This window comes from Vallitalea okinawensis (genome assembly GCF_002964605.1).
Classification (GTDB): Bacteria; Bacillota; Clostridia; order Lachnospirales; family PQDH01; genus Vallitalea_A; species Vallitalea_A okinawensis.
The window spans coordinates 173,015-288,357 of sequence record NZ_PQDH01000005.1; the positions used below are offsets into that span (position 1 = coordinate 173,015).

Annotated in this window: 103 protein-coding genes, 1 other RNA gene and 1 other annotated feature (2 of these 105 running past the window's edge); of the genes, 11 read left to right on the forward strand and 93 right to left on the reverse strand. The window is 34.2% G+C overall.

All coding sequences use genetic code 11. The features are described 5' to 3' along the window. From C1Y58_RS15235 to mreB, 27 genes are all read right to left on the reverse strand, one after another. Positions 1-349, reverse strand: partial view of a hypothetical protein gene (locus tag C1Y58_RS15235; protein ID WP_105616940.1) — the 5' portion only. Its footprint begins 137 nt before the window's first position; 349 of the gene's 486 nt are visible here — the first part of the coding sequence; it begins with the start codon at positions 347-349; its stop codon lies off the left edge, out of view. 11 nt (positions 350-360) lie between these two features. Continuing rightward, positions 361-741, reverse strand: a complete 381-nt coding sequence (gene fliS / locus C1Y58_RS15240) for a flagellar export chaperone FliS (RefSeq protein ID WP_105616941.1) — start codon at positions 739-741, stop codon at positions 361-363. Positions 742-746: 5 nt separating this feature from the next. Continuing rightward, positions 747-2,234 (reverse strand): flagellar filament capping protein FliD, encoded by a 1,488-nt coding sequence (gene fliD, locus C1Y58_RS15245; RefSeq protein WP_105616942.1) that lies wholly within the window; start codon positions 2,232-2,234, stop codon positions 747-749. A gap of 4 nt (positions 2,235-2,238) precedes the next feature. After that, positions 2,239-2,625: a flagellar protein FlaG gene (locus C1Y58_RS15250; RefSeq protein WP_105616943.1), complete on the reverse strand. Its 387-nt coding sequence runs from the start codon at positions 2,623-2,625 to the stop codon at positions 2,239-2,241. A gap of 184 nt (positions 2,626-2,809) precedes the next feature. After that, positions 2,810-4,342 carry a flagellin N-terminal helical domain-containing protein gene (locus C1Y58_RS27060; RefSeq protein ID WP_105616944.1) on the reverse strand — a complete coding sequence of 511 codons (1,533 nt, stop codon included), beginning with the start codon at positions 4,340-4,342 and terminating at the stop codon, positions 2,810-2,812. Between the two features lie 210 nt (positions 4,343-4,552). Beyond that, positions 4,553-4,726 (reverse strand): carbon storage regulator, encoded by a 174-nt coding sequence (locus C1Y58_RS15260; RefSeq protein ID WP_105616945.1) that lies wholly within the window; start codon positions 4,724-4,726, stop codon positions 4,553-4,555. Between the two features lie 281 nt (positions 4,727-5,007). Beyond that, positions 5,008-6,444 carry a flagellin N-terminal helical domain-containing protein gene (locus tag C1Y58_RS15265; protein WP_105616946.1) on the reverse strand — a complete coding sequence of 479 codons (1,437 nt, stop codon included), beginning with the start codon at positions 6,442-6,444 and terminating at the stop codon, positions 5,008-5,010. 136 nt (positions 6,445-6,580) lie between these two features. Then, positions 6,581-6,817, reverse strand: coding sequence for a carbon storage regulator CsrA (gene csrA / locus C1Y58_RS15270; RefSeq protein WP_105616947.1), 237 nt, complete (start codon positions 6,815-6,817; stop codon positions 6,581-6,583). Further along, entirely contained in the window at positions 6,811-7,275 is a 465-nt protein-coding gene (gene fliW, locus C1Y58_RS15275; protein WP_105616948.1) for a flagellar assembly protein FliW, read from the reverse strand. The genes csrA and fliW overlap by 7 nt, the downstream gene beginning before the upstream one ends. A gap of 73 nt (positions 7,276-7,348) precedes the next feature. Next, positions 7,349-8,965, reverse strand: a complete 1,617-nt coding sequence (gene flgL, locus C1Y58_RS15280; protein ID WP_105616949.1) for a flagellar hook-associated protein FlgL — start codon at positions 8,963-8,965, stop codon at positions 7,349-7,351. A gap of 41 nt (positions 8,966-9,006) precedes the next feature. Further along, positions 9,007-10,740, reverse strand: coding sequence for a flagellar hook-associated protein FlgK (gene flgK / locus C1Y58_RS15285; RefSeq protein ID WP_157950119.1), 1,734 nt, complete (start codon positions 10,738-10,740; stop codon positions 9,007-9,009). A 40-nt stretch (positions 10,741-10,780) separates the two neighbouring features. Next, complete coding sequence (gene flgK, locus C1Y58_RS15290; RefSeq protein WP_105616951.1) at positions 10,781-12,307, reverse strand: flagellar hook-associated protein FlgK; 1,527 nt, start codon at positions 12,305-12,307, stop codon at positions 10,781-10,783. Positions 12,308-12,318: 11 nt separating this feature from the next. Continuing rightward, a complete protein-coding gene (locus C1Y58_RS15295) occupies positions 12,319-12,831 on the reverse strand; it encodes a flagellar protein FlgN (RefSeq protein ID WP_157950120.1) in 513 nt (170 codons plus the stop codon). A gap of 26 nt (positions 12,832-12,857) precedes the next feature. Continuing rightward, positions 12,858-13,136 carry a flagellar biosynthesis anti-sigma factor FlgM gene (gene flgM, locus C1Y58_RS15300; protein ID WP_105616953.1) on the reverse strand — a complete coding sequence of 93 codons (279 nt, stop codon included), beginning with the start codon at positions 13,134-13,136 and terminating at the stop codon, positions 12,858-12,860. A 162-nt stretch (positions 13,137-13,298) separates the two neighbouring features. Continuing rightward, positions 13,299-13,721 (reverse strand): MerR family transcriptional regulator, encoded by a 423-nt coding sequence (locus C1Y58_RS15305; protein ID WP_105616954.1) that lies wholly within the window; start codon positions 13,719-13,721, stop codon positions 13,299-13,301. A gap of 350 nt (positions 13,722-14,071) precedes the next feature. Further along, a complete protein-coding gene (locus C1Y58_RS15310; RefSeq protein ID WP_105616955.1) occupies positions 14,072-14,785 on the reverse strand; it encodes a ComF family protein in 714 nt (237 codons plus the stop codon). A 34-nt stretch (positions 14,786-14,819) separates the two neighbouring features. After that, positions 14,820-17,069 carry an SF1B family DNA helicase RecD2 gene (gene recD2 / locus C1Y58_RS15315; protein ID WP_105616956.1) on the reverse strand — a complete coding sequence of 750 codons (2,250 nt, stop codon included), beginning with the start codon at positions 17,067-17,069 and terminating at the stop codon, positions 14,820-14,822. A gap of 100 nt (positions 17,070-17,169) precedes the next feature. Next, positions 17,170-17,418, reverse strand: a complete 249-nt coding sequence (locus C1Y58_RS15320) for a hypothetical protein (protein ID WP_105616957.1) — start codon at positions 17,416-17,418, stop codon at positions 17,170-17,172. Positions 17,419-17,576: 158 nt separating this feature from the next. Next, positions 17,577-17,717 (reverse strand): hypothetical protein, encoded by a 141-nt coding sequence (locus C1Y58_RS26480; RefSeq protein ID WP_157950121.1) that lies wholly within the window; start codon positions 17,715-17,717, stop codon positions 17,577-17,579. A gap of 186 nt (positions 17,718-17,903) precedes the next feature. Further along, complete coding sequence (gene pulA / locus C1Y58_RS15325; RefSeq protein ID WP_170311611.1) at positions 17,904-25,631, reverse strand: type I pullulanase; 7,728 nt, start codon at positions 25,629-25,631, stop codon at positions 17,904-17,906. Positions 25,632-25,947: 316 nt separating this feature from the next. Continuing rightward, positions 25,948-27,135 (reverse strand): methionine adenosyltransferase, encoded by a 1,188-nt coding sequence (gene metK / locus C1Y58_RS15330; protein WP_105616959.1) that lies wholly within the window; start codon positions 27,133-27,135, stop codon positions 25,948-25,950. Positions 27,136-27,472: 337 nt separating this feature from the next. Beyond that, a complete protein-coding gene (locus C1Y58_RS15335) occupies positions 27,473-29,278 on the reverse strand; it encodes a hypothetical protein (RefSeq protein ID WP_105616960.1) in 1,806 nt (601 codons plus the stop codon). A gap of 169 nt (positions 29,279-29,447) precedes the next feature. Beyond that, positions 29,448-30,482 (reverse strand): phosphodiester glycosidase family protein, encoded by a 1,035-nt coding sequence (locus C1Y58_RS15340; RefSeq protein WP_157950122.1) that lies wholly within the window; start codon positions 30,480-30,482, stop codon positions 29,448-29,450. A 134-nt stretch (positions 30,483-30,616) separates the two neighbouring features. Further along, complete coding sequence (locus C1Y58_RS15345) at positions 30,617-30,994, reverse strand: rod-binding protein (protein ID WP_105616962.1); 378 nt, start codon at positions 30,992-30,994, stop codon at positions 30,617-30,619. Between the two features lie 12 nt (positions 30,995-31,006). Next, entirely contained in the window at positions 31,007-31,822 is an 816-nt protein-coding gene (gene flgG / locus C1Y58_RS15350; RefSeq protein ID WP_105616963.1) for a flagellar basal-body rod protein FlgG, read from the reverse strand. A 16-nt stretch (positions 31,823-31,838) separates the two neighbouring features. Continuing rightward, positions 31,839-32,603, reverse strand: coding sequence for a flagellar basal-body rod protein FlgF (gene flgF / locus C1Y58_RS15355; protein ID WP_105616964.1), 765 nt, complete (start codon positions 32,601-32,603; stop codon positions 31,839-31,841). A 12-nt stretch (positions 32,604-32,615) separates the two neighbouring features. Further along, positions 32,616-33,602: a rod shape-determining protein MreB gene (mreB, locus tag C1Y58_RS15360; protein WP_105616965.1), complete on the reverse strand. Its 987-nt coding sequence runs from the start codon at positions 33,600-33,602 to the stop codon at positions 32,616-32,618. A gap of 346 nt (positions 33,603-33,948) precedes the next feature. Here mreB and C1Y58_RS15365 point away from each other — a divergent pair, with 346 nt between their 5' ends. Beyond that, positions 33,949-35,682, forward strand: a complete 1,734-nt coding sequence (locus C1Y58_RS15365) for a S8 family peptidase (RefSeq protein WP_105616966.1) — start codon at positions 33,949-33,951, stop codon at positions 35,680-35,682. A 97-nt stretch (positions 35,683-35,779) separates the two neighbouring features. Next, a complete protein-coding gene (locus C1Y58_RS15370; RefSeq protein ID WP_105616967.1) occupies positions 35,780-36,259 on the forward strand; it encodes a spore coat protein in 480 nt (159 codons plus the stop codon). Between the two features lie 99 nt (positions 36,260-36,358). On the opposite strand, the gene C1Y58_RS15375 is transcribed toward C1Y58_RS15370, so the two are convergent. The 5 genes from C1Y58_RS15375 to C1Y58_RS15395 all read right to left on the reverse strand — a co-directional run bounded on the left by C1Y58_RS15375 (position 36,359) and on the right by C1Y58_RS15395 (position 42,654). Then, positions 36,359-37,195, reverse strand: a complete 837-nt coding sequence (locus tag C1Y58_RS15375; protein ID WP_105616968.1) for a carbohydrate ABC transporter permease — start codon at positions 37,193-37,195, stop codon at positions 36,359-36,361. A gap of 11 nt (positions 37,196-37,206) precedes the next feature. Next, positions 37,207-38,100, reverse strand: coding sequence for a carbohydrate ABC transporter permease (locus C1Y58_RS15380; RefSeq protein WP_207655763.1), 894 nt, complete (start codon positions 38,098-38,100; stop codon positions 37,207-37,209). Between the two features lie 89 nt (positions 38,101-38,189). After that, positions 38,190-39,572 carry an ABC transporter substrate-binding protein gene (locus tag C1Y58_RS15385; protein WP_157950123.1) on the reverse strand — a complete coding sequence of 461 codons (1,383 nt, stop codon included), beginning with the start codon at positions 39,570-39,572 and terminating at the stop codon, positions 38,190-38,192. A 207-nt stretch (positions 39,573-39,779) separates the two neighbouring features. Continuing rightward, positions 39,780-40,862 (reverse strand): response regulator transcription factor, encoded by a 1,083-nt coding sequence (locus tag C1Y58_RS15390; RefSeq protein ID WP_157950124.1) that lies wholly within the window; start codon positions 40,860-40,862, stop codon positions 39,780-39,782. Positions 40,863-40,896: 34 nt separating this feature from the next. Beyond that, a complete protein-coding gene (locus tag C1Y58_RS15395) occupies positions 40,897-42,654 on the reverse strand; it encodes a sensor histidine kinase (RefSeq protein WP_105616971.1) in 1,758 nt (585 codons plus the stop codon). Between the two features lie 345 nt (positions 42,655-42,999). Between C1Y58_RS15395 and C1Y58_RS15400 the strand changes: the two genes are divergently transcribed. Then, on the forward strand, positions 43,000-43,740 hold the full coding sequence (locus C1Y58_RS15400; RefSeq protein WP_105616972.1) for a helix-turn-helix domain-containing protein: 741 nt from the start codon (positions 43,000-43,002) through the stop codon (positions 43,738-43,740). 3 nt (positions 43,741-43,743) lie between these two features. Here C1Y58_RS15400 and C1Y58_RS15405 read toward each other — a convergent pair whose 3' ends face one another. The 7 genes from C1Y58_RS15405 to C1Y58_RS15435 all read right to left on the reverse strand — a co-directional run bounded on the left by C1Y58_RS15405 (position 43,744) and on the right by C1Y58_RS15435 (position 52,645). Continuing rightward, complete coding sequence (locus tag C1Y58_RS15405; RefSeq protein ID WP_105616973.1) at positions 43,744-45,507, reverse strand: FAD-dependent oxidoreductase; 1,764 nt, start codon at positions 45,505-45,507, stop codon at positions 43,744-43,746. 193 nt (positions 45,508-45,700) lie between these two features. Beyond that, positions 45,701-46,732 carry a sensor histidine kinase gene (locus C1Y58_RS15410; protein WP_105616974.1) on the reverse strand — a complete coding sequence of 344 codons (1,032 nt, stop codon included), beginning with the start codon at positions 46,730-46,732 and terminating at the stop codon, positions 45,701-45,703. Further along, positions 46,729-47,409: a response regulator transcription factor gene (locus C1Y58_RS15415; RefSeq protein WP_105616975.1), complete on the reverse strand. Its 681-nt coding sequence runs from the start codon at positions 47,407-47,409 to the stop codon at positions 46,729-46,731. The genes C1Y58_RS15410 and C1Y58_RS15415 overlap by 4 nt, the downstream gene beginning before the upstream one ends. Positions 47,410-47,558: 149 nt before the next feature. Beyond that, on the reverse strand, positions 47,559-48,365 hold the full coding sequence (locus tag C1Y58_RS15420) for a prenyltransferase/squalene oxidase repeat-containing protein (protein WP_157950125.1): 807 nt from the start codon (positions 48,363-48,365) through the stop codon (positions 47,559-47,561). A 72-nt stretch (positions 48,366-48,437) separates the two neighbouring features. Continuing rightward, a complete protein-coding gene (locus C1Y58_RS15425; protein WP_105616977.1) occupies positions 48,438-49,304 on the reverse strand; it encodes a MerR family transcriptional regulator in 867 nt (288 codons plus the stop codon). 57 nt (positions 49,305-49,361) lie between these two features. Next, complete coding sequence (locus tag C1Y58_RS15430; protein WP_105616978.1) at positions 49,362-51,971, reverse strand: ABC transporter permease; 2,610 nt, start codon at positions 51,969-51,971, stop codon at positions 49,362-49,364. Further along, the gene (locus C1Y58_RS15435; RefSeq protein WP_105616979.1) at positions 51,968-52,645 is read right to left on the reverse strand and encodes an ABC transporter ATP-binding protein; all 678 of its coding nucleotides are present in this window, start codon (positions 52,643-52,645) and stop codon (positions 51,968-51,970) included. Before C1Y58_RS15435 ends, C1Y58_RS15430 begins: the two co-directional genes overlap by 4 nt. Positions 52,646-52,811: 166 nt before the next feature. Here C1Y58_RS15435 and C1Y58_RS15440 point away from each other — a divergent pair, with 166 nt between their 5' ends. Then, positions 52,812-53,495 (forward strand): hypothetical protein, encoded by a 684-nt coding sequence (locus tag C1Y58_RS15440; protein WP_105616980.1) that lies wholly within the window; start codon positions 52,812-52,814, stop codon positions 53,493-53,495. Positions 53,496-53,582: 87 nt separating this feature from the next. Beyond that, a complete protein-coding gene (locus tag C1Y58_RS15445; protein ID WP_105616981.1) occupies positions 53,583-54,035 on the forward strand; it encodes a GyrI-like domain-containing protein in 453 nt (150 codons plus the stop codon). 105 nt (positions 54,036-54,140) lie between these two features. Here C1Y58_RS15445 and C1Y58_RS15450 read toward each other — a convergent pair whose 3' ends face one another. The 8 genes from C1Y58_RS15450 to C1Y58_RS15485 form a co-directional block, all read right to left on the reverse strand. Continuing rightward, positions 54,141-55,613, reverse strand: a complete 1,473-nt coding sequence (locus tag C1Y58_RS15450) for an Ig-like domain-containing protein (RefSeq protein ID WP_105616982.1) — start codon at positions 55,611-55,613, stop codon at positions 54,141-54,143. A 204-nt stretch (positions 55,614-55,817) separates the two neighbouring features. Beyond that, positions 55,818-56,564, reverse strand: a complete 747-nt coding sequence (locus C1Y58_RS15455) for a hypothetical protein (protein ID WP_105616983.1) — start codon at positions 56,562-56,564, stop codon at positions 55,818-55,820. Next, entirely contained in the window at positions 56,554-58,158 is a 1,605-nt protein-coding gene (locus C1Y58_RS15460) for a M56 family metallopeptidase (protein WP_157950126.1), read from the reverse strand. Before C1Y58_RS15460 ends, C1Y58_RS15455 begins: the two co-directional genes overlap by 11 nt. A gap of 4 nt (positions 58,159-58,162) precedes the next feature. Beyond that, complete coding sequence (locus tag C1Y58_RS15465; protein WP_157950127.1) at positions 58,163-58,561, reverse strand: BlaI/MecI/CopY family transcriptional regulator; 399 nt, start codon at positions 58,559-58,561, stop codon at positions 58,163-58,165. 238 nt (positions 58,562-58,799) lie between these two features. Then, the gene (locus tag C1Y58_RS15470; protein WP_105616986.1) at positions 58,800-59,117 is read right to left on the reverse strand and encodes a DUF202 domain-containing protein; all 318 of its coding nucleotides are present in this window, start codon (positions 59,115-59,117) and stop codon (positions 58,800-58,802) included. A 169-nt stretch (positions 59,118-59,286) separates the two neighbouring features. Next, the gene (locus C1Y58_RS15475; protein ID WP_105616987.1) at positions 59,287-60,126 is read right to left on the reverse strand and encodes a DMT family transporter; all 840 of its coding nucleotides are present in this window, start codon (positions 60,124-60,126) and stop codon (positions 59,287-59,289) included. Between the two features lie 165 nt (positions 60,127-60,291). Next, positions 60,292-61,275, reverse strand: coding sequence for a diaminopimelate dehydrogenase (locus C1Y58_RS15480; RefSeq protein ID WP_105616988.1), 984 nt, complete (start codon positions 61,273-61,275; stop codon positions 60,292-60,294). Positions 61,276-61,534: 259 nt separating this feature from the next. Then, entirely contained in the window at positions 61,535-62,428 is an 894-nt protein-coding gene (locus tag C1Y58_RS15485; RefSeq protein WP_105616989.1) for an AraC family transcriptional regulator, read from the reverse strand. A 157-nt stretch (positions 62,429-62,585) separates the two neighbouring features. Here C1Y58_RS15485 and C1Y58_RS15490 point away from each other — a divergent pair, with 157 nt between their 5' ends. After that, positions 62,586-63,854 carry an MGH1-like glycoside hydrolase domain-containing protein gene (locus C1Y58_RS15490; protein WP_157950128.1) on the forward strand — a complete coding sequence of 423 codons (1,269 nt, stop codon included), beginning with the start codon at positions 62,586-62,588 and terminating at the stop codon, positions 63,852-63,854. 318 nt (positions 63,855-64,172) lie between these two features. Here C1Y58_RS15490 and C1Y58_RS15495 read toward each other — a convergent pair whose 3' ends face one another. Next, positions 64,173-65,039 (reverse strand): helix-turn-helix transcriptional regulator, encoded by an 867-nt coding sequence (locus C1Y58_RS15495; protein ID WP_105616991.1) that lies wholly within the window; start codon positions 65,037-65,039, stop codon positions 64,173-64,175. Between the two features lie 168 nt (positions 65,040-65,207). On the opposite strand from C1Y58_RS15495, the gene C1Y58_RS15500 reads away from it, so the two are divergent. Next, entirely contained in the window at positions 65,208-67,505 is a 2,298-nt protein-coding gene (locus C1Y58_RS15500) for a hypothetical protein (RefSeq protein WP_105616992.1), read from the forward strand. 195 nt (positions 67,506-67,700) lie between these two features. Here C1Y58_RS15500 and C1Y58_RS26735 read toward each other — a convergent pair whose 3' ends face one another. The 10 genes from C1Y58_RS26735 to ku all read right to left on the reverse strand — a co-directional run bounded on the left by C1Y58_RS26735 (position 67,701) and on the right by ku (position 80,677). Then, positions 67,701-68,132 (reverse strand): hypothetical protein, encoded by a 432-nt coding sequence (locus C1Y58_RS26735; RefSeq protein WP_170311612.1) that lies wholly within the window; start codon positions 68,130-68,132, stop codon positions 67,701-67,703. A 416-nt stretch (positions 68,133-68,548) separates the two neighbouring features. Then, complete coding sequence (locus C1Y58_RS15510) at positions 68,549-74,116, reverse strand: RHS repeat-associated core domain-containing protein (protein WP_105616994.1); 5,568 nt, start codon at positions 74,114-74,116, stop codon at positions 68,549-68,551. A 231-nt stretch (positions 74,117-74,347) separates the two neighbouring features. Beyond that, positions 74,348-74,632, reverse strand: coding sequence for a sporulation transcriptional regulator SpoIIID (gene spoIIID / locus C1Y58_RS15515; RefSeq protein ID WP_105616995.1), 285 nt, complete (start codon positions 74,630-74,632; stop codon positions 74,348-74,350). A gap of 107 nt (positions 74,633-74,739) precedes the next feature. After that, positions 74,740-75,588 (reverse strand): stalk domain-containing protein, encoded by an 849-nt coding sequence (locus tag C1Y58_RS15520; RefSeq protein WP_105616996.1) that lies wholly within the window; start codon positions 75,586-75,588, stop codon positions 74,740-74,742. 177 nt (positions 75,589-75,765) lie between these two features. Then, a complete protein-coding gene (locus tag C1Y58_RS15525) occupies positions 75,766-76,602 on the reverse strand; it encodes a M23 family metallopeptidase (protein ID WP_105616997.1) in 837 nt (278 codons plus the stop codon). 105 nt (positions 76,603-76,707) lie between these two features. Next, the gene (gene spoIID, locus C1Y58_RS15530; protein ID WP_157950130.1) at positions 76,708-77,661 is read right to left on the reverse strand and encodes a stage II sporulation protein D; all 954 of its coding nucleotides are present in this window, start codon (positions 77,659-77,661) and stop codon (positions 76,708-76,710) included. A 196-nt stretch (positions 77,662-77,857) separates the two neighbouring features. Continuing rightward, positions 77,858-77,980: a hypothetical protein gene (locus tag C1Y58_RS27065; protein WP_278286116.1), complete on the reverse strand. Its 123-nt coding sequence runs from the start codon at positions 77,978-77,980 to the stop codon at positions 77,858-77,860. 17 nt (positions 77,981-77,997) lie between these two features. Then, positions 77,998-78,888 (reverse strand): non-homologous end-joining DNA ligase, encoded by an 891-nt coding sequence (gene ligD / locus C1Y58_RS15535; RefSeq protein WP_105616999.1) that lies wholly within the window; start codon positions 78,886-78,888, stop codon positions 77,998-78,000. Further along, complete coding sequence (ligD, locus tag C1Y58_RS15540; protein ID WP_157950131.1) at positions 78,885-79,802, reverse strand: non-homologous end-joining DNA ligase; 918 nt, start codon at positions 79,800-79,802, stop codon at positions 78,885-78,887. Before ligD (C1Y58_RS15540) ends, ligD (C1Y58_RS15535) begins: the two co-directional genes overlap by 4 nt. 26 nt (positions 79,803-79,828) lie before the next feature. Then, on the reverse strand, positions 79,829-80,677 hold the full coding sequence (ku, locus tag C1Y58_RS15545; RefSeq protein WP_105617001.1) for a non-homologous end joining protein Ku: 849 nt from the start codon (positions 80,675-80,677) through the stop codon (positions 79,829-79,831). 253 nt (positions 80,678-80,930) lie between these two features. On the opposite strand from ku, the gene C1Y58_RS15550 reads away from it, so the two are divergent. Beyond that, positions 80,931-81,734, forward strand: coding sequence for a sulfite exporter TauE/SafE family protein (locus tag C1Y58_RS15550; RefSeq protein ID WP_105617002.1), 804 nt, complete (start codon positions 80,931-80,933; stop codon positions 81,732-81,734). A 52-nt stretch (positions 81,735-81,786) separates the two neighbouring features. Here the strand turns inward: C1Y58_RS15550 and C1Y58_RS15555 are convergent, their stop codons facing one another. The 13 genes from C1Y58_RS15555 to C1Y58_RS15610 form a co-directional block, all read right to left on the reverse strand. Continuing rightward, positions 81,787-82,629 carry an ion transporter gene (locus C1Y58_RS15555; RefSeq protein WP_105617003.1) on the reverse strand — a complete coding sequence of 281 codons (843 nt, stop codon included), beginning with the start codon at positions 82,627-82,629 and terminating at the stop codon, positions 81,787-81,789. A gap of 25 nt (positions 82,630-82,654) precedes the next feature. Then, on the reverse strand, positions 82,655-83,872 hold the full coding sequence (locus C1Y58_RS15560) for an MFS transporter (RefSeq protein WP_157950132.1): 1,218 nt from the start codon (positions 83,870-83,872) through the stop codon (positions 82,655-82,657). A gap of 347 nt (positions 83,873-84,219) precedes the next feature. Next, on the reverse strand, positions 84,220-85,908 hold the full coding sequence (locus C1Y58_RS15565) for a proline--tRNA ligase (protein WP_105617005.1): 1,689 nt from the start codon (positions 85,906-85,908) through the stop codon (positions 84,220-84,222). 71 nt (positions 85,909-85,979) lie between these two features. Then, positions 85,980-86,183, reverse strand: a binding site (T-box leader). Between the two features lie 55 nt (positions 86,184-86,238). After that, positions 86,239-87,285, reverse strand: a complete 1,047-nt coding sequence (locus tag C1Y58_RS15570) for a diguanylate cyclase domain-containing protein (RefSeq protein WP_105617006.1) — start codon at positions 87,283-87,285, stop codon at positions 86,239-86,241. A gap of 190 nt (positions 87,286-87,475) precedes the next feature. Beyond that, positions 87,476-87,625, reverse strand: coding sequence for a hypothetical protein (locus C1Y58_RS26485; RefSeq protein WP_157950133.1), 150 nt, complete (start codon positions 87,623-87,625; stop codon positions 87,476-87,478). 52 nt (positions 87,626-87,677) lie between these two features. Continuing rightward, positions 87,678-88,814 carry an alpha/beta fold hydrolase gene (locus C1Y58_RS15575; RefSeq protein WP_105617007.1) on the reverse strand — a complete coding sequence of 379 codons (1,137 nt, stop codon included), beginning with the start codon at positions 88,812-88,814 and terminating at the stop codon, positions 87,678-87,680. Positions 88,815-88,838: 24 nt separating this feature from the next. Continuing rightward, entirely contained in the window at positions 88,839-89,444 is a 606-nt protein-coding gene (locus tag C1Y58_RS15580) for a TetR/AcrR family transcriptional regulator (protein ID WP_105617008.1), read from the reverse strand. Between the two features lie 167 nt (positions 89,445-89,611). Further along, the gene (locus tag C1Y58_RS15585; protein ID WP_105617009.1) at positions 89,612-90,610 is read right to left on the reverse strand and encodes a peptidyl-prolyl cis-trans isomerase; all 999 of its coding nucleotides are present in this window, start codon (positions 90,608-90,610) and stop codon (positions 89,612-89,614) included. A gap of 362 nt (positions 90,611-90,972) precedes the next feature. After that, positions 90,973-91,995: a C45 family autoproteolytic acyltransferase/hydrolase gene (locus C1Y58_RS15590; RefSeq protein ID WP_105617010.1), complete on the reverse strand. Its 1,023-nt coding sequence runs from the start codon at positions 91,993-91,995 to the stop codon at positions 90,973-90,975. A 66-nt stretch (positions 91,996-92,061) separates the two neighbouring features. After that, positions 92,062-92,943, reverse strand: a complete 882-nt coding sequence (locus C1Y58_RS15595) for an AraC family transcriptional regulator (RefSeq protein WP_105617011.1) — start codon at positions 92,941-92,943, stop codon at positions 92,062-92,064. A gap of 160 nt (positions 92,944-93,103) precedes the next feature. Then, positions 93,104-93,565, reverse strand: a complete 462-nt coding sequence (locus C1Y58_RS15600; protein WP_105617012.1) for a GNAT family N-acetyltransferase — start codon at positions 93,563-93,565, stop codon at positions 93,104-93,106. Positions 93,566-93,693: 128 nt separating this feature from the next. Continuing rightward, positions 93,694-93,960, reverse strand: coding sequence for a CD3324 family protein (locus C1Y58_RS15605; protein WP_105617013.1), 267 nt, complete (start codon positions 93,958-93,960; stop codon positions 93,694-93,696). Between the two features lie 478 nt (positions 93,961-94,438). Then, positions 94,439-94,879, reverse strand: coding sequence for a MarR family winged helix-turn-helix transcriptional regulator (locus tag C1Y58_RS15610; RefSeq protein WP_105617014.1), 441 nt, complete (start codon positions 94,877-94,879; stop codon positions 94,439-94,441). 147 nt (positions 94,880-95,026) lie between these two features. Between C1Y58_RS15610 and C1Y58_RS15615 the strand changes: the two genes are divergently transcribed. Continuing rightward, positions 95,027-96,424: an MATE family efflux transporter gene (locus C1Y58_RS15615; RefSeq protein WP_105617015.1), complete on the forward strand. Its 1,398-nt coding sequence runs from the start codon at positions 95,027-95,029 to the stop codon at positions 96,422-96,424. A gap of 65 nt (positions 96,425-96,489) precedes the next feature. Here the strand turns inward: C1Y58_RS15615 and C1Y58_RS15620 are convergent, their stop codons facing one another. From C1Y58_RS15620 to smpB, 8 genes are all read right to left on the reverse strand, one after another. Beyond that, the gene (locus C1Y58_RS15620) at positions 96,490-98,559 is read right to left on the reverse strand and encodes a transglutaminase TgpA family protein (RefSeq protein ID WP_157950134.1); all 2,070 of its coding nucleotides are present in this window, start codon (positions 98,557-98,559) and stop codon (positions 96,490-96,492) included. A gap of 120 nt (positions 98,560-98,679) precedes the next feature. Beyond that, entirely contained in the window at positions 98,680-99,861 is a 1,182-nt protein-coding gene (locus C1Y58_RS15625) for a DUF58 domain-containing protein (RefSeq protein ID WP_105617017.1), read from the reverse strand. Further along, positions 99,848-100,801 carry an AAA family ATPase gene (locus C1Y58_RS15630; protein WP_105617018.1) on the reverse strand — a complete coding sequence of 318 codons (954 nt, stop codon included), beginning with the start codon at positions 100,799-100,801 and terminating at the stop codon, positions 99,848-99,850. Before C1Y58_RS15630 ends, C1Y58_RS15625 begins: the two co-directional genes overlap by 14 nt. 170 nt (positions 100,802-100,971) lie before the next feature. Then, positions 100,972-101,442 carry a zinc ribbon domain-containing protein gene (locus C1Y58_RS15635; RefSeq protein ID WP_105617019.1) on the reverse strand — a complete coding sequence of 157 codons (471 nt, stop codon included), beginning with the start codon at positions 101,440-101,442 and terminating at the stop codon, positions 100,972-100,974. A gap of 12 nt (positions 101,443-101,454) precedes the next feature. Further along, positions 101,455-101,811 (reverse strand): hypothetical protein, encoded by a 357-nt coding sequence (locus C1Y58_RS15640; RefSeq protein ID WP_105617020.1) that lies wholly within the window; start codon positions 101,809-101,811, stop codon positions 101,455-101,457. After that, a complete protein-coding gene (locus tag C1Y58_RS15645) occupies positions 101,811-102,371 on the reverse strand; it encodes an RNA polymerase sigma factor (RefSeq protein WP_157950135.1) in 561 nt (186 codons plus the stop codon). Before C1Y58_RS15645 ends, C1Y58_RS15640 begins: the two co-directional genes overlap by 1 nt. Before the next feature lie 117 nt (positions 102,372-102,488). Further along, positions 102,489-102,839: a transfer-messenger RNA gene (gene ssrA / locus C1Y58_RS15650) on the reverse strand. Between the two features lie 41 nt (positions 102,840-102,880). Further along, positions 102,881-103,348 carry an SsrA-binding protein SmpB gene (gene smpB / locus C1Y58_RS15655; protein ID WP_105617022.1) on the reverse strand — a complete coding sequence of 156 codons (468 nt, stop codon included), beginning with the start codon at positions 103,346-103,348 and terminating at the stop codon, positions 102,881-102,883. A 226-nt stretch (positions 103,349-103,574) separates the two neighbouring features. Between smpB and C1Y58_RS15660 the strand changes: the two genes are divergently transcribed. After that, entirely contained in the window at positions 103,575-104,537 is a 963-nt protein-coding gene (locus C1Y58_RS15660; protein ID WP_157950136.1) for a S41 family peptidase, read from the forward strand. 39 nt (positions 104,538-104,576) lie between these two features. Here the strand turns inward: C1Y58_RS15660 and C1Y58_RS15665 are convergent, their stop codons facing one another. From C1Y58_RS15665 to C1Y58_RS15715, 13 genes are all read right to left on the reverse strand, one after another. Further along, entirely contained in the window at positions 104,577-105,632 is a 1,056-nt protein-coding gene (locus C1Y58_RS15665; RefSeq protein ID WP_105617024.1) for a HAMP domain-containing sensor histidine kinase, read from the reverse strand. Beyond that, positions 105,629-106,318 carry a response regulator transcription factor gene (locus C1Y58_RS15670; RefSeq protein ID WP_105617025.1) on the reverse strand — a complete coding sequence of 230 codons (690 nt, stop codon included), beginning with the start codon at positions 106,316-106,318 and terminating at the stop codon, positions 105,629-105,631. Before C1Y58_RS15670 ends, C1Y58_RS15665 begins: the two co-directional genes overlap by 4 nt. Before the next feature lie 117 nt (positions 106,319-106,435). Beyond that, positions 106,436-106,930, reverse strand: coding sequence for a metallophosphoesterase family protein (locus C1Y58_RS15675; protein ID WP_105617026.1), 495 nt, complete (start codon positions 106,928-106,930; stop codon positions 106,436-106,438). After that, positions 106,927-109,140, reverse strand: a complete 2,214-nt coding sequence (rnr, locus tag C1Y58_RS15680; RefSeq protein ID WP_330404434.1) for a ribonuclease R — start codon at positions 109,138-109,140, stop codon at positions 106,927-106,929. Before rnr ends, C1Y58_RS15675 begins: the two co-directional genes overlap by 4 nt. A gap of 101 nt (positions 109,141-109,241) precedes the next feature. Beyond that, positions 109,242-109,478 carry a preprotein translocase subunit SecG gene (gene secG / locus C1Y58_RS15685; protein ID WP_105617027.1) on the reverse strand — a complete coding sequence of 79 codons (237 nt, stop codon included), beginning with the start codon at positions 109,476-109,478 and terminating at the stop codon, positions 109,242-109,244. 123 nt (positions 109,479-109,601) lie between these two features. After that, positions 109,602-109,985, reverse strand: a complete 384-nt coding sequence (locus tag C1Y58_RS15690; protein ID WP_105617028.1) for a CoA-binding protein — start codon at positions 109,983-109,985, stop codon at positions 109,602-109,604. Positions 109,986-110,224: 239 nt separating this feature from the next. Then, positions 110,225-110,380: a hypothetical protein gene (locus tag C1Y58_RS26490; RefSeq protein ID WP_157950138.1), complete on the reverse strand. Its 156-nt coding sequence runs from the start codon at positions 110,378-110,380 to the stop codon at positions 110,225-110,227. A 3-nt stretch (positions 110,381-110,383) separates the two neighbouring features. Next, complete coding sequence (locus tag C1Y58_RS15695) at positions 110,384-111,136, reverse strand: bactofilin family protein (protein ID WP_105617029.1); 753 nt, start codon at positions 111,134-111,136, stop codon at positions 110,384-110,386. Positions 111,137-111,151: 15 nt separating this feature from the next. After that, on the reverse strand, positions 111,152-111,868 hold the full coding sequence (locus C1Y58_RS15700) for a hypothetical protein (RefSeq protein ID WP_105617030.1): 717 nt from the start codon (positions 111,866-111,868) through the stop codon (positions 111,152-111,154). Positions 111,869-111,879: 11 nt separating this feature from the next. Continuing rightward, positions 111,880-112,626 (reverse strand): hypothetical protein, encoded by a 747-nt coding sequence (locus tag C1Y58_RS15705; protein ID WP_105617031.1) that lies wholly within the window; start codon positions 112,624-112,626, stop codon positions 111,880-111,882. Next, complete coding sequence (locus C1Y58_RS15710; RefSeq protein ID WP_105617032.1) at positions 112,619-113,239, reverse strand: DUF4004 family protein; 621 nt, start codon at positions 113,237-113,239, stop codon at positions 112,619-112,621. The genes C1Y58_RS15705 and C1Y58_RS15710 overlap by 8 nt, the downstream gene beginning before the upstream one ends. 39 nt (positions 113,240-113,278) lie before the next feature. Then, positions 113,279-113,407, reverse strand: coding sequence for a hypothetical protein (locus tag C1Y58_RS27070; protein ID WP_278286120.1), 129 nt, complete (start codon positions 113,405-113,407; stop codon positions 113,279-113,281). A 166-nt stretch (positions 113,408-113,573) separates the two neighbouring features. Further along, positions 113,574-114,467 carry a carbohydrate kinase family protein gene (locus C1Y58_RS15715; RefSeq protein ID WP_105617033.1) on the reverse strand — a complete coding sequence of 298 codons (894 nt, stop codon included), beginning with the start codon at positions 114,465-114,467 and terminating at the stop codon, positions 113,574-113,576. A 252-nt stretch (positions 114,468-114,719) separates the two neighbouring features. Here C1Y58_RS15715 and hpt point away from each other — a divergent pair, with 252 nt between their 5' ends. Then, entirely contained in the window at positions 114,720-115,259 is a 540-nt protein-coding gene (gene hpt / locus C1Y58_RS15720) for a hypoxanthine phosphoribosyltransferase (RefSeq protein ID WP_105617034.1), read from the forward strand. A gap of 55 nt (positions 115,260-115,314) precedes the next feature. Here hpt and C1Y58_RS15725 read toward each other — a convergent pair whose 3' ends face one another. Further along, positions 115,315-115,343: the 3' end of a DUF4489 domain-containing protein gene (locus C1Y58_RS15725; RefSeq protein WP_105617035.1), read on the reverse strand. The gene runs 499 nt beyond the window's last position; 29 of the gene's 528 nt are visible here — the last part of the coding sequence; the start codon falls outside the window, past its right edge; its stop codon occupies positions 115,315-115,317.

A 115,343-nucleotide genomic window follows, 5' to 3' on the forward strand; every position in this document is an offset into this window, starting at 1 on the left:
ATTGCTTGTTTTTCATCTCTAAATTTTGAATCCGAACACTTAGCTCAGTTAGGTCCTTTATTAGCCCTTGCATTTCTCTGATCTCTTCTGAATATGTTTGCATATTAAGATGAAGTTCTTCCTTAACGTTATCGTAGAAAGCATTAAAGCCTTCATCATAATCATTAATCTTGTTAATGTAGGTTTCTTTACTTTGCATATAGCCTTCAAACTTTTCAATATTAAACTTTGAGGACTTTCCATCATTTAATAGGATGTTTTGATCTAAAGTTAAGTCATAAACTTTTTCATAAAAAAGTTTCTTATTCTTTAGAGCATCCAGTAGAATATTCACTTGCTGATTTTTCATCCTATCACCTCTTAAACCTTACCTACTTTTGCGATTTTCATAGCTTCTTTCCATGTATCTCTTAACTCACGGATATGCTCATTAACTTCTTCTATGATTTCTTTATCCTTTTTAAAGTTAGCTTCCGTAAGCCTCCTTAGCAGATAATCATAAATTTGGTCAAGTTGTTCAGCAATTGGATAATCTTTATTCAATGTTACTCTTAACTCAGATATTATATCCTCAACTCGGATAATTAAATTATGGGTCCTTTGAATATCTTTTTGCTCAATTGCGACAATAGCTTGATTTGAAAATTTGATAGCTCCTTCATATAGCATTAATGTTAGCTCTTCGGGGGATGCTGTCAGCACTGAGTTATTTTTATATGCACTATAAGGATTATTGACCATACTTCTTATGAACCTCCTAACATGGATGTAAGCGATGCACTCTGTTGATTTAATTGCATAATTGCTTGCTCCATTGCTGTAAATTGACTGTAATAGCGATCTTCAATCATGATCAAGTAATCTTCCATATCTTCCATCTCATCTTCTATATCTTCAATATCACTATCCATTTGTTTATCATTATAAATAGTAAAAGCACTACTAAGGTCTGTTGAAGCCATGCGATCTGTAAGATCATTGTAAATGTCTTCGGCTATTTGACTAAATAACTTCGCCACTTCTTCAGGATCACTTTCAATTGCTTCCTTTAAATCGTTTTCTAGCGCTCCATAAAGCGGGTCATCTTCATCCCCATTAATATGAAGTAATCCTCTTTCAGTATAGTCACCAGTAACAATCCCCAACATACTCAAAGATTCAAAAGTAGAGCCTGCTGAAGCATTTTCATTCGTTAAATCTTCACGCATACTTGTTGTTAACGACATCAGAGTACTATCACGTCTTAAAAGAGAGTCTTTAATCGTATCTTCCCATATCTCAATCTGATCATCAGTCATGCTTTCTTTTTCTTCATCGGTTAAAGGTTCATAACCATCGGCATCGTCAGCATAGACCTTTTCATTTATATACGTTATTAATTCATTATAGCTTTCAATAAAACTTTTTATTTCATTATAAATAGCGTCAACATCTTGTTCAATAACCACATTTGTTGTACCAGTTCCAGTGAAAGAAATCTCCATGCCATTAATACTGACATTATTATCACTTGTTTCGAATGTCTCCCCTTGGTAAGTAAATTGTAAGTTATCCCCTGTCGTCCCTGTCGCAGTATTAACTAGACCAAAGCCAAAAGCTTGTAATAATTGATCTCCATCTGCATCACTTGTATTTATTTGAATCGTTTGGTCTGCACCTGTATCTTCAGTAGCAAAGAATAAAGTATCGAATTCATCATCAAAACTCACATTTATTCCAGAAACGGTATTCAATTTCTCCACCACTTCTGCCATCGTATCATCTTTATTAATCGTTACCTCAGTCTCAGTAGTACCACCGTCAGTACTCACCTTTAATGTAATATCATCAGAACTCGCAAATGCTCCTGCGCTTAATGTACTCATAGTAGTGCTATTGTCAGCTGTACTTGTTAGTTTACCTGTTAAATAAGACCCTTTAGCTAATTGTGTCACATTAAATCCATGAACACCTTTAATGGCTGTTGCACCTGCTGTAACCTGCATAATACCTGTATCACTAACCGTAGCATTATTTTTCATGTATGTACTTTGTTGCTTCATTTTATACAAGTCATTTGTGTAGAATTCATAAATCTTAGCATTAGCTTCTTCCCAAGCTTCTTTTTGCCATTCCAACATTTGAAGATCTTTTTCCAAATTATCCATTTTTGTTTCTTCAGCTTTCATTAACTCTGTCACCATGGATTCGGTATCAATCCCTGATGCCATACCTGAAAAACGTATAGTTGACATTCCATCACCTCATTTCATCGACAATAAGACCAGAAAGTTCAATCATTCTTGCAAAAATATCTAAAAGCTTTTCTGGCGGATATTCCTTGATCACTTCATCAGTATCCTTATCAATTATTTTAATATTAATTTTCTTTGTTTCTTCATGAATAGATAAGCGCATTTCTTTATTACTACCAACTAATTTTTTGTTAGCTTCTTCGATAGCTCTCACCACAGTTCTTTCTTCAACAGCTGGTATCAAACCATCCTGAGTTGTTCCTTCTTTGTTCTGCTTAACTAGATATTGACTTGTAGTTACATTATTTAAGGTTGATTTTCTTTCGATATTTGTGTTTGCCTGTGCAGTATTTTTTGACGAACTAATATTTACCCCATTATTAATTTCCATAGTCTATCCCGCCGGCTAATAGTCAACGGACCTCCTTCCATTGTGTATCCCTTATCTATTTTATCGGTTTACGTCTAGCGTTACTTTAGAACTATATGATATCTCTTTATTTCCTTATAAAAATTAGACGCATTAAAAAGAGGATAGCAATGCTATCCTCTCAAACACATCATATACTATATAATTATCTTAATAAAGATAATACACCTTGCGGATTTTGATTAGCTTGAGCTAACATGGACTGAGCAGCTTGTTGTAAAATATTAGTTTTAGTTAACTCAACCATTTCTTCAGCCATATCAACGTCACGAATACGTGATTCAGCAGATTGTAAGTTCTCTGCAGATGTATCTAGGTTATTAATAGTATGATCTAATCTGTTTTGAAGAGCACCTAATTTTGAACGTTCTTCTGAAACAGTATCAATAGCATCATTTATAGTCGTGATAGCAGCATCAGCAGCAGTTCTTGAAGAAACATCTATACCACTAGCAACTACAGCGTCAGTAACTGTTCCATCAGATGCAATAGAAGCAGCAGATGATGTTGCTACACCCACAGTAATTGTTGCAGCTAAGTTCTCATCAAAAGCTCCATCTGTTGTTAACGTAAAGCCAGCAAAGTCCCCAGTACCAGAAATACTAGTTTCAGTACCTGCTAAACCTGTTATAACAGAATCCGTACTTGCTCCATCTGATAGTGTTACAGTATATGATGTGTCAGTACCTGCAGTTTCAGTACCTGCACCAGTGATACTATCAGGGTCTGAAGTAATTGAAACGGAGCTACTTGCTCCAGTTGAAGAACTTGTGAATGTAAATCCAGCACCATCAGCACCAGTAACAGTTGCTCCAGTAAGCTGACCATCAACAAATGTTTCAAATGCTGTCCAGTCAGCAAAAGCGCCACCACCAGAATAATCAGCATCGAAAGTGATTGTTTGAGTTGCTCCACCATCTACAGAAATCTCAATAGTTTTATTAGTAGTTGAACAGTCACCTAAAGCAGTGTTTAAAGCGGCGATATTCGCATACGTTGTGGCACCTACTACATCACCAGCAGTTGCTGCAACTGCTACAGTACTAACAGTAACTGTATTACCATCCGTTACAGCTGCCGCACTTCCTGATACAGTAGCATCTGTTACATCTGTAGCACCTGATACAGTACCAGTAGTGCTGTCACTAGCAACTCCTAAAGATTCTGCATCCATTGCTGAAATACCAAAAGTTAATTGCTGTCCTTCATTCGCTCCTATATGAAATGTAACATCGCTTCCATTAGTAGTTGTAGAATCAAGTCCACCATTTAATAGATTTTGAGTATTGAATTCAGTTGTATTCGAAATCCTTGTGATTTCTGTTGCTAATTGATCAACTTCCGCTTGGATTTTATCTCTATCTGTTTGAACTAATGTATCACTTGATGATTGTACTGCTAATTCTCTCATTCTTTGAAGAATGGATTGTGTTTCATTTAAAGCACCTTCAGCAGTTTGTACCATAGAAATACCATCCTGCGCATTTCTAGAAGCTTGCTCTAAACCTCTGATTTGTCCTCTCATTTTCTCTGAGATAGCTAAACCAGCTGCGTCATCACCAGCTCTGTTAATTCTTAAGCCAGATGATAATTTTTCCATTGATTTTGATTGTGCACCAGTAGTTCTTCCTAATGCATTAGTTGTGTTAATTGCTAACATATTATGATTGATTACCATAATAAAACCTCCTTGTAATTTTAATATTGTTGTGAACTTCCATTTTCACAATGCATATATGTTAAGAACTCCATTCCCGGGTTTTTGGAGATCCTACATAACTCATTAGAACTTTATAATAAAAAAAGAATGAGTAAGTAAAACTGACCCCTTAACTGCATCCTGCAGCAACAGTTTTACTCACTCATCCTTGAGCTAGTGTTATGTAATTTACTTCATTGTTTTTATTTGCTTCGCTTCATAAATTTCCCCACGCGTAATAGCTACCTCTCTAGGAGCATCTATAGCAAGTCGTAAATCACCTTCCTTGCTTTTTACAACTTCTACACGAACACTGTCACCAATCATGACATACTCTCCTGGTTTTCTTCCTAAAACTAACATGGTACTCCTCCTTGAATCACCTTACTATTACATTTAAGCGATCTAAATTATTTTCCTACCTAAAAAACAAAAAAATCAAGGTATAACAAATCTTCTTATAAATCACCTGCATCCTGCAGTAATTATAAGATTTTTGTCATCCTTGATTTTTAATTATTCATTACTATTAAATTGCTTCTATAATATATTTCGTCTTTTTTATTTGAGACTTTAGTCTTTTTTAAGATTTTTATATAATTATTAAAAAAAGCCGAGTCTGATTACTCGGCTTATATTTATAGTTATCTTAATAAAGATAATACACCTTGTGGAGCTTGGTTAGCTTGTGCTAACATTGATTGAGCTGCTTGTTGTAAAATATTGTTCTTAGTTAATTGAACCATTTCTTTAGCCATATCAACGTCACGAACACGAGATTCAGCAGATTGTAAGTTCTCAGCTGAAGTATCAAGGTTATTGATAGTATGCTCTAATCTGTTTTGAACAGCACCTAAGTTGGCTCTTTGTGAAGAAACTGTTGTAATAGCATCATTAATAGTTTCAATAGCACTATTTGCTGCTGTTTGAGAGGATATATCGATACCACCTTCTCCAGTCACTTTCAGAGTATCACCAGCAGCGAATGTACCAGCAGAGTCAAACATCAACTTATCTCCAGCAACATTTGTCCACTCACCACCATTATTTGTAACGAGAGCGTTATTATTATCAGAAACAGCAACTAATTCTCCATTTGAATCAATTAAACCAAATCCTGCACCTACTAAAGCATGTGTAGTATCTACTACGGTATACTCGCCTGAGCTTAAAGATTGGCCAGCTTGGAAATCAACTGTGTTAGTTCCTGTTACTACAGTACCAGCTGCATCAGAAGTTACTGTACCTGATACAACTTTATCAGTGAATACGAATCCAGTTACAGCACCACCACCACCACTGTTATCAACATCACCAGTAATAGTTGCAGTGGCTAAGCTAGCTTCATCTGTTGCAGCACCTAATGCGTAATAATTTTGTCCATCATTACTAACAGCTTCTACTTGTCCAGTTTCTTGATTTTTAAGAACATAATTAACTGTATATGCTGAAGGGTCAGTACCATCATTTACATCAACAGACGCATCTAATTTTACAACATCAAAAGTAGCATCTCCAGTTATACCATTATCAGCGGCTCCAGTGGTTTCACCATACTTAACCCCTTCATTAGCAGCTACACCTAATGTTTCTGAATCCATTTTGTTAATTGTTAATTCCATTTGTTGACCTTTATTTGCACCGATTTGGAATGTACCTTTGAAAGTACCATCTAATAAGCTTTGAGTATTGAATTCTGAAGTATCAGCAATTCTTGTAATTTCTGTAGCTAATTGGTCAACTTCTGCTTGAATCGCATCTCTATCAGCTTGTACATTAGTATCATTAGATGATTGAACTGCTAATTCTCTCATTCTTTGAAGAATAGATTGAGTTTCTTGTAATGCACCTTCTGCAGTTTGAACAAGTGAAATACTATCTTGAGCATTTCTAGAAGCTTGCTCTAAACCTCTGATTTGTCCTCTCATTTTTTCTGAGATTGCTAAACCAGCTGCATCATCACCAGCACGATTAATTCTTAAACCAGATGATAACTTCTCCATTGATTTTGCTTGTGTACCAGAAGTACGACTTAAAGCATTAGTTGTGTTAATAGCTAACATATTATGATTAATTACCATAAAAAAACTCCTCCTTGATATTACGTCTCCGCATCCTTGCAGAGAACAAAATTAATTTTTTAGTTTCTTGGTGGTGGCCTACCACTATCTTTACATTATATATATCGTATATTATTTTGTAGACCTTTAGTATAATTTATATTTTTTTTAGTTTATTTTTTAACTCTACCAATTTCTCTTCAGTTAATGGAACTTTTGCTGCCATAGTATTTTCCTGTTGAATTTGAAGGTATATTTCTTTCCTATGAATTGAAATATGTTTAGGTGCCCTTATGCCTAGCTTTACTTGATCACCGCTTATGTCTAAAACTACTATTTCAATATTGCTATCAATAATAATTGATTCATCTTTTTTACGGCTTAGAGCTAGCATATTTCCTCCTCCTCTGTACTCAAGCATGCTAGAAGTTCATTAAAAACAGGATGCTTAATTTGATAGTTATCATTCCTTAATGCTACTTGAATTCCTTTTTTAGCCTCAATATTAATTATAATCGGTGCTTTTAAGTTTGCTGTAATCTTTTCTATATTATCAGGAATTACTACGACTACATAGATGGCTAAATTATTTTCTTTAATCTGTCCCAAGTTCTCGATCAGTGTATCATCGACTTCAAAACTGTAATCTTTAATCAAGTCGTACGGATTGATAATTGTTAAGGAAATATCACCATCACTTACGCATTGCAAAAAAGCAAATGGATAATCTTTTTTATCATTTATAAGCGCGAACTTATTTAGTTTTTCAAAACCAGGAATACCATCTTCAAATGTAAGTATTTGATCATCTTCTATTTCAATAGTACCAAAATTTCTAGTCTTTATTTCCATACTTTTTCCTCCTAAAACATGAGCCTGCATATAGCAGGCTTCTTATCTTTTAGTTTAACACATTTTATTTCATTTATCTTAAGAAATCGATGAGTGATTGTTGTACTATCTGAGATGTAGCCATCAATGATGCGTTATAGACCACTTGATTACTCTGTAATTCAATAATAGTTTCTGTCATATCAATATCCTCTGTCTTAGATAATAACTCTGTAAAGTTAATACTATCATCTTCTAGACGATTAGCTGTTAATTCTAGACGATTAGCTTTACTACCCACTACAGCCGTTTCATTGGCTAGTTGTTTCATAGCATTATCTACATTAGTCGTCATATCATCATAATAATTATTAATCTGATCAGAATAAACTCTTATTGAGGCTTCTAAATCTTCAATTTTTTCTTGTTTCGCTTCCTCAGAGAGAGTATTATCATTATTAACCACTTCAATTTGATCTTCATACTCACTTATTTTTGCTACATTGTATTCAATATTATTTATTAGTTGTTCCAGATCTCTTATACTTTCTGTTGTTAATACATCTTTTCCTAGAGTATTAACATCCATGGTTTGTCCTATACTGATTTCATATTCAATATCTTGATCAATAGTTCCATCAACTATAGATTCATAATCAATCGATACTGTATCATCAGCTATTCCTCCATCAAAAGTGATTTCTCCAGTCTCAATATTTACTAATGCACCATTGGCTGGTACAGATGATGTTGCAGGAGCAAACGCAATTGTTCCAGTAATAGGAGTACCTCCGACGCTAATACTTGTGACACTAGCTGGATCAATAGGGATATTCGTTAACTTTATAGTTGTACCAACTTTCTCAATACTTTCACTATGATGCTCGTTAAATTTGTAATAATGATCTGGTACTTGATCACCGTCTTCGAAGCTAGTCTTTTTATAGGATACCTTGACATCTGAAGTCTTTAAGGTATTTGCTGTTACTTCATTAAATACTAATTCACCAGTATCCTCTAATACATATACAGTACCATCAACTAAACTTCCGTAATCAATTGTTTCAGAGGTAAACGAATTATCTACTGTATATACAGGATCTGTAGTTACATTACTTACATCATCATAAGCTAATCGTAATTTATAGACATCAGCTTCCTCTGGATGGTCAGTCGGATTAGTAGGATCTCCACCATAAACCACGTGCTCAGGATATATGTCTGATGGAGCAAATGTTTCTTCAAGATCTACTTCCCGTGTTACATCCTCTGTATAAATAAGTGGGGTATCCGTTTTATATCCGGAAAAAATATAACGCCCCGCATAGGTTATATTTCCTTCATGGGCCAACTGTTCATTCAGTTGTTTGATTTCTTCTAGCATTTTAACATGATCTTCGTATGTATAGGTACCTGAAGAACCTTGGACTGTCAACTCTCGAACTCTTTTATACATATCAGTCATGTTAATTAGCGCTTGTTCTGTCACATCTATCCAAGACGTTGCATCATCCACATTCCTACTATATTGACTAATTTCAGAAACATCAGTTTTTAGCTTTAGTGCTCTTACCGCTACTATAGGGTCATCTGAAGGTTTACCAATCTTTTTTCCTGTCGTTAATTGCTGTTGAATATCAAGCATATTAGATTGGGTATTATTCAGATAGAGCATCGTATTATTGGTTACCATTTGATTGGTTACACGCATGATCAATCATCTCCTGAACCATTTCTAATCTTATTTTATAATTATCGGATTAAGCCATTAATAGTGGTGTCACAGATTTCATCGAATACACTAATCATCTTCGCTGCAACATTATAGGCTTGCTGGTACTTCACCATATTCATGGATTCTTCATTGAGATCTACACTTAAAAATGATAATCGTTGATTCTCTATGGTGTGATTAATAGAGTTTTGATTACTGTAGAAAGTATTAGCTTTCATCGTATCAATACCTACATCTGCTATTAACATCTCCATGTAGTTAGCTGGATCGCTGTTACTAAATGCACTTCCATCTTTAATACCACTCAAATCAAGAATCAATTGATTATCGCTTTCCCCATTAGTCACAGAATAAGACGTAGCAAATTTTGTATGATCCTCTTCAATTTCACTTGAAACTGCAAAGTTTTGTGCTGTGATTTGAGTATAGCTATAAGGGTCATTTAAGTCCATTGAAGAACCGCCGCCATTATTAATATCCTCAGTAACAAAAAATTCTTGAGCATAGCTTCCATCTTCTAATTGCCCTTGCATATGTATTTGATTAAACTCTTCAGCAAATGTTCTAACGAATTCATTTAATTTCTGCATATAGTAAGGAATACCTTTACAGGTTAAAGATTCACCAATTTCTGCATCACCACCAATAGTTATGTCAGCAGCAGGTGGTTTATCAGTAAGTATAATAGTCATTTCATTATCCGTATCATTATAACTGCTAACAGTATATTTATAAGCTACACCATCAATTTCTATTTCTCCAGAAGGTAATATATCAAATCGATTAATTCCCTCTATCACCATTTCACCAGTGGTTTCATCATACTGCTTTACTCCACCGTTAAAATTAGCACCATTATTACCATCTCTCACATCGATAATGGCTTTTAATTCACCTGACATATTACTATGGTTAATATCAAAAGGATTACCGTTACTCCAGTTAACATCAAATAACCCATCTGCATCCTCAGGGTTCTTCTTATAATCCCTTTCTACTATCTCTAAAGTATTATAATCATTATGATGTACTAATGTTTCACCGTTGATTTTTAAAACCATCTCTTCATAGCCATGAGCATCTTCAATATAGCTCACATCAACTGGCACAATTCCTGATAGCTCATCAACAAGCAAATCACGTTGATCTCTTAGATCATTAGCCTTTAGTCCACTCAACTCTAAGGTATAGATTTGGTCATTAAGCTTAGCGACTTGCGAAGCAATATCGTTAATCTCACCAACGAGCTGTTTTACTTCTTGATTAAGATCCTTTTGATATTCATTCATACTAGTGGCAACCGTATTAAAGTAAGCTGCAAAAGATGAAGCCATTCCAACAGTCTGTGCCTTATAGGAAGGGTCTGCAGGATTTTTAGATAAATCCTGTAAAGAATCAAAGAAATTATTGAAACTCGTAGTGAAACCAGAATCAGAAGGTTCATTAAACATGATTTCTATTTGCCCCATATGTAAAGCTTTAGATTCATACTCACCAAGTAATGTATTGGAATCCCAGTATTTATAGTCGAAGTACTCATCACGAATTCGTGATACTTCAATTATTTCCGAACCGGTACCCCACATCCCTATATTAGTTCCATTATCAATAGGACGAGCCGCTTGTTGCACAGCTTGTTGACGGCTATAACCATCTGTTTCAGCATTAGATATATTATGAGCTGTTACATCAAGAGCTCCTCTTGCTGTATACAACCCTTGTGTTGCAACACTCAATCCAAAAAAAGACACGCGTTTCACCTCAATTCTAATTATTACTCTAGTGCCATATTTACAAATTCATTAAAGAATCTATCATTTCATCTATAACCGTTATGACTTTAGCATTGGCATTATAGGCCTGCTGATACATAATCATATTCGTTAGTTCTTGATCAGTTGATACTCCCATAATACTTAAACGTTGGTTATTAATTTGATTAACCAACATACTTTGACTTTCATAATGAGTTATAGCATTAGTTCCTGCTCCACCTAATTCGGCAACCATTGAACTATAGAAATTATTTATACTTAAATCATAATCCGCATTAGGATTAATTTTTAAACTATCTTCATTCCACGCTTCAATAATTTCCAATACAACGGTGTTATCACCTGGTAATGAAGGATCTCTTGTTAACCCCAGCTTAGCGACATCATTTAATATATCTTCATTAATCATAATGTTCCCTGCTTTTAAATCATCATCAGCATTCCCTGTGAGATCTTTTACTGGTAAAAATAAAGGTTCCCCTGCTGTTCCATCTAACCCATAGGTATTCGTCGTTACAATACTATTGATTGTACTTGTTATATGATGTATAAGATAATCAAATTCAGCCATTGTCTTCATAAGTATAGAGTCTTCAATCTCCTCATATTTAGTACTATCTTCTAGATAGGTGTAATCAACATTACTATCCCCTCTTAGTGCTAGGATACCTTTCAATTCCCCTTTATCCTCATTGTTATCCGGATCTATATCACCATAGAAAACATCGATATTTGTATCTTTCCAAACAGGTTTAGATAATGGTGCATTTGGATCAGTAACAACTGTATCCATTTCAACGTAAGAGGTACCATCAATCATTGTATAACCTTCAGCATTAACTACTACGCTACCATTAGGTTCTTCATGGTATTTAATATCAATAATTTCACTTAAACGATCTAATAGATTATTTCTTTCATCTCTGTAGTCGTTGGCACTGACACCACCCGCTTCAGCTTCTGCTATAATAGCATTAAGTTGAACAATTTGTTCCGATATATCGTTAACTTCATCTACTAGGTTATTCACTTTATCATTAAGCATATATTGGTAATCATACATTTGATCTTGAATTTGGTTAGCTTGATCAACGAATAGCACTGCACTCTGAACAAAGGAAGCTCTTGCTTCTAAGCCTTCAGGATGTTTACTTAATTCATTAAGCGTTTCCCACATGTTTCCTATGATATCTGAAAAGCTTGTACCTCCTACAGTTTCACCAAGAATGGATTCTAACTCGCTAACACCGTACATTTGCGCTTCATAAAACTTCATGGTACTTGCTTCATCACGATAGGACATATCAAGAAACATATCTCTGATTTGAGCTACTTCTTGAATACTTACACCCGTACCAACAAGAAGCTCTTGTTGACCAGAAAATCCAAATAGAGAATAATGACTATCGCTTTGATTAACACGTTGTCGCGTATATCCCAGAGTTTCAGCATTCGTGACGTTATGGCCAGTAACCTCTAACGCTCTCTGACTTGCACTTAATCCAGATACGGCACTGGACAATGAACTACCCATAATAGCCATAAAATCACCTCTTACTGTTTTGCATCAAAGTAACGTTGTCCAGACTGTTGTTCAACCGCTTGTCCTTTACCAGCATAAGCAGAAGCACTTGGCATAACTCTACTTGTCTGCAATGCATTCATAGTAAAGTCAACATAATTTAATGCCTGATCAACGAGATTTGCGTTTTGTGTATTCTTCCCTTTTAATTCTTGTATAGTATCTAATAACTTTTCTCTAATTTCAATAAGTTGTTTACTTTCAGTTTTATCTTGACCAATTAATTCAGCCAGGCGGAGTATTGATAAATCTTTTTCTTTCTTATTAAGTACAATGGCAATATCCTTTATTAGTCGCTCTCGTTCTCTTTCAAGTCTTGAAACTCTACCAACTAATTCTCGTTCTACTGCTGAAACCTTTTGTAGGTCTTCAATGACGTTGGCTATAATCACTTCTGATTTCACTTGCTGGAGTTGCAATAAGCTTTTATAACATGCCAATTGTTCTTTAAGATTACTAGTCAAGTCATTCATTAAACTTGCCATTGTCATCCCCTCTTAATATTAAAATATTAGATCTGAACATCAAATCCTGATTCTACCATTTTCTTAGCTACTTCTTTACCTTCAATATTGTAGTTGTTCGATTGCATCATCGCTTTAATCTCTTCAACTTTTTCCATACGTACGTCTGGAACCTTTTTGCCCATCTCCCTAGCTACTTGAAAATCTTTAGCTACTGAAGATAACTCTACAGTATCTTTCGATTTCGCTTGATTAACTTTATTAGTTTTGTTTACCATATTATTCTTATAAATATTTGTTACTCTATTAACCCCATTGATTTTCATGTGTTTCCACCGCCTTATTTATATTCAATGATTATATCGACACGTCAATAAGTAAACATTATATCTAATTGTTATAAAGATTATTCCAATTTTAAGATTATTTTCTAGTTAATAAGAAAAAGCCTTGTAATCGAATTCCATTACAAGACTTTCATCAACATTTTAATTGTCTCTATTTAGATAATGCATTTTAGCACCTTTACTTGAGTATTCTGAGTCACCAGATCTTTTCTTTAATTCATTACCTCTATTTGCAGCGCCATTTAGCTCTTTTTTAATTTCATTTTGACAATCTTCACAAAACTGCCCTGATTTAATCATAACTCCACAACGCTGACAATCAATACCGATAGGTGAATCATCTGTTATTTCAAGACGTCCTTCACGAAGGAATTTATTGATTAACTGAACATTTACCTCTGTTTCATTAACTGTTTGGTGAATTGTAGATTTTGGATTTTGTCTTAAATACTTACGTACTACTTTAAAATCTACTTCTTCTTGGTCTTTACATTTTGGACAAATAATATCTCCATGTATGTAATTAAATAATGCTCTACATCTTCTACATTGACGAGCCGCCACGGCCATCACCTCCAAGTTATTTTACCCACTAAATTTTCTAATATGCCGAATCCTCTTGACTATATATGTATTATGTAAAGAATAAAATAATATTCTTCTTTTGTACTCTTATAGGAAAGTCATATAATTCAATCAATCAACTAGCAACCGTTAATTGATGTTAAAGGAACTTTCCCGACGATACAAACTTCCAAAGGAAGATGTAGCGTAGCTACTTTTGCTCTTTAATATTACTTCTTTTCTAGAGTAATAACGGTAAGTTATTGAATAGCTTATCCATATAATGATTAAATCCCAGTAAGTTTAACTAAATACTTTCTGCAACTTAATCATATAATATATCGGCATAATTATCTGTGTTGATTAGCAATTGCAGCAGTTATAAAATATACTTTTTTTGTACCAGCTTCCTTCAATACTTTTGCACATTGGTCCATGGTATTACCTGATGTATAAATATCATCGATTAGGAGCACCTGTTCATATTGTTGTTGGTTTGATATACTGAAAGCATTTTTCAGATTATTCTGCCGCCCTCTTAAATTAAGTGAACTCTGTGGTTTTGTCGCTTTGATTCGTAAAAGATAGTTAATATCAACGGGTAGGTTTAATTCTTTTGCTAATGTCTTTGCAATAACTCCAGCTTGGTTATAACCTCTTTGCATCTCTCTTGATGGATGCAAAGGTACGGGTATAATGACAGAAATATCAAGATGGTCAATCTCATCTTCTAAATACTTTGCCATCATTTTTCCAAAAGCTGTACCAATTTCTTTTCGTTTCCCGTACTTTAATCGATAAAATGTAGTATGAATGATTCCTTCGTATTGAAGTAATGCAAACCCTTGATCAAAAGAATAATCAACTTCTTTACAAACCTCACATCGCTCTTCCACTGAGTCAACTAATCTTCCACATTTGATACATCGATGACCATCATTAATGAAACGATGTATGTCACAAGCCTCACAAACATGTCGCTCCTTTACCGTTAATAACTCATCACAAAGTAAACACCTTGGTGGAAAAATTAGATCCAGTAACCCATTAAAAACCTTCATCATTTACCTCTCCCAAACCAAACTCTTACTGCAAGAATTATTTTAGAGTCATTTGATGTAGTTCATTCATGTCTTTAATACGGTCATTTAAAGATGCGTAGCGATTAATTTCTCTCCTGTTATCCACCATTCTCTTAACGGTTTCCTCTAAACCCACTATGACAACATAGCGTTTAGCTCTTGTGACAGCCGTATATAAGAGATTACGACTCATAAGCATTGGAGGTCCACTATGAATAGGTAAAATAACGATTGGATGTTCACTTCCCTGTGATTTATGAATAGTAATTGCATAAGCCAGTTCCAGTTCATCCATATTACTATAATCATACTCCACAACTTTTTTGTCATCAAATTGGACAATAACTTTTTCTAGTCGCTCATTAATCTCTTTGACTCTCCCCACATCACCATTAAATATACCTACACCTTCATCAATAGGATAGTCATATTTATTGTATATTTTCCAGGAAATATTGTAGTTATTCTTTATTTGCATCACTTTATCGCCTTCACGCAACAGAACATGACGAAATTCTTTTTCTTTCTTGTTCTTATGAGGTGGGTTTAAAGCCTCTTGCAAAGCTTCATTGAGTCGTTCAACACCTAGCGGACTCTTTCTCATAGGGGTTAGTACCTGAATATCTTCTATTGATGAACATTTTGCAAACTTAGGTAATCTTGTTTTAATGAGTTGTATGATGGTACCAATGACCTCTTCTTGCACAGAACGCTTCATAAAGAAGAAATCCTTATCCTTAATATTGAGTTCTGGATATTCTCCTGTATTGATACGATGGGCATTGATAATAATAGCACTTTCACCAGCTTGTCTAAAAATTTCATTCAGACGTACTACTGGTATCCCTTCACTTGCAATAATGTCCTTTAGAACATTTCCTGGTCCCACTGATGGTAATTGATCTACATCACCAACCAAAAGAAGTCTTGTCCCAGGTACAATCGCTTTTAGTAAACTGTTCATCAGCATTGTATCTACCATAGATACTTCATCCACAATGATAACATCTGCTTCCAGTGGATTTTCTTCATTACGGTTAAACATTTGAGAATTACCGGATTCACTAAAAGCATTAATTTCTAATAAACGATGAATGGTTAATGCTTCACGACCAGTTGCTTCTGTCATACGCTTGGCTGCTCTACCTGTTGGCGCTGCTAATAAAATATCATTATCCTGCATCTCTAACATAGAAATGATGGAATTAATAGTAGTGGTCTTCCCTGTACCTGGTCCACCAGTTATGACTAAAACCCCATTAGTCATCGCCTCGCGAACAGCTTCTCTTTGATTATTCGCTAAACTAATTCCGTTATTTTTCTCAATCTGATCAATGAACTTTTCAGCTTCTTTGACATCCATTTCATCCTGTACATCAGCTAACTCCAACAGTTTCTTGGCTATATTAATCTCTGCATAATAAAAAGACATGAGATAGACACGCTTAACATCTTGTCTTGTTTCACAGTAAATTTGTTTAGCCATTTGTAGTTCCAATAATGCATTTTCAATGAGCTCTATTTCGATTTCCAGCAAGCCTTCAACTTTCTTTTTTAGTAATTCCTCAGGTTGAAAAGTATCACCATTGGCTGCTGATTGGGATAAGATATACTTGATAGCAGCTTTTATACGGTGATGAGATCCAGGTTCAATTCCCATAGATTTAGCGATATGATCCGCCTTTTTAAATCCAATACCATGGATATCATCTGCCAATCGGTAAGGATTTACTTTAATAAGTTCAATGCTTTGCTCACGGTATTTCTTATAGATCTTCATTGCGTAAGCTGGTGTTATACCATAGTCTTGAAGAAAGATAACAACTTGACGAAGTTCTCTCTGATCATGGAAAACTTCACCTATTTGTTGCGCTTTTGTTAAACTAACACCTTTTACCTCTTCAAGTTTTTCTGGCTGTTGTTCAATGATATTCAAAGTCTCCTCTTTGAACTTCTGAACAATACGCTTTGCAAGTGCCGGACCAATACCTTTGATGACACCTGAAGCCAGATACTTTTCAATGGATTGAACTGTCTTTGGCGTTGTCTTTTCGTAGGAATCAATACTGAACTGATCACCATAAGTTGGATGAATCTTCCACTCGCCTATTGCTTTTATGTTTTCACCCGGATGAAGTCCAGGTAATATACCAACAGCTATGATTTTTTCTTCTTCTAGTTCTATTTCGCAAACTGTATAACCATTCTCCTCATTATGATAGATTAAATCAGTAACTAATCCTTCAATTATTACACCATTATCCACTGTCTTACTCTCCTTAATATCTGTAAGCGTTATTCTTATTTTATCATAAGAAAAAAGAGATAGCAAACATACTATCCCTTTTATTTGGTATTATATTGAATTATAAGACCTTGCGAATTTCATCATGTTTATATTTCTTAATGGATTTTTCTCTTGATTCTGGGTTGATCACGCGAAGCTCAACCTCACCTTCTCGAATCTTATGTACATTACCTTTTGTCTTTGTTCCAATGACGTTTACGGGAGTGCCAATAGTCAGTTCTTTTATTCTGTCGTTCTCACAAGCTACACATTTAGTCGGATTGTCGTGAATTTTCTTGCAATTTGCGCAATAATAAAGTTTAACCATGTTAATCACCCCATTAAAATATTTACGTTGTACAAAATATATATTCTACATAACTCTCCAAAATCCTTTTTTTTACTTAAATATTATAAAACTAGTTAAGTTCTCTCCCTAATAAATTCATTATATCAGACAACTCATTCATATTTCCATTAACACAGTCACTCCACACTATCACTAGCAAATATCTCAATACTACTTTGATCCTTAGTGGCTATTTCTTCACTGTCTCTTGTCACAAAAAATAAAAATATAAAAATAAATAAAATAATAATTAATTTAATCTTCTTTTCTTTTTCCATTAATTCACACCTCAAAATCGAACTTAAGCTACAAAAGAAATAATCAACCAGTTAGTAAATTAAGCATAATTCAATCAAAATTATCCAATTTTATTACACATATATTATATAGTTATTAATACAATTTTACAACCCCTTAATAAAAAAGAATATAAACCCTTGTTGAGGTTTATATTCTTAAGATTATTATTCATATAGGGCTTTATATATAACTATTGCCGCTTCAGCTCTTGTTAGACTATTTTGGGGATAATAATACCCATCTGGAGTTCCTGTAATGATATCTCTTCCTATGAGCTTCATCACTGCTTTTGTTGCCCAATCTGAAATCTCATCATCGTCTTTAAAACTTTGATTATTCTCACCTTCTAAATTCTCATCTAAAGCTTCTAGTGTTCTAAGAAGCATTACAGCCATTTCTTCACGCGATGTTTCTTTATTAGGATGGAATTCACCTTCATAGCCAACTACAATCTCTAAACCGGATGCAATACGAACCGCATCATAATACCAATCATCTTTGTTAACGTCATGATAACTTACATAGTCATTACTTGACTCTAAATCAAATGCTTTCACAAGTAATTGAGCAAATTCCGCCTTGCTTATGGCTCTGCTTGGCTCATAGTAATCTTTATCAACTCCATTGATTATCTCTTTAGATGCTAGCACTTCTATAGCATCTTTGGCCCAAGCAGTTTCATTGAGATCCTTAAAAGTTTTATTACTCTCCATTACTGTATACTTGCTAAAGTGTTGAGCTTCAAAGGAAATAGTACCGTTCTCACTTACTATACCCCCAACGTATTCCCACTCCTTCGTTTGCTCATTGAAATAATATACACCTAATTTACGCGGATCTTTGACTTTCTCTGGATCATATTTAAGCTCTATTTTTATCGGTTTCTTAAAATTCACTTTCTTATTAGCTTGATCTTTCAAATCAAACTCATAAATTGGTGTAACAAACTCATGCGTGTCATCGATATTTATATAAGCTTCTTCATTTATATCTTTAGAATCATCAACTATAGCTACAACCAATTTTGTATAGTTATCTTCAAATGTTTCTGGTGCGATTGTAACAGTGATTGAGCCATTAAGAACTTCCAGACTCTTCTCAATATCATCAGTTTTAATGATTTGTTCTTCTTGCTTAATTGCATCATCCTTTGCCTTCTCATCGGTTTCTTTATCATCATCATCGTCATCATCTGAATTAGATGAGCTAGAACTTGTATATTTCTTCAATATAATTGTTCCACCTTTATCTCTATCAGGCATCAAGATTGTAAGTCTGTTATTTTGATCTACTTTATACAAGTTATTGTTATAAAGATCTTTTACCAATGTACCAGCGGTAAATATATTGTCAAAAGTCACTTCTTGTACTATTTCCTTGGTATTTAAACCTATTAGCACTTTTTCTTCTTTGTAACTTCTCTCGAATAGAACATATCCTTGATCATTTGAAGCTTCAACTTTTGTTCGATCTCCCTTTGAGAAAACTAAACTGTTGTCCTGTCTAATGTTTAGTAGTTTCGTGTAATGTTCTAACATATCATTGTTTTCTACTTGCTCCCAAGGAAAATCGTAGCGATTATCATAGTATGGGTTATTACTAGTTCCCCCAAGACCTAGTTCCTCCCCATAATAAATAACTGGCTGACCTTTTGCAGTTATTTGAAGGGCTGCTCCTATTTTTTGTTTCCCTAAATCATTCTCAACCATTGTAAGGAAACCATCCTCATCATGGCTACTTAAGAACTGACCAAAGATAAAGGTATTATTAACCTTTTGGTTACGCAATTCAAGGTACTCTTCTACTCCTTCAACATCTCCATTAACAAATTCTCTAGCTTTATCATTGAAAGAGAAATCTAAGAGAGCATCCATTTTACCATTTCCTAAATCACCTAATGAATCTTCTGGTGAAGCACCAAAACTTTCACCAATCATTTTAAATTCAGGAAAGTCTTTAGTTAATTCATTTTTGAAGGCCATCCATGTTGTATCATCTACATGCTTAACAGTATCCACTCGGAAGTAATCAACGGTATTGCCATTAGATGTCATACCCAATTCTTTGACCCAATTAACTTGCCATTCTATAATCTGATCTCTCACAGCTTCATCTTCTGTCTTAAAGTCTGGTAGTCCAGATAGTTCGCCCAGTACAGGATCACCATCTACAGGATTTTCTCTAAGTAAACCTTCAAAACGTTTACGATCTTCATCTGTAGGATATTGTTCGATGCCATTAGCTGTATCATTACTTTTTAATCCATATCCCGAGTGATTCAGCACCACATCCACCATGATCTTCATGTTTCGCTTATGGGCTTCATCTATCAATGTGTGGAAATCTTCTATAGTACCTAAATGTGGATTAAGCACCTCGAAATTATCAGCCCAATAACCATGATAACCGTAGTAAGGTGTTATATGCGGATCATCGTTAACTCTTACATCGTAGTTAATATTATCCACAATAGGGGTAATCCATATCGTATTAATACCCAAATCATCTAAGTAATCCAACTTATCTGTAACTCCTTTGAAGTCACCACCATGATAAGATCCTGGATCATTTTTATCATATCCAATCTCATAGGGATCATCATTACTCATGTCTGCGTTATTAAAACGATCTGTCAACATAAAGTATATCCTTGCTTCATCAAAGTCAAAGACAGTATCATTATCATTCATACTTCTAGGTAATATTTCTATATTAGAAGTGACTTGATGATACCCACCAAACTCATCAATAACAGTTATAGGAATTTCCTTAATTCCAGCTGCAACATCATCTTTTACAGCTAAAGTAACTTCGTTGAGTGATGGTTCCATACTTATTGTGTCGCCACCAATTGCAGAAACATCAATAACAATTTCTGCAGCTCTTATATCTACATCGTCTTCCTTAATTGTTAATGTTAATACTGTATTCTCATTATAATTCACTGCTGCCTTTGATAATCTAGCATCAATACTAAGGTCTAATTTATCATAAGTAAATATAGATTGACCTTCAGCATTAAGGTTATAGACATCCGAAACTGTAGTTGTTGTACTACCTATAGTTACATTAAAATTATATTCAAATACACCTTCTGGAACAGTTTCAAAGGTATATTCAAATAATTCATCTTTATCTTGATATACCATTTCATAAGAATTACCCATGATATTTAACATAACACCATCAATTGTATCCATATTATCTGTTGCGAAAAGGTCTGGATCTCTGAAATAGAATGTTGCCTTTCCTTGATTAAGCTCTGGACCATTTATTTCTTTTACATATTGAAGATCTTGCTGCATACTAATAGCCGTTACTTTGGTTATAATTTCGTTTTCAAAAATATCTATAAAACGATCATTTGTTATGTCTTGTTTTGCAGTACTCCAATCTGTACCTTTTCTTACAATGAAACCAATCTGTGATGTAAAAGGTGTAACTTTTATATTAAAGATAGCTTTCCCATCCTCTATCTTTGCATAGTCAATCTGATCATCCTGTACACCAGTATTCCAAACCCAAAGGTTCCAGTCATCATAAACTTCATCTTCACGAACATATTGAAGTCTAACATAATGAGTTGCATTTTCTTTAACTGTTATGGTTTTACTTGCTATAACGCCTTCTACATGGGCAGTAATCGTTACAACTCCCTTTGCCTTTCCAGTGACTTTACCACTTTGTGAGACTGTTGCAATTGCATCATTTGATGAACTCCAAGAAATCGATTCTCCAGTCATTATTTGATCATATTGATCTTTTATATCGACGTTTAAATTAATGGTATAGGTCTCATAGACTGCGCTATCACCAATAATTTCTACGGTTGTTGGTATTCTATCCCCAACGTGAACAGTAATTGTTTTGTTAAGGTTTCCTGCAACAACTTCAATATTGACATCACCTTCTGAAATCGCCTTTATCAATCCATTATCGCTTACTGTGGCTATAGATGCATTTCCTGAATTAAAACTAATATCAATATCCATTATGCGCTCTTCTTGATCTTTGACAATTGCCGTTAAGGCTTGTTGTTCTCCTACCTCAAGTCCAATTTCTTCATGACTTAACTCAAGACTAGTAGCAACAGGGGTATATTCCAATACCTCATCATACAGAACCATCATCGTTAAACCTTCCACACTTACTTGGTCACTTGTGAAACTATTGATAATTTCTGTTCCAGCCCGTTCACCATTAACGACTGTATACCATGTTCTATTGGAAGGTAAGGTAACGATTTTATCCTCTTCATTACCATTATAGATAACAACGATATTCTTCCATATATCATTATTAGCATAATTCTCTAACGCATAAGCCACAACACTATCTTCCTGGATGAATACATTTATATTAGAATAAACATTATCTTTATCTGTCATCCTAAAGGCTGGATGGGCTTGTCGAAGATCAATGAGACCTTCATAATAATCAAATACTTCATCATATTTTGCTTTATCTTCCCATCTCAACATATTGATAGCATCTGGACTGCGATAGCTGTTATGATCACCAAACTTTGTACGAAGTATTTCATCACCAGCATGTATAAAAGGAATCCCTTGAGAAGTCATGATGATACCATTTGCTAAGAGACTTCTCTTTACTGTTTCGTTACTCAATACATTAGCCTCATCAATACTACTATGTGGTGTGGCTGCCGCTACTGCTTCTTCTACGCTATTGAAAGAATTTGCATCTTCTCCTTGTAATTCCCCATCTTTGATATCAACGAAACCTTCTTGCTCTTCTAAACCTTGAGTTTTAATGACTTTATCCCATAGATTCAGATTATCATGAGCTGTAACATAATTGATAGTTTCAGTAGGTGAGTTAGTGAAATCATCAATGGCTCCTTTTACTCCAGTAACAATACCACTTTCATTTCCCGTTGCTCCAGTAGCAAATCCCTTTGAAGCATCATCGCTACCACCTTTTATAGCACCTCTTAAGTTATCATTGAATACCGCAAAGTTATTATCTTTCTGAGTTCCTTTAACAATTTGAAGATCTCCTGATAAAGGTGTAGAACCTCCACTCCAAGGCTCTCCATAAATAATAATACTTGGATCTACCTCATTATGTAATCTATTTTCTAATTGCTTAACCGTATTGATATCTATTAGTTTCATTAGATCAAATCTAAAACCATCTATTCCATACTCTTCTGCCCAATAAATCACTGAGTCTATAATATACTTACTTACCATAGGTCTTTCAGAAGCAATTTCATTACCTACACCTGATCCATTAGTGAAAGTTCCTTTTTCATCTGTACGATGGTAATAACCAGGTACAATTTTATCAAAATTGCTATCTTCTATATTGAAAGTATGATTATAAACCACATCCATGACAACACCAATGTCTTTATCATGTAAAGACTGTACCATCTCTTTAAATTCTATAATTCGATTAGAAGGATCTTCTGGATTTGTCGAGTAGCTTCCCTCTGGTACATTGTAGTTTTGTGGATCATATCCCCAATTAAACTTAGGATCATCACTTGAAGAATCATCAATCTTTAATTCATTGACAGTGGCAAAATCATAAACAGGTAGTAAGTGAACATGAGTAACACCTAATTCTTCAAGAGAGTCAATACCTGTTGATATACCGTTATAATTTGTCCCCACTTCTGTAAATGCTTTGTATTTCCCTTTATTCGTTATTCCTGAATTATCATTAATGGAGAAATCTCTTACTTGTAGTTCGTAGATCACTGCATCTGTCGGATTAACGATAGGTGGTTGATAGTCACTAGTAAATGAGCTAGGATTGGTTTGACCCATATCAATTATAGCTGCACGTTGTCCATTCGCTGAAACTGCATTGGCATAAGGATCAACAGCATAATTAACTTTTCCATCAGTAAAAACCACTTTATACATATAGTATTTACCAGCCAGATCATTCTCTATGGTAACAGACCATATTCCATTATCTTGATGCACCATAACATTTTCTTGCCCACCAGTATGATCGGTAACTTTTCCGCTATCATCATATATACCTACATCATCATATAGACTGACATAAACTTCTTTCGCTGTAGGTGCCCATACTTTAAACATGGATTGTGTACTTTTATAAGTCACACCTAAATCATCACCACTATAATAGAATTGTGAATCATCAAGAATGCCACGCATTGTTACATAGTTTTCACCAAAGTGATCACTTTCTACAGTATATAATTCTCTTACATCTATATCTTCTGGATTACTAAGTGTTAATGTAACTTTTCTTTCTTCATTCTTAAACATTGTTGTGGAAATGACCGCTCCATCGCCATCTTTAAGTCTAAAAGATACATCATCACCTATATCACTTGTCGTATATACTGTTATTTCAGAAGTACTATCCATTAATGCACTTTCTACCTTTGATGAAATATCTATTTCCGACTTATCGTAATAAACTTTTTCATCACCCTCAATAATCCATACATCAACGGATTCACCTTCAGATATTTCGGCTATACGGGTTACTTCTTGACTGGACCAATTACCTGGGCGAGTAATTATATTAATGTTCGATTCAGGAACAGTGATAGTTACTGTTGCATAACCATCCTCATCTTCATTGGTAAAATCATATTCTGCTCCATCTTTACCATCCATCCACACCCATAAATCCCATTCCATTTGCTTCTTGTCATGACGATAATAATGTATTGTAAATTCGTATGTCTGACCAATCAATGTAAAATTATGCTCTGCTTCCATACCGTCATAAGTTGCAATAACTGTAACTATTCCTCCTACAGTCGCCGAATCGGCAACTGTCAATTGATTATTGGTCAATGATACACCATCCACTGCCTCCTTTAAACTCCATTGAGCGTCAACGGAAGAACTTTCACCCTCCTTATTGAGGTAGTTAGCTGTTAAATCAACACTTTTACCAAGTGCTATTTCATCAGCTAATTGTAGTTGAATACCATCTACTATAACAAGACTATTATCTCCTGACTTTAGTTCGTTAAGTGGATCTGCAATCCAGGAACCGTCTACAACAAATTTGTATTCATAACTACCTGGTGATAAATCTAGAGTTGTAGACCATATATTGTTTTCCCCTTTTACTAAGAGAGTATCCTCTGTACTCCAACCATTAAATCCTCCTGCTATGGCTACTTTTGATTGTGTACCATTTCCCTGATAGCTAAAGGTTACAGAACCTTGAGTAGTGACTATTGGACTCTGTAGAGGTTGGTCAACTATAGAAAGCACTGTGGTTGCTTCAACCCCATTGTAGTTCCCAGTAATCGTTACTGATGTACCTATCTCTGCTATATCCATAACAACTACTTGACCTGAAGTAACAGTCACTTTTTCATAACTTGATTGAAAGGTTGTATCTTCTGTCAAATTTATTTCTACCCCTGCCATATCCATTCTTATAGCTTTTATACTTGTAGCGCTTCCTTGTTGCAACTGATCTTCTTCAATATCCAACTTGAGATAATCTAACTTCGAATTACCACCCTCTATGTTAGCGTTTAATGGATCTGTAAAATTATCTCCACTCCAGTTATCTACATTTGAAAATTTATATTGAATCTCACCTTTATTGTTTTTTATTGTATTCAATGAAAAAGTATAACTAAATACGCTTTTTATAACACCTTCAATATCATAACTATTCCCTTTTAACATAGGGATAAAGGTCCCCCAATTATTTGCTTCTTGAAAATTACCTATTATGTAAAGAGTTTCTCCTTCATAAAGTACATTAACTGTCACTGTACCATCTTCATTGAATACAGGACTTTCTATTGACGGTATATTCTCACTAGCTTGAATATTCTGTATTAAATTGACGTTAAAAAAAATATTACCTAGTAAGACGCTTATTAGTAAGTAACTTATTATTTTTCTCATAGTTCCCCCACTTTCATTTTTATTCAAACGGTTGCACTTAATTAAGGAAACCGTTTGCATATATAATATCCTATTTCATCCATTTTGTCAATATAGTTAATGATTATTGATTCAAGATGCATCATTTTATTAGTAATCAACAAACCCAATAAATCACCTAATAATATATAGCATAATTCCTTCAATTATTTTTGATTTCAATAAGAACTTTTATGAAAAATACCAATACCTTTACTATTAATCTACTTTATGAAAGAATTTAAATAAGGATGATTCAAAATCATTTGAATCATCCTCTCTAAAACAATACTTCTATTTATTGAATAGCCGCTTTTAATGCTTCTACTTTATCTGTTCTTTCCCATGGTAAATCAACATCTGTTCTACCAAAGTGTCCATATGCAGCTGTTTGTCTGTAAATTGGTCTTCTTAAATCTAATTGTTTGATAATACCCGCTGGTCTTAAGTCAAAGTGTTCTTTAACTAAAGCAGTAATCTCTTCATCAGAAATAACCCCAGTACCATGCGTATTAACCAAGATAGAAACAGGTTCTGCGACACCAATTGCGTACGCTAACTCAATCTCACATCTTCTAGCTAAACCAGCTGCAACGATGTTCTTAGCAACATAACGAGCAGCATAAGCAGCAGAACGGTCAACTTTCGTAGGATCTTTTCCTGAGAAAGCACCACCACCATGACTTGCATAGCCACCGTAAGTATCAACGATAATTTTTCTACCTGTTAAACCTGCATCACCTTGAGGTCCTCCAATTACGAAACGACCTGTTGGGTTAATGAAATAACGCGTATTCTCATCTAATAAATCTTCTGGTAATACAGCTTTAACTACATGTTCTTTAATATCTTTTTCGATTGTAGCATGATCAACTTCTTCACCATGTTGAGTTGAAATAACAACTGTATCAATTCTAACTGGTTGGTTATCTTCGTACTCAACGGTTACTTGTGATTTACCATCTGGGCGTAAGTATGATAAAGTACCATCTTTACGTACTTCTGATAATTTTTTAGTTAACTTGTGAGCTAATGAAATTGGCATTGGCATTAGTTCTGGTGTTTCATCACAAGCATAACCAAACATCATACCTTGATCACCAGCACCTGTTGCTTCAATTTCTTCTTCTGTCATTTCACCTTGCTTAGCTTCTAATGCTTTATCAACGCCCATAGCAATGTCCGCTGACTGCTCATCCAATGATGTTAATACAGAACATGTATCACAGTCAAAACCATATTTAGCTCTATCATAACCAATCTCTCTTACAGTTTGTCTAACGATTTTTGGGATATCTACATAACAATTCGTTGTTACCTCTCCCATAACTAAAACTAAGCCTGTTGTTACAGCCGTTTCACAAGCAACCCTCGCATTTGGGTCTTGCGCAAAGATTGCATCTAATACTGCATCAGAAATTTGGTCACAGATTTTATCTGGATGTCCTTCTGTTACAGATTCTGAAGTAAATAATCGTCTTGCCATTTTAATCCTCCTTCTACTTACTCTTAGTATTTTCATTGATGTAGTTCATATGCAGGTCATGCTCATTTTCAACAAATTTATATTAAAACTGAACTTAATGCTTAAGTCCAAATATCTTCATTAAGATTACGCAGTAAAAAACCTTCTTGCACACGTCAAGAAGGCATCATAAACGATTCGTCTTAGCCTCATCGACGTTAGCAGGACCACCTTGCTTGCAGCAGGCTGGTGTAGGGTCACCGAGCTAACTCTCTACCCTAACTCTTGATAAGCACTTCGCTCATATGAACTTTACGATTCATTTTAACATAGTCTTTATAGCATTGCAAGGATAACTTTACTTACTAAAGTATAGCTTTCCATTAGCTATCCCTAATAACCTTGGATAACCATCAACAGTAATTTCTCTTTTGATCTGCATGGCTAAATCATATATTTGAATTTTACCATCAGCGTACCAACTGATATAGCCATCAGAAATAATGATAGGATCACCAGAGTTCTTAACACCAACAGCTTTGGTTAAATCCTTATCTTCTATTAAGTCAAGTACCTGGTAATTCTTATCCCCATAACTTTCTAGATATATAAGAATACCGTCTTCTAGAATAGCTTGATCCCCTTTAGGATTCCCCTTCATTTCTGCGACTTCTCCTGTCTTATAATCGAACATATATCCTATTGGCGCGAAGTTATAGTTTTCTGTTGCAGTGAAGGTATTACTAATATATAGCCAATCTGATTGATTTGATTCAGATACCACTGGTGGACTAACACCGATACCACCTGGAACATATGTAAGACTTGTTTGATGTTGATAAACTTGATGAGTTGCTGCATCATAAACGACCAGTTGAATTTTATCATAGTCCATTTCTGTACCCGTTCTATAAAAGGCCATAAGATTGTCCTTCTTCAACTTTTTAAACCCCTCAAGCTGGGCATCTCTTACCAATATTTCACCTTTACTGTTATAGATGCACCCTCCTTTATGATAAGAGGACTCATAACTTCCTATTGTTTCAGGAATAAAGAAGATATCTTGATTATACAAATCTGCAAAAGGATAATCTTCTACAGTCATATGAGAGATGATTTCTCCATCTTCAACTGTGATAGTATCCATATCCTCTAGACTATAATAAAGATTCTCTCTCTCATAGTGATAACCCTGTGCTCCATTGGCTATAGTGAAGGAAATGATATGCTCATTCCTCATCTTTGGCATATCCCAAAGCCTTTCCTCTTCATAAACAATATCTAATTGAGTCACACCCAAATCATACATATCCATTGCATAGACTTGCATTTGCTTACCGATACGACATGCAAAATAAGAAAGCCTGATATCTTCTCCGAATCCGTCTTTACCAAGTGTCATATCTCCAAAGAACTTCTCACTATTCTGAGCATCTGTATACTGCCAATCATAACATTTCACTTTTAATATGTAGTCGTCTTGCCATTCAAACATGAAATCACATTGAGAATTAAATAGTTCAGTAGAAATGGCTTCTTCTACAGATGTTTTATCGATCTCAGGAAGGAATGGAATCTCTCTGTTCTCATCACTTTCAGGAACAAACTTGAATAAGAAGTCCTTCGGTTCGTCGTTAAGATAATAGAATTGTCCAGCTGGTACCGTTGCATCATCTTCTAGTAGATAAACGTAACTCATTAATCGAGCAGTTTTAATGAACTGAATTTCTAATTCTTCATAGATTTGTCCACCATAGTTAACTTCTTCGATTGTTAATACCCAATTTGTAGATGCGTTTTTATAGTCTCCCGTTATCTTCACCCAACTGTCTTTCACTGTTATATCTATCCCTTGGTTAGGTTCATAGTTAACACTCTTATCTAAGTTTTTAATTTCTTCTGATTTATTCAGTATATAGAAGTCAAAATCATCATTATAATATAGCTTGATTAACTCATCGGTTTCTTCTATGATTAAATCACTCGTTCTCTGTATCTCAATTGTTCTATAAATCTGTTCATCCCCGGAGTCAACTTGTTGCGAATCTGTATTTTCTTCTTGTTGATTTATTTCATCTTTAGATGGCATATTGTAGTTCCTGTAAAACAGAATACCAAACAACAGAATGATAATCCCACCTAAAAGGATGTATATCTTTTTCATCTTCGCTACCTCCCTTTACTTATTTTTACATTATAACACCTCTATCGATTCTTTTCAATTTCTACCAACGAAGAAGCTGATCAGTAATAAAAACTTAATTTAAATATCAAAAAACACATAATAGAACATTTACTCATCGATAAGTAACATGTACTATTATGTGTTATATCTACTCCTGGATCTTGATGATAATGCTATGCCCAACAATACGCTCTTTCTCATTAGCCAGATGATTAACAATTACTTCTTCAACAATCATTGTACTGGATGCACCACCATCTAAGAGTACAGCATCAGTGCACCCAAATTCCATCATGAGTTCAGCAGCTTCATGTCCTGTTAACCCGACACTTATCCCCGGCTTCCTGCCATCTACCACGAGGATAACTAATTTATTATTTTCCGTTACCCCAAGTAAGGTTCGAGGTTCTCGATTAGTGGTTAATCCAATGATGGGATCAAAAATTTTAGCTACATTTTCGCCATCTTTAACAAGATAACTGCTAGCTTGGAATAATTCAACTGTATTTTCATCTTCTAGACCTTCATAAGTCAACCTAATTTCATTATCAACATTTAACGCAAGCCCTGCTTTTCCACCAATATCAACTAAGACTATGGTTCCTTCTTCTATACCAACAGGTTCCTCAGAATGAATAATATCTATAACTTTATCTTCATCAATAATGTAGTTAACAGCATCACTATAGATCCGTGTTGTTGAACCATGCATTGGGGTAAAAAGAAGTAACTCTTCTCCATAGGCATAGCGATTTAATCCATCGATAGGATATTTTTTATTCCCATGTTCCAAATATGCGGAAACCCTAGTGTCATCGATCGTAATTCGATTATCATCTGTTAAGATAACAGTAGGTAAGTTAGGATCGGGCAATGTGATCCATTCTTCTTCTATCATCATACCACCAATGTGATGACCATAATCATCAAAAAATGTTCCATTCACTGCAACTAAAGCTTCATTGCGTTCTGCCATCTTACTAGTCTCCTCAAACCCATAGATAACCTCTTTGGAGAGCGCACTAGTTACTTGGATAGCTTCATTATTCATATCCACAATTAAGCAATTGATATATAAGGGTTGTTCATTTATACTGGATTGGAATGACTCATAAAAGATAGGTGTATCACTTGTGTTTATATTAAACATAAGTCCTAGTATCAACAATAATTTAGCACTCATCATTATCTCCTATATTCTAATAGTATATTATTAACACTATTGATTCATTATTAAACATTGAAGAAGCTTTTAGTTAACTTTAAAATGAAAAAGCTATGAATTTCTTCATAGCGTTATTATCAAAAGTAATTATTTTATTTATCAAATTGATTATAGGTGCGTGATAATTGCTCGTACATCATTTTACCTAATCCTGTTCCCATTCCTTGTGAAGCCTCTTTTGATATTTCATTATACATCATATCTTGAAACATGGTCTCTGCTTGACCTTCAGGAATCAGATCAGACTTCATAACAGTCTTATCCATCTCTTTGAACATGGTATATAAGAAGTAGGCTTCGAAATCACGACAAGCATCTCTTAATTCTTCTTGTCTTTGACCTTGTGCTTGTACTTTTTGGGTTGTATCCTTTAATACTTCATTGAAGCTCTTTGTAAGTTCTTTCGCCTTACTTGCTTCATATGTATCCATGGTTGAAGACGTTATCGGCATCATACTTGATATTTCCATGATATTACCTCACTATCTTTTCAGTTGATTTGCTAATTGAAGCATCTCATCTGACGTCTTAATAGCTTGTGAATTGATCTCATAAGCTCTTTGTCCAACAATCATTTTAACCATTTCTTCAACAATATCCACATTGGATTTTTCTAAGAAACCTTGCATCACAACACTAGGTGATAAGTCATCATTATCTATTTCCAGCATTGCTTCACCTGAAGCAGTAGTAACTGCAAATAAATTACCACCTTTTGCTTCTAGTCCTTGAGGGTTATTGAATTGTACAAGTTTTAACTGAATGCCAAGATCTTCTAATGTACCATCATCTTGCATGTACATAAATTGGCCTTGCTTATCACAGGTGATACGGGATAAATCCATGGTTTCATCAAAGACAATAGGCTCATCATCTGTTGACAATACTGGATAACCATCATTGGTTACTAACATCATCTCACCATCAACAGAGATGGTTTTGAAATTACCAGCTCGTGTATAATATTCCTCCCCATCGGCACCTCTGATACTCATAAAGCCTTTACCATCAATAGCAAAGTCAAATTGGGCAAAAGTTTCTTCCATCATACCTTGTGTAAAAGTTTTAACTGTACCCGTTGGACGAACACCATGTCCAACTTGCATATTAACAGGTTTACCATTTCCCTTATCATCAACGTTAGCTGTTGACATGGTTTCATATAGTAAGGACTGGAATTCTAATCGTTCTTTTTTATAACCAACGGTATTGACATTAGCTAAGTTATTGGAAATAACATCTACATTTAATTGTTGAGTGGTCATTCCAGAAGCTGATGTGTAAAGTGATCGCATCATAAGTTATTCACTCTCCTTAAAGACTACCTACTTCGTTTACTGCTTTTCCTAGAGATTCATCATTAGCTTGAAGTACTTTCTGACTAGCCTCATAAGCTCTAGACATACTGATCATTTCAGCCATTTCTTTCACTACATCTACATTAGATCCCTCAATAAATCCTTGTTGTAGGCGACCATCAAAAGCTTTTACTACAGAATCATCAGTGGTAGCATAAAGACTGTCACCAATTTTTCTCAAGGTGGATCTATCTTCGAAATTAGTCAGCTTAATTTTATCAACAAATTGACCATCTACTAAGATCGTTCCATCTTCGTCAATTACTATTTCACCTGCTGGGATAGTAATACTACCTTCAGTTCCCATTACCAGATGCCCTTCTGATGTCATTAGGAATCCTTCATTGGTTACTGTAAAGCTACCATCACGGGTAAATTGTTCTGTCACATTACCTTGCTCATCAATGACACCTACTGTAACATAGCCTTCACCATCAATTGCTACGTCAAAGGGACTATTGGTCTGTACAAGTGAACCTTGTGTATTATCTGTATAAAGTTGATTGACTGTTACACCCATACTCATTTTACCAATTTCAGTTGGCATTGGACTACTCGGGTCATTAATTTTCATCATCATGACCTCACCAAAAGATGCCGTTACAACACCATCTTTTTTAAAACCTGCTGTATCAGCATTGGCTAGATTATTAGATACAACGTCCATTTTCTTGTATTGGGTCATCATACCACTTGCTGCTGTATAAATACCTTTTATCAATGTATTCTCTCCTTACTTAGTTGATAAGTATTCCACATATTTACCAGTACCCACAGCAACACATGAAACCGCATCGTCAGCAACAAAAACATTGATACCTGTTTTGAGTTGAAGCAAACGATCTAATCCTTGAAGTAAACTTCCTCCACCTGTCATAACGATTCCACGATCAGATATATCAGAAGCTAATTCAGGTGGTGTTCTTTCAAGAACATTATGAACTGCCTCAGAAATATTGGTGACTGGTTCACGTAACGCTTCTTCAATTTCCTTTGATGATATATTAATGGTTACAGGAAGGCCCGTAACTAAGTTTCTACCTCTAATATCCATTGTCTTCATGTCGCTTTCATCTTCAACAATGGCAACACCAATTTTTATTTTAATATCCTCTGCTGTTCTTTCTCCAATGAGCAGATTATGTTTTTTTCTAATATATCTAACAATAGCTTCATCAAAATTATCGCCAGCTGATTTAATGGAAGCACTAACGACTGTACCACCTAAAGAAATAACTGCAATATCGGATGTTCCACCACCGATATCAACTACCATGCTACCACATGCCTTTGAAATATCAATCCCAGCTCCAATTGCAGCAGCTATTGGTTCTTCAATGATATCAACATGTCTGGCACCCGCTTGATGTGTCGCATCTTCTACAGCTCTTTTTTCAACACCAGTTACACCACTTGGCACACATACAGCTATTCGAGGTTTAATCAGTCTCTTTCCGACAGCTTTGTTGATGAAGTATTTAAGCATTTTTTCTGTTATTTCATAATCAGAGATGACACCCTGACGGAGTGGGCGAATGGCTACAATATTTCCAGGTGTTCTACCTAACATTCTTCTCGCTTCTTCTCCTACAGCTAAAATCTGATCTGAGTTTTTATCTATGGCCACAACTGATGGCTCTTGTAATACAATTCCTTTGCCTTTAATATAGACAAGTACATTTGCAGTTCCTAAATCAATTCCAATATCTGTTGAAAACATTCACCATACCCCTTCACTTCTAATATCGTATACTCAACATATAATCTTTAATCATTTCGACAAATTTTCACTACAATTATTAATAATAGAGTCAATCCTTAAGATGAATGTATCGTTTAAAGATTATAATATTCCTTAATTCTAATTATATCCAAAAATATCCCCTTCGTCAAAGAAATTTAACTAATTTAGGTTATAAATTTAGGCTTTTTAGCACAAAAGTTAAAAATACCCAACAATCGCATATAAGCTGGTTTAAAATATAGTTTTTAGACAGTAAAAAGGGTAAGGGTATATTTTATAAAAACCCAACATATATTATAGAAAAATATAAATAAGTGATCATATGGCAGAGTTAGATTATAACAAAGGTAAGAACTGTTCTGATATCATTACATCTGAAGAGTATATTGATATCTATCATATACCGACTCCACAGGAAAATATCGAAGATGTAGCCCGGCAAATGGGCGCTGAATGCATTCAACCTATCTCAGCAACAGATTATATATTACATATTAAAGTAGCTCCTGAAGACTTAGAAGATTTTTATAGATCTATCGAATACTTAGTTATCCCCAATATTTATGGATTAGGCAGTACTAGTGCTTTATCAGCATCAGGTATACTTCCAACCCTAAAGAGTCCTGAACTAAATATAACAGGCAAGAATGTCATTATTGGTGTTATTGATACAGGTATTGATTATACTCATGAAGCATTTATATATGAAGATTATACAAGTAAGATACTTAGCTTATGGGATCAGGAAGGTAAAGGAACACCGCCTAAAGGCTTTTTATATGGTACAGAATATACCAATGAACAGATTACAGAAGCTTTTTTATCTGATGACCCTTACGCCATCGTACCTTCTACTGATTCTGTTGGTCATGGTACATATATAGCAGGAATAGCTGCTGGTAGACCTAATGAAAGGTTAGATTTTCAAGGTGTAGCTCCTGATGCAGACCTTGTTGTAGTGAAAGTTAAGCAAGCTAAGAAAAGCATAATTGATTTCTTTCAAGTTAAAGAAGATGTTGTTGCATTTCAATCCAATGATGTTGTTCAAGCGGTTAACTATGTATTTGAAAAAGCACGAGAATTTAAAAAACCCTTAATTATTCTATTTACCGGCGCTTCAACGGAAGGTCCACATAATGGCGCCATCTACTTGGAAGAGCAACTGGCAGCTAAAGGCGATGTATATGGTACCATCGCCGTAGTAGGTGCAGGAAATGAAGCCAATGCAGCCCATCATTACCATGGTCAATTTCGAAACGGTGAATCAAAAATCCAGGTACCCCTTATCGTGTCAGAGAAAGATCGTGGTCTTTTCTTTAATATGTGGTGTAGTCTTCCTGATGAATTGACCATTGAACTGGTTTCACCACAGGGTTATTCAACAGGTAAAATTCCTATCAAATCTTTACAATGGCAAAGACTTTCGACACCATTAGAAACAACCATCATCAATGTCTTTTATGAATTCATTGAGATTCGTGGTGGTGAAGAAGCTATATATGTCCGAATGCTTCATCCATCACCTGGTATATGGAACATTATCGTTCATGGGGATAGTATTACCACTGGTAGATTTAATATTTGGCTGCCTATAAGGGGGTTTATCGATGATAAAACCATCTTCTTAGAACCTAGTCCTAACATAACCATTGTCAATCCTGCTGCCAATATAGGTACTTTAACTGTTGGTGCCTATAATGAAATTTATGATAGCATTTACCTTCCTTCTAGTAGAGGATATACAGCTAATAATCAAGTAAAGCCTAATATTGTTGCACCTGGTGTAAATGTATTAGGACCTATTCCTGATAATAAATACGAAGTCAAGTCTGGTACCAGCGCTTCCACGGCTATTGCTGCTGGAGCTAGTGCTTTATTCACTGAATGGGCAGTCCTTAAAGGGAATGACCCCACTTTAAACACTTATAAGTTAACTGCTTATTTAGCAAGAGGAGCTAATAGAAAAAAGAATATCACTTACCCTAACAAAGAGTGGGGGTATGGTTCTCTGGACTTATTCAACACCTTTAAAGTACTTCAAGGTAAATATGAATAAGGGTGACTTAAGTCAATGTCACCCTTTGTTAATATTGATTATCTTACATATATTTCGACTTTGTACAAATACTAGGTGTATTAGGAGGTGCAGGATAGTGTCATTGCAATTATCACAAAAGGAACGTATGCTTTTAGAAGACCAAAAACATCAAGAAGAGATTTGCGTTCAGAAATACAAGAGTTTTGCTGAGCATGCCAAAGACCAAGAATTAAAAAATCTATTGAATAAACTAGCGTCAGAAGAGCAACATCACTATGATATGGTTAATCAAATGCTCCAAGGACAAGCTCCAGATATGAGCCATAAGCAACAGGGTGGCCAAAGTAATCAGTCATCCACTTCGAATCAACAGACTGGTTTCCACGGTGCCATGAGCAACCAAAGCGATGAAGTTCTCTGTAGTGATTTATTAGCTACAGAAAAATATGTATCAAGTACCTATGATACCACAGTTTTTGAAGCTGCTAACCCTGTTGTAAGACAAGCCGTGCAACACATCCAGCAAGATGAGCAACGCCATGGTCAAGAACTTTTTGACTATATGAACAGTCACGGTATGTATGAAGTTAAGTAATATAATTCTGTGAATAATGGGTGCCTCACTAGAAATAATCTAGATGAGACACCCATTATAATTTATCCATATGCTGAACTACCTTTGATAGTATTACGTTTAACCTTTAACGCTACCAGATGTTAAACCTTCAATCATATACCTTTGCCCAATTAAGAATATAACCATCATTGGGATAAGTGCTACCATAGCACCCGTAAGGATTAAATTATCCTGAGCAACACCAGCTTCATCGATGAACTTCGTTAACCCTACTGTTAAAGTAAAGAGATTTTTATCTGTTAAGAAAATCAATGGTGCTTCATATTCATTCCATCTCCAAACGAAGTTTAAGATAACAATAGTAGCCATTGCAGGTTTAGCTAGAGGTAAAACCAACCTCCAAAAGATGCCTGCCTCCTTTGCCCCATCTATCCTTCCTGCTTCGATGATTTCATTTGGAATATCCACAAAGAACTGTCGCATAAGGAATGTACTCAGTGGCGAGAATACTCTTGGCAATATAAGTGCCCAAAGTGTATTAAATAATCCCATATACTTAAACATAATAAATTGTGGAACCATGAGTACTTGGAAAGGAACCATCATGGTAATGAGATAAATCAAAAACAACTGGTCTCTATATTTAAACTCCATTTTGGCAAATGCATATCCTGCCATTGATGACGTCAATAAGGTTCCTACTACTGATAGCACAGTCGTAATAACTGTATTTTTAAAATACAATAAGAAAGAGGGCGATTGATTAAATAAGACTTCCTTATAATTGTTCAAAGACATACCGTCAGAAATAAACCGCATAGGGAATTCATAGATTTCACCTAAAGGCTTAAAAGAACTCACCAACATCCATATAAAGGGATATATAATTAAACCCGTGAAACAAAGCATTACAACCGTTAGAAGAATTTTTTTAGTTTTTCTAATGGATAACATGTATATCCCTCCTAAAAATTATTTTCGAAACGTTTTTGAATTTTCCACTGAATAAGTGTAATTGAAAAAATACCAATTAATAAGATCCAAGCCATTGAAGCTGCATAACCCATTTCATGATACCTGAATCCTGCTTTATAAATATACTGAGCTATAACTGTCGTAGCCTTTCCCGGTCCTCCACCTGTCATAATGTTAACAGTTCCAAATGTTTGAAATGAGCCAATAATATTGGTGATCATTAAAAAGAATGTTGTACTACTCAACATAGGAACTGTAATATGTCTAAACATCTGTACAGAATTAGCACCATCGATTTGTGCTGATTCATATAAAGCTTTGTTAATCCCTTGCAGACCAGCCATATAAACAACGGTATTGTAGCCTAGTCCCATCCAAATGCTTACGATCATTAATGCTGGTAACGCCCAATCCACACTACCTAACCAGCCTGGTGTATTCTCAATACCAATGGCCATGAGCAATTGATTGATCTGTCCTTGAGAAGGATTATAAAGTTTCATCCACACTACTGAAATGGCAACTACACTTGATATGTAGGGGATGAAAACTAGTGCTCTCATGAAATTCTTGCAATACACTTTATTATTAAGGATGGTAGCAATAATCATAGAAAGAATAATTAAAATCGGAATAGTACCAATAATAAATAAGAGATTATTTTTAACTGCTGCTAAGAACCACTCATCCGTAAACATCCTAATGAAGTTTTCAAAGCCTACAAAAGACATACCTTCAAAGCCTTTGAATATATTAAAGTCTGTAAAGGATACAAATAATGAAAATAATACTGGGAAAAGAATAAAAATAATGAATCCGATATAATTAGGGGCTATAAATAAAACTGCTGTCCAATTAATTTTCTTTTTATTTTTACTAGCCAAATCTGTCACCTCCAATTTTGTTCCTACAATTCCACTTTTCTTCTCTAAAGAAGAGCTGGCTAGTAAATACTAACCAGCATCTTAATTAATTATTTTATTTCTGCTTGAATCGCTTTATCTGAACGCTCTTTTGAATTCTTTAGGTATTCTTCTTTAGTTGTTTCACCTAAGAAATACATTTCACTTTCTTCTTTATAGATTTCTTTTAATTGAGGATATCCTGCTGTAATGGTATCTACGATATACTCTAAATCTGGATTAAAGATAACTGCCTTGTAAGCCTCTACATCAAATAACTCTTCAGCATTATCGCCAAGGATTACTTTCGTTGCTTCTTCAGGATCTGCTTCTTTCCAAACTGAGATTTTACCTGCTTTGTACATGTACTTAGAACCATCTGTCAACCAATACTTCATAAACTCCCATGCAGCATCTTTTTCATCAGAGTTACTGTTCATACAGATATAGTTGTTTAATGAAGCTTGATAATTGTTTTCTACTCCATTTTCTGTTGTTGGATATGGTGCAAAAGTAGTAACAAAGTCATGTGGATAGTTCTCTAAATCTTTAACATATCTAAGCATCCAAGCTGAAAAGCTTGTCATAGCTACTTCTTCACTAAGGAATGCTGGATGAGCATATACTTGAAGTTTTCTTGAGAAAATTTCTTCGTAAGGCATAGCATAACCTTCATCCATTAATACTTTTAAACTTGCACTTGCATCAAATTCTGGTGTGTCAAAATTACTTGCATTTCCTGCTTCATTATAGTAAGAGTCACCACCATTGATCGTTACAGGAATGTCTAATGGATAACCGCCACCTTGGATGATATTAGCACCATAGACTGTGTGACCATCTTTCTCACCTGTTAACTGTTTTGCAACATCAGCATAATCATCAACTGTCCAACCATCTGGTATTGTAATACCTTTTTCATCTAACATATTTTTATTAAGCATGATACCAAAAGGTTCTCTTACTGTAGGAATAGAATATAATTGGTCATCAATAAGAACCATACCTTCGCCTTCACCAGCAATATTCTCTTTGATGAAATCTTGGTACTTAGCATCTTCTAAAGATTCAACCATACCACTATCTACACGTTTTTTTAGTAAATCTACAGTATAAGTAAAAAATAAATCTATTTGCTCACCTGATAATATAGCTGTATCCAGCTTTGTATTACCTGTATCATCATTAACAAAACGTACATATTCAACTTGGATATCTGGGTTTTCATTATTCCATGCATCTACAAGATCTTGTGGTCCTGATTCAGCTGGTACCCCACCCCAAACAACTAACTTTGTTGGTTCCGTCTTTGTCTCATTATTACTTTTGTTCTCAGCCTTTTCAGTTTGATTTGTTTTTTCTGTTGTTTCTTCACTTGCGGATTGCTCCCCACACCCCACTAATAAACTACACATCATAACTATTACTAATATAAGTGATAATATTTTTTTCATAACCATCCTCCTCTTTTCTTATTATGCATTAATCTTATCATCTTCATCAGCTTCTTTTAATGAACTCAATTGAGTCGTTCTTGAACTATTTTGCCATTCAGTGAATGCAAAGATAAAACTGAACTATTTTGCCATCTCACCAAGTAAAGAAAACCTTAAATGAACCATAGGATTCAATCAAGGCTTTATTTCATTTAAATATTTGATCTATTTATGACTTCTTCTATAAGCTTTTGGGCTCATATTTTCTATTTTTTTAAATGTTCTACTAAAATAGCTCTCACTATTATAACCAACCAATTCTGCAATGGCATAAATGGGTTCATTGCTTTCGACTAAAAGTTCCTTAGCTTTTTGAATACGGATTTCATTTAAATAATCTGTAAAATTCTTGCCAGTTTCTTTTTTAAACAGCTTACATAAATAAGTATCATTAATGCCAATGTGCTGAGCCACTTCATTGAGTTTAATGGCATCCTTATAATGTAAATGAAGATACTGTATTGTTTTTCCTATTTCCTCTCCATAGCGTTTTAATTGATATTCCTCAATATAGTTAAAGTACCTATCTAATAAAGCAAAAAAACGTTCCTTCATCTCATAAAGATTCTTACAACCGTTAAAATAGTCATAAATATTAAGATTATTCATTTTCAGCTCGTTGATGTTACCACCTATTTTTTTAATGCTTCCACTTAATATGGAAATCAATTCATGCCATTCCTTAAATCGATCTACAGATGCACTATTTTCACTAAGATCATCAAAAATAATTTGAATGACCTTTTTAGCAGCCTCATTATTTTGAGTACCTATAGCTTCCTTCAACCTTTGTTCACGTTCTTTTGTTAAATAGACTTTCTTTTGAGTAGTCTTTCCTTCTTTCGTCCCAGCATCACCATTACGATCTATTGGCTTCATCTGTTTCTTGCACTTTTTAACTATATCTGCTAAATCTTCAGTTGAAATAGACAACTTAGGGATATAATCAACTGCGCCACCAAACTTCATAGCTTTTCTTACTGAATCCATATCATTGATACAGCTTAAAACAATAACAATGGTATCCGGACAATATATTTTCAGTTGTTCAATTAATTCATGTCCATCCATCTTAGGCATTTTTATATCTGTTATAACCAGATGTGGATAATGTTCTTTGGCATATTCCAAAGCTTCAAGACCATTTCTAGATTCATGAACTTCCTTAAAACCTAGATCATCCCATTTGATGCCCATGGATATCCCTTTTCTTACTAATACTTCATCATCAACTATTAACACCCTCATACCAACACCACCTTCTGCATCATTGACAATACACTTAAGGTTTTTCAATCATCAACTTATCTTTAATCCGAATTGTCACTGTGGTTCCTTGATTCTTCATTGAATGTATTGTAAGACTACAGTCATCACCATAATAGAGTTTAATGCGTTCCTCTACATTCTTAATACCTATTGAACTGTAATTTTCTCTTGGTTGTTTATCTATTCCACTAGTTAACACTTTACTATCAAAACCAATACCATTGTCCCTAATCTCTATGACAATATAGGCATCCTCTTCTCTAATTCGTACAGTAATAAGACCTACATCTTCTTTATCTTCAAATGCATATAGAATGCTATTTTCTATAATGGGCTGTAAGAGGAGCACTGGGATCTTAATATGAGCATACTTTTCAGGAATATCAAACTCCACAGTAAAGATATTACCGTACCTCATCTTCTGTAGTCGAATATAGCTTTCCAGACATTTTCTTTCTTCTTCAATGGTAATGAATTCATTGTACTTACCCATAATTCCTTCTAGAAGAACTCCTAGATCACGCAACATCCCCTCTGCTGTTTTGGCTTCTTCGATTATACACAGCCACTTAATCCCATTTAATGTATTCAATAAGAAGTGAGGATTGATTTGGGCTTGTAAAGCCTCTAATTTAACCTTCTGTCTAAGTTCTGACTCTATTTTGATTTTTTGTATAAGATCATTAATTTTATCAATCATAGCATTAAAGCTAGAGCTTAACATATTAACTTCATAACTGCCTGTAATATTGGATTTAACAGCAAAGTCTCCTTCCTCAACTCGTTGCATTAACTTACTTAATTGACGATGTGATTTTGTCAATTGTCCTGATATAAAATAGGTAATAACACCTATGATTAAAAAGAAGAGTATATTGATGAAAATAAAGAAATTTCTAAAACCTATTTCATCACTCATTATTGAATCATAAGGAATGGTTTGAACCAAAGTCCATTGGGTTTTAGGTATGGACTGAGTGGAAATAAACACATTTTCATCCTTAATATCAACGGGCTTCGTGCCATCACTAGGAATGTATTGCATTAACTCATTGGCATAGTCTTTTATATCTTCAAAAGAGCCTGAACTTAAGATAACTTCTCCATTCTCATTCAATAATAATCGACGTGTTCCATCTAGCTCTTCATCGGATCTTAAAATATGTTTCACTTTCTTTTCATTATATAAATGAATAACTAATACACCACAAGGCTGATAATAATCTTTTCGAATTAATCTAACTAGTGTCATACCATTGGCATCTGTATAGTCATTAAAGACACTTCTTGTAGGACCTATCCATAAAAAGTATCCGTTAGAGTCCAATGCTTCCATATACCAATCTTCCTGAACCAGTTTATCATACCTATACTTTTCAAGATCACCAGTCGTATAGACATTCTCATTAAAATCAATAAGTGTGATTTCAACTGTATAAGGATATAAGTTAGCTGCTTCTACCTTACCAACTTTTGATTCCACTTGTCTCATCTTAACAAAAAAAGCTTCTTCTTCATCGAGAAGAATATCAATAATGGAATCATCCAATACGATGGCATTTGAAGCTATTATCATATCCTCAATAACAGTATCAATACGACTGCCTATCTGTTCTAAGTTCTGATTGGATAAAGTGATCAGCTTCTCTTTGATAATACTACTTGTATAGAAATAGTTAACACTTTGAAGAATGAGAAGGTAGATAACTGTTGTAATTAAAATAGCTATTAAATATTGATATCTAATTTTCATCTGTTTTCTTTTCAACATCTATATTCCCCATTTATAATTTCTGCTATTTACAACCTTATATTTTTCTATTACACTTAAAACGTATTACATTGTACTGTTCATTATAGCATAGTGGAATTTTGTCGTAAACGCTAGTGAAACGATGTATAATATTGGTATTACTATTCTAATAATAAGAGTAAGTATTTATAGAGAGGTGGGTTTATTATCAATAAGTATACTGGATTAACGGACTATCTAGAACATTTATCCAATGACTATCATCTTGATCTATGCTTCAATGATTTCTCAGGCTTTTTATATATTGATAGTGATCTTGCATCCGCTTTACAACCCTATCTCATACATAAAAATGCTTTCTGCATGAAGATTAAATCCAAAAGAGAACTTTGGGATAGATGTCTCAAAATGAAAACCAGCATTCTTGATAAAGCTGAGAAAACCAAAAAAACTTATTTTGGTATGTGTTACTGCGGTGTCTATGAATATGTAGTTCCAATAATCTGTGATGATATTGTCATTGGCGTCATCTATGCTGGCGAGTTCCACTCTGACCAAGAAAAAGCCTATAGTCGTATTAAGGCAATATCTGAGGAATACAATATGAACCAAGCGCAACTATTGACTTTATACAATAGTTCTACTCAAGATACTATATATTCCCCAGATGAGATTACTAGTCGTCTAGGAATTGTAGCTGATTACTTGGCTTCCCTTTATACGACACTTATTCCTTTGCATAAAAATCTAAGTAAAAACAATCTAGACACTTATTCTTCTGAGCACTATATTCTGTCCCATGCCATTGAATTCATTGAACAGAATTATTCCTCAGAACTCAATTTACAAAAGATTTCAAACTTTTGCCATTGTAGTACATCCCACTTGAGTCATATCTTCAAGAAGAATATGAAGGTCAATGTGAAAGCCTATATTAACAAGGTGAGGATTGAGCATGCCAAACTGTTATTAAAGAACACTCACCACAATATTTCAGAAATCGCTATAAGTATCGGTTTCAACGATCCTAACTATTTTTCTAATACCTTTAAAGAAATATGCGGCATGACACCTAGTCAATATAGAAAAACTTATAAGCAATAACTACTAATATACTCTTATTTCAAAGACACTAAAGTTATCATCACCATTGGTATCCTTAAGTATCAGTTTCACTTGGTTACACTGAATACCTTCATTAAGTTGATGGCTTCTGAATCTTAGATGATTGTTCTGAACATCTAAATTATGAATGAGTTCTTCATCTTGCCAAAACTCTAATCTATATGCTTTAACAAGTTGTGGAGGTATACTAGGGTGCTGTCTTTTTTGATGGTTCTTAGATAGTGTAGGCATCGTTTCTGTTGAAAGATCTGGATCAAATTTGACTTGAACTTCTTTGACCTCTTTAACATCAACTAAATCAAGAGAAATCCAATCTTCATCATCGCCTTTTTTAGTCATCCAACAGTTGCTTTCATCTTTAATCATTCTTGAAAACCCATTGATGACTTGATCGCAATCATATCCTTCTAAGCTTGACGAGCAAGTTACAACAGCTTCTCTAGCCAAATCTCTTTCATCCCTATTCTTAAATCCAGGTAAGTAACAGTCATCTTTCATGAGTTTATTTTGTAACTCTGTCATATGTTGATTAATCCCTCTTGGTGTAGTCTCTTTCTCGATTGCCATAGCTGCCGCTGTTCCAATGGCTTGCCCAATGACAGCACAAGTTGCCATAACTCGAGTAGAACCGAAAGCCATATGAGATGCACTAATACCACGTCCACCTATGTAGAGGTTTTCAATATCTTTAGCATATAAACTTCTATATGGTATGGTATATAAATCTTCCGATGGGATAAAGTTGGTTGGTTCTTTATCTGTCGTTTTTAATCCTCCAACCACATGCATATCCATCTCCCATCCACCATAGGCTACTGCATCATCAAAGATCCTACATTCTAAGACATCCTGTTCTTTCAGAATGTAATCACCTATAACTCTTCTACTTTCCCTTTTACCTGGTAAGAAACCAACCCAATCTAGATCAAGATTCTCTGCATGATGATCCCCTTGATTCTTAATATGATCCCAAATACCATAAAGAGCCTTTAAGAGTTCATCCCTTAATCCTTCACCGTCATGTTTAATATCTAATCCATCACCACCAAGCTCAATCCACCAATAACCACTGGTGATTTCACCATGTCCTCTAAGTCGAAGATCTTCTTCTGTATACGTATTGGCCCAGAATGGTTTCTCAAATACCACTGGCTTCCCTGTATCGACTGCACGGAATAATAATGTGTTACCCATAACGTAACTATCATTTTCATCAGGAGCATACTGTTCTCCAAAGACATTTTTGCCCTCACGACCTTCCATATAACCTGCCACTGCAAGTTCTGAGAGCATCATATCTCCTGTAGTATCAACAAATAATGGGGCATTGAATTCAAAAGTTTTTTCAGTTGTTAACTGGGTAGCTGTAACGCTATGGATTTTGTTATTCTCTTTGAAAACCTCTGTCATATGGGTGTTAAGGTATAGATCTAGATTCTCTTGAAAGTTAGTTTTTTCCCATAAGATTGTATCGAATATTGAAAAAGAATGGTTGGGATTTCTTTTCTTATTTTCAAGCAGTATTTCTTCAATAATACCTGTTTCTCTTGCATTTTTTCGTTTAGAATGCATATCAGCCCCACAGATATGCATTCTAATCTCTGAGCTAGCATTCCCTCCTAATACAGGTCGATTCTGAACTAAGGCAGTCTTAGCCCCATGTCTTGCACTTGCTATAGCTGCACAAACCCCTGACATACCTCCACCAACAACGACTACATCATAATTTTTAGTAACATGTAACATATGGATCATCCCTTCAATAGGTTATTTAGTAGCACCAATAAGAATCTTATTTGCTTACTATAACTATATATTTTTTAACGCTTACTCTCCTTAAATAATCTGCAAGAAATCTTTAATTTTTTGCAATGATATCTGTGGCATACAAAAAACGAGACTCACAGGTCTCGCTTCGATTATCAGAAATTATTCTGTTTTACTCCTTGTTAACTAATAAGAATACTGAAAAAACACTACCTTCTCCCTTTTTTGATTTTACTTTGATGTAGCCGCCCTGCTTGGTTATGATTTCTCTAGCTAAATAGAGTCCTATGCCTATACCATCTATCTTCTCCGTATCCTCTCCACGGTAGAATCGCTTGAAAATATGATTGATTTCATGCTCATAAAGACCAATACCATTATCAGAGATATCAATGCGTGCAAAGAGCTCATATGTCGTAATTGAAATACCTATATAGCCGCCATTCTTCGTATATTTAATAGCATTATCAATGATATTAAACAAAGCTTCAGCCGTCCACTTATCATCATGTTTTAACTTTAAATCTGGATTTCCGTCAAAGACTATTTCAATCCCTTTACTTTCTGCAAAAGGGTAGGCTTGTCTAATGGCTGTGAGTATGGTATCTTCAATGGACTGAATTTTAGGTGTCAATTGAACAACACCGGTTTCCAGTCGTGATAACTTCACCAGTGACGCTACCAGCCAATTAAGCTTATTGATTTGATTTTGAAGTTTTTTAAGAAACACCATACGTTGACCATGGTCTATACTTTCATCCAAAACCAGTGATTCATACATATTAAGATTGGCTAATGGGGTTTTTAGCTGGTGAGCAATATCTGAAATCAAACTCTTAATACTATCTTTTTCTTCTTTTATTTGTGCATTTCTATATTTTAGAATACTAGATAGTCGGGTTACTTGACTCTGCAATTTGGATAGCATACTGTCCTCTATATCCGTAAATACATCGTTGTCTTCATCTTTGATAAGAGATTGTATGGTTAAAGATAAGGCTATGAGCATCTTTTGAACCTTCCCTTTGACACAAAACATAAAAAATACCGCCATCATACAAAATAGAATAAGAAAAACTACTGCATATAAAAGGATTTGGATAGAAACACCTAACGTTATCAAGCCTATGATAAAGCAAATGGATAGAAATAGATACCCCAGTCCGAAAGATAAAATGACTTTATTCAAAGATATGTTCATCATTGTTCACCCCACGTATAACCTATTCCAAAGACAGTTTTGATATATTCCGGCTTTGATGGATTATCTTCAATCTTGGTTCTCAGCCTACGAATATTGACATTGACAGCATTTTCATCAACAAAATTACCATCGATATCCCAAAGTCTCTCAAGGATATTGGTTCTTGTTACTACCTTCTTCTTATGATCGATAAGTAACTTAATCAGTTTAAATTCCGTTGCAGTAAGTTTTATAGGTTCTCCTTTTTTAAGAAGAAGTACTTTATCAAAGTCGATTTGAATATCCATGTATTGATAGATGTTTGAAGTATTAGATGCATGGATGCGTCGCAAGACAGCTGCAACCCTTTCTTTTAAAACTACTAAACTGAATGGTTTTGTTATGTAATCATCACCGCCATATTGAAAACCTTTTATTATATCTTCTTCTGTATCCATTGCAGTAAGAAAAATGATGGGCAGCTGAGAATATTTTCGTATTTTCTTACAGAAAGCGAGTCCTGTTTGATCTGGGAGATTAATGTCCATAATGATTAGATCAATAGCATGATGTTGCAGTTTACTTTCTGCATCTGCAACATTATAGGAAGATAGAACCATATAACCTTCTTTGGATAACATAAAAGAGATACCTTCATTTAGCCCTTGATCGTCTTCAACGATTAAAATACTTGTCATAGCCATCCATCCTTTATTCATTCATAGTCAATCTTTTAAAATTAGTTTAGCATAAGAAAAGAAGACTTTAAAGCTCTACCTTAAAAGTCCTCTTCTCTCATTCAGCTTATCAATAGAATAAATCTATTTAACCATCCACCTCTAAAACCCTAATATATTAACCCTTTTTGCTTAAGGAATCTAAGTATATAGATGGCTGACCATACTCTATTGTATGTGCCGAACTGATGTGGCCAACCACCATCATCTTCTTGATTTTCTTTGATCAGGTTAAGTGATATATCGTAAACACGATCTGGAATCGGCATATCATCTTCAATCATCCCCATCACCTGCTGCCAACCAAATTCACTTTCTTCAGGCATCAATATCTTCATACTCCATTCCATAATTCTGGGAGTCTCTTGTAAATGAGGTAGTAACGCAAACGCACTGGAATAAGCCACAGCAGACCAAAAGTCATTTTTAGGAGCTACTTCATCAAATATTTCTACTAAATAAGACTGTGCTCCTTCAATCATCTTCTTATCCGCAATATTGAGGCGTAGTAACCACTTAAGAGTCACACCTGTCTTAAACTCTGGATAAATACCTGGTCCCATGTATGGGGGATGAGGGTATGCTAGAACGCCTTCTGTGTCATCCCACATACCATTTTCGTGTTGAGTCTTCTTTAAATAGTTAAGGGTACTCGGAAGCAACTCAGATTCACCCAGTTCAAATTTTGATATATACCCAAGAGCTGCTGCTGTTGTAAATGGTGAACTTATTGCTCCCGGATACTCAATTTCAAGTCCATTAGCCCATCCACCATCAGGGTTCTGATACTTTGATAGCTCATCTAGTACCTTCTCCTTACTACTTCTACCAGCCACATAGTCCAAACATACCTTTTGAAGATCAGTACTGTTATCAATAATGTACTTTTCAGCCTTTTCCATTAGTTCTCTCATCACTATAAAACCTCCTATTAGTTAATTTATAGTTTAATCATAGGACCTATAGTTACTAGAGGGTCAAGGATATTTTTACTTTTTTCGTAGAGATAATATAACCTCTGTCACGTAGTTCTCCTCAATGCTTGTACTAGTTGCATCAATAATATATTTCTCTGTAGTCGGAACAACATATTCGTATCCCTGTTGATCTATCCAATCAAGAACTTTTCCATAGGACGCGGGTAGTTTAGAGTATTGACCTTTATGTAACATAGTAGCACCTAGAAATCCACCATACTCCCTTATATTAGGGCATTCCGATAAACTTCCTGCTATTGGCATACAAACCTCAATATCTGCCTTGCTGAAGTCATATTCAGAATAATGATCATAAAATATAGCCATTAGGGGACCAACTCTGTATAACTTGTATTTATCCATTAATGCCCCTAATTCACTGAATCTCTTAATGAAACTACTGGGATTATTGGCGCAATGATATCTAGTGAATAAAACAGGCATGGTAGGAATCGTTTTAATTTCAATTCCATCTTTGTTGTCTTTCTTTAAATCCCCTTTTTCACCTAATTGGCTACTCAGCGCTAAGTTATTAATATCCATCTCTAACTTTTCACGTAAATAGTCTAGTTCCCTGATGTTCTTTTTTGTTTCCAGCAATTTATCTTCCAGTTTCTTATGAAGTGTTTCCATGTTCTCACCTTTTGCTAGGTGACGTATATCTTCTAGTGAGAATCCTGATGCCTTGTAATGTTTGATGATGTTAAGGTCAAGTACTTGTTTCTTAGAATAATATCGATAATTATTTTGAGTATCCACTCTTTCAGGTAAGAGTAATCCAATTTCATCGTAATATCTCAATGTCTGTATAGGTATATCACACATCTTAGAAATCTGCCCAATAGTGTATAATTCATCATAATCTTCTATCTGGAACACCTCCCCACTTTAGGTATATTATATCACCTAACACCCTTCAAGTGGTAGTCCCTTTGATTATTCAACTTCGCGAAGTCGCTCAATGATGGTTGCCTTATTAATGATTGAGAAGACTATTATAGGAATCGCTATAGATATAACTGCTATTAGAACTACTACTATGAAAATTGAAAGCAGGAATCCCCCTGTGTTAAAGCCACCAAAGAAGGGTATGAGAGATGTACTTATGGAGGATAAAAATCCCAGCGGAATAATAAACAGTACCGCGATAATGGTATAGTACATACCCTCGTATATTAACATTTTCTTTAATTGCTTCTTGGTCATGCCCATACTCTCTAGCATAGCTAGCTCCCTCTTTCTAGAAATGATACTGGTCATCATGGTGTTGGTCATATTTAAAAAGCCGATAATACCAACGATCAATGAAATAGTCAAGCCAATCATCATGATACCTGACTTCATTCTTTCATTTTCCCTAATCACTTCACATTTAGATGTAAAATATATTTGAAAGTTACCACTCTTATTAATGATACTCTGAATTTGATCATTAGCTTTCTGTAAATCACTATCCACCTTCACCATGATTTGGGAGATTAATTCATCATGATTCGCATAGATTTCTTCAAATACAGTATCACTGATTGTAATAATATCCGTCTGCCCTCTCCAATGATCTAAATTCTCAACGACAGCCATTACTGTAAACTCCTTTTTAACATATGTATCTGAATCCGGTAGATAAAAGGATAATGTCATTTTATCACCAGCCTTGATAACCCCATTTCCATAAGTTATTCCATTCTCTTTATTGGCATCACGGCAGAAAATCAGGTAATCTCCTGAGGCAAATTGCTTACCATCTACAACACCATCCAAAACCTTATCATAGGCTACCTCCTCTTCGATGATATCGGCACTTATTCCTGTTACTCGCGTCTTGATATTACCACTTGGAGCAATAAAACTTCCCTGCCAGTCTGGCATACCAGCCTCTCGGTAGCTTTCAAATTCATCTCTTAGAAGACCTTGGTTCTTTACCTCTCCTCTAAAATTATTCATTAATACATAATTGCCATCATCCATTAGATCTTCATCGTTATTCGAACGCGCCAGATAGTATTTATTAATTTCAGTAACAAAAGGAAGTTCTTCAAGCTGATTATAAGTATCTTTACTAATGGGCTGATACTCTTCTTGCTGCCACCAAACTACGTTATAATGCATAATTTCAAAGTCTGCCTGCATCCGTTCCTCTGCATCTTTCACAGGATCTAGACCAACAGAACCATTAAATGCAAAAATAAAAATAATAGCACTCAATGAGATGGAAGCAATAACTGAAATAGCCTTACCCCTATTTCTAAAAATGTTGGTTAACGCCATACGATGAAGTCTTCCACCCCTTCTTGTATTCTTAAGCTTCTTATTATAATCTTCGACGCCAGTATAACAAACAGCCTCAATAGGAGATATTTGCCCTGCAACTTTCCCAGGCTTTTTACAACTGATATAGACTGTTAAATAAGAGAATAGGATAGAAAAAATAAAGATTAATGGGTTAGCAGATATAATAACATACTTATCAAGTACAGTTTGAGTCATTAAGTGGGGAGTAAAAACTACTCCAATGATATAGCCTAAAGCAAGACCAATGGGTATTCCGATGAATGATAACATCAAAGCTTGTTGGTTGATCATCTTCTTTACTTGCTTAGGTGTTGTTCCAATGGTTTTCAAGAGCCCATAATAACGAATATCATGCACCACTGAAATATAAAAGATATTATAAATTAATAGATAGCCACTGAGCATAATAAGTATGACAGCCATGATTGCTGGAATGGCTAAAGCCAAAACATCTGTCAAACTGATGATCATTGTCGACGGATTCTGAAAATCAGGATCAAGCCCTACACCCATTATTCCTAAAGAGTCAGCTATTTTACCCATCTCTGCCCACCCTTCATCTTCCGTACTCATTGATGTAAGGCTATTCAATTTCACATAAGCTTCGTTGCTATTGTCGGGTAAATGGGGATTGTATTGTGTAATAAAATCCTCCCCAGTAAAAATCTCTGCATAATTAGATGAAGGAGGTACTACAGGATCAAAGTAACCACAGAGTATAAAATCAAAGACTTTAATAACTTCTTCTCCATTTTCTATGACAGATGCTTTCAATGTTATTTGCCTCCCCACTTCATATGGAAGATCAAATAGATCAAGTACAAAGGTAGGCATTAGAATCTCATTAGCATTCTTTGGATAATCCCCTTCAACTGGTATAACAAAATTCATCTGAAACATATCCTCATCAGCATATTTAAGATATACTTTATTACCTACTACCTGTTCTGATTGGATATATGTTGTACTACAATCACGAAGTAACCCCGATTGATTGATATCCTCTGATCCTTTTAATACCTCATATTGATCTAAAGTAACCACGAAACTACCGTGGCTGTCTACACCTTTCCCCATATCCAGATAGTTCTTGGCACTTTTGGCTAAGCTTATACCAGCTGTAAAGCCAGCTGTTAACAGTACTGTTGTCAGCATGATAGCTAGAACAGCAAAGAGATTTCTTATACGATTAACCATTAGACTGCGCTTAGATAACTTTTGAATAATAGCTTTGTTATTGTTAGGAAACATCATCGTCCAGCCCCCCCAACGATTAAACCATCCTCTATTCGGATAACTCTATCAGCTAGCTGGGCAACCTCTTCATTATGGGTAATCATAACAATGGTTTGATTAAATTTCTGGCTAGTCACCTTCAATAATCCAATAACTTCTCCACTGGTCTTACTATCTAGGTTACCAGTTGGCTCATCAGCTAATATAATCGTTGGTTTTGTTGCTAATGCTCTAGCAATGGCTACACGTTGTTGTTGCCCACCTGAAAGATTGTTGGGCAAATTGTTGAGTTTCTCTTCCAACCCTAATGTCTTGATGATAAGATTTACATGACCTTCATCAACTTGATTGCCATCAAGTTCTATAGGCAGTGTAATGTTTTCATAGACATTCAATATGGGAACAAGGTTGTAGCTTTGGAATACGAAACCAATATTTCTACGACGGAAAACGGTAAGTTGTTCATCATTCATATCGAAGAGATCCTTATCCCTCACATATACCCTGCCCTCTGTAGCTTGATCAAGTCCTCCAAGCATATGTAAAAGAGTGCTTTTCCCACTACCTGATGTCCCTACAACAGCCACAAATTCACCCTCATTTACTTCTATATCAACTCCATCAAGAGCTTTAACTTGATTCCTTCCATCACCATAATACTTCTTGAGATGATTTGTCTTCAAAATAACCATATGCACTCAACTCCATTTAAGTTTTGAGTTTAGTATAACAACTACTTCTTACAATCTTATTACAACTGCTGATTTTTCTCAACCCAATGTACCAGAACTTTCTTCACAACAATAAGTTCTATTATGGTATAATTGATTTTGATATTCAATAGGATCAGGTGATGAAATGAAACAACTATTTAAAAGAATTGCAGCTATCGGAGCAATCTTATTTTTAGCTCATAATTTTCTATCATTTACGGATATTTTTTTTGAGGAAGAAAATCTCTACTCACCTAAGAATATCTCCCTTTGCTTAACTATTGCTCTATTATGGTCTATAATAAAATTTTATTTACCTGTAAGAAGCTTCAAAGGATTTGAGAAAAAGATTAATACAATCCTTCCCTTTTCTATGGAAAAGTGTGAAGAGCTTCTGGCACATGTTTTAGAAGATAATCATAAACTTTCGTATTACGATAAAGCCCGTTGTATTTTGTTCATGTCCAATATAAACAAAGAAAACGGTAACCTTTTTGATGGTGAAATAAACATTTTAAAACTAAATTATCTTCCTCTTAAAGGTAAAGAAAAAATAGATGTCTACTTAAATGCTTCTCTATTCTATTATGGTTATAAAAACGATCAAGCCCTTAGACTTATTAAAAGTGTCTTTCCAGAAGATATTGAAGTTCTAGACAATGTAAAATTTGCAACCTCTGATTCAAAACAAACTAACTTATTGAACATTGTACATATTTACTATGAGAACAACAAAAAAGACGAAGCAATAAAACTCTATACTGAGTTATTAGATAAAAATATGTGTAATCGAAATGCTGAGTTAGAAGAAGTTCTTGGACTTAGATAATAGAATTTGAAAATATATTCAATTATGACATATTGCTGTCATGTATTGTGTTGTATCATTCTTATATACTTATTGAGGAGTGATACGATGAACTATGAAATAGTTGAATTAGAAGACAAAAGCGTTATAGGTCTTCTTACAAGAACGACAAATGAAAATATGCAAGCTGCCAATGATATCGGTATGCTTTGGCAGAAGTTTATGTCCAAAGAGATTTATTATCAAATTAATCATCGAATCAACGCTGATTTTATAGGTCTATATACGGATTATGAAAAAGATTATACAAAACCCTATAACTTTATGGTTGGTTGCGAAGTTAGCGAGATCGACAATTTGGATGCATCACTAGTATCCAAAACTATCAAAGCTGGCAAATACGTTAAGTTCTCCATTACTGGACAAGCTGCTGTCAAAGATGCTTGGGAAGAAATTTGGACCCTTCATTTAGATAGAAAATATGAGTCAGACTTTGAAGTCTATGAGTATACTGATGACTTAAGTCAACAAAGAATTCATATTTATATTTCAGTCCAGTGATAGTAATTGGGTGTATATGCCTAAGCTAAATAATTAGCTCCTTCTTTGCACATAGGATAATATCTACCCCATTTAACAAGAAAGAGCTAGTTTTTTTAACTTTATTTAAGGCTCCCTATCTAATACTCTCACAATGCAGGTATCAGTAATCCCATTATATGTTTCGGCAACTATTATTGCTGTTCCTACTCCAATAGCAGTTACTTCTCCTGTGACTTGATCTACAGTAGCTACATTCTTATCAGTACTGACCCATACAATACCGGCTTCATCTTCATCAATTAAACTTGGTGTTATTTGGGTTAATAAATTTTCCACATCACCAATATTTAAAATTATTTGGGATGGTTCTATCAATATCTCTTTAGGTTCTTTAAGCGCTGATTCCAATACTCTAACAGTACATGTATCTGTTTTCCCATTATATGTCTCAACAATTATTTCTGCAGTACCTATACCAACAGCAGTTACTACTCCAGCACATAAATCTACTGTAGCTACACTTTTGTTTGTACTGACCCAAACTATATCTATATCTTTTTCATTAATCGAAGCAGGTGTAATGTCTAAGAGTAAATTCTCCACTTCATTAATATGTAAAATTACTTGTGCCGGCTCAATTGATATTTCTTTTGGTTCATTATTCAATACAGTAATAATACATGTAGCCAATTTCCCATTGTATGTCTTAGCTGTTATGATAGCTGTACCTTTTCCTATTGCGGTTACTTTTCCTGACTGCCGATCTACCTTAGCTACGCTCTCATCAGAGCTAGCCCATATTATATTAGCTTCTTCTACCTCAACTGAGTTTGGATCTATATTTACAGTTAATTTTTCTTTTTCATTCGTGTTTAACACTATTTGTGACGGCTCAATAAATATATCTTTAGGTGATTGTGGTTCAACTACGGTTACATAGAAGTAAACTATATTCTCGGCTACGATTCTATCGTCATCATAAGCCGCTACCCACATCTTATAATATGTAGATTCCTCTTGAAATTCTAAATTATCAATTTGATAGCTCTTTTTATTCGTTATATCATCAATGATTATATCTTCTGTATTTGTATCTATAATTTTTATTCTATAAGCATCGTCATCACGACTATATCCCGAATAGGTTATTTCTAGTTTCTCATCTCTAACTAATTTAACTAAATCGTTATTTGAGGGGGCTATATTGCTCATCTGTACATTTAGAATAATATCCACTTTACCAGTTGCAACTATATGGTCATCATCATCCTTAGCATCAACATTGATTTGATAGGAACCTTTTCCTCCGATATCCTCAATTGCAAAGGATTTTTCTTCATATGTGGTATAATATTCTTCAAAATACTGCGTATCTAGATTGGTTATACGAACTAAATAACTCTCTGCATTATCTGCTTCATCCCAAACTATCCAAAGTCTATCATCTATATCAAAATGCTTAATATTATTTTGAGTAGCATATAAAAAATTGATTTCACCAATCTCCTCTGAGAGTGATTCAAATCGACTACCGACTATCAAAATTATTGATATAAATAACATGATACATAATCTTTTGCTAAATGTTCTATTCATGTTTCACCTCGACTATTTAAGTATATTCTGAAATTGTATCTAGTCATTTTATATCTTCTACTACAGTTCATCACAATTATTTTATTCATTATATCATTAAGACCAAATTTTGTATATATTCTAAAATTAAGTCTGTTAATTATCTTTTACAGAAGTGGTAGAATGGAAAGTTAACGAGACATAACATTTTAAGTATGTTATTTATCATCTCTTTATTTCTGTCTCTAAGTATGGTGTAAAAAACTCAAGATATAGTTGTTCCTTATCTTCACTGATGTATTTTCTAGCCACGTAATCACTTGCCTCACTACTCATGAACTGAAGCATTGCTGCAACAATACCATAATCGCCAGTTTGATCGATATAACTCTTCACTGTATCATCAATCCCATTAGTACTCATGTATGGACGAATAGCGTAAATACAACTAAAGTCATTACTCTTGTCAATGTAATCCTTCACCAATAGATCGACTTGTTCCGTACTCAAAAAGGATACATAAACCATAGCACTATATATATCACCAGTATTTGTTACTACTTCTATAGCCATGGTGTAATAATCTGTATAAGGTTGAGACTGTGTGGATTGGTTATTCTCAAGATGATCTTGATTCATATATGGTAATGCGGCCTCTGCTTGCTCGTAATTACCCGTTTTCTGAATATACAGAGCAACTACCTCTTCTACGCCTTGTGAAGTCATGGATGGAAACAAGGGTTCAACGTAACTCCAATTTCCAGTTTTCTGCATAATCTCTAAAGCCTGTAGATCGATTTCGTTCTTTTCCATAGCGCTACAAGTTGTATTCTGCTTTGAAGCCTCAGTTATACTACTGACATATCGAACTTCTACTTCAGGAACAGAAAATACTTCTGCAGATACAGTTGAAGTGCTTATTGTTCCAATTAACATGCTACACAACATGCTTTTTACTAGTCTATTCTTCATACTGATTGACCTCCTTCATCCATTTTGATATTTTCTCCATGCTACTGTCACTCATAAAAGGCATTAAACCAACTATGCTTTCCTCATCTTCAGTATGAGTCATATAGTCGATAACAACCTTATCAATTGCATCTGTACTCATATATTCATAGACTTCGTATACTTTTCTAATTTCCTTTGTTTTACTTATGTACTCAATAACTAACTGATCAACTTGACTTTCATCCATGAACTCAAATATTGCTATAGAACTATATATATCTTCAGTTTCATCAATTAACTCATAGGCCAATGCTTCGTATGTTTTGTTAATTGATTGTGATCCTTCAAAATTGATTCCCCTCTTGGTATTATCCATATATCTAGCTGCAGTTCTTGTCCTATTATAATTTCCTGTCTTTTGTATATAGAGTGAAACAACGTCTTCAACACCCTTTGAGGTCATATGCTTAAATAGGGGTTCAACATACCTCCAATTACCAGTCCTTTGCATAATCTCTAATGCACATCTATTTACATCATTTCTAGTTATTAATTCCTGATAGGATTGGTCCCCCTCCTGCACTGCAGCATTCATAGGATAAACACCAATCCATAAAGAACTCATAATACATACACACGCTAGTATAATTGATATCAAACTATTTGATTGAGTTCTACTAGTAAATTTGTTTATCGCTATCAAACGATCCTTTAATAATTGACCATCTTGGCTCAGATTCATGGAGATAATTTGATCATTATACGCTCCTGCTATTTCCAAAGAATAGATAAGCGTGTCTCCATAAGCTTTCTTATTCTTTTCATCTTGCAATGCCAGTAAACTTTCATCACAGGCAAACTCACAAATCTTATTAATTTCTTTAGCAATCAAGTGTACAATAGGATTAAACCAATGAACACAAAGAGCTAATTGCATTAACCACTTATAGATAATATCAAACTTCTTTTGATGCATCAGCTCATGCAGAAATATGTATTGTAAATGTTCTTCAGGTATTTGTGCTTCTGGTATAATAATAAAGGGTTTAAATACACCTATGAGCATGGGAGAACTGATTACCTTATTGGTATACAGTTGTGGTTGTACTTTAATCCCTACTTCTTTACATACTTTAGAAAAGAGTATTAATGTATCACGATCTCTTACTAACTCTCTACCTGACTTCACATAACCTATGAAACTTCGATAGCAAGTGACTTTCTGGATTAACAATATGAGCATAATCATGAACCAAATCAGAAATAAATGATTATAAATAAATAGGACAACATCTGATACTACTGTCTTTGATGCAATTTCGTTGGTATTTTGAAGTTTATCGTAGGGTAGTATTCTGTCATCCTCATTAAGGATAGTATTTTTTATATCTTCTGTAATGGCCAGTTCTTCTATATCACTATAAACAGAATTCATTACATTAACTTGTGGTGTGTAAGGTACTAATAGACGTAAAATAACAATTAACCATATGTAATATAGCCATGCTTTAGAAAAATGCTTCTTTATGATTGGCGTCGCTGTAAATAGGATTATAGCTATAATACTTGCTGAAAGAGACATGGCTATTAATACTTCTATTGTATCGTTCATAGCATTAATCACCTTCTTGCTCCCAAAATGATTTAAGCTCCTTTATATCATCCTTGGATAAAAGCTTGTTTTGAAACAAGCTAGCTACAAGATTTTTTGCATTACCCCTATATGTTTTCTTAACAAATTCCCTTGTCGTTTCCTTCATGTATTCCTCTTGACTAACTGCAGATAAATAGTAGAAGACTTTTTTTCGCCCCATTTGGGTGTTTTCTTTCTTTTCTTGAACTAGAAACCCTTTTTGGTTCAGTCTCCGAATAAGGGTTCTGACAGTAGAGTTCTCCCACCCCATATTCTTATTAAGCTTTTCAGTAATTTCAATAGCAGACATTGAACATTGACTTTCCCACAACACTTTTATGACTTCAAGTTCAGAATCGGATATTTTATTGATTTGAAGCATACATACACCTCCAAAATATTCGTTACACTTGTAACTCATGTGTATAATATTACACTTGTAACGAATCTATGTCAACTATTATTTTCCAATATTAAGTTAAAACACTGTGTAATTATCAAAGTTAGTTTGATAGGATGAAGATATACGAATAAATTCTCTGAGATGAATATTTCATGATTTGCTATTGTGAATACGAAAAAAGGAGCAATTGGCTCCTTATTGGTGATATATATATAAATTATTCAATATGATAGTTAGCGTTATTTTTTATCTTCTTCAACTCACGATTCACCTTAATGAAACGAACTACACCAATTATACCAATTATAAAACCTAATGGTAATAAAAAATAACCAATGTATTGGATAATTAGAATCTCAAATAACTTAATAAAACCAGCTCCCGCAGCAATAATGCTTAATGCTGTACGTACATAAGCTAAAAAAGTTCTTTCATTTGCCAAAAAAGTTCGATCGGTAGCTAGTAAGTCACGTAATATAAGGGATTCTCTTTCAAATGCATAAACTTCTGCGTCTTTTTTGATATTTTGTATCATCTAACAACCTCCACAGCTCTTCTAGATTTATTAATTTCTATAAATCCAATCTGTTGTCCATTATAGCACTTTTTTCTTGGATTGTTAATACAAAGTTTCTGGCAAGACTAGTCCATATGCTAACTAAGTCTAAGTTTAGTCAGTATAGACGATTTCTTTTAACAAGAAATTAATTATTCTGCTTATACATATAATAAGACGTTCCAAATATGATGATATACCCAATAATGCTTAATCCATCGGGAACACTATCAAAGATAATGATGCTAAATATTCCCGAAAATATAACGCTAAAATAATTATAGATTGAGACTTCTTTTGCAGGTGCTAATTTATAGGCTACTGTTACACCTACTTGGCCAATACCTGCACATAATCCTGCCAATATTGCATAGACAAGCTGAGTACTTGACATAGGTGTGTAGTTTAAAATGACATAAGGCCCCAATATCACAGTGGTAAAGACAGAGAAATAGAATACTATTAAAAGTGGGTGCTCTCTTCCACCTAAAGCTCTTAAAGTTGTATAGGCTCCTGCTGCAAAAGCAGCACCTAAAATAGCGACTAGATAAGGTATTACACTTACATTGAGTGCTGGCTTCATTATAAATACAACACCTATGAATGCAACGATAATCATTAGTAATTGTTTAAGTGTAAGTTTTTCATTTAAGAAAATCCAACAAAATATAATCAAGAAAACTGTGCTCAAACGGAAAAGTGTGTTGGCATCAGATAAAATCAGATTATCCAAGGCATAGTAATTGAGTAAAATACCAACTGTTCCAAGAATAGAGCGCATTAATAATAACTTATGATGTTTAATATCTTTAAATTGAAGATTACTGACTCTTAGCATGATAAAAGAGAAAATCATGATGGTGCTGGTTCTAAAGATTGCTTTTTGTATAACAGGTATATCACCTGTCAATTTAACGAAAACACCCATTAAAGAAAAACCAAAAGCTGAAATCAACATGTATAGTATACTTTTTTGTTTATTGGTCATTAAGACTCCTCTTACTTCCGTATTTTTTCTAGTTATTATATCATTACTGATATTTTTTATCAATCTTCTATAGATACTACAAAAGAATTGGACAGTAGTAAAAATAAATATATTCTATTGTATAAGTACTGAATAGAAAAAAGAGACCTCATCGGTCTCGTTTTCCTATAATAGATCTTTTCTAAGCTCAGCACTACTTTTAGGAGATAGATATGCAAGTGGTATATCAAATACTGTTTTAGCACCGCTTATACCTTCCTTAGCCATTTTATAAGCTGCTCTAGCATAAGCCACAAGTACACTGGCTGTAAATTCTGCATTACTATCTAGTTTAAGTGAGAATTCAACTAATTGCTGATTACCTTCTCCTGTTTCACCTGTTCGGAAAACAAAACCACCATGTGGCATTTGTCCATGGTTTGCATGTAACTCTTCTTCGGATATAAAGTGAACGACAGTATCATAATCAGCAAAATAGTTTGGCATGGCTTTGATTGTAGCTTCAATTTGACTTTGATCAGCACCTTCTTCAGCAACTACATAGCATTCTCTCAAATGTTTTTCTCTAGTTGTAAATATAGGATTTTCTCCATTCCTCACTTTATCAACAGCATCTTTTATAGGAATTGTGTATTGTATTCCATTTTTTACACCCTCAACTCTTCTTATCGCATCAGAATGACCTTGACTCACACCTTTACCCCAGAAGGTATAATCCTGTCCCTGAGGTAATATGGATCCAGCTATCATACGAATCATGGAAAATAAGCCTGGATCCCAACCTACAGATATAACTCCTACTTTTCCAAATGCCTTTGCTGCTTCATCTACTGAAGTAAAATATTCAGGTATTCTAGCATGGGTATCAAAGCTATCTACTGTATTATATAGGGTTGCTACTCTGGGACCCTGTACTGGTAAATCTGTTGCTGAACCACCGCATAAAATCATAACATCGATAGCCTGTTGATAATTATCAATCTCATCCATATGTACTACATTTGCTTCTTGTGTCTGAATATTTAATGTCTCTGGTATTCTTCTAGTAAACACTGCCACAAGTTCGATGTCATCATTTTGCTTAATAGCAGCTTCAACACCTTTTCCTATATTACCATATCCAACAATACCTATTCTTATTTTATTCATCCTTTGACCTCCAACTTTTATCATGATAATTGGAACATACCACTCTTAACCTTAAACATACTTTAATAGTTTAAAGTCGTACAGTATCTATCCAATTATAACATAAAATACATAAAAAGTGATATAAATCAATAAAGAACTATACTGCAATCCTTAAGATTACTGTTTGTCCTAACCTTCTCTATCCATGTGAGTGCTAGTCCTTATCAAGAGCTTTTAGTTAGCTCTGTGACAGACACTTTCAAAATATTGTTCAGAATTAAGTAGTCATTGACTTATTGTAAATAATCCGTTTTCTTGTTTGAGAAGGCTTTTCGCCAACATATTTAATATACATCCGATTAAAATAACTTTGGTTTGTAAAACCACATTCTTCAACAATAGAATTGATTGGAAGGTCAGTTGTAGAAAGTAAATTAATAGCTTGTTGAATACGATATAATGCTAATAGTTGAGTAAAGGAACTACCTGTAAGTTTTTTTATTACACGACAAAAATGATACTTATTTATATATAGTGCAGCTGAAATACCGTCAAGAGTTATTTTTTGATGGTATTTTTCTTTTATATACAACCACATTTTATCAATAATTTCTTTGTTAATCTGGCTAATTTCTAAGTACTCATGATTGATGTATTTGTTGTAACGAGTTAGAAGAATTAAAAGTTTTTCGATTTCAGAAGATATACAGATTTCATAACCGATTTTTTTCTCCATATACTCTTGTAAGATTTCTGTAATTGACTTTGTTAATCTTTCATAATCAGGATAAGATGGATCTATAGATACGGGAAAGCGATGTTCTCCTTGTAAAAAAGGAATTATGTATTGTTGGTAATGGATACTTGTATTAACTTGAGTAATAATTTTTTTATCAAAGACAAAGGCATAAAATTCTCCTTCAATATTATCGAATGGTTCAACTGAATGTAATTGATATAAGTTAGAAAAGTAGATTTCTCCTTTAGTGGCGATAAAGGTATCATTCCCAATTTTAAGATGCATACTACCTTTGCTAATATAGATGATTTCAAAACTTTCGTGATAATGAGGTAATAAGCGCTTGTTCTTATTAATTGGATTTTTGTAGATACTAAATGGGAAGGTCATATCTTCGTGTTGCTCAATAGTAAAACATGTATGTGCTTTCATAATTCCTCCTATCTTGAAATCAATATTGTATTAGTTTTTGCAAATTATCGCCTTGTGAGCTAAAGTTTAAGACAATATAATACTAACATAGTCGTGAATGAATAACAAGAAACAGAGTAGTACGATATTACACATCACAATTGAAAAGGAGATTATTATGGAAAAACAAATGATTCAAGATGTAGATGAAGTAAAACCTTCTAATTGTAAAATTAAATTGAAGGATTATTGTGTCAAAGATTTTAGAGGCAAAATTAATAAGAACAAATTAATCACTCAAGTAGAAACAGTCCTAACGCACATAAGAGATAGAGGGGTGTTATACCAAAACGGTAAAGATGTAGTAACAGGTTATGCATATGGTGAATTATACGACTGGGATTTATATTTTGAAATGCTATTTCTATCCTATTTCGGGATTTCAAAGTATTGCAGGAATGGTGTTGAAATGTTCTTGGATCAACAACATGAAAGTGGTTTTATTGCGAGAACGATGGGTAATGAGTATCCAAAACCAAGGCACCACTTCAAGCCGTTTTTAGCTCAAACAGCCCTTCTTGGTAGTCGACAAGAAAATGATTATCGTTGGCTTAAAGGCAAATATTATCACCAATTAAAGGCATATCTTGAGTATTGGTTCTGGCAGTGTGATAATGATAAAAACGGTCTATGCTATTGGGATGGGTCAGATCACAGTGGTATGGATAATCAGAAATTAAGATTAGGTTACGATGGGGTTATGTTATATGAAGGTGTTGATCTGAACTGTTATCTTGTTAGAGAATTACTGGCAATGTCTGAATTGGCAGGAGAATTAGGCTATGAAGATGATGTAATAGCATATTCAAGTCATGCAAAAGAGTTAACTATAAAAATTGATGAAGTGTTCTGGGATGAAGAAGATGGTTTTTATTACGATCGTAATGAGAAGACTGGGGCTTTAAATAGAATTAAGTCTATTGCTGGGTTTATGCCTCTATGGTTAGATGGGATTAAACCAGAAAGAATAGAGCGTATTATTAAGGAACATCTACTAAATCCAAATGAGTTTTGGTTAGAATATCCCGTAGCAACTTGGTCTAAAGATGAAGTTGGATATTACCAAGAAAGAGAAGATGGAGAATGTACTTGGATGGGAGCAACATGGATACCTACCAACTATATTATTGTGCAAGGGCTTATTAAACACGGTTATCAAGAGACAGCTAAACAACTCGCTGAAAAAACTTTTGAATTAGTTATTAGTGAATCAAGCACAAGAGAGTATTATAATGGTGAAACAGGTGTAGGTCAAGGACTAAATCCATTTTGGGGCTGGAGTTCACTAGGTTATATCCTGCCCTTTGAATTTGAAGAATCCTATTCACCAAGTGAGTTAGCACGTAAGGATTTCGTAAGATTTAGTGATGTGAGTATAAGGTTCTAATTGATAATGAGAAAGATGAGGGATCTGTATTCTGGAAGCAATCGGAGATGGAAAAATAAAAGATATAAAAAGTGTAATATATTGATATCCAAGAAAAGTGACTAGTGTCACGTTCCAAGTATCAGCAGGAAAGAAGGATTCCTTGCTTGATCATTTTATGTAATGAAATGAATCAAAAGTAATGAGGTTCGATGCCTCATTACTTTTATAAGCAAAATGCTAACTTTCCTATACTAAAAAAGAACCGCTCCTTAAACTACCTTATCTTGACTACATATACATGAACAGTTCACTTGCTATATACTTTTCACTCTTATCCTAACCTTCTCTATGCCATGTTCGTCTATAGGTAGAAGGCGTTTCATTTCTTATCTTTTTAAATATCTTTACGAAATTCGAATAACTTTTAAAACCACACTTCCAACTAACTTGTTCTAAAGTGCAGTGATAATCTCGTAACATTCTTATGGCTTTGTCAATTCGCACATAATTAATATAACTTACAGGTGATATGCCATTAATCTCTTTAAAAACCTTGGAGAAGTAAGAAGGCTCTAAATGAGCTAATGCTGCAAGATCATCTAATCGTATAGCATCCATAAAATGCTGATGAATATAACTTATAACTTCATTCATCCTATAGTAATCAACCCTCGACTGTCTCTTTGAATCCACTTCGAATGATTCTGCATAGTGACGATTAATCCATACTAAAATAGTCATAAATGTTGATTTAATTAATAAATCATAGTCTAATTGATGTCGTTCGAATTCACTAGAACATTGTACTAATAAATTTGTCAACATCTTAGTGATAGGGAGTTCAGGAGATAAACGATGATTAAATGATTTACTTTGTCCAATAAATGTACGTAAATAATTACGATTCATCTGATCCAAGCCACCAGCCCATATGAATCGTGGCTCAAAATGGAAAACCATATTTTTAACGCTACAACCTTCTTTTACATGTAATCCATGTTGTATATCATTACCGATAATGTAAATATCCCCAGCTTGTATCTCATACATCTTACCATTAATCTGATAAGTGCCCTCCCCTTGCAGTATTAGGGATATTTCAAATCGATGGTGGGAGTGACCAGCCTTATTATCATATTGGTCATTTAGATTGTATATATGATAATCGATATATTTATGATGGATATCCTCAATACATTGCATAAGATACGCCTCCTATAATCCTTATAAATGTATCATAACAGATAACGATGAATATTGTCTATAATTCTGTAAAAACACAAAAAAGGATAGATGCTCACCAAAAAAGTGGAATTTTGTCCACATCAAATCCTGTACAATGAAGCTATAATATTCGTTAGGAGTGTGGAAATGTTAAGAGAAAAACTGAAACCAAACCTTCAGTTAAAGAATGATGGCTCCATTGAAAAATGGAGTTATATTAATAAAGATTCTATAAAAGAGATCTTGTTTAATCTAGGCAAAGGCTATGGTCCTTGTTGGTATGGTAATTGGAACGGTATTGATCATAAGGTGGAACTAACTTACCAAGATAAAGAGGAATATTATGAAGCTTATTTTGATGGATTATACTTTAAGTTAAGCTACGAATTATCACCTAATACATTGATTATTCATAGCAGCATAAAAAATCATATGCCTGTACCATTTCAGCCTAAAAAATGTGGTCTAAAGCTAGGTATAGATACATATATGGCAACTTATCCTGAGTGGTTAACGAAGCTATTCCCTTCATATCTTAGATGTGAAAAGACTCATTTCACAAGTTATCTTATGTCTCCAGATGAGCAAATCATCCTTATGGCTTCACCACAACCTATTGCTTCTTGGAGTCTTGACTATAATACTCATTACTCCCATGGGTACAAATGGGGTGGTCATCGAATACAGACCCTTAATCTAGACTTTATTCATCAAGGTCCATTACCAGAGCGCCATCCTCAACACCTTTATGAGCTAAAAGCTGGCGAGGAAAAGAGTTGGACAATTACACTTCAAGCTGTTGATACCCTTGATGATGTAGCCCCAACTTTAGAGCAGATTACTCATGCACCAACATTTGAAGTAGAGCAGATACAGATGATGCATAAGGAGGAAATTACTCTAGACATTCATTCTCACATACCTTTAAAGATAAAAGTTTTATCACCTATGGGTAACTGGACTTATTATACCCTTTCTCCTAATGCTGATCATGTTTGTTCGTTAAGTATTACTGGTGAAGAAGAAGGTTCTTATAGAATTATTGCAGAAAATACTGTTGGGAAAATAAGCGAGTCAATCATAAGCGTTATTAAACCCTATTCATGGTATATGGAAAGAGCTGCTGAAGCTGCATTATTCCATCTTCCAAGAGCTACCTCTCATTGTGAATCTTACTATGGTTTTTATAGCCTCTATGAGCAGATTAAAATAGATTCAACTAATAAACACATGAAAGATACAGAGGAAATAATGGATACAATCTATCCATTAATATTCGATGAAGAAAAGCCTATTGTAAAAGAAGCACGCATACAAAATACGGCAGCTATGATTAATATTCTTGTTAATCGCTATGAAGCATCAGCGGATATTGAGCATATTCATCGTGCCAATCGTCTCGCTGAATGGCTCATCACTCATTACCAAGCAGAAGACGGCTCCTACCGAGGAGGTAAAGTTCACTATACCAGCGTCATTTATCCAGCTAAAAACCTCATGGCTCTTATGATGGTAATAAAAAACTTAATGAAGGATGATTGTTCATTGCAACAATCCTATGACGATCTTTATACTTCCGTGAAAGCAGCTATTGATGAATTGGTCAATGCAGATGGTAATATTGACACAGAAGGCGAGCTTACATTTGAAGATGGTATGATTTCTTGTTCTGCAACCCAAATTGCTCAATTTGCTCTTTTGCAGGAAGATGAAGCTTCTCGCAACCACTATCTTGCATCTGCCAAAAGGTATCTTAACCAACATACATGTTTGACCCAGTTGTTCATTCCTGATAGTCGAATGAGAGGTGGTACTTTACGCTTCTGGGAAGCTCAATATGATATTGGTATGCAGTATAACTTTATGAACTCACCTCATGGGTGGTCATCTTGGCGTACCTATGCTACATATTATCTGTACCTCCTTACAGGTGATATGGATTATCTTGTTCAAACAATGAATGCCATAGGAAGTGGCATACAGTCCATCGATACCCATTCAGGAAAGCTTCGTTGGGCATTTGTTGCTGAACCTTGTGTAGAAGTTAAGCAATTAACAACATCTTGTAAGCCTCTTGATATTAACACCTATGTAGAAGGGCATTTTAATACCTTAAAGTACCCTCATGCTAATTTTACTGTTGGTGAACAATACATTGATATGGTTAGTCATTGGCAGGGTGCCAACATGCAAGATAATGATGTTCATGAACACTTTAAGTGTATGGCAGAGATTATCTTGACCAAGGCTTATGTTCATGAAAAAACGGATGGTACTTATCTCACATGGAATTGCCGTGTGGTTAAATGTAAAGATTGCATAGAAGTAGTTCCAAATGAGGATATCATACACTCTGTTTGTTTACACTTAACTAAATCTACAACTGTTCAATTGGGTAAATCTGTCGTTAAAGCACCTACTGGTTTTAGTTGGCATAATGTATAAATCATAAAAAACGAGACCACCATCGGTCTCGTTTTCCTATAGGTATTTTTCTTTTTTTTACTTAAACAAGATATAAATACCACTTGAGAATTGTTAAGAAAAGAATTATTACATTTTTATAGTCTGTTGTTGATTGAATGTCTAGGAATCTTAAAAGAACATGTACATAATAATCTCATTTCTGTAAATAAATAGCTAATTATCTAATTTTACTATAACATAATATTTTATAAAATTATGTGTTCCTAGTATAAATGCTAAACATAAAGCTACTTGACAATATGTTAATATAGTAAATGCTGTATCATTACCAACATTACTATTACTTATTAATTTACCAACTACTAATCCAAATACAGAAAACAACATGATTAAACTTACATTAACTTTTCTTTTTTTATTATTATTAGGATTAAAGTAACCTTTATTTATAAGTCTTGCTATATACAAGTTATATATCAGAATTGTTCCTAAATATAATGCTAAGCATAAAATAAAGCTAAAGAAGTTTAACTCTTTTACGGCCGATGCTGTCTTGAAAGCTCCTAATAAAAAAACAAAAGAAAGGCAAAAGCTAATGATCGCTAGAAATATAACATAGTTTTTTCTCTTATCTAAATTATTCAAAATATAAATACTCCATAAACCTATCATAGTAAGCATTGAGATTATTATAATTGATGTAATTTCTGAATATACTCCCAAAACTGCTATAGGTATAGAAAATAAGCAAAGTAAAATATTGCTTTTTATTATAGCATTCTTTGATGGTTCTTCTTTATTAAACTCAATGTAATTGATAGCATTTTCATAGTTATTAATGATATTTTTGATACTAATCACCTCTTGTTTTTTATTAAGCCATATGATACTCCTCATATCAACAATAATAATAGATAACCATCTACCAGATTACATAGCTATATATTTAGATAGATGGTTACTAAGTTCATTTAGTATAACTACAAACTACTTTACTCTATCCAGAGAATTCTACAAAGTAATCAGCTTCTCAGAATAAATCTGAGTAACTTAGTTTTATACTAATAAATTGGTCTATATGGTAATAACTCTATTATTATCTTGTTAACTTCGTCGTCTTTTGTTATTTCATCTACCACAGCATCCAATCCATCTTTCATATGATCTTCTACTGTTTTACCATCAATTTCTACTACATCTGTTACAACCGTATATCCTATACCAACAACAAAACCAACACCAGCTCCAACTAAGTTTCCATACACAGGAACGATCGATCCAGCTAGAGCTCCAGCTTCAGTACTAGCTAGAATTGCCCCACCTCCAACTGCTACATCCACTGTCGCATCTGTGATAATTCTATTTGTATCTACACCTTGTTCCACATTATTATTAATGTTACCTCCTGCATCAATAGCAACTAAAACAATATTCACAATCGCAGTCCCTTTATTAACACTAGATAACGAACTAGTAACTTCATCAATCTGCTGACCTACCATCTTATTCCATGTTCCAGGTCCAATATTGCTTGGTTTGGTGCTGTTTTCAATTACTTTAGGTATTATTTCTTGTCCTACTAGAGCAGCTGCATCAACTCCATTATTTACAGTATCAATTAAAGTACCTGAATTATTATAGTTACTCCAATTCATTGTTATTTCGCTAATTTCAGCTTTGTCATTTCCATTCTTTTCAATATTAATTTCATTCTTATTTTGCGAATCAGAAACTGGCTTATTTACCTTAGGTGATGTATATCCATTACTACTAGAAATAATAACTTCATCCCCATTGCTATCTAAGCCAACTCCATAATGGCCACTTGGATCAACAAACTTCAAAGGATTATTACCTACATAAACATATAGGTTTAATCCATCTCTTCTATAACTATCTTCTTGGGTAAATCGTCCGATTGTAGGGTTATAGTATCTGGCTCTTAGGTAGTAATAACCTGTTACATCATCGTATTGTTCGCCTGCATATTGGTATCTGTTGATGACTTTTTCTATTGCTGATGTGGTGTTTCCAAATGCATCATATGTGTAGCGGTTAGCTACTGTACCTTGTTGACTTGTAAGAGTGGTGATGTCACCATGAGCATTACTATGGTAGTAGTTCATGTCACCTGTAATACCTTGTTTAGCTAAATGTCCATAACCATATACTTCTCGTGACTTAATAACACCTGCTTCATTGGTTTCTAAGATGGTACTTCCACCACTTACAATAAAGTTGGTTACTAGACCATTTTCTGTGATACTTGTTCTTAAACCTAGTGCATCGTAATGATTTTCAGTCCAACTACCATCTGCTAACTTAGCTTTTGTTAGTTGATTGAATCCATTGTATGTGAAATTAGATGTTTGTCCATCTTTTGTTTCAGTAAGTAAGTTACCATTTAAGTCATAATTATATGTTGTTATTATACCATCTATATCCAGTCCTGTCAGCTGATTAAGATCATTGTAAGTATAGATGGTGACTTCTTCACCCATTCTTCTTTCTGTTCTGTTATTAGCTCCATCATACGTAAAGGTTTCTACTTTTGCATCTGGATATGTAACTGTTGACAGACGATTTAGCTCATCATAAACATACTTAGTTATATCGCCACTGCGATTCTCTTGAAGTAGGTTACCATTGAGGTCATAGCTATAGCTATATTCATCGATAATCTCTTCTTGTTTCTTGGTCACTAGACCAGTAATATTCTTGTCTTGGTCAAAACTATATGTAGTCACAACGCCATTGGCATAGCTAATACTTTGAATGGTACTATCAGGATTATAAATGTAGTTAGCTACTTCTTGCCCATCTGTACTAACTGTATCCATTCTACCCAAGACATCATAGGTATAGTTTGTAGCCTTTCCAGTTTGATCTGTTAATGAAATAATCTGACCATTTTTATTGTAAACATAATTAAGCTCGGTTACTTTATTATGTGAAATACTATCTACTGTTCCATTCTCTGTATAACTAAAGCTTTTTATAGATTCTTTATTAATAGCTGCAAGTAGACTTCCATCTTTACTATAGAGGTATTTCTCTTCCTCTCCTATAATTGTATTAACTTTATTCGTTAAACTACTGTCTTTGTTATAAGTATACTGAATTACTTGACCTTTACGATCCTCTTCTTTTGTTAATCGTCCCTCTAAATCGTAATGATAAGTAATGGTATTACCTTCTGGGTCTGTCATGGTTTTTATCTTATTTAGTGAGTTATAGGTATAATTCGTTGTATTCCCTTCACCATCTGTAGTACTAATGATGTTTCCAGCATTATCATAGGAATAGTATTCTGTTATACCTTTTGCATTGGTTACTTCGGTAGCCCGTCCCCATATATCTCTTACATAGGTCGTTGCATTGTCTTCATTATCTATTACCGTTAGGATATTACCATTGGCATCGTAGGTATAGCGAATAGAAGATTTTCCATCAGCTTCTGGTGTAATAATTTCTGTTACTCGATTACCAATGTCATAGCTATATTGTATTGCATGCCCATTAGCATCAATGAGTTTTTTAATATTACCTTTATCATTATATACATATCTTTGAATAACCTGACCCAACTCATTAGTCACTGTATCCAGTCTGTTATTGTCATCATAAGTATAGGTCATACCATTACCATCATCTGTTGATGGATTATAGTTTTCTGGCATAACTTCTTTACTTACATTGCCATTAAGATCATAGAAAGTTCGTGTTATATTACCTTCTTTATCGATCACTTTTATTAATCTGTTTTCGTCATCGTAACTATAGTTGACGGTATTTCCATTGGTATCAGTTCCTTTTACAAGATTACCAGCTTTATCATACTCAAAATGGGTTGTTCTTATAACGGTTGTTTTATTTACACTGTAATCCAAATCCACAAGTTTAGGTTGAAAGTAGTCACTTGTTACATGATTAAGATTGTTGCTTTTATCTTCAAATATCCAGTCTTTTATATAATCAAGATCTGTTGTATCAATATTTCCATCAGGAATGATATCTACTCCGTAGTTAAAACTTCCTTGATTGCTTGTTAACCCTACATCCAAAGCATCCAGAGTTAAGTCATTGACTTGCACACTACCATCATTATTTAGATCTGGTGCTTTGAGTGAAACAGCTTTACCAATAGCTTCAGTGAAATTTTTTGACTCACTTCCAGTTGTGTAGGTAGGTAACTCTGTGAATTGTAGATAAGCAGTTCCACTTATACTATCTTTCATTTTAATGTTTATACTGCCGATAGTGACATTATTTTCACTTAGGTTACTACCTGATACTACTATGATGCCTAGCGTACTTGTATCCATGTTTACCATAGATGAGGATGTACTTACAACCTCCATTACTCGTGGGTCATAACTTAATCTCGCTGTAAGGTAATTTAGTTCATCCTCTGTATCCACTTTAAGTTCATAATTATAAGTCTGACCTGGATAGGCTGTTAAATATGGACTTTCAATCGTTATAACGTTTCTATTTTGTTCTAACGTACTAGCTTCAACTTCTTCATTAATTGTAATAAGACGATTATTATCATCATATTCAAAGGTGGTAACATAACCTTCTGGACTAATAGTCTTAATAACATTACCATTCTTATCGTACTCATAAGATGTGTAGGTATTGACAGTACCACTATAATCACCATCAAGATCTGATGCATTAACTTCTATCCATTGTCGCTTAATTCTACCTAATGTATCATACTCAAAGCCAGTGATGTTATAGATGCTATCATTAATCTTAATTTTCTGTTCTATGACTTTTCCCATATCATCATATTGATACATCATCTCTGAGCCAGATGTATCTGTAATGCTTGTAACTCTTCCCATATTATCATAAGCAAACTGAATGGTATTATAGTTTGTTGGGTAACTGGTTAAAGTAACATGCTCTTGACTTACTTTTTCCGTTAAAACTTGACCCTTTTTATTATAGGTATATTCTGTAATACTATAATAAACAGTGCTTCCTTCTTTTTTAGATGGTTCTCTTCTTTCAACTAACCACCCAGCCAAATTGTATTGATAGATTGTACCATAACGACTTGTATCAGATGATGCACTAGCTATCCCATCAGCATCCATCACTTTTATAACTCTACCAACTTCATCGTATACATACCTTATGACTGGATTTCCTTTAGCATCATTTACTTGTTTCAATCGATTAAGTTCATCGTATTGATAAGTGTATCCAGCACCAGTATCACTACCCTCATTATACTGATTAGCTTCTATAGTCTTTATAACGTTACCATTACCATCATAGATTATTTTCTTTTGTTCTCCTGATGGCAATGTTACTCTTGTTAATCTCCCTGAACCGTCGTATTCAAAGTTGTACCCAGTTCCATTATCCATACTTGAGTTATAGTTATTGGGATTGATTTCTTTTGTTTTATTATTAGCATGGTTATAGAATGACCGATAAACATTACCTAATGGATCTATCTTCTTAACTAGACGATCAAACCCATCATATCGATATTCAAAACCACTCCCATCATCTGATGTACTATTGTATTGTTCTGGCATGACTTGTTTGATAAGGTTACCAACCCCATCATAAAACATCCTTGTCATGTTCCCTTGTGGATCTGTTATTTTTATAATATTGTTGTTATTATCATAGTCAAAGCTTGTTGTTCCGTATGCTGTTTCTATAGTAATAGCCCTATCTAAGCTATCATACTGATAATTAACAACTGTTCCGTCTTCACGTGTTTCTTTCTTAGGTTTAGTAGCATTTAAGTCATACTCAAAGCTTCTTATATGTCCTTCTGGATCTTCTATGGATAATACTCGTCCATCACTATCATAGGAATAATTAGTTTCAGCATAGGTTGAGGTATCTAACTTTTGCTTAATGGTTTTTAAGTTACCTTTTGTATCATAAACAAATTCTGTTATCCCACCATCAGGAGACTCTACTTTTGTTATGTTATTAAAACTATCATAGGTATATTTTGTTTTATAGTTAAATGGTGATGGTGCTGTAATTTCTATTATATTCCCTCTTGTATCATAAGAGTAGTTAGTTATATTTCCATTCCTATCTCTTATACTTGTCTTATTACCTTGGTCATCATAGGTATAAGATTCATATATACCATCTTCCCACTCTTTTTTTGTAATATACATATGGGAATTATAATAGTATTTGACTCTAGTATTTGTTCCTTCAACGATATGCGTATTGACTAAATTAGCTTCGCTATATTCATATCGTGTAATACGACCTTGTTCATCTTCTTGCTCTATAACACGTCCAAAGTCATCATAAATATTTCTAATAAAGGTAATGCCCTTCTCATCAGTAATAGATGTTATACCATCGTTATTATATGTATATTTTACAGTTCCACCAAGATTTTTAACTTCTATTAATTCATTAGAACTATTATATTTATACTCTATCTTTCGACCTGCATGATCTGTAAGAGCTGATAATTTACTACCTGTATAGAATAAAGTTAATGTAGCATCACTTCCAGCAATTGATGTTAACTTATCGCTACTGTAGCTCAATATAATGTTATTATTGTTCCTATCTTTTATCTCTGTTAGTTGCCCAGACATATTAAAGATATATTTTGTTTGGTCCATATAGGTTAGTACAAATGTGTCATTCGTTTTATCTAAAGTTTCATGAATAGTTCCTTCTGTAACATAATTACCAGAACTATTTTTAAAGAAGATAACCCTACGTCCGTCTGGATACTTAACGGTTATTTCATCATCATTACTAGCACTTTCTAAAGTAATTAATATGATTCATATAAATGTAATGTTTTACTAAAACCCCAAAAAAACGAGACCTCCATCGGTCTCGTTTCCCTATTGAAAATACCTTCCATCTTTACCTGGCATAGGATTCAAATGCATGTATTTCTCTTTTGTAGCTAAGCCTCCGCGGATATGTCTCTCCTGCTTATTTATATCTAACACTTTCCTCGCTTCTTGGGCCAATTGAGGATTGATTTTTTCTAAACGTTCTGTCACATCTTTATGTACTGTACTTTTACTAATTCCGAATTTTTTGGCTGTTTCACGTACGGTTGCATTGGACTGAATGATATACTTGGCAACTTCAATAGCCCGTTCTTCTATATATTGTTTCATAGACTATTTACCCCCTAATCTCACTTACTATATTGTTATGAAAGAAGTAGGGGGTTTATGATAAGAAAAAGCAAGTAGCCATAGAATTATTGGCTACTTGCTTTTTCTTATAGATAAAAACTGTGATTTCCGATTGTAGAATAATACGGACGACTTTGTGTGATCCAAGAACTTTTAGCTTTCGCTGGGTTCATGAAATATAAACTATCACCGGCCGTATTGCCACCTTCCAATGCTATCTTAGCTGCAATGACGCTTGTGTTTGATGGATCGTTGTAAATTGCTCCATTGGCTACTGGTGTAAACTGTATACCAAACTCATCATCAAAAATAACGCCATAAATTGTATTTGGGTACTCCGAACTCTCAACACGATTTAAAATTACATTACCGACACCAATTTTCCCATTCATGGACTCGCCAGAACTTTCTGCTTCAATGATTCTAGCTAACCATAAAATATCCTCATCTGTATACCCTCTATAATCAACTAAATTATCAGGTACCGTTACGCCGTCTTTATATATTTTAACTTTGTAGGTATCCTGATCCCAATAGACATCTGCGCCTAATGTTTCACTAACAAATCTTATTGGCACAAAAGTACGGTTACTTACCAATTTTACGCCTTGTCTAATGGATGTGTATTGTCCATTGACATACGCATAATCCTCACCAATTGGTAATTGGATTTCAGTAGAGCCATCTCTTATAATGGCTGTCTTGTTTGGATGATCCCACTCAACACTATCAACACCTAGTGCTTCACTTACAAATCTTATGGGCACAAAGGTAGTTCCATCTGTGAGGAATGGATCGGCATCTGTGTAAATATACGTGTCGTTTACCGTGGTGCAAATTGGTATTTGCGTTTCGTCTACACTTGCAGCTTTGGAAGGGACTACAATACAAGTTACTAGAAAAACAAACATAATAAAAGATAATAACTTTTTCATTATTATCCCTCCTTCCTAAAATTAGTATAACACCTATCCCCTACGGATCTCAATAGAAGATACATGGATGAGTAGTAATTTTTTAACAAAACAGTATGTAAGAAAAGCACATAGCATGGACAAATTGCATAATGCTCACTGCCTTCTATGTGCTTAACATACTTTCAAACTTCATTTTTATTGAACTAAGTGATCACTAGGGTTACATGGTCCATTGTCCTTCATTACTCTAAATCCAACATGTGAGCCTAAATTTAATGCAAACATGGTAGGTTCAGCAACTTGACCAATAACCTCTCCTTTTTGAACAACTTGTCCCTGACTTACATTTACTTCTTCTGATAATTGTTCATATGTTGTCTTCCAACCTTCACCATGATCGATAACGATCATTGTTCCTTCTTCTTCAGTCTTTGTGATACTTTCAACAGAACCATCAGCTGCCGCAATAACATCTGCTCCTACATTGGCTTGAATACATAGGGCATCATTTGTACGGTAGAGATCTAATGTTGAATCATATATGCTGGCATCCATACTGAAGTCCATAACGACGTCACCTGTAACTGGCCACAACATATTTTGACTGTTATCATAAGGACTAAATGTTTCCTTAGCTTCTTCTTCCTGCTCTTTTTCCTGTTGTTCTTCCTCATCTGCTGGCGTTTCAGTAGCAGTCTCTTTAGCTTCATCCTCTTTTGGTGGCGCTTGGTCATCTGCTTGGTCTTCTTTAACAACAAGTAAATTATCACCCAATTCAGAGTTACCAGTCAAGTTGGTCACAGATTCCATATCGATATCTTGATTATCATCCAATACGGTCTCATCAGTTGGTTCTTGATCTGTATTCTGAGCAACTTTTTCTTCATTTAAATCAATCTTGGGTTCCTCTGCAACTTCCGGTTCTCGGTCAATGGATATAAATGTGAGTAAAAGTGTGATAACAACTATTGATGACAACAACAATATATAAAAACCATTTTCTTTAAACCGGTTAAAATGTTTTCTACTCATGAAAAACAACCACCTCCGGTTATATTATAGCCATAGGTGGTTATATCTATACATCATTTCAACGATATAGATTGAATAAAATACTTTAGTTATTAAACCATTCTATTAATAAATATTATTGATTTGTACCCCCACATAATAATGTTCTAAAATCCCTTGATACTCCTTACCGTCTTTAGCCATTGCATTGGCACCAAATTGACTCATTCCAACACCATGCCCAAACCCCTTCGTAACAATACGCATCTCATCACCGGACTGAGATATGGTCATATTACTAGACCTCGTATTAAAAGCACTTCTTAATTCTTCACCACTGATCACTTCGTTACCAACTTGAACGCTTACTATGTATCCTGCTTCACTTCTTTCTAAAATCTTCATCTGCTTGGCTAATGGCTCATCCGTTAGATAAAGTCCTGAAATGCTGGCTTGTAAAGAGACTTTAGCTGCATCTTCAGTTAAAAGATTTTGAACTTCGTATTCCCCTGCATCTAAATCAAATGGACTATTGACGCTTTGTAAATAAGGTAATTCAAAATTCCATACATCATCAGCTGCTTGAGTTTTTCCTGCACTTATGGCATGATAAACTGCCTCTATGGGTTCATCGTTATAGACTAATATTTGACCCCTCGTCGCCTCAACCGCATCATTGATTTTTTTCATGTAGATATAGTAATCTTCACCCCATCTATCTTTCAACTCTTTTTCAGTTAAAAATGCCTGTCCTTGGCGGAAATCTGTGGATAAAACTTTTGTTCCAGTAATGATTTTTCGATAGGCATAAGTTCTCGCCGCTACAGCCTGCGCCTTTAATGCTTCTACATGATAGGATGCTGGTACTTCAGCAGCAACTACTCCAGCTATATATGTTTCCAAATCCATGTTTTGTATCTCTCCGGTGGATTCAATTTTTAAATTAACAGAAAAGCCCGTTGATTCTTTCTCTTCTTTAACTTCCTTTTCGGTTCCAAGATTAAAAAGCACTGTCACTAGAGCTGGTAGCAATAATATGAGAAGGATCAATAATATGCCGCCAATCAGCTCATTTTTCAAAGGCATCTCCCCTATTCTCTATATATAAACTCCAGGTCTTTTCAAATCTCAAATAATTATGAAACTACCTGATTTATATTAAAATTACACTATATATAATGTGTATGAAGAACATGATACATTCATTCACAAGAAGAGTAATTAGAAAGAAGCATATGACAACTCATATACTTCTCTACCATATCTTTTTCACTTATTACTTGCCTTTGCGACGTGAACCACTTGCATGTTGGATTTCTGGTACGGGCTTCTCTTCATTCTTTTGTGGTCCCCTATAACGCTTATGCTCCCAAGATGATTTTTGATCTTTTTTTGCCATATGAACATCTCCTTTAATCAATGATTATTTAAATACCCTAAGATAAAATCTAGACTTTGCCTCATCTGTAGAATGCCTTCAAAGGCATCTCCCCTTTGTTCCAGTCGTTCTGCTATACTCATTAAGGTAAAGTCCTGTGGTCTTATACCAGCTTCAACTTCCTCCCATGAAACGGGAGTAGAAACAGTAGCGTACTCTGTTGCTCTTGGTGAATACGCCGTTATAATGGTTTTTCCTTGCCACATTTGAAGATAATCAAAATATAATTTACCATCTCGTTTATTTACAGAACGTTCTATTGTAATTTTACCTGGATGCTTATCCGATAAATACTTGGCTAAAAACAGATTCACATCTCTAGCTTCTTCATAGGTATACTTCTCTTCTATAGGTACATAGACTTGTAAACCTGTTGCACCTGATGTTTTTATAAAGGATTTTAACCCTAAGCCATCCAGCATATCTTTAGCCCATAGCGCTACTTCAATCACTTCTTCAAAAACTTGTCCTTTTGATGGATCTAGATCCAAAACCAGATTATCTGGGTGATCTGGTTTTGATACTTGGTTGAACGCTGTGTGCAATTCAATGGCAGCTTGATTCCCTAACCACAGAAGTGTTTGCAAATCGTCCAGTAAGATATAATCCTTTTCATGCCAATTGAATGTAGGCACCCAATCCGGCGTATAATCCGGAGCATTTTTCTGAAAGAAGCTCTTTCCATCAACCCCATCCGGATAACGTATACTGGTCAATAGCCGTTGCTTGCTATACCTCAAGATAAACGGACTTAATACCATTAAATACTTAACATAGGCTGTTTTATCAATGCCTAAGTCTGCCCAAAGGAGTTTATTGGGGTTGGTAATCTTTAAATTATATTCTTTTAGTGCTTCTAAATTTGTCACTCTACCAACTCCTCTCCTGAAGCTTCATCAGGTTTCATTTTCGTAAACCCTTGTATTTTAGCATGTCTTAAATGACCATCATTGGTCCACTCAAAAAAATGAATCCAGCAAGTTAATAAAGGATTGAACCAAATGGTATCTTCTTGATAGGGTAAATTAATAAAAGGTGCCTCATCACGTTTTAACTGATGAGCATATTGGTATAATAGCTGCATCTCCTCTTGTTTCAGACCTATAGATACATTGCCAATATAAATCAACTGATTATCTCTATAAATACCTATTGGAATAGATGCCGGTTGTCCACTTTTCATATGGATACCACCAACAACGCCTAAAATCTTTCTACTAATTTTATTCTTATACCAATAATCGTGTTTTTTCCCAGCTATATAAGGACTATCTTTATTTTTTGATACAACTCCTTCATAGCTCTTTTCCTTCATAAGGTGATAAAGTTGATCACCATCATTAAAAGTGCGACTTATCGCTATTGTCTCATTCTCTATTAGTATCTCTTTCAATATATCTTTTCTTTCATTTAGCGGCTTCTGCCTTATATCTTCATCATTAACAGCTAAACAATCAAAGACGATATAGTGGACTGGTTTGATCTTTTGGTAATGGGCTGCATGAACCCCTTTACTGCGTTCTCTAATTAGAATATCTTGAAATGATGGCTTATTCAGTTCATTGAAAACAACAATCTCTCCATCAAGTAAAGCGTTGTCACATTTCAGCAGTTTGTTGATTTGCTTTAGCTCCGGAAAGTAAGTTCCTCTCTTATTACCTTTCTTCGTAAATATTTCAAAGGCATCATCGTTGACCTGACTAACTCCTCGAATACCATCCCACTTTATTTCATGTATCCATTCAGAACCTTGTGGTATCGTTTTATTTTTATTAGGTTCCATTACTCGAATCAGCTTATTCATATGCTTTAGCTAGCTGAGGTTTTTTTCTTAGTTGTTGTTTTTTTCTTCTTAGCAACTTCTTTTTTCTTAGTCGTTTTTTTCTCTTTTTCCGTTTCTTTTATACTTGCTTGTAAAGCTTCCATAAGATCAATAACGTTCTTTTGTGGAATTTCTGGAGCTACTTGAACTTCTTGTCCAGATATTTTTTGTTCAATGATATTTCTTAGAGCAATACGATAATCATCGGTATATTTGCTAGGATCAAATTCAGTTGTTAAGTTATCAATCAGTTGAGTCGCGATATCTAATTCCTTTTCTGCCACATCGTTGCTTTCAGGTAATCCAGGAACAAGTGATACTTCTCTAACTTCATCAGGATAAAAAATGGATTCTAGAACAAGAATATTATTATAAACCCTTAAAGCTGCTAACGTTTGCTTATTCCTTATTGTGATCTTAGCTATGGCAATCTTTCCTGTGTCACCCATGGCTTTTCGCAGTAAGCTATAAGCTTTTCCTCCTGTTTCTTGGGGTGATAGATAATAAGATTTATGAAAATAAATAGGGTCTATTTCCTTTAGATTAACAAAATCAATAATATCAATGGTACGTGATTGGACCTGAGTCTTAGCTGCTTCAAAATCCTCATCGGTAATAATGACAAAATGTCCAGGTTCGTACTCAAAACCTTTAACAATATCATTTTCAGTTACTTGTTCATCACATGTTTCGCAAACTTTCTTGTATTTAATAGGTGTGTGACATTTCTTATGCAGATAGCGAAAACGTATATCTTTATCCTCTGTAGCTGCAAACATCTTTATTGGAATATTAACTAATCCAAAGCTAATAGAACCTTTCCACATGGTATGCATTAAAACACCTCCTTAAAAGTATTTTTCCAAATGTTACGGACTTTGTATCAGGTATTTTCGTGGCAATCTAAGTTATATTTACCATTTAGAATTTTTGCAAAAAAATGAGTAAAGGCAATCCAAAAATGAACAATGTGTGAACCTTGTTCACTTTATATTGACTTTACCATCTCAACAACTTATAATCTATAATGAACTTGATTCACTAAAAACAAAACATTATTCAATAAATAACTATGACAGGAGGATTTTCATGTTAATGAATTTAATTATAGCTATTATCGCTGGCTGGGGTGCTGGAGTTGTCACTGGTTTAGTAGGCGCATCTGCAGCCGTTATCATTACGCCAATGCTTGTAACCTTCGCTGGTTTTGATCCATTTATCGCCATTGGTATCGCCTTAGCTACAGATGTATTTGCATCCGGTATCAGTGCGTATACTTACTCGAAACACGGTAATATAGAAGTTAAAAAAGGTATGTATTTAGCCATCTTTGCTTTTATATTTGCAATTGTGGGTAGTTATTTATCCACTTTTATAGAATCTTCTTCATTAGGTAATACATCTGCGCTAATTACATTGCTTATGGGTATTCGTTTCTTAAGAAAACCATTAAATGAATCTGTTGCAAAAATGAAAGAAAGTAATAAATTCAAATTCTTTCAAGAGAGACCTGTATTTAGCTCCATATTTTTTGGTTCAATTATCGGTATAATCTGTGGATTCGTTGGTGCAGGTGGCGGTATCATGATTCTATTGATCCTATCACTTATTTTAGGATACGAGATGAAAACAGCCATCGGTACTTCTGTTCTCATTATGATATTTACGGCTTTTGCAGGGGCTGTAGCGCATTTCGCTATACCGTATGAAGCTGTTGGTATGGATACAACAACTCAACTGATGTACACAGCTGTTTGTGTTGTAACTGGTTTGATTGGTGCTAAAATGGCTGCTAAGTTTGCTAACTTTGCATCAGAAGAGAAACTAAATAAAGTAGTTGGTGTTACATTGACTATTTTAGGAGCTGTTATGGTTATTCAAAAATGGATTTAAGGTCTAAAAAACAATAAAGAAGCTAACTCAATTTTCTGAGTTAGCTTCTTGTTTATTTATCCCTTGGTAGTTTCTCACCACAATGAGGACAATAGTTATATGGATATTTTTCTTTTAATTCTACGTGATAATCCGTTTCTTTATCTTTCTTTTGCTTATTAATTTCTTCCATAAACCCTGAGCTTAAGATACCTGTTGGCAATGCTACCAGACCAATACCTAATACGGCAATAATAGCACTGAGCAGTCTACCACCATCAGTAGTTGGATAAATATCACCATAACCTACTGTTGTCAAAGTAGCTATAGCCCACCATAGAGCATCTGAAAGTGTTTCGAATTCTGGATTTATATCTCTTTCAATATAAAACATCAATGATGCAGCAATGAATATTAACATCAATGTGATGGATATTGTCATTACCAGCTGTTCTTTTTCATTTTTTAAAACCCTCATCATGACATTCATAGATTGATAATAGCGACTTAACTTAAATAATCTTAATAGCCTAAAGAGACGGTCCATCCTTAACACGCGCAAATCGATAGCTAGTAAAAAAGGTAAATAGGTAGGTAAGATAGCTACCAAATCAATTAACGCCATACCACTAAAAATGTACTTCATCCGGGCTCGCCACTTAGGTAACCCTTCAAAACGAACATCTGCAGTATAAATTCTTAAGGCATATTCTACTGTAAAAATACCAACTGAAACATATTCAATAATATTATAAGCCAGAGGCCGATTACCAGCATCATAACCCTTATTATATTCTAAGAAGACGACTAAAATATTAACCACAATTAAAGTTGTAATGAATATATCGAACATAACACTTCGGCGGTCATCTACATCTCCTTTTTCTATAATTTCATAGATTCTGGCTTTCATCATTTGTAACACTCCCTAACTCATTTAATTACATGTGTTCCTTCTCTTTTCTAATATTATAACTTTCCTTATTCTTATTTTGTTGCAGTAGTCGATAATTTATAACGGACATGATAGTGGCTAATATAGCCAGACCGATAAATGCAAATGTGATGTCTAAGTGATCTGCAATAAGTCCAAACAAAGGAAAAACAGTTATCATCCCAAAGCTAAAAACCATGCTTTGAAAAGATAAGATGGTCGCCCTTCTTTCACTTTCTATTAACTGATTAATATAGTCAGAAACTGCTACAAAAATAATGGCTTCTACAATAGTGATGAGAACAAATGCTATCGCACTTGATGGGATAAATGGTAATCCCCATAAACCTATCACCACTAAAAAGGGGGAGTACTTCAATAAAGCCCTTTCACCAAAAGCTTTTTCAATCTTATGAGCAAATAAACCACCTAATGCACCACCAATGCAGGAGGCCCCTAGGAATAAACCGATGATCCATTCGTCATAACCATAACCCTTCCAATAATTCTGTAAGTAATAAAAGGAAGCCGTTATGAATGTACCCAATAATGAAGAAAAGATAATCAAGTATGTCAATCGACCATTACCTTTAATGGCTTTATAGGTATCTACATACTGTAGCTTTATAGCCTTAAACATTTTCTCTTTTTTAGTCTGCTGCGTTTTTACTTCTTTAAAACCTAATGTCTGAATAAGTGCCAATACTGAAATACCCATGGCGACAAAGTAAACATGCTCATAACTTAATGTACCAATGATTCCACCGATAAATAGGGCTATAACTGCAGCTATTTGATAGGTAAACTCTATGCGACCATTATACTTCATATAGTCTTGGTCTTTTCCTAGGATCTTTAATGAATCATATATAAGTGCTTCACCAGCTCCTGATTCTAAATTATAAGATATTGGTAAAATCATAAAAGATATTAAGTAGTAGATGAATGAATCACCAACAACCATAAGTAGAAGCCCAATAATACTAAAAAAACGCCCTAGTATTCTACTAAATTTTCGGCCATATAAATCAGCTATGGCTCCAGTAGGTGTTTCCATTATAAAAGACACCACATGAAATGTACCTTCCAGTAATCCTAACTGAAAAAGTGTTGCTCCCTTAGATGCTAAAAACAGCATCCATATACCTTGTGTCAAGTCAAAGGACTTTGTAAATGTATATAAGTAATTTAATATCACATTATTTTTATAACTTTTCTTAATCATCATGCATACCTCCAATGCGTATTTTAGCACACAAAAAAACACCCAAGCATATCAGCTAAGGTGCATCACTGCATACTTACTAATAAACTGGTTAAATGGAATCTTCTTCATTTCTAGAAAAGGGCGCACTTATCCCGTGAAGTTGTGAATTATGTGCGTTGTTCCATTTTATACCAATCCATAATAGCATTGCATACATGGTATTTACCTCACTTATTCATATTGAATGTATCATCAATATGTTCTCTTAGTTTCATAGTTATATTACTATCATACATTCTTATTTTACGATAAATGTAACTCATTGTCAATGCGCTTATAATGGAGAGGCTTCTGCCTCTCCTTATTTAGAATCTCCGTATTGCTTCTTTTACCTCAAGTTCAATTTTTTCTCCTGTATGGCGATCAAATAGTTCAACGATACCTTCTGGTGCTCTCTTACCAACAGTTACTCTTAAAGGTATACCGATAAGCTCAGCATCCTTAAACTTAACACCTGGTCGGTCCTTTCGGTCATCTAACAATACCTCCACACCTTTTTGTCTAAGAGATTCATAGATTTCTTCACCGATTTTTACTTGATCTTCATTTTTAACATTTACAATGGTAACAACTACTTTGAATGGCGCAACTGCTTCAGGCCATATAATACCATTTTCATCATGATATTGCTCTACAACTGCCTGTAGTGTACGTGAAATACCAATACCATAACACCCCATTACGAAATGTTGCTCCTTACCATTCTCATCTAGGAAGGTTGCATCTAAGGCTTTTGAATATTTGGTTTGTAGTTGAAAGATATTCCCTACTTCAGTTCCTTTATCCATAGCTAAAGGTTGTCCACATTTTGGACACTTATCCCCAAGTTTAACAAGCAGTAAATCTTCTACTACTTCTCCTTCAAAATCTCTTCCATAATTAACATTCATCATATGGTAATCTGTTTCGTTAGCTCCAACAACCATGTTTTGTATCTTAGTTACTCTAGCATCAACTATTAAGCGAATACCTTCTTTCAAGCCTATAGGACCAGCAAAGCCCACTGCTGCAGTAGTTACTTCTTCAACATCAGCTCGGTCAGCCATTACAAGCTCATGCTCAGCAACACCTAATAACTTCACTAATTTAACTTCATTAAGTTCGCGATCCCCTGGAATCATAACAGCTACTATTTCTTCTCCAGCTCTATAAAGCAATGTTTTAGCTAATCTATTAGCTTCTATACCTAAGAAACCTGTTAACTCTTCAATACTTCGCACATCTGGTGTATGCACTTTTTCCATATCCAATATAGATTCTTCGAACTTTACATCATAAACCGTTTCAGCTTTTTCATCCGTAGCTGCATAATTACACCCAGAACAATAGGCTATCGTACTTTCACCATATTCTGAAAGGGCTACGAATTCATGTGAATCACTATCTCCCATAGCACCAGCATCACCTTCTACAACTTTGAAATTCAAGCCACATCTTTCAAAGATTCTTTCATAAGCATCCCACATTTCTTGGTATGATTTTAACATACCGGCTTCATCACGGTCAAAGCTATAAGCATCCTTCATGACAAACTCTTTTGAACGAATTAAGCCATACCGTGGTCGCTTCTCATCTCTATACTTTGTCTGAATCTGATAAAGATTGATCGGTAATTGTTTATAAGAGTTGAGTTCATTCTTAACTAAATCCGTGAAAATTTCTTCATGTGTTGGTCCAAGACAGTACTCACGATTATTACGATCTTTTAAACGGAACATCTCTGGTCCAAACTGACTCCATCTACCGGACTCTTCCCATAACTCTCTAGGTTGAATAGCTGACATATGAACTTCTTGTGCTCCTGCTCCATCCATTTCTTCTTTAACAATGTTCTCGATTTTTTTGAATGCGCGGTATCCTAATGGTAAAAAAGAATAAACCCCTGACGCAGACATACGAATCATACCGGCTCGTAATAAAAGCTGGTGACTTGGTACTTCAGCTTCACTTGGTACATCTCTCAAAGTTGGCATGTATAATTTAGTCATTCTCATAATCATTTCTCCTCTCAGTAAACTAATGTATGTTTGTTAATGAAGTTAAACGCAAAAAAACCTCCATCCCACAAAGGGACCGAGGTATCGGCGGTACCACCCTAATTAATGCTTTCACATTCTACTCTATACCTTAATAACGGTTAGGTTACCGCTGTATTCATCACACAGAAACTCCAAGGCGGGTTCAATCATTTTCTTATTGGAGTTCTCAGCATTATCTCCTTCTCTGTAATAAGAAAATATCATTTACTATTCCTCTTCATCGTCTACAATTTCTATTTAACTTCTTATAATATATTTGAAAAAAGATTAATTGTCAACCCCTATCTAAATAGATAGGGATATCTTATCATCATAAAAAATGACTTTATTCTTACCCGTATTTTTGGCTGTGCTATTGGCTTTTTCTGCTTTATTAACAAGTTCATCAAGCTTGCTACCATCCTCTGGATAATTAGCCACTCCAATTGAAACTGTTACTGGATAAATCCACTCTTTTGTTCCGGATTCTACTGCATCTCTAATTCGCTCAGCCTTAAAATGTACGCTATCACAATTACCTTGTAAGACAACAATAAATTCATCTCCAGATAACCACCTAAAGATGCAATCGGATTTAACTAAACAACCACATATAAGATTAGCCAAGACTCGAATCATCTTATTGCCAGCTTCGTAGCTAATGTTATTAAAGCGCTTCAAATTATCGCCATCAATAAACAAAATACTGAACTCTTGATTTTGCTCAACCAGCTTATCGATGTGCATTCTAGCTGCTCGGCTATTTTGCAGTCCAGATACGTCATCTTTCAATGCCAGATCATAAGCTTCTTCCATAAATTTCAAACTTTCTTTTATTCTTCGGGTAAAGTTTCGAATAATATTTTGCTTCCATTTGTCGTTAGATAAAGAGCTATCATCATCGTTGCTTAATAAGGAGTTGAATAAAATAAGATAAAAGTCTTCTATACTGTGAATATTATTGTGATAATGGATGACTAGTGTATGTAAATCAATTCCAGGAAAACTGTCAAATTCTTTAAAACGTCTTTCAATAGAAGCTAATAGATTAACTGCATCCATATGACTGGCCTCAGGTAATATAATGGTGAATTCATCTCCATCTGTCCTAAAAGGTTTGACTTTGTTATTATCAAATATACTTTCTATGATGGATTGAGCCATATACTTAAGACAGTCATCTCCTTTTCCTCTACCATGCCTTGCATTATACCCTCTAAAATCTTCAAAGTCGATCAGTATAATTGCACCTGTTTTTCCAAAAAGCTTTGAACTGTCATATTCAACTAAGTTAAAAAAAGATGGAAAATCAGTTAGCGGGTCTACATAGACATGGTCAAAATATCCTTTCATGTAATACCTCCCCGATATAACAGGTAGTTCCAATCCATAATAAGAGCCTTAGATGGTCCAAGGCTCTTATTTATCGCTACAATTATACTCTATTGTACTATATTTATCTTTTTTAGTCAAGTTTTACAGTTTTATTCTAGCTATAGTAAAAATTTTCAATTATATTCTTCTAACTTCAAAAACTTTTTGGTTATTTATTATATTTATTGACAGCTTTTTGCTTTTGTTTATGACGTTGCTCACCTGCATGAGGGTCTTGTGGTTGAGTCTTTTGTTGTTGCTTGATAAACTCAGCATCCTGAGCTGGTGTAAAGCTACTGAAACCATTTCCCTTTGACATGTCAACACTCCTTTCATACTTATTATGAGAAGGTATGCTGTTTTCATGCATTTTAAGATTCTTTTTCTACTATCCACTTACTCATGGTTTCAAGAGATAAGCCTAAGTTACCAATTTGACAATGGTTTTGTGCATGCTCTGCTCTTGTAAAGACGTGCTCTGTAATAGATTTGGTATTTTTAAGAGCTTTAACTTGAAGGTCGTGCATTTTAAGTGGAATAAAATGATCTTCTGCTCCAGTTAAAATTAACACATCTTGTTTTACCAGTTCAGATTTAAGATGCTCTTCATTGAATTCCAATATTGCCATTCCACTGTCAAGTGGTGTATCAGTCTTTGTAATATACATAAGATTCTCAACACCCCATTTTTCTTGAGGCATCATTTTCATCTTTAAATCCGACATCCAAGCCATAAGTTTTGGATGCTTGAAAAGCCATCTTGCAAATTTCTCAATAGATTCTGGTGGTATCTTCATATAATCATAAGCGATACTAGAAGCTATGACTCTCTTGATTCTTGGCTCATAAGCTGCCGCTCTGAAACATAGCCATCCACCCATTGAAATCCCCAATAAAGTCACATCATCTAAGTCAAAATAGTCAAGAACAGCTTTTACTGGCTTTTCCCATTCATAGGTCAGTGCCAATCCTTGTTTTTTAAGAGCACTTCCTTGTCCAGGTCCTTCAAAGAGTACAACTTCATAATTCAAATCAGCAAAATAGGTGGCCATTGAATAAAATTCTTCAATAAAGGAATCAAATCCACCGTGTATAACAATGGTTCCTTTCTTCTCATTACCTCTTGGAGGTACTTTCATAGCTGGTAGCGATACATTACCATAAGGTACAGGAAAACGCTGAAAGGGCTCATCTTTAAATACTTGGTTGTAAAACATATCAATGAACTTATCGTACAACTTGATTTTGTCTGGATCTGATGGACTTGTAAAAAACTCCGCCGCCCTATAATAGAAGGTAGCATTCATCAGCCTTTTTTCCTTAAGAGCTTTCTCTGCTTGTCTTATCATCTCATCTTTCCAGTCATCAACTTTATTAATTCTACTTGCAGCATCAGCCATATCTTCTTTTCGTGTGTATCCCATTGAATACCATCTGTTCATCTGAAAGTCCATGATTTTAGTCTTATGAAACTCATGATAGCCTATAGGGAAGTTGAATTGTAACATATTCACCACTCCTTCAAATAGAATTTATTTTTTTGCTAAACCATTTTTCATAAAATCCACTAAGTAATTCATGCCATCCTCATAATTATCTGATTGACTCATGTCCGTCATTTCCACTACATGGGTGAATAAATACCCAATGAGATTTTGCACAAAACCTAATGGCAAATCTTCTCTGAAATCCCCTCTAACGTAAGCAACTTTTACTAATTGATTAATCTGATCGTTACTCTGAAAATCATGTTTTTTCATTGCTTTTTTGTAGATCTCATTACCTTTTTCCTTAATAAAACTTTCAGAAAACCGATTGATATCAGGATACTGGCAAGAAAACTCCATTCCTAACCGTATTTGTGTCTTAAATATTGTGAAGATATCTTTTGTGAAATCCTCTGGTTTCATAGTTTTAGCTAAGAATACCTTTTTCTTTTCAATTAATATATCTATCAAATTAAAGTATAAATCTTCTTTATTTTTAAAATGATAATAAAAAGAACCTTTACTCATATTAGCTTCTTTCAAAATATTATTTAATGATGCTTTATCGTAACCCTTATCAACAAACTCATTTAAGGCTGCATCCAATAAGGCCTGATCATGCTCAAAGGTCTTATCAAACTGATTGCCCATGTTCACCACCTCCTGGGGTTTGAATTACCATATCTTTTATGATTCCATTATAGACCATCCAGTCTAGACTGTCAAGTCTATAAACATATAACTTAATTTTACATCATTTGAACACTATAAAAAAGCACGACAACGGGTATCCGCTATCGTGCTTCTTGAATATTTTACTATTCTTCTTCTTTAACTTCTTGATTTGTCATAATCTCAACTGTAATTTCTTCTTTTAATGTTTCTAATTCTTGAGCCATAATTTCGTTCTTCTTTTCGGCAGTTAAACTCTCACTGATTTGCACCTTAGCATCCTCTAATGGCATAACAACTTCTTCTTGAAGATTTGTTACTTTGATTAAATGCCATCCGAATTGAGTTTTCACAGGTTCAGACACTTGACCTTCTTCAAGTTCAGCAGCCCCTGCTCTGAAATCAGCATCAAAACCAGGGTCATCATAAGTAACAAAACCTAGTGCTCCACCCTGATCTTTTGTTCCATCAGTACCGTATTGAGCTGCTAAGTCTTCAAAAGAAGCACCATTATCGTATTCTTCTTTAACCTTAATCGCTTCTTCTTCAGTAGCTACAAGAATATGAGCCATATCTGCACCAGCACCAGTAGTGAACTGTACTAAATTCTCATTATAATATGTTTCGATTTCTTCATCAGTTACGGTTACATCAGCTGTATATTGTTCAATGAGTTGATTAACCATTAAGCCTTCTTTAATACGCTCTTTGAAACTCTCCTCATCTAAGGCATTAGCATTTAATGCTTCTATGAAAGCTTCTTCTGTATCATAATTAGCTTTAGCTTTATCATACTCAGCTTGAATATCTTCGTCATTTACTGCAAAATCTAATTCTTTAGCTTTTTGAGTTAATAATTGTGTTTCAATTAAGTAATTAAGGTATTCTTGCTCCTGTTGCTCTAAATAAGCCATAATTTCCACATTTTCTTTATACTCTGCACCATATTGTAATTCCATCATCATTTTCATATAGTCCATTTGTAAATCAACTTCTTCTTGGTAAATAGGTGTATCTCCTACCATTGCTGCAACTTCTTTATTCTCATCAACTTTTTCTTGACCTTCTTCACTTGAACAACCTACAATACTAAAAACTAAAAGTACTGAAAGTAAACCAAGCACTAAACTTTTCATTAATTTCATAGTAATCTCCTTATCTTCATTTTTTTCAGCGTCTAAGTAAAGATTTCTTACATCTACATAAGGTTATTAGGACCTGTCCCATTATACAATATACCTATGTATATTCTATGTTGTAATGATGAATAAATCATGAATATTTCATATACCGAATATTTACTTATATCCTGTAAATTCTTCGTTCATACAGGAAGCTGATTTTTTGTCAATCGATACCTTTTTTTCACATAACCACTCATATACTTTATCATACATCTAAATCAGCTTCAAGCCTCTTTCCTATCTAAGTCAATTAGGTATACAAAAATCCCCCACTTACATAAGTGGGAGATTGCGTTTATATTAAATACTCAAATATTTTATTCTTAGATTTTATCTCTTTTATCCATTGCCCATCGTAGGCGGGTTTCTTTTTTAAATTTGGATTTTCTAGGATTACCTACTGACCTATATATATCTAGTTGACCTAAGTCGACACATATTGACCATAAGGTATCAAAGTTCATACTCCTTTTATATTGACAGATAAAACCTTCTTTACCTGATAAGATATCCATACCTAATTGTAAATCATAAGCTTTATGATTAATTAAACTTTCATAAATCGTTGCATATCGTGTTTTTGTATAATACCAATCTTCATCAGGTCGATTATCATACTTGAGCATTTGAGAATCTTGAAAATGATTTGTAGCAATAATGAAATCTGCATCTTTCGTTGGCCTTCGAACTATTATCTTTTCTGGACACATTTCAACGACGGCCATATCCCCCTCTCTGTCTGCAAGTACTACATTATGCGACGTTGAGGTCTTTAAAGATTGTAACAAATCAATGGACTCCTCTACAGTTTTACATTTTTCTAATACCATACGCACCATGAACAAAAAGTTCATCCCCGGTTTTACTAATTTAGGCGCTACAAATGTCATCCCTACAGCCAAACCATGCTCATTTACACCATCTTCTTTACCAATCAAAGCATCTCCTTGTCCAATAAAGTAATATCCACCATCAGGTCTATACAATACACTTTCAGTGGTTTTCTTTAGCTGAACAAACATGTCATGATTCCTAGCAAAATATATTTGTGAATCCTTTCTATAGCAAAATGTACTGCATCCAAAGTCAAATGAAAAAGCACCAGCTGTAACTAAGAATGTTCCAAAGGATTCATAATCAACCTTTAATCCTTTTGCCATCCCTTCAATCTCTCTATTAATTTCAGGGTAGGTCTCATTACTGATATTTAAACTCTTAACCCCGAAATCTAGTCTCTCTTCGTCAAATTCTATTAATTGATCAAAACGAACTCCATTCTTATATAGTAAACTACCATAGTGATATCCCATGTCATAATGATCTCCCTGAAGTCGTGGCTTATACATTCATATCATCTCCTTACATTTGCTTACATTCATCATAGCAAATATAAGAACGTTAATACTTGATAATTATTGCTTTATTTCTACTGGCACATAAATTGTTATTTTAGCATCTGAAGCATGTAAAGAGAAATCGTTACTGTATTCTTCAATAATATAGCCATCACGTAATTGATAATCTGATTTCTTTAACCATACAAAATAAATATAACCATACAATTGATATAAATGCTGGAAGGATTCAATTATTTCAAAGGCAGCATATAACCCTTTATTGATTACTAATAATCGCATCTCTTTAGGAACGGTTATAACCTTCTCCACCTTAACTGCTACAAGTACATCATAGTTATAATTTTCATTAATCAGCCTACTATCATCTTCACTTTCCATCCATACGGTATATCCAACTCTAGTCTTCGTCTTATTATCAATCAAATGAATTTGTGATTTAAAAAGCTTCCATATTTGATCAAGATTATTGTTACTAAGGGATGTTTCTCCCATTGTTCCAATCAATTTCAGTTCATTTAAATCAATAATGGAAGGCTCCACTGCCATATCATAGTAAGTATATTTTAATTGATAATCATTTATTTTTTTTGTTAATAGAAGTGGGTTCTTTATAGGATTTTTTCTGTATTGGCTTGGCGTTTGACCAAAATATTCTTTGAACGCCCGCGTAAATGCTTCATGGCTGCTGTATTGACAATCTAGTGCAATATCAATGATTCGATCATTGGTATTTACTATTCTTTCAGCTATCTCAGTAAACCGTCTTTTCTTAATATAATTGCCAATAGTATCATTAACAACCATGAAAAAAACGCGATGAAAGTGATATTTTGATATATACATTTTTTTAGATATTTCATCTTGTATAGATAGATGATGAAATAAGTGATTCTCTATATATTTAATTGCTTCCTTAACTATATTAAAATAATCCATTTACTGATACACCACCTTGATCATACACCTTATCTTTATATAGTATCTGTTAGGCTATATAATATCAAGCCATTTAAATTAGCTAATAACACTTTCTCCAAAAAGAAGCCATAGCATGCTGTCTTGCATATTATGGCTTTACGTATAAATAAATATTTATCTAAAATCTTTTAAACATGCCAATGAATTCTCTTTCTTCACCATTAACATGCCATAAAAACTCCTCATTAACAACAAATCCTAGTTTCTCATAAACTCTGATGGCTCTTCTGTTAAACTTGGCTACATATAGTTTTATTTCATCATATTGATACTTCTCTTTACCAAAGTCGAGTATGATCTTTATAAGATCCGTCCCCATACCTTTACCTGTTAAATCTGGTCTCATCTGCACACCAAATATAATGCCCTCTTCCTCATCAAAATCAAAACAACAATTGCCTATTAGTTCCTTGTTCTCATTGTATAATGCAAAGGTATTCTCTTCATGGTGTATGTTTCTTGCCCATTGCTGCTTGGCTTCCGTTTTATCATTGTCATAGAAAGAATAGATCCCTTCATACTTCCATTCGGCAATATCCTTAGCATCCTCTTTAGAAGGTTTTCTAAAATCAATATACATGCTTACACCCCCCTTATATGTGTTATCATCATTCTACCAAGAAACCCATGACAGTACTACCTCAAAAATAGTTCTAAATGAACATGAGAAAGAGATGCCATAGGCATCCCCCTTTTTAAATACTATCATTATTTAATCGTATATATAATTCTTTGCACACTCTTTTCAGATAAGTAATATTTTTGTGTTAATTCTTTTATTGAAGATCCTTTTAGAAACTCTGTACATATCTCAATATTTCTTTTATTAAGCATAGATCTGGCGCCGCTTGCTTCTCCCCAAGATTTTTTATTTACGCTTTTCCTTGGGATATATAAACACTCTCCATCTACGTAATCTTGAATTAATCTAATAATTTCTTCTGGTAATACATCTTGTGCTTTAACATAGCCCATAGTTGCTCCTCCTTATTTATATACTATAAGGAAAGCAAAGACTACTATGTACAAACTCTATTATTTACCTACATTCATAGCAGTCTTTGCTATGGTCGTAAGAAAACTTTTAAAGATGGATACTTCATACAATCAACTCCAATCCTATTACATGAACTCATTAATTAAAATCTTTACTGAGTCCTCCTTTCAATCATAGCAATAATTTAACAAAATGTCCACTTTGTTAAATTAATTCCACCTATAATATATCTGATTAGCATTATCTGAATAGGATTATTAGTCGTTTAGCACCACAGTATATATAATCTAGAAAGACATTTTTGGCAAGTTAACACTTAACAAGGACTCCATTTAGTTCAACAATTATTAAAACAATCGTTAATCTTGAATTATAATCATTAATTAAAAACCTATAGAATAGACAAAGTGAAAAGTCTATCTATAGGTTTTTATAATACAATTCTTCTCTAATAACCTAATCCATTATTTTTTTTGTTGTGCTTACAATAAACTTAATAGCTGCAAAATATGCTTCTTGTTCATCATCACTTAATTTATTAATTTTGTTCAAAATATCATCTGTAATGATTCCCATTAAATCAGTAACAAAATCAGACCCTGCTTGAGTTAATGACAGGTAACTAACCCGTTTATCTTCTTCACATCTCATCTTCTCAACAAAACCAAAGTTGATCAATCTATTTGCAACTGGAGTAAATGCACCCTTTACAAGATTGAGTTTTTGACTAACTTGGGACATGGTTATTTTATTACCTTCATTAATGATGATGAGAGCTTTTATATGTGTATCTTTTATTTCATCTGGGAAATCGAATTTATCCTTTAATTTAGAAAAGAATGTATTTTCAATAATATAGTTTAGTTCAAAAATGCTACTAATATCGATCTCACGCATTGTCTCACCTCTTCTAGCTTTATTATAACATATGATTTGTCCACTTCATAGAATAAGTTTTAAATAAAACTATTTGACAAGGTATTATTTAGATGTTAAGATAATAATAGTTCAAATTAAAACTATTTTAGAAGAGGTGTAGTAAGAATGGACAAAACTCAACAGCTTGGAACTGCACCTATTGGCAAGTTACTTACCCAATATTCAGTTCCTGCAATTATTGCTATGATCGTAAACGCTATCTATAATATTGTCGATCGAATTTTTATAGGTCAGTATGCTGGTGAAAATGCATTAGCCGGCTTAACAGTCACCTTCCCTATGATGATGCTGATTATAGCATTTGCAAGTTTAATTGGTTCAGGTAGCGCTTCAATAATGGCTATTAAGCTTGGAAAAAAAGATAAAGACGGAGCAAGTAAGACTTTTGGTAACGCATTAAGTCTAGGTGTTATTGTAGCTTTTGTACTTATGGCAGTGTGTTACCCTAATATGGAATCACTATTGACTTTGTTAGGGTCTAATGCTAGTTTACTACCTTATGCTGCAAGCTATATGAACATTGTATTAATCGGTTTTATATTTCAAATTACTTCTTTTGTTCTGAGTAGTACTGTGAGAATAGAAGGTTATCCAATGCTTTCTATGGTATCCATGCTAGTTGGTGCCATCACAAATATTGCCTTAGATTTTGTATTTATAGGTATCTTCGGTTGGGGTGTGCAAGGTGCGGCTTTAGCTACTATTACAGGTCAAATCCTTGGTTTCATCGTACTAGTATCTTTTTATTTAAGAGGAAAAAGTACTTTATCTATTACTCGACAGAGCTTTATACCTCAACTTGCAGAGATCAAAAGTATTGTTAGTATTGGCTTCACATCGTTTTTATCAACCATTGGAGCAAGTGTAGCCTCAGTATTTCTAAATCGAGCATTGATCACCTATGGTGGAAACGCAGCTATAACTGCTATGGGCGCCATCAGTAGTCTTTCAACACTATTTGTCATGCCTATATTAGGGATTCAACAAGGCATGCAGCCTATCATTGGGTTCAACCATGGCTCAAAAGATAAAAAGAGAGTTAATAAAACTCTCCTATTCGGTATCTCAGCATCAACTATATTTGCGGTACTTGTGTTTATTGCACTACAACTTTTCCCAGAAACCTTTATGTCTATGTTCTTGAGCAAAGAATCAAGTACCATGTCCATAGCAATCACCGGACTGAGATATAGCACCATCATGCTACCATTATTGAGCATCGGTTTCATTGGTACAGCTTACTTTCAGTCAATAGCTAAGAGCAAAGAAGCTATCATTTTGGGATCATTGAGACAATTTATACTGTTGATTCCCCTCGTTACAATCCTACCAAGCATCTTTGGATTAACAGGTGTGTGGCTAGCTACTCCTGTTGCAGATGCTATTACAATCATAGCAACAGCTATATTGTTGATTAAAAGCGTAAGACAACCTTATGATTCAGATTCCAAGACTGTTAAGATAGAAAAAGACTCTGATCAAGCTCAACTTGTTACCTCTTAAATTCATTGATAGAACCCAGGGCACCTTTAGATGCTATCTGGGTTCTATCATTCTCATCTCAATTCCTATAGAATTTTATTTCTATACCTATACCACATATACTGAATTCTTTTCATACGTTGCTTCGTTAAGTTTTTAAGCATGCTATACATGTTCTCTATAAAAATCAACTCATTAATCTGAATCGTGTCTTGTGCATACATACTCTTTTCAAATATTTTTGCTCCTTGCATAACATCAATATCCTGATCCTTAAAGTAATCTGCTACCCCTTGCATATATTGATTAATTGTACAAGAGGGTTCTGTTGGCTTATATAGTAGTCCTAATAGCATCATATGATAATGGTACTGCAGAATCAGTTTATCTTTACTTTTGGAATGGCTATACCTTATCTTAAGCTGCAATCGTATAAGTAATGGGATGCATATAACAACTACGAGGAAGATTAAAAGACCATAGACCAGTACCCACTTGTTTTTTCCATTGACCTCTTTTTGACCAATCATCGTCTCAGATAAATTTGTTAATGTAGGCAGCAATAGATTGGTATCATCAGCATATTGATGAAATTCTTCATAAAACACCTTCGTCGGTTCAAAGGCTAACCAACCAAAGCCATCAAAATAGACTTCAACCCAAGCATGTGCATCAGTATCATAGACTGCATAGGTTTGGATACCAAATTCAGAGGCTGGTACCTTTACATCTAAATCCTCATAATAAATGTACTCATACTCTAATAATTCATCTACAGGAACTGTATAGGGTAGTTTATAGCCTGTAACATATCTAGCTGGTAACCCTAACGCTCTTACCATGACTGCCATAGCTGAGGCATAGTGAATACAAAACCCCTCTTTAGACTCGAAAAGAAAGTAATTAACCATATCATCATGATCATAATTGGATAAATCAGGTTCCAATGTATAGGTATAATTATAAGATAAATAAGCCTCTATAGCTCTTACTTTATCAATGTCTGCATCATATGGTTCTGTGATGTTCTTTGCTATCTCTATGATATCTTCAGAAATATCTTGCGGAAGGGTAATATATTTATTATAGATTGTTTCATTTGATTCCTTATTACTTTTACGTAGTAGTTCTACAAACTGGGGATCATCATATTGAAGCCTATAATACTGAAAAGTATATGTATAATCTTTACCTTCTAAATCTTCTATCTCATTTAATTCAACAGTATTGAGATGGGTAAACAGTAGATCTGTTGCGATGTTCTTATAGGTTACAGTGGCAGTAGCTAGTTCATATAAATTGTTCACGTCACCACCTTCTGCTAAGAGATGCAACCCTTCAATATTTTCTTGATAATTATCCGTCTCAATTTGAGGTTCTCCTCCAGTCCACGTTGTACCATCAAAAGTATCAAAGACCATCCCCCTCAAGTAAAGGATATCATCAGCCTCCACTGCCATCATAAAACTTTCATTATGATAGGGTTTGTTTTCCAAATCAGAAACATCCCTATCTTCTTGAATACCTGTTGATTGTCCTGTCGATAATCCGAGTATTTTACTAATGTCAGATGCTACCTCATTTACCCAACCTAAAGCATTGGTATTCTTATGTGTTAATAATAAGCAAAAGGACATTAGTAGTATACTGAAAACCATAAGACTTCTTCTACTCAGCCTTCTCTTCCCGTCACGAATACCTTCCCATGATATCCGTCTGTATACATTTCCTTCAAGATAATACAAAATGGCAATGAAACAGAAAATAAAGAAGCCATATCGATTATAGGATAATCGGATCATCTGACAGCATACAAAATATGTTAATCCACCTATTATAATGACTTTAGGTTTAAAATACTTAACAGTAAGAAAATAAACTGCTAAAGTTAATAAGAAGGAGATAAATATAATCGAATAAATATGGTATTCTTCTGCTAAATAATAATCAGATATAACAAATGTTTTATACACTTCCTCAAAAAAAGTTACTACTGAATTAATAACAGTATTCATTTGGTACTTATAGCTTAGAATGCTACCTAATAATAGCACTGAACCGAAAAGGCTTAAAGCTGCTATTGAAAAGTATTTTTTATTATAGAGACTTACAATAAGCACACCTAAACAACCAGCTGTTATCAAGCTAATCTGCATTATGGAATAGGAATACCCCAATGATGTACTCAATGATAGAATAATACACAAACTCAAACAATAACTCATCATATATCGCAAACATGTCTCACCTCCGATAAGTTACTCAACAATACCCGCCTAAAGTTGGGGCATATATTGATTAATGGTTAATCCTTTTTCCTGCATGTCGTTCATGCTGGATGAATTTTGTACCTGCTTAGAAGCTGAAGCATTAGCAAGGATATGATGTACAAAGACTATTTCATCACTTCCCTTAAGCGCCGTTAGCTTAGCTATTAAAGCTTCAGATATATGAAACGTAAAAACATGAACCATCCCTAAATGCTTTCCATTCCTCTTCTCTTCTAACAAATTATCAATTAAAATTTCCATATTTCGGTTAGGAGCAAATTGCACCATAGCCAGTTGTTTATAAAATATTCTGAAATCTTTAGCCCCTATCACCATCTTATCATAGTTATTTAAATCATTATACAATAGACGTGTTGGTATCCAATGATCCAAAAATACCTTGATATGACCAACCATTAATTCAATACAATAATCCTCTAGGAATAACTTTTCTTCTTCACTTACTCTCAAACTCTTTGTATCTAGTAACATGACTACCTTTTTTCTAAGCTTTTCTTTTTTTATTTTAACCATCCATTGCTGCATTTTAGCACTCATTTTCCAATGCACATTTTTCTTAGAATCACCATGATGATATGGTCTTATTTCAGATACACTATAAGGATCATGGGACATCAAGTTATTCCACTTACTACTTTCTTTATGAGACTCTAATAACATACTGGTATCATTTAATAGAATAATTTTAGGATAAACCATTATTTTTATAGCCTCAACACCTTTAAATCGGATAGAAAACAATCTAAAGGGATCTTTGATAATCACCGCTTCTATACCTATAGAAAAAGCTCCTCGGTACTTACACTGGAGTGAATAGTTAAAAGTACGCTTGGATTTTGGAACTAAGATAAATTCTTCTTTTTTTATAGGGTCATTGAATAATAACGAACTTCCAATCAGCTTAAGTTCCATAGGAGGAAATAGAAAACTGGTATCATTATAGATGGTACAGGTTAGCTGAGTATTACCACCTTTTAAAACATGCCTAGAGTCTATATCCTGTTTTACTTTAAAGACCATGAATGTAATAAAAACATAAAAAAGCGAACAAATAGGTAGGATAAGGAGCATATAAAATAATGCTGCAGATATTGTGCCTGGGACTTGATAAACAAAAATACCAGCGATCAGTAACATCAAACCATAAACTAATCTATTTTTTCTCATAAATCTTCACCGGAATGCCCACTTTTTTAACAATATCATTTAAAACCTTTTCCTCACTGCCTTTAGCTTCAGCTACTTGCTGCTTCATCACTAACCGATGAGCTGTGACGGGTATTACAAATTTTTGAATATCATCTGGTATAACGAAATCCCTTCCTGCATATGCAGCCCAAGCCTTTGCTGCAAACATTAAATGGATAGCACATCTTGGGCTAGCTCCTAATTGTATGTCTGGATGCCTTCTCGTCTCATTCACAAGTTTGAGAATATATTCCACTAATTCTTCACATATGTATACTTCCTTTATATCTCGCTGCATTTTCAGGATATCCTCAATCTCTACAACAGGTCTTAGTTTTTCTAGTGGGTTATCCTTTTCATAGGTTCGCATAATTTGCTGAGCCATCTCTAAGGAGGGATAACCAATTTGTGTTTTGATAAAAAAGCGATCTAATTGTGCTTCTGGTAATGGATAGGTTCCTAAAAATTCTATTGGGTTTTGAGTTGCAATGACCATGAAGGGTTTTGGCAGTTCATAAGTATTACCATCTACTGTTACGCGACTTTCTTCCATGGCTTCAAGGAGACTTGATTGTGTCTTTGGTGATGTTCTATTAATCTCATCCGCCAGAATAATATTGTTCATGACAACGCCTTCATAGTACACAAACTCATTAATTTTTTGATTGTACATCGAAAAGCCTGTTATATCAGCTGGCATGACATCAGGGGTAAACTGTATTCTTTTATAGGATCCATGAATTGATTTAGCAAGGGATGCTGCAGCTGTCGTCTTACCAACCCCTGGAATATCTTCTATTAAAACATGCCCTCCACAGATCAATGTAAGGCCAAGCATCTCAGCGACTTCTCTCTTCCCGATAAATACTGTCTCAATGTTGTCAATGATACGATTCATTTTCTCCTGTATATTTCCCATGCTTTCACACTCCCTCTTATTTGATTAAAATATTATGAATCTTCAATACTTTCCTTTTATTATACCATGATTATCAGTTATAAAATTAACATTTTTTTGCTTTTACAATTAAATTTTATACAAAAAAATCCACAACATCCCTGGTTGTTGTGGATAGATTAAATAGTATTCTATTTTAACTTGGCTTCACAATAAGGACATACCTTCCATTCTTCATTAACATGCTTATCACAATTAGGGCATTTCTGTTTTAATGAATGACCACAGTGGGGGCACATAACATAATCTCTTTCTATTGACTTGCCACAACCTAAACACTTCAACTTATTCTTTTCATTGTTGCGCATAACAAGGTAGATAATGAGCCCTAATAAATAGGGAACATATACTGCAACTAAGGTCCACATCCATTGATTGAGATGATGTTTCTTGGCATCTTTATACACAAATACTCCAATCAATACTGGTATGGACAAGAATATTATAGCCAGAACAGTTATGACAGCTACAGCTTTTTGGTCATCAGGTGACATCGTACCTACGTTTAAATAGAGCATCGTAAATATACTAATGATAAACAATGATATGAAACCTGTGATGAACCAAAAAATAATTTTAAATAACTTTTGATTATCTGCCATTAAATCAACCTCCTACATGACTTTTAAAAATTTAGATAACCCTTTTACAATGGGTTCTTTAAAAACTAAACTTATAACAACTAAACTCACTTGGATAGTAAAGGACATAGGAATGAGAATAAGCCAATAGTGATTATTGAAATACAAGCTCAAACCTATAAAACAAATTGCTATTAGAGTAAACATGACATTAGCTGCTAATGCAAAACCTAATATCCAAGACATGGCTTGAACATCTTTTTCGTCCTGTTCTATCTTCATCTTTTCAAATGTTTCTGTTGATAAATCTGTTGGTCTATGAACCTGCTTCTTGCCTAATTCAAAGAGTTCTTTATCTAGATCCAATGACGATTTTGTTTGTTGACTCATCATTCCACCTCCAATTCCTGTTTTAATATTTTTTTTGCCTGATTCAAACGTGATTTCACTGTACCTTCTGGTATATCCAGAATAAAACTTATTTCTTTAATAGGTTTTTCTTCAAAGTAGAATAATAGAATCACCGTCTTATAATGGTGTTTTAAGGCTAAAACTGCTTGCTTCAACTGTTCAGAAGTTTCATCCGATATACATTCATCTTCAGGTAAAAGGGTATCAGATGGAATGGATAAAAGTTCTGTTTCCATGGTATTCACAGTAAAATAACGTCTGAGCTTACTAGACCAACGTTTTTGCTTACGATACCAGTCTTTATAAGTATTGGTAGCTATGGATAACAACCAATTTTTGAACGTATATTTTTCGGAATACATTTGTATCTTGGTGATTACCTTTAGCCAAGTATTCTGAAAGAGGTCTTTTGCCTCTTCTTCTGAACCTGTTAAATAGTAGCAATACTTATATAGTGATTGTTCATAATTCTTTATTAGAATTTCAAAGTAATCACTGTAACCTGCTTTACACCGTTCAATAATTATAGCTTCATCCACATCTTCACCCCTTTCCAGTAAATTATCATCTACATTAATTACTACGAATGAGATTTACAAAGGTTCGAAAAAAATTCAAAAAAAACACGACCACATTTTTATGTGTCGTGTTTTGTCGAATGGAGGCGAGGGGAATCGAACCCCTGTCCGAAAACCCATCCATTAGAGTTTCTCCCATTACAGTCGCTAATTTGACATTCCCTCCCTCTAACGCCTAACGACAGGCTTTAGAGTTCAGTAGCTTCATAATTCTTCTTCCTTCTCAAAGCTTTGAAGGAGAAGTTCCCCACGTTGAATGATGCCCTAGTTTAAGCTGTGGGAGACTTAAGTAGGACAAGCTGCATTAGGCAGCTAATGCTAAATTATCTTCAGCGTTTAATTTAAATGTTCAGGTTGTTAACGCACTACCCTGAAAGTGCGAATGGCTACTCCAACTTCTGTGATCCCCGTCGAAACCAGTACGCCCCCTTATATATATAAAATCTCTGCTAAGCAGTGATTTTATTAACTTAATAAAGGTTCTTTACTTTAAATTGTTTCTCGGCTTCACGTCGTTGATCTTTTTTTGCGATATCTTGACGTTTGTCATGAAGTTTTTTACCTCGTGCTATACCTATCTGCATCTTCATCAAACTACCTTTTAGGTAAACCTGTAAAGGCACAATTGTAAAACCTTTAGCAGCTACAGCACCTTGCATCTTATTAATCTGTTCTTTATGCAACAATAGTTTACGTGTACGCAAAGGATCTTTATTGAAGATATTTCCTTTTTCGTAAGGACTAATATGCATGTTCATAATGAATGCTTCACCATCAATAATTTTGATAAAACTTTCTTTAATACTGCACTTCCCATTACGTAAGGATTTTACCTCTGTGCCATGGAGCACTAGTCCCGCTTCAAATGATTCTTCGATGAAGTAGTCATGACGAGCCTTTTTGTTCTGTGCTATTAATTTATATGTGTCTTTTGCCATAGGTCCCACTCCTTACTTCATCAACCAGCGGACTTATATCATATCGTAAAATGATTATAAGTTCAATGTAAATTACTTACAAAACCTTGAAAATTATTCTTTTATCGCTACATTATTATAACATATCTCCTTTAAAATGCAAGTTACGTTCATATTACATATCCGCCATTTTATTGTTTTTTACAACTTGAACTACTATAATAGAACTTGGAGGTGTTTTCGTAAAATGTATAATAAGCGCTATAAGTTTGGTCCTAGATTAAATTATGAACAAAAATATCGAAAATTAAAACGAAAATTTATAATTCTTACTTTATTTTTATTATTAATCATCTTATGTGGTGGCATTTATATTTATAAGAACTATAATTATTTAGCATTTAAGTATGTCATGACAGATCACTATGTCTATACCGAGACCATGGATCAAATGTTTAATGAGCAATTAAATTTACAAATTACCGAAGAAGAATATGACGATTACTTTGATTATCTAGTTATAGAAGTCATGAGCAATGAGATTCAAAAAACCAATAATGATCGTTACACTTATCTTTACACTCCAAATGCCTATGAGCAAATGAAGATTTATGAAGAAGAGGAAGCCAACGAGTCTTACTTTGAAACTATTAATGAAGATACAGTCTTTTTAAGTATAACCAACTTTTCAAAGTATACCGAAAAATACATAAAGAAAAATAAAGAAGAGTTAAACAGTTACCCCTACTTAATACTTGATCTAAGAAACAATGGTGGCGGTGACGTCTTTTCTCTTTATGATATTGCTGACCTGTTCTTACCAGAGGATACCATCATTAGTTCCAATATTACAAGAAGCGATTTACTAACACGAGATATGATGAGTAATGGTAAACCTTATTTTGATTTTGAACATATTGTTATTTTACAAGATGAAGGTACAGCAAGTGCATCAGAAAGTTTTATCGTGGCTTTAAAAGACCACTTAGCTAATGTAACACTTATCGGTTCAACGACCTTCGGCAAAGGTATTGGACAGTTTACATTACCACTTACAGATGGTTATGCTTTTAAAGCAACAACCATGTATTGGGAAGCCCCTAATGGCTATAGTATCCATCAAAGTGGTATTCAGCCAGATGTTATACACTCTACAGATGAAAGCATTATTGATTATGCTGAAATGTATATTAAGAACACTGTTAATTAATAAAAGTGAAGTCTAATTGGAGGTAAGAACACCATGTTCTTACCTCCATCCATCTCTAGGCAACGTAATTCTAAAAATAGTCCCTTTACCGATATCGCTTTGAAGAATGATACAACCATTATGCATATCAATAATCTTCTTAGTGATGCAAAGTCCTAATCCTGATCCACCAGTCTTAGAATTTCTAGATGGATCAACTCTTTTAAAAGGACTGAAGATACTTTCTTGCATTTCTTTTGGTATACCGATTCCATTATCGCTTAAAATTAACCTAACCATTCTCTTTGTATAAATAACTTCAACTCTTAATTCTGTATTTTCACCGTTATATTTAATAGCATTTTCAAACAGATTACTTATGGCCCTTCTCATTTCTTTAGGGCTAAAACTTAGAATTAAAGGCTCTTCTGGTATGATAAAATCATACTTAAAGTGATTCTCTTCAATTTCTGGTAGATACTCCATAATCACTTCACGGATAAACTGGCAGAAATCTAACTCCTCTAAGTGCAACTCGTAATGATTAGCATCTAATTTTGTGAAATCAAATAAATCCTCTATTAGATGATTAGCCCTGGTGGAATTGTTAACGATAATCTGCAAATAGTTATGGATTTCTGTTTCATCCATATGTTTGATATCTTTTTGTAAATAAGTACTATATCCTAGAACATTCGCTAAGGGGTTTTTTAAATCATGAGATATGTCCATAACCAATTGTTTACGAGAAGTCTCCAACTGCCTTGTTAATCTTTTTTCATCATCAATCCCTTTTGCTAAATCATTTAAGGCTTTAGCAACAATGGCATACTCGTTATTACTCTTTAGAATAATTTCATGATTATAATTTCCTTCTTGATATTGATGAACACCTTTCAGTATCTCATTCAAAGGTTTTAATATCTTACCTGATACAACCCTGGCAAATAAAAAAGTAGTCACTCCAATCAATAAAAAGAAGGTAAAGAATACATTACTAATGTCATCATCTCGCTTTGTTAGAATCATGATAATAATAGCTACAAAAAACATGAGGATAACGAGAATATCGACGATTACTGTATATGCGAATAATGAGTGGGATATCTTTTTCATTTGACACTCTCCATTTTATACCCCAATCCACGAATCGTTTTGAGATACCTTGGGTTCTTTGAATCATCTTCAATCTTATCCCTGATATGACTGATATGAACCATTACCGTATTATCATCCCCTAAGTAATACTCACCCCAAACTTTTTCATAGATTTGTTTTTTCGTAAATACCTTATCTAAGTTTGTCATCAGTAACTCAAGAATCTTAAGTTCCTTAGCATTTAGGCTAATTAAGTTTCCTGCTTTAGTGAAGGTATAGCCACCTATTTCTAGTCTTAGGTCTCCATTTTCTATAACACTATCCGATAACAGATTGGTTTGACTGTAATCGTAGGCTCTTCTTAGTTGAGCTTCCACTCTTGCTACAACCTCCATCGGATTAATGGGTTTAACCATATAGTCATCGGCACCCAGTCCTAACCCTAGTATTTTATCTGAATCTGTCCCTCGTGCTGTAAGCATTAGTACCGGTATTTTACTTGACCTTCTTAATTCCTTTAATACCTCTAAGCCATTTACTTTAGGCATCATAATATCTAATATCACTAAATCAATTTCCTCATCCAACTTATTTAAAGCTTCCGCTCCATCTTCTGCTTCTGCAACTTCAAAGCCTTGCTTAATCAGATGAATTTTAATTAAATGTCGTAGATCTTTTTCGTCTTCTGCTATGAGAATTTTCATGGGTACACCTCCAATACAAAAACGATTTCTACTATCATCCATTTGATTATACATCAGTATGGGTTATTAATAAATAATTTATATTGATTAAATATAAATTTAGGGCTGACAAAATCGTCAGCCCTCTTCTTGTAGTAGAAGTTGTGCATTTATTCTAGCACCTAATTCCAACACTATATAAGAATAATACTTTTCTCTCCGTTTTCGAAAAAAGGAACCTGGATTTAACATTAAAATACCTTGCCTCGTCTGGATCATCGGTTGATGACTATGCCCAAACACGATTATGTCAACCTTTTGATGTTCAAAAATAGATAAGGCTCTTTCTGGGGTGGTTTTACCTTTCCCCATATGCCCATGAGTAATGCCGATCTTCATATTTTCTAAAGTAGTGATTTGAGAATCCTTCAATATACTCTTTAAAAAAGAATCATCGTTATTACCGCAAACAGCAGATAATGGCTTCACTGATCTTATCCGCTCATATATACGCCTATCATTGAAATCACCAACATGAATAATATGATCCACATCTTCCAACTGATGAAGTAGATTATCCAACTTCGTATCATCATATTTCAAATGTGTATCCCCTATGACTCCTATTATCATTCTTGATGATCTTCCTCAAGGAGATCGTTGCTGACTACAATGAAATCAATTGTTTTGCGAATGATATCTGTGTCAATGAGTTTTACCTTAACACGATCACCTAGACGATAAATTTTCTTGGTTCTCTCACCAATGAATACATGCATTTTATCATCATAATTATAATAATCGTCCTCCATATTGGTAACATGAACAAGACCTTCAACTGTGTTAGGTAACTCGATGTACATACCCCATTTAGTTATACTGGATATAACACCATCAAAGATTTGCCCTAATTTATCTTCCATAAACCTTACTTTCATCAATTTCTCAGTTTCTCTTTCAGCCTCTTCAGCTCTTCTTTCAGTAACAGAACATTGCTTAGCAATTTCAGGCATTTTATTGGATAACATTGCTCCATACTTGTTTTCTAATTCACCATTGAGGTTTTTCTTAATTATACGATGTATTTGTAAATCTGGATATCTCCTAATTGGTGATGTAAAATGACTATAATATTTTGCAGCTAAACCAAAATGCCCGTCTGATGTGGCAGTGTATTGCGCACGTTTCATTGATCTTAATACTAATCTACTGATTATTGGTTCCTCTGATGATCCAGCTATATCATCTAGAACTTTTTGAATTGCCTTTGGATGAACCGTACCATGCTTACCCTTTATGCTATAACCAAAGTTATAGATAAATTCACTTAGTCCCTGTATCTTTTCTGGATCTGGCTCTTCATGAGAACGATACATAAAAGGCACATCCTGCCAATAATGATCCTCAGCTATAGTTTCGTTACATATAAGCATGAACTCTTCAATAATTCTTGTAGCAATACTACGTTCATATGGCTTTATCTCTACAGGTACACCTTCATCATTTAAATAAATCTTAGCTTCTTCAAAATCAAAGTCAATTGATCCTCTTTCTGTTCTCTTCTCACGTAGAATCATAGCTAGCTCTCTCATGAGCTCGAAGAAGTCTACAAAATCAGTATATTCATTGATTAGATCAGGATCGTGATCTTCAAGTATTTTTTTCACATTATTATAAGTCATACGCTTATCAATGTTGATGAGTGTTTCAGATATACGGTGATTCGTTACGTTACCCTCTGCATCAATATCCATAAAACAAGATAACGCTAAACGATCTACACCTGCATTTAATGAACACACGCCATTGGATAGTTTTCTAGGTAACATAGGTATAACCCTATCCACTAAGTATACGCTTGTTCCACGTTTATAAGCTTCTTTATCTAAAGGGGTATTCTCTCTAACGTAGTGGGTTACATCTGCAATATGAACACCAAGTCGATAGATACCGTTTGATAATTTCTCTAGTGAAATGGCGTCATCTAAATCTTTAGCATCTTCACCATCAATAGTGACCATCTTCATATTCCTGATATCTTCACGACTTCCTTTGTCCTCTTCTCTTACTTCTTCTGAAATACTATTGATCTGTTTGATGACTGCTTCTGGGAAGTCCACAGGTATTTCATATTGACGAACAACGGCGATAATTTCAGTAGTAGGATCTGTTACATGACCAAGTATCTCTATTATTTTTCCTTCTGGCTTTTTGCCTTGTTCTGGAAATTTAGTAATCTTTACAACAACTTTATGCCCCGTCTTTGCTCCGTTCATATCTTTTTTTGAAATAAAGATGTCTCTAGCATGTTTATTATCATCAGGTACAACAAAGCCAAAACTCTTATTATGTTGGAAAGTACCTACTATTTCAGTAGACCCGCGCTTGATGATTTCAACTATTTCACCTTCTGAACGTCTACCGTTCTCCTCAGGACGAATAATTCGGCATAAGACTCTATCCTTATTCATAGCGTCATTGGTACAATCCTTTGGAATAAAAATATCTCTTGCCTCAGGGTCATCTAAAACGACAAAACCATAACCGCCTTGGTTCCCTTCAAAAGTACCATTCATAAAGCCAATCGCTTCTGGTGTAGCAAATTTACCTCTTTTGGTTTGTACAATTTTACCTTCATCAATGAGTTCTTCTAATATATCCTCAAGGATTCCTCTTTCATAAGGCGATACACCTAATAGAACCATGATATCTTTGATTTTCATTGGTTTATAATCTTCATGTTTTATAAATCCATAAATCTTATTCTTTTTTTCTTCTCTATTCTGATTCATAATCTCACCTTTTACCTTAATCCTTTTCTTATTATTCTTCTTATGTGACATTCATTTTATACCCTACCAACTGATTATAAGTATAACCAATATTAGGTTGAGTCATTAACAAAAAAGCACACCTCGCATTATTAGCAAAGTGTGCCTATCTATTACATCATGATGTATAAAAGTAAAGCTAAAACGATAAATAATGTAGCAAGAAGCTTTGTACCTTTTTCAAGTTTTCCTTCTAAACTACGCGCTTTATTTTTCCCCCAGTATGATTCACCTGCACCAGCAATAGTGCCTAAACCAACTGTTTTTCCCTTTTGTAATAACACTATACCGATTAATAAAACACAATCAATTGCAAATAAAATTGATACAATAATTGCAGCTGTACTCACAAACCGCACCTCCTTAGTAGCATACCTATTTTATCATAAATACACAGTTATTTCAATGATAATACGTTAAGTTATAAATGTCAAGGCGTATTTTAAGTAAACAAAATATCCCAACAAGGAACTTTATCTTACTGCTACTAGGACACATGCTTCAGCAGTTGTTATTTCTTTTGCTTTGGCATAGTTTAAAATATCTTCACTCACTGTACCTGGCTGTAACCAAACATTCTTAATGCCTAAATCATGACATTGCTCAATGACTTTAATACCAATTTTAGGGTTAACAACAAAATCAACTACTTCCGGAACTTCTGGTAAATCTCCTAAAGCTTTATAGGCTCTGTCACCATCTATCTCATCGTATTTAGGACTTACTGGATATACTTTATAGCCGTGCTCCTTTAAACGCTTATAAATCTTATAACCAAATTTATCTTCATCTACTGTTGCACCAACAACAGCCCATACTTTTTTATCTAACATCTTTTCAGCTCGATCTGCATTCATCGAAAACTCCTCCTTGCATTCTTGTCTTCAAGTTAATATATAGGTTCCTATTGAATATATCTTATTATAACAGAAATTAAAAAACATGAAAAGTAGCTTATATTATATTATCACAATATTACGTTTTTAAGTCACAATCATTTCATCAAAAGTGGTAGGCCCGTCTTCCTCAACAAGTCTGTATCACTTGGCAAGTCATATAAAATGAGAAAAGGGCTTATTAAGCCCCCTACTTATCTTTATTGATTATATTTTGCAATGTTTTGAAAGTTTATACAATGGTTATCTTTGTCATATTCTCGTTTCAGCTCATTATCACGTTCTATCTGTAGATATTGGTGATACCTTAATTGATTGTTATTTAATCTTCTACCTAACTCCCTGTAAAACAGCATGGTTTACCCTCCTATTTTAGATGACTCCTTAACTCTACCATTTCCGACTACATTCAGAGATGTTTTATATTCTACCTTATCAATATTGCAATTATCCCTAATAACTACTTTGTCGCCTCTAACAATTTTTGATGTAGTATTAGTCAGATCGATAAGGTCACCTTCAATAACTTCTGTTTGAATATTACCTAAAAATTTCGTTGATGAATATCTCATATTTCTTGATCCAATGCGAATAAACCTACCACCAATCTCTTTGGCAGTACAATGACGATTAGGTATTATTTCTACGACATCACTATTTAATAACCCTTCAATAGTAAACTCACCGTTTGATCGAAAGTTTTCAGCTTCTACATTCTCTTGTACCATTAAACTGCCATTAATTTTGATATATTCTGTCTCAATATTCTTTTCAGACCTTAGCTCACCATTAACTTTAATTTCTTTCGCAGTTAATAGTTCTTTAAATAAAGCTCCACCATTGATTTTTAGTTCTGAGAAAGAAGTACTACCCATAAACTTACTATCACCATTGATTTTGGCTTCTCCTGCCGTGACTTCACTATGAAAGTTGGCTGATCCATTGATCTTTAATTCATCTTGAACTTTTACATGTCCTTCTTGTTCAAAGTTACCATTAATCTTCAAAGTATCCATCTCACTGTTACCGTTCATAACAAGATTACCGTTTACTTTTACATCATTATAATTACCACCTTGAACTTGACTATTATCATTAATTTTTAGATCCATAACTCTACCTCCCTATTATTCAACCTTTAATACTTTCTTAACTTTTGCATTTGGATGTACGTTAAGCTTACTCTTGTATTCAACAAAGTTGACTTCACATCCTTCACCAATAGTAATATCTTCTCCTCTTATTGTTCCTGCATCAGTGTGCTCAATATTGATTTGATCTCCTTCAATGAGTTCTGTGCATAATTGAGGCTTTCCATTCAGATACTGTAGAAGACTAAATAATTCCCTTTCATTTCTTTTAATTGTGATATTCTTTCCTCCAATTTCTTTAATGCTAATTCTCTGGTGGAAATTAATACTTATGTCATCACCACTTAATAGCCCATCTATATTTACGGTACCTTCACCATAAAAGGCATCGCAAGCAGTATCGCCATTAACTTTAAGTGTACCCGCTACATTGATTTTCTTACCTTCTAAACCATCTAGACAAGTGCACATACCAGCTATGTGTATGTCACCAACTTGGCTTCTACCATGTATTTTTGCTTTACCACTGATATTACACTCTGAAGCAATGAAGTCTTTTTCGAAGTTGGCAACACCGGCAACTTCAGCTTTTTCCATTACCTCTATATTGCCATTGACTTTTACCATTCCAGCCACATTTAACTTTAAGCAAATCACATCACCATTTAAGGTATTCATTCCAGCTACATTAACCTTCTCTTGAATATTAATATTACTCCTATCATTACTTCTTTTATTTTGTATACCTTCCATAGCTATTCCTCCTAGACTTGAACTACTTCATTTACCTTGGCCTTTGATGAGATATTAACAGAACTCTTGTACTCAACACGTTCTATAACGCAACCACTTCCAATAATCACATTTTTACCCCTTACCAGCTTTGCTTCCGTTGACTCAAGTTGGATGTTATCCCCTTCAATACTCTCGGTATTTAAATGACCTTTATTGACTAAGGTCCCTTTTGACTCAACTTTGATGGTCTGACCTCCGATTTCCCTTGCATAACTTTTATCTTTTAATGTAATATCAATAACATCTCCTGTCAGCAACCCATCTACATGAAAAGATCCATTAAGCATCACTTTCTCAGCGGCAATTTCCTCCTTTGCCTCTAATACACCTCTTACTTCTAATTGATTACATTCTAAACTTTCTTGAATTTTGATAACACCTTTGGTGTCAATCTTCTTAATACCTCTGATTTTTGAATATATTCCGGTTCCTGCTATATGGATTTCTTCACAATCCAAGGTACCTTTTACTCTATCTGTTCCTCTGACTTTAACAGATTTGGCTTTCATATTCCCATCAACAGTCTGTGTACCAAATAATGAATATTTATCGGCAACTGTAATATTCCCCTTAACAGTTGCAACACCTAAACATTTGTGTTTTCTTATTGTTACACTGCCTTCTATAACTGCTACGCCCATTATTAAAACCTTTTCATAATTTCCTCCTGAGGTATTACCAACACCAACAATATTTAAATTACTTTTATCACTCATTTGACATACCTCCAAGGCTTTCTACTATTTCGTCTACTCGTTCTTTACATTGATAAGAATTAAAAAATTCTCTAAAACCAAAATCTTGCTCATAGTATATTTCTGCGGACTCTTCTTTAATTAAAATTTGTTCTTGATTACTCATAAAGACAATATAATGTTTATTATCTAGATCCATCTTACTTAGTAAGTTCCAAATTTCATTCCCCTTTTCATTAGGAATATCCATATGACGTTTAAACTCTTCCAGTATAATGCACTTGGCTATAACACTAAAACTAAGCATTTCTTCATCTTTCAAGAGTTCTAGAGTATACTGACTAAAATAACGCGTTGTTGCTAAATCATCTCTTGTTATTGAAACTTTTTTACTATTGGCCGAGAAAATATCTGCAAGTTCATCTAAAGAATATCTATCTTTCAAATCAATAATCATATCAATACGCTTTAAAACGGCTTCTTTTGGAAAGAAAGTCTCCTGACCTGTATAACTAGACTTTTTCACAAACCACTCTTCCGGTAATAATTTTTTCCTCTTCCACCTGTATAGCTGACCGTAGGAAATCCCTTTTAGCTCTAATAAATCTTTTTTTGAAATCATTTCTCTTTCCATGTGACACCACCTTCATTCATCTAAGGTCTTTATTCTTCCTTATTTACGTTTAGGTTTTCTTAACTTAACGCTTTTGCCATATTTTCTTCCTTTTAATTCTTCCTCTATTTCATCACGCCTAACACCTATATATCCGACACCATATAAACAGCAATCTAATTCATTCATGTAACACACCTCCAATGTAACAATGTTTTGTTTTATTAATTACATGGTAGCATAACAATGTTTCGCTGTCAATATCTTTTTGTAACATTGTTACGCACTATTAATCAGCAAAAAAAATACTACTCCTAATGAGTAGTCTATTAGATTGGGAATGACAATGTAAATCTTATCTAAAATGCTTATTGAATTCTTCGTTCAATAAATCTTCATTTAAATTTTCCAATGCAAGTTCATTTGATGTGATGCAAAGCCCTGCACAAATTGTACCTAGTTGTAAGCAATCCTTTATCGATTTTTCCTTTAGGAAGCCATACAAAAAACCTGAGAAGAAGCTATCTCCTGCACCGTTAGCATCTTTAAATTGATAATCATCAACAATGGGTGTCTCAATCCATTTTCGCTCCTTAGTCAAAGCTGTTGATCCCTTCTTCCCATGAGTGCATACTACAAGTTCTTTACCATCTTCTACTATCCACTTTTCCATAATAGGCTTATAGTCACTCATATTGTCTGAACTTACAAAAATATAATCAGCTATTTGGATATAATCTTGGTGATATGGATTACCAAAATTATAATCATGTAGATCTGTCCAAACTGGTTTATTGTACTTTTTAATCAATGGAATAAGTTGCTTTGTATATCCAACGATATTTAACACTACTAGATCACATTCTTTAATATACGTCTCTAGTCGTTCCATATCTAACGATAAGTCAACAGATGACTGAGTTATGAAAATTGAGATCCTTTGTCCGTTTGGATCCATTAGGTTGACATGCCTTTCAGTTCCCTTTGAATCTATATCGTAGATGAATTTAACTTCTCTCTCTTCAAGGCCCTTTCTAATCCGGTCACCATAGATGTCATTCCCTATGATGGAATGTAGGGTATTATCGACATTGAGTTTTGTTAAGTTCAGAGCTTTTCCAGCGCCAGTAGATCCTAATGCTTCATTAAAATCAGCATAGTGAATGGTTTGGGGCTCTGGTTCAGGCAGTTTCTCCAAATAAATGATAGAATCTAGAGTAGTACCTCCAATAATCAAGACTTTTTTCATATTAAACTGCTCCCTTAAAAATATTTTCATTACATTTCAATCTAGAATTCATAACCTGTTGGTTACTTTGTGCAAACGGTATTCTAAATTAATTATAGCATTTATTTGAGTTTTTACAAATTGAAAAATAAAAAACGATATAGTAATCGAACATTTTAAAAATTTCCCCCTTTAATATTCGATTATTATCTGTTATAATAAATCTGGATGTAAAAAGCATGAATTCTATCATAGATAAGGGTGGTTATTATTATGAGAAATGATATAGACCAAGTTTTAATATCTGAAACTGATCTTGAAAAAAGAATAAGTGAATTAGGCGTTGAAATTACAAAAGATTATGCTAATAAAGACCTATTAGTTGTGGGTATTTTAAAAGGTGCTAATATATTTATGAGTGATCTGGTAAGACAAATTGATCAATCCATTATGATGGATTTTATGGTTGTTTCTAGTTATGGAACAGAAGCTGTCAGCAGTGGTGTCGTTAAGATCATTAAAGATTTAGATTTTGATATCGAAGGTAAAGATATTTTAATCGTTGAAGATATCATTGATACAGGCTTAACTCTATCTTACCTAAAAGAATATTTAATGAATCGTAAAGCTGCCTCAGTAAAAATTTGCTCATTACTTAATAAACCTTCAAGAAGAGTCAATCATGTAACAATCGATTATCTTGGCTTCGAAGTACCTGATGAATTTATTATCGGCTATGGTATTGATTATGCAGAACATTATCGAAATCTTCCATTTATCGGAACATTAAAAAGAAGTGTTTATGAAAAATAATAGCTAATTACTATGTGGGCTCCTCTAGAAGAGCCCTTTATTATGTATCCCTTTCTCAATCACATCCTGATTGTGCTAATGCTG

Coding starts and splice junctions, on each gene's coding strand:
- fliS (WP_105616941.1), bottom strand. CDS start 741: ATGGTCAATAATCCTTATAGTGCATATAAAAATAACTCAGTGCTGACA.
- fliD (WP_105616942.1), bottom strand. CDS start 2,234: ATGTCAACTATACGTTTTTCAGGTATGGCATCAGGGATTGATACCGAA.
- C1Y58_RS15250 (WP_105616943.1), bottom strand. CDS start 2,625: ATGGAAATTAATAATGGGGTAAATATTAGTTCGTCAAAAAATACTGCA.
- C1Y58_RS27060 (WP_105616944.1), bottom strand. CDS start 4,342: ATGGTAATCAATCATAATATGTTAGCAATTAACACAACTAATGCATTA.
- C1Y58_RS15260 (WP_105616945.1), bottom strand. CDS start 4,726: ATGTTAGTTTTAGGAAGAAAACCAGGAGAGTATGTCATGATTGGTGAC.
- C1Y58_RS15265 (WP_105616946.1), bottom strand. CDS start 6,444: ATGGTAATTAATCATAATATGTTAGCTATTAACACAACTAATGCTTTA.
- csrA (WP_105616947.1), bottom strand. CDS start 6,817: ATGCTAGCTCTAAGCCGTAAAAAAGATGAATCAATTATTATTGATAGC.
- fliW (WP_105616948.1), bottom strand. CDS start 7,275: ATGGAAATAAAGACTAGAAATTTTGGTACTATTGAAATAGAAGATGAT.
- flgL (WP_105616949.1), bottom strand. CDS start 8,965: ATGCGTGTAACCAATCAAATGGTAACCAATAATACGATGCTCTATCTG.
- flgK (WP_105616951.1), bottom strand. CDS start 12,307: ATGGCTATTATGGGTAGTTCATTGTCCAGTGCCGTATCTGGATTAAGT.
- C1Y58_RS15295 (WP_157950120.1), bottom strand. CDS start 12,831: ATGGCAAGTTTAATGAATGACTTGACTAGTAATCTTAAAGAACAATTG.
- flgM (WP_105616953.1), bottom strand. CDS start 13,136: ATGAAAATCAATGGGGTTAATAGAGTAACAAATATTTATAAGAATAAT.
- C1Y58_RS15310 (WP_105616955.1), bottom strand. CDS start 14,785: ATGATGAAGGTTTTTAATGGGTTACTGGATCTAATTTTTCCACCAAGG.
- C1Y58_RS15320 (WP_105616957.1), bottom strand. CDS start 17,418: ATGGTTAAACTTTATTATTGCGCAAATTGCAAGAAAATTCACGACAAT.
- C1Y58_RS26480 (WP_157950121.1), bottom strand. CDS start 17,717: ATGGAAAAAGAAAAGAAGATTAAATTAATTATTATTTTATTTATTTTT.
- pulA (WP_170311611.1), bottom strand. CDS start 25,631: ATGAGAAAAATAATAAGTTACTTACTAATAAGCGTCTTACTAGGTAAT.
- metK (WP_105616959.1), bottom strand. CDS start 27,135: ATGGCAAGACGATTATTTACTTCAGAATCTGTAACAGAAGGACATCCA.
- C1Y58_RS15335 (WP_105616960.1), bottom strand. CDS start 29,278: ATGAAAAAGATATACATCCTTTTAGGTGGGATTATCATTCTGTTGTTT.
- C1Y58_RS15340 (WP_157950122.1), bottom strand. CDS start 30,482: ATGAGTGCTAAATTATTGTTGATACTAGGACTTATGTTTAATATAAAC.
- C1Y58_RS15345 (WP_105616962.1), bottom strand. CDS start 30,994: ATGGAAATATCAAGTATGATGCCGATAACGTCTTCAACCATGGATACA.
- flgG (WP_105616963.1), bottom strand. CDS start 31,822: ATGATGCGATCACTTTACACATCAGCTTCTGGAATGACCACTCAACAA.
- mreB (WP_105616965.1), bottom strand. CDS start 33,602: ATGTTTTCAACAGATATTGGAATTGATTTAGGAACTGCAAATGTACTT.
- C1Y58_RS15365 (WP_105616966.1), top strand. CDS start 33,949: ATGGCAGAGTTAGATTATAACAAAGGTAAGAACTGTTCTGATATCATT.
- C1Y58_RS15375 (WP_105616968.1), bottom strand. CDS start 37,195: ATGTTATCCATTAGAAAAACTAAAAAAATTCTTCTAACGGTTGTAATG.
- C1Y58_RS15385 (WP_157950123.1), bottom strand. CDS start 39,572: ATGAAAAAAATATTATCACTTATATTAGTAATAGTTATGATGTGTAGT.
- C1Y58_RS15390 (WP_157950124.1), bottom strand. CDS start 40,862: ATGAGGGTGTTAATAGTTGATGATGAAGTATTAGTAAGAAAAGGGATA.
- C1Y58_RS15395 (WP_105616971.1), bottom strand. CDS start 42,654: ATGTTGAAAAGAAAACAGATGAAAATTAGATATCAATATTTAATAGCT.
- C1Y58_RS15400 (WP_105616972.1), top strand. CDS start 43,000: ATGAAGATTAAATCCAAAAGAGAACTTTGGGATAGATGTCTCAAAATG.
- C1Y58_RS15405 (WP_105616973.1), bottom strand. CDS start 45,507: ATGTTACATGTTACTAAAAATTATGATGTAGTCGTTGTTGGTGGAGGT.
- C1Y58_RS15410 (WP_105616974.1), bottom strand. CDS start 46,732: ATGATGAACATATCTTTGAATAAAGTCATTTTATCTTTCGGACTGGGG.
- C1Y58_RS15415 (WP_105616975.1), bottom strand. CDS start 47,409: ATGACAAGTATTTTAATCGTTGAAGACGATCAAGGGCTAAATGAAGGT.
- C1Y58_RS15430 (WP_105616978.1), bottom strand. CDS start 51,971: ATGATGTTTCCTAACAATAACAAAGCTATTATTCAAAAGTTATCTAAG.
- C1Y58_RS15435 (WP_105616979.1), bottom strand. CDS start 52,645: ATGGTTATTTTGAAGACAAATCATCTCAAGAAGTATTATGGTGATGGA.
- C1Y58_RS15440 (WP_105616980.1), top strand. CDS start 52,812: ATGAAACAACTATTTAAAAGAATTGCAGCTATCGGAGCAATCTTATTT.
- C1Y58_RS15445 (WP_105616981.1), top strand. CDS start 53,583: ATGAACTATGAAATAGTTGAATTAGAAGACAAAAGCGTTATAGGTCTT.
- C1Y58_RS15450 (WP_105616982.1), bottom strand. CDS start 55,613: ATGAATAGAACATTTAGCAAAAGATTATGTATCATGTTATTTATATCA.
- C1Y58_RS15455 (WP_105616983.1), bottom strand. CDS start 56,564: ATGAAGAATAGACTAGTAAAAAGCATGTTGTGTAGCATGTTAATTGGA.
- C1Y58_RS15460 (WP_157950126.1), bottom strand. CDS start 58,158: ATGAACGATACAATAGAAGTATTAATAGCCATGTCTCTTTCAGCAAGT.
- C1Y58_RS15465 (WP_157950127.1), bottom strand. CDS start 58,561: ATGCTTCAAATCAATAAAATATCCGATTCTGAACTTGAAGTCATAAAA.
- C1Y58_RS15470 (WP_105616986.1), bottom strand. CDS start 59,117: ATGATACAAAATATCAAAAAAGACGCAGAAGTTTATGCATTTGAAAGA.
- C1Y58_RS15475 (WP_105616987.1), bottom strand. CDS start 60,126: ATGACCAATAAACAAAAAAGTATACTATACATGTTGATTTCAGCTTTT.
- C1Y58_RS15480 (WP_105616988.1), bottom strand. CDS start 61,275: ATGAATAAAATAAGAATAGGTATTGTTGGATATGGTAATATAGGAAAA.
- C1Y58_RS15485 (WP_105616989.1), bottom strand. CDS start 62,428: ATGAAAGCACATACATGTTTTACTATTGAGCAACACGAAGATATGACC.
- C1Y58_RS15490 (WP_157950128.1), top strand. CDS start 62,586: ATGGAAAAACAAATGATTCAAGATGTAGATGAAGTAAAACCTTCTAAT.
- C1Y58_RS15495 (WP_105616991.1), bottom strand. CDS start 65,039: ATGCAATGTATTGAGGATATCCATCATAAATATATCGATTATCATATA.
- C1Y58_RS15500 (WP_105616992.1), top strand. CDS start 65,208: ATGTTAAGAGAAAAACTGAAACCAAACCTTCAGTTAAAGAATGATGGC.
- C1Y58_RS15510 (WP_105616994.1), bottom strand. CDS start 74,116: ATGGACCAAACAAAATATATCTTTAATATGTCTGGGCAACTAACAGAG.
- spoIIID (WP_105616995.1), bottom strand. CDS start 74,632: ATGAAACAATATATAGAAGAACGGGCTATTGAAGTTGCCAAGTATATC.
- C1Y58_RS15520 (WP_105616996.1), bottom strand. CDS start 75,588: ATGAAAAAGTTATTATCTTTTATTATGTTTGTTTTTCTAGTAACTTGT.
- C1Y58_RS15525 (WP_105616997.1), bottom strand. CDS start 76,602: ATGAGTAGAAAACATTTTAACCGGTTTAAAGAAAATGGTTTTTATATA.
- C1Y58_RS27065 (WP_278286116.1), bottom strand. CDS start 77,980: ATGGCAAAAAAAGATCAAAAATCATCTTGGGAGCATAAGCGTTATAGG.
- ligD (WP_157950131.1), bottom strand. CDS start 79,802: ATGGAACCTAATAAAAATAAAACGATACCACAAGGTTCTGAATGGATA.
- ku (WP_105617001.1), bottom strand. CDS start 80,677: ATGCATACCATGTGGAAAGGTTCTATTAGCTTTGGATTAGTTAATATT.
- C1Y58_RS15550 (WP_105617002.1), top strand. CDS start 80,931: ATGTTAATGAATTTAATTATAGCTATTATCGCTGGCTGGGGTGCTGGA.
- C1Y58_RS15555 (WP_105617003.1), bottom strand. CDS start 82,629: ATGATGAAAGCCAGAATCTATGAAATTATAGAAAAAGGAGATGTAGAT.
- C1Y58_RS15560 (WP_157950132.1), bottom strand. CDS start 83,872: ATGATTAAGAAAAGTTATAAAAATAATGTGATATTAAATTACTTATAT.
- C1Y58_RS15565 (WP_105617005.1), bottom strand. CDS start 85,908: ATGAGAATGACTAAATTATACATGCCAACTTTGAGAGATGTACCAAGT.
- C1Y58_RS15570 (WP_105617006.1), bottom strand. CDS start 87,285: ATGAAAGGATATTTTGACCATGTCTATGTAGACCCGCTAACTGATTTT.
- C1Y58_RS26485 (WP_157950133.1), bottom strand. CDS start 87,625: ATGTCAAAGGGAAATGGTTTCAGTAGCTTTACACCAGCTCAGGATGCT.
- C1Y58_RS15575 (WP_105617007.1), bottom strand. CDS start 88,814: ATGTTACAATTCAACTTCCCTATAGGCTATCATGAGTTTCATAAGACT.
- C1Y58_RS15580 (WP_105617008.1), bottom strand. CDS start 89,444: ATGGGCAATCAGTTTGATAAGACCTTTGAGCATGATCAGGCCTTATTG.
- C1Y58_RS15585 (WP_105617009.1), bottom strand. CDS start 90,610: ATGAAATTAATGAAAAGTTTAGTGCTTGGTTTACTTTCAGTACTTTTA.
- C1Y58_RS15590 (WP_105617010.1), bottom strand. CDS start 91,995: ATGTATAAGCCACGACTTCAGGGAGATCATTATGACATGGGATATCAC.
- C1Y58_RS15595 (WP_105617011.1), bottom strand. CDS start 92,943: ATGGATTATTTTAATATAGTTAAGGAAGCAATTAAATATATAGAGAAT.
- C1Y58_RS15600 (WP_105617012.1), bottom strand. CDS start 93,565: ATGTATATTGATTTTAGAAAACCTTCTAAAGAGGATGCTAAGGATATT.
- C1Y58_RS15605 (WP_105617013.1), bottom strand. CDS start 93,960: ATGGGCTATGTTAAAGCACAAGATGTATTACCAGAAGAAATTATTAGA.
- C1Y58_RS15610 (WP_105617014.1), bottom strand. CDS start 94,879: ATGCGTGAGATCGATATTAGTAGCATTTTTGAACTAAACTATATTATT.
- C1Y58_RS15615 (WP_105617015.1), top strand. CDS start 95,027: ATGGACAAAACTCAACAGCTTGGAACTGCACCTATTGGCAAGTTACTT.
- C1Y58_RS15620 (WP_157950134.1), bottom strand. CDS start 98,559: ATGCAGATTAGCTTGATAACAGCTGGTTGTTTAGGTGTGCTTATTGTA.
- C1Y58_RS15625 (WP_105617017.1), bottom strand. CDS start 99,861: ATGAGAAAAAATAGATTAGTTTATGGTTTGATGTTACTGATCGCTGGT.
- C1Y58_RS15630 (WP_105617018.1), bottom strand. CDS start 100,801: ATGGGAAATATACAGGAGAAAATGAATCGTATCATTGACAACATTGAG.
- C1Y58_RS15635 (WP_105617019.1), bottom strand. CDS start 101,442: ATGGCAGATAATCAAAAGTTATTTAAAATTATTTTTTGGTTCATCACA.
- C1Y58_RS15640 (WP_105617020.1), bottom strand. CDS start 101,811: ATGAGTCAACAAACAAAATCGTCATTGGATCTAGATAAAGAACTCTTT.
- smpB (WP_105617022.1), bottom strand. CDS start 103,348: ATGGCAAAAGACACATATAAATTAATAGCACAGAACAAAAAGGCTCGT.
- C1Y58_RS15660 (WP_157950136.1), top strand. CDS start 103,575: ATGTATAATAAGCGCTATAAGTTTGGTCCTAGATTAAATTATGAACAA.
- C1Y58_RS15665 (WP_105617024.1), bottom strand. CDS start 105,632: ATGAAAAAGATATCCCACTCATTATTCGCATATACAGTAATCGTCGAT.
- C1Y58_RS15670 (WP_105617025.1), bottom strand. CDS start 106,318: ATGAAAATTCTCATAGCAGAAGACGAAAAAGATCTACGACATTTAATT.
- C1Y58_RS15675 (WP_105617026.1), bottom strand. CDS start 106,930: ATGATAATAGGAGTCATAGGGGATACACATTTGAAATATGATGATACG.
- rnr (WP_330404434.1), bottom strand. CDS start 109,140: ATGTCACATAAGAAGAATAATAAGAAAAGGATTAAGGTAAAAGGTGAG.
- C1Y58_RS15690 (WP_105617028.1), bottom strand. CDS start 109,985: ATGAATGCAGATCGAGCTGAAAAGATGTTAGATAAAAAAGTATGGGCT.
- C1Y58_RS26490 (WP_157950138.1), bottom strand. CDS start 110,380: ATGCTGTTTTACAGGGAGTTAGGTAGAAGATTAAATAACAATCAATTA.
- C1Y58_RS15695 (WP_105617029.1), bottom strand. CDS start 111,136: ATGGATCTAAAAATTAATGATAATAGTCAAGTTCAAGGTGGTAATTAT.
- C1Y58_RS15700 (WP_105617030.1), bottom strand. CDS start 111,868: ATGGAAGGTATACAAAATAAAAGAAGTAATGATAGGAGTAATATTAAT.
- C1Y58_RS15705 (WP_105617031.1), bottom strand. CDS start 112,626: ATGAGTGATAAAAGTAATTTAAATATTGTTGGTGTTGGTAATACCTCA.
- C1Y58_RS15710 (WP_105617032.1), bottom strand. CDS start 113,239: ATGGAAAGAGAAATGATTTCAAAAAAAGATTTATTAGAGCTAAAAGGG.
- C1Y58_RS27070 (WP_278286120.1), bottom strand. CDS start 113,407: ATGAATGAATTAGATTGCTGTTTATATGGTGTCGGATATATAGGTGTT.
- C1Y58_RS15715 (WP_105617033.1), bottom strand. CDS start 114,467: ATGAAAAAAGTCTTGATTATTGGAGGTACTACTCTAGATTCTATCATT.
- hpt (WP_105617034.1), top strand. CDS start 114,720: ATGAGAAATGATATAGACCAAGTTTTAATATCTGAAACTGATCTTGAA.